This window comes from Dactylosporangium cerinum (assembly GCF_042653625.1).
In the GTDB taxonomy this organism is placed as follows: Bacteria; Actinomycetota; Actinomycetes; order Mycobacteriales; family Micromonosporaceae; genus Dactylosporangium; species Dactylosporangium cerinum.
Genome location: NZ_JBHSIU010000037.1, coordinates 27,545 through 139,793, shown reverse-complemented (window position 1 = coordinate 139,793; position 112,249 = coordinate 27,545). Strand labels below are relative to the sequence as shown.

At 71.3% G+C, this 112,249-nt stretch carries 111 protein-coding genes, 1 pseudogene and 1 riboswitch (1 of these 113 only partly in view); of the genes and pseudogenes, 62 read left to right on the top strand and 50 right to left on the bottom strand.

Going from position 1 to position 112,249, the window contains the following annotated elements:
• Positions 1-151, bottom strand: the 5' end (the start) of a protein-coding gene (locus ACFPIJ_RS27275; protein ID WP_380118676.1) for an antibiotic biosynthesis monooxygenase family protein. It extends 173 nt beyond the left edge of the window; the window shows 151 of its 324 coding nt (coding positions 1-151); it begins with the start codon at positions 149-151; its stop codon lies off the left edge, out of view.
• Between the two features lie 36 nt (positions 152-187).
• On the opposite strand from ACFPIJ_RS27275, the gene ACFPIJ_RS27270 reads away from it, so the two are divergent.
• From ACFPIJ_RS27270 to ACFPIJ_RS27250, 5 genes are all read left to right on the top strand, one after another.
• Positions 188-436, top strand: coding sequence for a DUF6703 family protein (locus ACFPIJ_RS27270; RefSeq protein ID WP_380118674.1), 249 nt, complete (start codon positions 188-190; stop codon positions 434-436).
• 81 nt (positions 437-517) lie between these two features.
• Positions 518-1,273 (top strand): metal ABC transporter ATP-binding protein, encoded by a 756-nt coding sequence (locus ACFPIJ_RS27265; protein WP_380118672.1) that lies wholly within the window; start codon positions 518-520, stop codon positions 1,271-1,273.
• 85 nt (positions 1,274-1,358) lie between these two features.
• Complete coding sequence (locus tag ACFPIJ_RS27260; RefSeq protein WP_380118669.1) at positions 1,359-2,249, top strand: metal ABC transporter permease; 891 nt, start codon at positions 1,359-1,361, stop codon at positions 2,247-2,249.
• Between the two features lie 20 nt (positions 2,250-2,269).
• Positions 2,270-2,566, top strand: coding sequence for an ArsR/SmtB family transcription factor (locus tag ACFPIJ_RS27255; RefSeq protein WP_380118667.1), 297 nt, complete (start codon positions 2,270-2,272; stop codon positions 2,564-2,566).
• 131 nt (positions 2,567-2,697) lie between these two features.
• Entirely contained in the window at positions 2,698-3,333 is a 636-nt protein-coding gene (locus tag ACFPIJ_RS27250; RefSeq protein WP_380118665.1) for a hypothetical protein, read from the top strand.
• A gap of 140 nt (positions 3,334-3,473) precedes the next feature.
• Here ACFPIJ_RS27250 and ACFPIJ_RS27245 read toward each other — a convergent pair whose 3' ends face one another.
• On the bottom strand, positions 3,474-5,510 hold the full coding sequence (locus ACFPIJ_RS27245) for an acyl-CoA dehydrogenase family protein (RefSeq protein WP_380118663.1): 2,037 nt from the start codon (positions 5,508-5,510) through the stop codon (positions 3,474-3,476).
• Positions 5,511-5,663: 153 nt separating this feature from the next.
• Positions 5,664-5,780, top strand: a riboswitch (TPP riboswitch).
• Positions 5,781-5,870: 90 nt separating this feature from the next.
• Here ACFPIJ_RS27245 and ACFPIJ_RS27240 point away from each other — a divergent pair.
• The 5 genes from ACFPIJ_RS27240 to ACFPIJ_RS27220 all read left to right on the top strand — a co-directional run bounded on the left by ACFPIJ_RS27240 (position 5,871) and on the right by ACFPIJ_RS27220 (position 10,664).
• Positions 5,871-6,437: an ECF transporter S component gene (locus tag ACFPIJ_RS27240; protein ID WP_380118661.1), complete on the top strand. Its 567-nt coding sequence runs from the start codon at positions 5,871-5,873 to the stop codon at positions 6,435-6,437.
• Positions 6,438-6,443: 6 nt separating this feature from the next.
• Positions 6,444-7,745 (top strand): ABC transporter ATP-binding protein, encoded by a 1,302-nt coding sequence (locus ACFPIJ_RS27235; protein WP_380118659.1) that lies wholly within the window; start codon positions 6,444-6,446, stop codon positions 7,743-7,745.
• Positions 7,742-8,479, top strand: coding sequence for an energy-coupling factor transporter transmembrane component T family protein (locus ACFPIJ_RS27230; protein ID WP_380118657.1), 738 nt, complete (start codon positions 7,742-7,744; stop codon positions 8,477-8,479). Before ACFPIJ_RS27235 ends, ACFPIJ_RS27230 begins: the two co-directional genes overlap by 4 nt.
• Positions 8,480-8,589: 110 nt before the next feature.
• Positions 8,590-10,284 carry a PHP domain-containing protein gene (locus ACFPIJ_RS27225; protein WP_380118654.1) on the top strand — a complete coding sequence of 565 codons (1,695 nt, stop codon included), beginning with the start codon at positions 8,590-8,592 and terminating at the stop codon, positions 10,282-10,284.
• Entirely contained in the window at positions 10,284-10,664 is a 381-nt protein-coding gene (locus tag ACFPIJ_RS27220) for a hypothetical protein (RefSeq protein ID WP_380118652.1), read from the top strand. Before ACFPIJ_RS27225 ends, ACFPIJ_RS27220 begins: the two co-directional genes overlap by 1 nt.
• 397 nt (positions 10,665-11,061) lie before the next feature.
• Here the strand turns inward: ACFPIJ_RS27220 and ACFPIJ_RS27215 are convergent, their stop codons facing one another.
• From ACFPIJ_RS27215 to ACFPIJ_RS27200, 4 genes are read right to left on the bottom strand one after another with little or no spacing between them, the layout of a single operon-like run.
• A complete protein-coding gene (locus ACFPIJ_RS27215) occupies positions 11,062-11,856 on the bottom strand; it encodes an isoprenyl transferase (RefSeq protein ID WP_380118650.1) in 795 nt (264 codons plus the stop codon).
• Entirely contained in the window at positions 11,853-12,635 is a 783-nt protein-coding gene (recO, locus tag ACFPIJ_RS27210; protein ID WP_380118648.1) for a DNA repair protein RecO, read from the bottom strand. The genes ACFPIJ_RS27215 and recO overlap by 4 nt, the downstream gene beginning before the upstream one ends.
• A 9-nt stretch (positions 12,636-12,644) precedes the next feature.
• Positions 12,645-13,532 carry a GTPase Era gene (gene era, locus ACFPIJ_RS27205; protein ID WP_203847614.1) on the bottom strand — a complete coding sequence of 296 codons (888 nt, stop codon included), beginning with the start codon at positions 13,530-13,532 and terminating at the stop codon, positions 12,645-12,647.
• Positions 13,533-13,547: 15 nt separating this feature from the next.
• Positions 13,548-16,868, bottom strand: coding sequence for an FtsK/SpoIIIE domain-containing protein (locus tag ACFPIJ_RS27200; RefSeq protein ID WP_380118646.1), 3,321 nt, complete (start codon positions 16,866-16,868; stop codon positions 13,548-13,550).
• Positions 16,869-17,077: 209 nt separating this feature from the next.
• Between ACFPIJ_RS27200 and ACFPIJ_RS27195 the strand changes: the two genes are divergently transcribed.
• Positions 17,078-17,776, top strand: a complete 699-nt coding sequence (locus ACFPIJ_RS27195; protein ID WP_380118644.1) for a sulfotransferase-like domain-containing protein — start codon at positions 17,078-17,080, stop codon at positions 17,774-17,776.
• Here ACFPIJ_RS27195 and ACFPIJ_RS27190 read toward each other — a convergent pair.
• The 6 genes from ACFPIJ_RS27190 to ACFPIJ_RS27165 form a co-directional block, all read right to left on the bottom strand.
• Positions 17,746-18,660, bottom strand: coding sequence for an aminotransferase class IV (locus ACFPIJ_RS27190; protein WP_380118642.1), 915 nt, complete (start codon positions 18,658-18,660; stop codon positions 17,746-17,748). The two genes, ACFPIJ_RS27195 and ACFPIJ_RS27190, sit on opposite strands and share 31 nt — an antisense overlap.
• Position 18,661: 1 nt before the next feature.
• On the bottom strand, positions 18,662-19,174 hold the full coding sequence (locus ACFPIJ_RS27185) for a MarR family winged helix-turn-helix transcriptional regulator (RefSeq protein ID WP_380118640.1): 513 nt from the start codon (positions 19,172-19,174) through the stop codon (positions 18,662-18,664).
• A 381-nt stretch (positions 19,175-19,555) separates the two neighbouring features.
• Entirely contained in the window at positions 19,556-19,897 is a 342-nt protein-coding gene (locus ACFPIJ_RS27180; RefSeq protein WP_380118638.1) for a cytidine deaminase, read from the bottom strand.
• The gene (locus ACFPIJ_RS27175; RefSeq protein ID WP_380118636.1) at positions 19,890-21,203 is read right to left on the bottom strand and encodes a hemolysin family protein; all 1,314 of its coding nucleotides are present in this window, start codon (positions 21,201-21,203) and stop codon (positions 19,890-19,892) included. Before ACFPIJ_RS27175 ends, ACFPIJ_RS27180 begins: the two co-directional genes overlap by 8 nt.
• A 5-nt stretch (positions 21,204-21,208) precedes the next feature.
• Entirely contained in the window at positions 21,209-21,661 is a 453-nt protein-coding gene (ybeY, locus tag ACFPIJ_RS27170) for an rRNA maturation RNase YbeY (protein WP_033364073.1), read from the bottom strand.
• A gap of 24 nt (positions 21,662-21,685) precedes the next feature.
• Positions 21,686-22,744 carry a PhoH family protein gene (locus tag ACFPIJ_RS27165; protein WP_380118634.1) on the bottom strand — a complete coding sequence of 353 codons (1,059 nt, stop codon included), beginning with the start codon at positions 22,742-22,744 and terminating at the stop codon, positions 21,686-21,688.
• Between the two features lie 262 nt (positions 22,745-23,006).
• Here ACFPIJ_RS27165 and ACFPIJ_RS27160 point away from each other — a divergent pair, with 262 nt between their 5' ends.
• The gene (locus ACFPIJ_RS27160) at positions 23,007-23,789 is read left to right on the top strand and encodes a VOC family protein (protein WP_380118631.1); all 783 of its coding nucleotides are present in this window, start codon (positions 23,007-23,009) and stop codon (positions 23,787-23,789) included.
• On the opposite strand, the gene ACFPIJ_RS27155 is transcribed toward ACFPIJ_RS27160, so the two are convergent.
• Both ACFPIJ_RS27155 and ACFPIJ_RS27150 read right to left on the bottom strand, forming a co-directional pair.
• The gene (locus tag ACFPIJ_RS27155; protein ID WP_380118629.1) at positions 23,786-25,135 is read right to left on the bottom strand and encodes a serine hydrolase domain-containing protein; all 1,350 of its coding nucleotides are present in this window, start codon (positions 25,133-25,135) and stop codon (positions 23,786-23,788) included. The genes ACFPIJ_RS27160 and ACFPIJ_RS27155 overlap by 4 nt on opposite strands.
• The gene (locus ACFPIJ_RS27150) at positions 25,132-25,482 is read right to left on the bottom strand and encodes a histidine triad nucleotide-binding protein (RefSeq protein ID WP_380118627.1); all 351 of its coding nucleotides are present in this window, start codon (positions 25,480-25,482) and stop codon (positions 25,132-25,134) included. Before ACFPIJ_RS27150 ends, ACFPIJ_RS27155 begins: the two co-directional genes overlap by 4 nt.
• Before the next feature lie 33 nt (positions 25,483-25,515).
• On the opposite strand from ACFPIJ_RS27150, the gene ACFPIJ_RS27145 reads away from it, so the two are divergent.
• The gene (locus ACFPIJ_RS27145) at positions 25,516-26,253 is read left to right on the top strand and encodes an SDR family NAD(P)-dependent oxidoreductase (RefSeq protein ID WP_380118624.1); all 738 of its coding nucleotides are present in this window, start codon (positions 25,516-25,518) and stop codon (positions 26,251-26,253) included.
• 72 nt (positions 26,254-26,325) lie between these two features.
• On the opposite strand, the gene ACFPIJ_RS27140 is transcribed toward ACFPIJ_RS27145, so the two are convergent.
• The 3 genes from ACFPIJ_RS27140 to hrcA form a co-directional block, all read right to left on the bottom strand.
• A complete protein-coding gene (locus ACFPIJ_RS27140; RefSeq protein ID WP_380118621.1) occupies positions 26,326-27,024 on the bottom strand; it encodes a 16S rRNA (uracil(1498)-N(3))-methyltransferase in 699 nt (232 codons plus the stop codon).
• Between the two features lie 104 nt (positions 27,025-27,128).
• Positions 27,129-28,253, bottom strand: coding sequence for a molecular chaperone DnaJ (gene dnaJ, locus ACFPIJ_RS27135; RefSeq protein WP_380118618.1), 1,125 nt, complete (start codon positions 28,251-28,253; stop codon positions 27,129-27,131).
• Positions 28,254-28,285: 32 nt separating this feature from the next.
• Positions 28,286-29,308 carry a heat-inducible transcriptional repressor HrcA gene (gene hrcA, locus ACFPIJ_RS27130; RefSeq protein ID WP_380118616.1) on the bottom strand — a complete coding sequence of 341 codons (1,023 nt, stop codon included), beginning with the start codon at positions 29,306-29,308 and terminating at the stop codon, positions 28,286-28,288.
• A gap of 186 nt (positions 29,309-29,494) precedes the next feature.
• Between hrcA and ACFPIJ_RS27125 the strand changes: the two genes are divergently transcribed.
• Positions 29,495-30,061, top strand: coding sequence for a DUF4870 domain-containing protein (locus ACFPIJ_RS27125; protein ID WP_380118613.1), 567 nt, complete (start codon positions 29,495-29,497; stop codon positions 30,059-30,061).
• A 44-nt stretch (positions 30,062-30,105) separates the two neighbouring features.
• On the opposite strand, the gene hemW is transcribed toward ACFPIJ_RS27125, so the two are convergent.
• Positions 30,106-31,305, bottom strand: a complete 1,200-nt coding sequence (hemW, locus tag ACFPIJ_RS27120) for a radical SAM family heme chaperone HemW (RefSeq protein WP_380118611.1) — start codon at positions 31,303-31,305, stop codon at positions 30,106-30,108.
• Positions 31,306-31,322: 17 nt separating this feature from the next.
• Between hemW and ACFPIJ_RS27115 the strand changes: the two genes are divergently transcribed.
• The 3 genes from ACFPIJ_RS27115 to ACFPIJ_RS27105 all read left to right on the top strand — a co-directional run bounded on the left by ACFPIJ_RS27115 (position 31,323) and on the right by ACFPIJ_RS27105 (position 34,154).
• Positions 31,323-32,099, top strand: a complete 777-nt coding sequence (locus ACFPIJ_RS27115; RefSeq protein WP_380118608.1) for an enoyl-CoA hydratase-related protein — start codon at positions 31,323-31,325, stop codon at positions 32,097-32,099.
• A gap of 93 nt (positions 32,100-32,192) precedes the next feature.
• Entirely contained in the window at positions 32,193-33,086 is an 894-nt protein-coding gene (locus ACFPIJ_RS27110; RefSeq protein WP_417323604.1) for a VldE C-terminal domain-containing protein, read from the top strand.
• 147 nt (positions 33,087-33,233) lie between these two features.
• Entirely contained in the window at positions 33,234-34,154 is a 921-nt protein-coding gene (locus ACFPIJ_RS27105; RefSeq protein ID WP_380118603.1) for a phytanoyl-CoA dioxygenase family protein, read from the top strand.
• 324 nt (positions 34,155-34,478) lie between these two features.
• Here ACFPIJ_RS27105 and ACFPIJ_RS27100 read toward each other — a convergent pair whose 3' ends face one another.
• From ACFPIJ_RS27100 to ACFPIJ_RS27065, 8 genes are all read right to left on the bottom strand, one after another.
• Positions 34,479-34,760: a GlsB/YeaQ/YmgE family stress response membrane protein gene (locus ACFPIJ_RS27100; RefSeq protein WP_380118601.1), complete on the bottom strand. Its 282-nt coding sequence runs from the start codon at positions 34,758-34,760 to the stop codon at positions 34,479-34,481.
• A gap of 69 nt (positions 34,761-34,829) precedes the next feature.
• Entirely contained in the window at positions 34,830-35,288 is a 459-nt protein-coding gene (locus ACFPIJ_RS27095) for an NUDIX hydrolase (protein WP_380118599.1), read from the bottom strand.
• A gap of 41 nt (positions 35,289-35,329) precedes the next feature.
• Positions 35,330-37,207 carry a translation elongation factor 4 gene (gene lepA / locus ACFPIJ_RS27090; RefSeq protein WP_380118596.1) on the bottom strand — a complete coding sequence of 626 codons (1,878 nt, stop codon included), beginning with the start codon at positions 37,205-37,207 and terminating at the stop codon, positions 35,330-35,332.
• 132 nt (positions 37,208-37,339) lie between these two features.
• Positions 37,340-37,894 carry a type III secretion system chaperone family protein gene (locus tag ACFPIJ_RS27085; protein ID WP_203847591.1) on the bottom strand — a complete coding sequence of 185 codons (555 nt, stop codon included), beginning with the start codon at positions 37,892-37,894 and terminating at the stop codon, positions 37,340-37,342.
• 170 nt (positions 37,895-38,064) lie between these two features.
• Positions 38,065-38,697, bottom strand: a complete 633-nt coding sequence (locus tag ACFPIJ_RS27080; RefSeq protein WP_380118594.1) for a DUF8185 domain-containing protein — start codon at positions 38,695-38,697, stop codon at positions 38,065-38,067.
• On the bottom strand, positions 38,685-39,086 hold the full coding sequence (locus tag ACFPIJ_RS27075; protein ID WP_380118591.1) for an acyl-CoA thioesterase: 402 nt from the start codon (positions 39,084-39,086) through the stop codon (positions 38,685-38,687). Before ACFPIJ_RS27075 ends, ACFPIJ_RS27080 begins: the two co-directional genes overlap by 13 nt.
• A gap of 1 nt (position 39,087) precedes the next feature.
• Positions 39,088-40,767: an energy-dependent translational throttle protein EttA gene (gene ettA / locus ACFPIJ_RS27070; protein WP_380118589.1), complete on the bottom strand. Its 1,680-nt coding sequence runs from the start codon at positions 40,765-40,767 to the stop codon at positions 39,088-39,090.
• 80 nt (positions 40,768-40,847) lie between these two features.
• The gene (locus tag ACFPIJ_RS27065) at positions 40,848-41,432 is read right to left on the bottom strand and encodes a hypothetical protein (protein ID WP_380118586.1); all 585 of its coding nucleotides are present in this window, start codon (positions 41,430-41,432) and stop codon (positions 40,848-40,850) included.
• 110 nt (positions 41,433-41,542) lie between these two features.
• Here ACFPIJ_RS27065 and ACFPIJ_RS27060 point away from each other — a divergent pair, with 110 nt between their 5' ends.
• Positions 41,543-42,943 carry an alpha,alpha-trehalose-phosphate synthase (UDP-forming) gene (locus ACFPIJ_RS27060; protein ID WP_203847588.1) on the top strand — a complete coding sequence of 467 codons (1,401 nt, stop codon included), beginning with the start codon at positions 41,543-41,545 and terminating at the stop codon, positions 42,941-42,943.
• Positions 42,944-43,024: 81 nt separating this feature from the next.
• Positions 43,025-45,577: a trehalose-phosphatase gene (gene otsB, locus ACFPIJ_RS27055; protein WP_380118584.1), complete on the top strand. Its 2,553-nt coding sequence runs from the start codon at positions 43,025-43,027 to the stop codon at positions 45,575-45,577.
• Positions 45,578-45,644: 67 nt separating this feature from the next.
• Here otsB and cobA read toward each other — a convergent pair whose 3' ends face one another.
• Genes cobA through cobC form a run of 3 tightly spaced genes read right to left on the bottom strand, consistent with a single transcriptional unit; the run spans position 45,645 to position 48,894 of the window.
• Complete coding sequence (gene cobA / locus ACFPIJ_RS27050; RefSeq protein ID WP_380118581.1) at positions 45,645-46,847, bottom strand: uroporphyrinogen-III C-methyltransferase; 1,203 nt, start codon at positions 46,845-46,847, stop codon at positions 45,645-45,647.
• Positions 46,844-47,887 carry a nicotinate-nucleotide--dimethylbenzimidazole phosphoribosyltransferase gene (cobT, locus tag ACFPIJ_RS27045; RefSeq protein WP_380118579.1) on the bottom strand — a complete coding sequence of 348 codons (1,044 nt, stop codon included), beginning with the start codon at positions 47,885-47,887 and terminating at the stop codon, positions 46,844-46,846. Before cobT ends, cobA begins: the two co-directional genes overlap by 4 nt.
• Before the next feature lie 2 nt (positions 47,888-47,889).
• Complete coding sequence (gene cobC / locus ACFPIJ_RS27040) at positions 47,890-48,894, bottom strand: Rv2231c family pyridoxal phosphate-dependent protein CobC (protein ID WP_380119155.1); 1,005 nt, start codon at positions 48,892-48,894, stop codon at positions 47,890-47,892.
• Positions 48,895-48,938: 44 nt separating this feature from the next.
• Here cobC and ACFPIJ_RS27035 point away from each other — a divergent pair, with 44 nt between their 5' ends.
• Positions 48,939-51,131 (top strand): transglycosylase domain-containing protein, encoded by a 2,193-nt coding sequence (locus ACFPIJ_RS27035; RefSeq protein WP_380118577.1) that lies wholly within the window; start codon positions 48,939-48,941, stop codon positions 51,129-51,131.
• Between the two features lie 173 nt (positions 51,132-51,304).
• On the opposite strand, the gene ACFPIJ_RS27030 is transcribed toward ACFPIJ_RS27035, so the two are convergent.
• Both ACFPIJ_RS27030 and ACFPIJ_RS27025 read right to left on the bottom strand, forming a co-directional pair.
• Positions 51,305-51,880 carry a GNAT family N-acetyltransferase gene (locus ACFPIJ_RS27030; RefSeq protein ID WP_380118575.1) on the bottom strand — a complete coding sequence of 192 codons (576 nt, stop codon included), beginning with the start codon at positions 51,878-51,880 and terminating at the stop codon, positions 51,305-51,307.
• Entirely contained in the window at positions 51,880-55,413 is a 3,534-nt protein-coding gene (locus tag ACFPIJ_RS27025; protein ID WP_380118573.1) for a cobyrinate a,c-diamide synthase, read from the bottom strand. The genes ACFPIJ_RS27030 and ACFPIJ_RS27025 overlap by 1 nt, the downstream gene beginning before the upstream one ends.
• 96 nt (positions 55,414-55,509) lie before the next feature.
• Between ACFPIJ_RS27025 and ACFPIJ_RS27020 the strand changes: the two genes are divergently transcribed.
• Complete coding sequence (locus tag ACFPIJ_RS27020) at positions 55,510-56,295, top strand: SURF1 family cytochrome oxidase biogenesis protein (RefSeq protein WP_380118570.1); 786 nt, start codon at positions 55,510-55,512, stop codon at positions 56,293-56,295.
• A gap of 181 nt (positions 56,296-56,476) precedes the next feature.
• Here the strand turns inward: ACFPIJ_RS27020 and ACFPIJ_RS27015 are convergent, their stop codons facing one another.
• The 4 genes from ACFPIJ_RS27015 to ACFPIJ_RS27000 all read right to left on the bottom strand — a co-directional run bounded on the left by ACFPIJ_RS27015 (position 56,477) and on the right by ACFPIJ_RS27000 (position 60,175).
• On the bottom strand, positions 56,477-58,000 hold the full coding sequence (locus tag ACFPIJ_RS27015) for an ATP-dependent DNA ligase (RefSeq protein ID WP_380118568.1): 1,524 nt from the start codon (positions 57,998-58,000) through the stop codon (positions 56,477-56,479).
• Positions 58,001-58,036: 36 nt separating this feature from the next.
• On the bottom strand, positions 58,037-58,273 hold the full coding sequence (locus ACFPIJ_RS27010; RefSeq protein WP_203847581.1) for a hypothetical protein: 237 nt from the start codon (positions 58,271-58,273) through the stop codon (positions 58,037-58,039).
• A 94-nt stretch (positions 58,274-58,367) separates the two neighbouring features.
• Positions 58,368-59,807: a putative bifunctional diguanylate cyclase/phosphodiesterase gene (locus tag ACFPIJ_RS27005; protein ID WP_380118565.1), complete on the bottom strand. Its 1,440-nt coding sequence runs from the start codon at positions 59,805-59,807 to the stop codon at positions 58,368-58,370.
• Between the two features lie 149 nt (positions 59,808-59,956).
• Positions 59,957-60,175, bottom strand: coding sequence for a DUF7455 domain-containing protein (locus ACFPIJ_RS27000; RefSeq protein ID WP_327008736.1), 219 nt, complete (start codon positions 60,173-60,175; stop codon positions 59,957-59,959).
• A 418-nt stretch (positions 60,176-60,593) separates the two neighbouring features.
• Here ACFPIJ_RS27000 and ACFPIJ_RS26995 point away from each other — a divergent pair, with 418 nt between their 5' ends.
• The 5 genes from ACFPIJ_RS26995 (at position 60,594) to ACFPIJ_RS26975 (ending at position 65,741) form a co-directional block, all read left to right on the top strand.
• Positions 60,594-62,246, top strand: a complete 1,653-nt coding sequence (locus ACFPIJ_RS26995; protein WP_380118562.1) for a CBM96 family carbohydrate-binding protein — start codon at positions 60,594-60,596, stop codon at positions 62,244-62,246.
• 378 nt (positions 62,247-62,624) lie between these two features.
• Positions 62,625-64,175, top strand: coding sequence for a S8 family peptidase (locus ACFPIJ_RS26990; RefSeq protein ID WP_380118559.1), 1,551 nt, complete (start codon positions 62,625-62,627; stop codon positions 64,173-64,175).
• Between the two features lie 133 nt (positions 64,176-64,308).
• Positions 64,309-64,914: an SRPBCC family protein gene (locus tag ACFPIJ_RS26985; RefSeq protein ID WP_380118557.1), complete on the top strand. Its 606-nt coding sequence runs from the start codon at positions 64,309-64,311 to the stop codon at positions 64,912-64,914.
• A 111-nt stretch (positions 64,915-65,025) separates the two neighbouring features.
• Complete coding sequence (locus tag ACFPIJ_RS26980) at positions 65,026-65,400, top strand: response regulator transcription factor (protein WP_203847576.1); 375 nt, start codon at positions 65,026-65,028, stop codon at positions 65,398-65,400.
• A complete protein-coding gene (locus ACFPIJ_RS26975) occupies positions 65,397-65,741 on the top strand; it encodes a hypothetical protein (RefSeq protein WP_380118555.1) in 345 nt (114 codons plus the stop codon). The genes ACFPIJ_RS26980 and ACFPIJ_RS26975 overlap by 4 nt, the downstream gene beginning before the upstream one ends.
• 340 nt (positions 65,742-66,081) lie before the next feature.
• Here the strand turns inward: ACFPIJ_RS26975 and ACFPIJ_RS26970 are convergent, their stop codons facing one another.
• The 3 genes from ACFPIJ_RS26970 to ACFPIJ_RS26960 all read right to left on the bottom strand — a co-directional run bounded on the left by ACFPIJ_RS26970 (position 66,082) and on the right by ACFPIJ_RS26960 (position 69,502).
• Positions 66,082-66,810: a hydrolase gene (locus ACFPIJ_RS26970; RefSeq protein WP_380118552.1), complete on the bottom strand. Its 729-nt coding sequence runs from the start codon at positions 66,808-66,810 to the stop codon at positions 66,082-66,084.
• A 101-nt stretch (positions 66,811-66,911) separates the two neighbouring features.
• Complete coding sequence (locus ACFPIJ_RS26965; protein ID WP_239135998.1) at positions 66,912-67,622, bottom strand: response regulator transcription factor; 711 nt, start codon at positions 67,620-67,622, stop codon at positions 66,912-66,914.
• Positions 67,619-69,502 (bottom strand): sensor histidine kinase, encoded by a 1,884-nt coding sequence (locus ACFPIJ_RS26960; RefSeq protein WP_380118549.1) that lies wholly within the window; start codon positions 69,500-69,502, stop codon positions 67,619-67,621. The genes ACFPIJ_RS26965 and ACFPIJ_RS26960 overlap by 4 nt, the downstream gene beginning before the upstream one ends.
• Positions 69,503-69,663: 161 nt before the next feature.
• Here ACFPIJ_RS26960 and ACFPIJ_RS26955 point away from each other — a divergent pair, with 161 nt between their 5' ends.
• The 5 genes from ACFPIJ_RS26955 (at position 69,664) to ACFPIJ_RS26935 (ending at position 73,440) form a co-directional block, all read left to right on the top strand.
• Entirely contained in the window at positions 69,664-70,395 is a 732-nt protein-coding gene (locus ACFPIJ_RS26955; RefSeq protein ID WP_380118546.1) for a sensor histidine kinase, read from the top strand.
• 36 nt (positions 70,396-70,431) lie between these two features.
• Positions 70,432-70,830, top strand: coding sequence for a DUF3224 domain-containing protein (locus ACFPIJ_RS26950; RefSeq protein ID WP_380118543.1), 399 nt, complete (start codon positions 70,432-70,434; stop codon positions 70,828-70,830).
• Between the two features lie 31 nt (positions 70,831-70,861).
• The gene (locus ACFPIJ_RS26945) at positions 70,862-72,094 is read left to right on the top strand and encodes a GAF domain-containing sensor histidine kinase (protein ID WP_380118542.1); all 1,233 of its coding nucleotides are present in this window, start codon (positions 70,862-70,864) and stop codon (positions 72,092-72,094) included.
• A gap of 220 nt (positions 72,095-72,314) precedes the next feature.
• Entirely contained in the window at positions 72,315-72,950 is a 636-nt protein-coding gene (locus tag ACFPIJ_RS26940) for a response regulator transcription factor (protein WP_380118539.1), read from the top strand.
• Between the two features lie 184 nt (positions 72,951-73,134).
• Complete coding sequence (locus ACFPIJ_RS26935; RefSeq protein WP_380118536.1) at positions 73,135-73,440, top strand: putative quinol monooxygenase; 306 nt, start codon at positions 73,135-73,137, stop codon at positions 73,438-73,440.
• 164 nt (positions 73,441-73,604) lie between these two features.
• Here ACFPIJ_RS26935 and gsmA read toward each other — a convergent pair whose 3' ends face one another.
• Together gsmA and ACFPIJ_RS26925 are read right to left on the bottom strand one after the other, a co-directional pair.
• A complete protein-coding gene (gsmA, locus tag ACFPIJ_RS26930; RefSeq protein WP_380118534.1) occupies positions 73,605-74,501 on the bottom strand; it encodes a sporangiospore maturation cell wall hydrolase GsmA in 897 nt (298 codons plus the stop codon).
• A gap of 103 nt (positions 74,502-74,604) precedes the next feature.
• A complete protein-coding gene (locus tag ACFPIJ_RS26925; RefSeq protein WP_380118531.1) occupies positions 74,605-75,390 on the bottom strand; it encodes a zinc metalloprotease in 786 nt (261 codons plus the stop codon).
• Positions 75,391-75,608: 218 nt separating this feature from the next.
• Here ACFPIJ_RS26925 and ACFPIJ_RS26920 point away from each other — a divergent pair, with 218 nt between their 5' ends.
• The gene (locus ACFPIJ_RS26920; RefSeq protein WP_380118529.1) at positions 75,609-75,758 is read left to right on the top strand and encodes a hypothetical protein; all 150 of its coding nucleotides are present in this window, start codon (positions 75,609-75,611) and stop codon (positions 75,756-75,758) included.
• 155 nt (positions 75,759-75,913) lie between these two features.
• Here ACFPIJ_RS26920 and ACFPIJ_RS26915 read toward each other — a convergent pair whose 3' ends face one another.
• The 7 genes from ACFPIJ_RS26915 to flgN all read right to left on the bottom strand — a co-directional run bounded on the left by ACFPIJ_RS26915 (position 75,914) and on the right by flgN (position 81,782).
• The gene (locus ACFPIJ_RS26915; RefSeq protein WP_380118527.1) at positions 75,914-76,369 is read right to left on the bottom strand and encodes an ImmA/IrrE family metallo-endopeptidase; all 456 of its coding nucleotides are present in this window, start codon (positions 76,367-76,369) and stop codon (positions 75,914-75,916) included.
• 43 nt (positions 76,370-76,412) lie between these two features.
• Positions 76,413-78,098, bottom strand: a complete 1,686-nt coding sequence (locus ACFPIJ_RS26910) for a sensor histidine kinase (protein ID WP_380118524.1) — start codon at positions 78,096-78,098, stop codon at positions 76,413-76,415.
• Between the two features lie 96 nt (positions 78,099-78,194).
• The gene (gene csrA / locus ACFPIJ_RS26905) at positions 78,195-78,437 is read right to left on the bottom strand and encodes a carbon storage regulator CsrA (RefSeq protein ID WP_203847552.1); all 243 of its coding nucleotides are present in this window, start codon (positions 78,435-78,437) and stop codon (positions 78,195-78,197) included.
• Positions 78,438-78,508: 71 nt separating this feature from the next.
• On the bottom strand, positions 78,509-78,913 hold the full coding sequence (fliW, locus tag ACFPIJ_RS26900) for a flagellar assembly protein FliW (protein WP_380118521.1): 405 nt from the start codon (positions 78,911-78,913) through the stop codon (positions 78,509-78,511).
• A 46-nt stretch (positions 78,914-78,959) separates the two neighbouring features.
• Positions 78,960-79,850, bottom strand: coding sequence for a flagellar hook-associated protein FlgL (gene flgL, locus ACFPIJ_RS26895; protein WP_380118518.1), 891 nt, complete (start codon positions 79,848-79,850; stop codon positions 78,960-78,962).
• 9 nt (positions 79,851-79,859) lie between these two features.
• Complete coding sequence (gene flgK, locus ACFPIJ_RS26890; protein ID WP_380118516.1) at positions 79,860-81,257, bottom strand: flagellar hook-associated protein FlgK; 1,398 nt, start codon at positions 81,255-81,257, stop codon at positions 79,860-79,862.
• Positions 81,258-81,782: a flagellar export chaperone FlgN gene (flgN, locus tag ACFPIJ_RS26885; RefSeq protein ID WP_380118514.1), complete on the bottom strand. Its 525-nt coding sequence runs from the start codon at positions 81,780-81,782 to the stop codon at positions 81,258-81,260. It lies immediately after the preceding gene.
• Between the two features lie 121 nt (positions 81,783-81,903).
• On the opposite strand from flgN, the gene ACFPIJ_RS26880 reads away from it, so the two are divergent.
• From ACFPIJ_RS26880 to ACFPIJ_RS26845, 8 genes are all read left to right on the top strand, one after another.
• Entirely contained in the window at positions 81,904-82,767 is an 864-nt protein-coding gene (locus tag ACFPIJ_RS26880; RefSeq protein WP_380118512.1) for a sigma-70 family RNA polymerase sigma factor, read from the top strand.
• Positions 82,768-82,871: 104 nt separating this feature from the next.
• The gene (locus ACFPIJ_RS26875) at positions 82,872-83,456 is read left to right on the top strand and encodes a flagellin (protein WP_380118509.1); all 585 of its coding nucleotides are present in this window, start codon (positions 82,872-82,874) and stop codon (positions 83,454-83,456) included.
• 200 nt (positions 83,457-83,656) lie between these two features.
• Complete coding sequence (locus tag ACFPIJ_RS26870; RefSeq protein ID WP_380118507.1) at positions 83,657-84,511, top strand: flagellin N-terminal helical domain-containing protein; 855 nt, start codon at positions 83,657-83,659, stop codon at positions 84,509-84,511.
• A 168-nt stretch (positions 84,512-84,679) separates the two neighbouring features.
• A complete protein-coding gene (locus ACFPIJ_RS26865) occupies positions 84,680-85,537 on the top strand; it encodes a flagellin N-terminal helical domain-containing protein (protein WP_380118504.1) in 858 nt (285 codons plus the stop codon).
• A gap of 69 nt (positions 85,538-85,606) precedes the next feature.
• On the top strand, positions 85,607-86,974 hold the full coding sequence (fliD, locus tag ACFPIJ_RS26860) for a flagellar filament capping protein FliD (RefSeq protein WP_380118502.1): 1,368 nt from the start codon (positions 85,607-85,609) through the stop codon (positions 86,972-86,974).
• Positions 86,975-87,006: 32 nt separating this feature from the next.
• Complete coding sequence (gene fliS, locus ACFPIJ_RS26855; protein ID WP_380118500.1) at positions 87,007-87,393, top strand: flagellar export chaperone FliS; 387 nt, start codon at positions 87,007-87,009, stop codon at positions 87,391-87,393.
• A complete protein-coding gene (locus tag ACFPIJ_RS26850) occupies positions 87,390-87,722 on the top strand; it encodes a hypothetical protein (protein ID WP_380118498.1) in 333 nt (110 codons plus the stop codon). Before fliS ends, ACFPIJ_RS26850 begins: the two co-directional genes overlap by 4 nt.
• 54 nt (positions 87,723-87,776) lie before the next feature.
• Positions 87,777-89,960 (top strand): glycosyltransferase, encoded by a 2,184-nt coding sequence (locus ACFPIJ_RS26845; RefSeq protein WP_380118496.1) that lies wholly within the window; start codon positions 87,777-87,779, stop codon positions 89,958-89,960.
• A gap of 528 nt (positions 89,961-90,488) precedes the next feature.
• Here ACFPIJ_RS26845 and ACFPIJ_RS26840 read toward each other — a convergent pair.
• Positions 90,489-92,615, bottom strand: a complete 2,127-nt coding sequence (locus ACFPIJ_RS26840; RefSeq protein WP_380118494.1) for an MMPL family transporter — start codon at positions 92,613-92,615, stop codon at positions 90,489-90,491.
• A 298-nt stretch (positions 92,616-92,913) separates the two neighbouring features.
• Between ACFPIJ_RS26840 and ACFPIJ_RS26835 the strand changes: the two genes are divergently transcribed.
• From ACFPIJ_RS26835 to ACFPIJ_RS26730, 22 genes are all read left to right on the top strand, one after another.
• Positions 92,914-93,255, top strand: coding sequence for a flagellar basal body rod protein FlgB (locus tag ACFPIJ_RS26835; RefSeq protein ID WP_203854675.1), 342 nt, complete (start codon positions 92,914-92,916; stop codon positions 93,253-93,255).
• Positions 93,256-93,257: 2 nt separating this feature from the next.
• Positions 93,258-93,662: a flagellar basal body rod protein FlgC gene (locus ACFPIJ_RS26830; RefSeq protein ID WP_380118492.1), complete on the top strand. Its 405-nt coding sequence runs from the start codon at positions 93,258-93,260 to the stop codon at positions 93,660-93,662.
• 2 nt (positions 93,663-93,664) lie between these two features.
• The gene (gene fliE, locus ACFPIJ_RS26825; protein ID WP_380118490.1) at positions 93,665-93,973 is read left to right on the top strand and encodes a flagellar hook-basal body complex protein FliE; all 309 of its coding nucleotides are present in this window, start codon (positions 93,665-93,667) and stop codon (positions 93,971-93,973) included.
• On the top strand, positions 93,973-95,589 hold the full coding sequence (gene fliF / locus ACFPIJ_RS26820) for a flagellar basal-body MS-ring/collar protein FliF (protein WP_380118488.1): 1,617 nt from the start codon (positions 93,973-93,975) through the stop codon (positions 95,587-95,589). Before fliE ends, fliF begins: the two co-directional genes overlap by 1 nt.
• A gap of 6 nt (positions 95,590-95,595) precedes the next feature.
• On the top strand, positions 95,596-96,606 hold the full coding sequence (gene fliG, locus ACFPIJ_RS26815; RefSeq protein WP_380118486.1) for a flagellar motor switch protein FliG: 1,011 nt from the start codon (positions 95,596-95,598) through the stop codon (positions 96,604-96,606).
• Positions 96,590-97,390 carry a FliH/SctL family protein gene (locus tag ACFPIJ_RS26810; RefSeq protein ID WP_380118484.1) on the top strand — a complete coding sequence of 267 codons (801 nt, stop codon included), beginning with the start codon at positions 96,590-96,592 and terminating at the stop codon, positions 97,388-97,390. The genes fliG and ACFPIJ_RS26810 overlap by 17 nt, the downstream gene beginning before the upstream one ends.
• A complete protein-coding gene (locus ACFPIJ_RS26805) occupies positions 97,387-98,694 on the top strand; it encodes a FliI/YscN family ATPase (RefSeq protein ID WP_380118482.1) in 1,308 nt (435 codons plus the stop codon). Before ACFPIJ_RS26810 ends, ACFPIJ_RS26805 begins: the two co-directional genes overlap by 4 nt.
• Positions 98,694-99,128, top strand: coding sequence for a cell envelope biogenesis protein TolA (locus tag ACFPIJ_RS26800; RefSeq protein WP_380118480.1), 435 nt, complete (start codon positions 98,694-98,696; stop codon positions 99,126-99,128). The genes ACFPIJ_RS26805 and ACFPIJ_RS26800 overlap by 1 nt, the downstream gene beginning before the upstream one ends.
• Before the next feature lie 156 nt (positions 99,129-99,284).
• Positions 99,285-100,250, top strand: coding sequence for a transglycosylase SLT domain-containing protein (locus ACFPIJ_RS26795; protein WP_380118478.1), 966 nt, complete (start codon positions 99,285-99,287; stop codon positions 100,248-100,250).
• Positions 100,247-102,637, top strand: a complete 2,391-nt coding sequence (locus ACFPIJ_RS26790; protein WP_380118475.1) for a flagellar hook-length control protein FliK — start codon at positions 100,247-100,249, stop codon at positions 102,635-102,637. The genes ACFPIJ_RS26795 and ACFPIJ_RS26790 overlap by 4 nt, the downstream gene beginning before the upstream one ends.
• Before the next feature lie 95 nt (positions 102,638-102,732).
• Complete coding sequence (locus tag ACFPIJ_RS26785) at positions 102,733-103,161, top strand: flagellar hook capping FlgD N-terminal domain-containing protein (protein WP_380118473.1); 429 nt, start codon at positions 102,733-102,735, stop codon at positions 103,159-103,161.
• A gap of 15 nt (positions 103,162-103,176) precedes the next feature.
• A complete protein-coding gene (locus ACFPIJ_RS26780; protein WP_380118471.1) occupies positions 103,177-104,400 on the top strand; it encodes a flagellar hook protein FlgE in 1,224 nt (407 codons plus the stop codon).
• Positions 104,401-104,566: 166 nt separating this feature from the next.
• On the top strand, positions 104,567-104,851 hold the full coding sequence (locus ACFPIJ_RS26775) for a flagellar FlbD family protein (RefSeq protein WP_380118469.1): 285 nt from the start codon (positions 104,567-104,569) through the stop codon (positions 104,849-104,851).
• A gap of 3 nt (positions 104,852-104,854) precedes the next feature.
• Positions 104,855-105,628, top strand: coding sequence for a flagellar motor protein (locus ACFPIJ_RS26770; RefSeq protein ID WP_380118467.1), 774 nt, complete (start codon positions 104,855-104,857; stop codon positions 105,626-105,628).
• 171 nt (positions 105,629-105,799) lie between these two features.
• Positions 105,800-106,720 carry an OmpA/MotB family protein gene (locus ACFPIJ_RS26765; protein ID WP_380118465.1) on the top strand — a complete coding sequence of 307 codons (921 nt, stop codon included), beginning with the start codon at positions 105,800-105,802 and terminating at the stop codon, positions 106,718-106,720.
• Between the two features lie 9 nt (positions 106,721-106,729).
• Positions 106,730-107,182, top strand: a complete 453-nt coding sequence (locus ACFPIJ_RS26760) for a flagellar basal body-associated FliL family protein (RefSeq protein WP_380118463.1) — start codon at positions 106,730-106,732, stop codon at positions 107,180-107,182.
• Between the two features lie 97 nt (positions 107,183-107,279).
• Entirely contained in the window at positions 107,280-108,305 is a 1,026-nt protein-coding gene (locus tag ACFPIJ_RS26755; RefSeq protein ID WP_380118461.1) for a flagellar motor switch protein FliM, read from the top strand.
• Positions 108,302-109,045: a flagellar motor switch protein FliN gene (fliN, locus tag ACFPIJ_RS26750; RefSeq protein WP_380118459.1), complete on the top strand. Its 744-nt coding sequence runs from the start codon at positions 108,302-108,304 to the stop codon at positions 109,043-109,045. Before ACFPIJ_RS26755 ends, fliN begins: the two co-directional genes overlap by 4 nt.
• Before the next feature lie 11 nt (positions 109,046-109,056).
• Positions 109,057-109,392 (top strand): FliO/MopB family protein, encoded by a 336-nt coding sequence (locus ACFPIJ_RS26745; protein WP_380118457.1) that lies wholly within the window; start codon positions 109,057-109,059, stop codon positions 109,390-109,392.
• Positions 109,389-110,156, top strand: a complete 768-nt coding sequence (gene fliP / locus ACFPIJ_RS26740) for a flagellar type III secretion system pore protein FliP (RefSeq protein ID WP_380118455.1) — start codon at positions 109,389-109,391, stop codon at positions 110,154-110,156. The genes ACFPIJ_RS26745 and fliP overlap by 4 nt, the downstream gene beginning before the upstream one ends.
• 11 nt (positions 110,157-110,167) lie before the next feature.
• Positions 110,168-110,443 carry a flagellar biosynthesis protein FliQ gene (gene fliQ, locus ACFPIJ_RS26735; RefSeq protein ID WP_203854693.1) on the top strand — a complete coding sequence of 92 codons (276 nt, stop codon included), beginning with the start codon at positions 110,168-110,170 and terminating at the stop codon, positions 110,441-110,443.
• A complete protein-coding gene (locus tag ACFPIJ_RS26730; RefSeq protein ID WP_380118453.1) occupies positions 110,436-111,209 on the top strand; it encodes a flagellar biosynthetic protein FliR in 774 nt (257 codons plus the stop codon). The genes fliQ and ACFPIJ_RS26730 overlap by 8 nt, the downstream gene beginning before the upstream one ends.
• A gap of 24 nt (positions 111,210-111,233) precedes the next feature.
• Here ACFPIJ_RS26730 and ACFPIJ_RS26725 read toward each other — a convergent pair whose 3' ends face one another.
• Together ACFPIJ_RS26725 and ACFPIJ_RS26720 are read right to left on the bottom strand one after the other, a co-directional pair.
• Positions 111,234-111,524, bottom strand: a complete 291-nt coding sequence (locus ACFPIJ_RS26725) for a hypothetical protein (RefSeq protein ID WP_380118451.1) — start codon at positions 111,522-111,524, stop codon at positions 111,234-111,236.
• A gap of 10 nt (positions 111,525-111,534) precedes the next feature.
• Positions 111,535-112,249 (bottom strand): annotated as a pseudogene (locus ACFPIJ_RS26720) (hypothetical protein); the annotation flags it as partial.

The following is a 112,249-nucleotide window of genomic DNA, read 5'->3' as shown; positions in this document are numbered from 1 at the left end:
CGATGCTCCAGTGCGTCGGGTCGTCGAACGCGCGGGCCAGGCGGCCGCGGAGATACCCTGGGCAGGCCGCGAGGGCGCCGAGCGCGGTGTGCGCGCGCTCCACGAACCCTTCGTCGGTGTCGTCCAGCACGAACCGTGTCACCACCAGCATGCCGCCGAGCATACGGACCCGAGGAGCACACCCGAGATGACCCAGCGTGTTCTGACCCGGTTGGGACGGGTCAAGCCGACGACGGCGTTCCTCGGCGTCGGTGTGCTCGTGTTCGTGGCGCTGGTCCTGCCCGGCGCGGTCGGCGCCCTGCTGCTGCTCGCCCTCGCCGCCGGCGCCGGGTGGCTGCTCGCCCAGACCTGGTCGCTGCACCAGCCGCGGGCACGGGTGATGCGGCTGGCCATCCTGGGGCTCGTCGTGCTCCTCGCCGTCGCGAAGCTCACCTGACCACCGCCGTACCCCATCGCAACCGTCGCGAAGCTCACCTGAAGTTGACAACGATTCCCATTATCAGGCACGCTCGGGAGCGTGGTACTTGAGGTGGACCGGGCCGTTGTCGCCTACGACGGGCGACCTGTGCTCGACGGCGTGTCGCTGCGGGTCGACCCCGCTGAGGTCGTGGCGATCCTCGGCGCCAACGGTTCGGGCAAGTCCACCCTGGTGAAGTCGGCGTTGGGTCTGGTACCCCTCGCGAACGGCGAGGTCCGCCTCTTCGGCACCCCGCTCAAGCGGTTCCGCTCGTGGCACCGGCTCGGCTACGTCCCGCAGCGCGTCGGCGCCGGCAGCGGCGTCCCGGCCACGGTCGGTGAGGTCGTCGCCGAGGGCCGCCTCGCGCGGCGGGGTTTCCTGCGCTTCCCGTCCGGCGCCGACAAGCGCGCGGTCGAGGAGGCCCTGACCGCCGTCGGCCTCGCCGACCGCGCCCGCGAGCCCGTGTCCGTGCTCTCCGGCGGGCAGCAGCAGCGGGTCCTCATCGCCCGCGCCCTCGCCGGCGCACCCGAGCTGCTGGTCCTGGACGAGCCGACGGCCGGCGTCGACGCCGCCAGCCAGGAGGCGTTCGCCGCCTGCCTGCACCACTTCGTCGACCAGGGCGGCACCGTGGTCTTCGTGGCCCACGAGCTCGGCCCCCTGCGCCCCCTGATCACCCGCGCGGTCGTCGTGCACCACGGCGAGATCATCCACGACGGCGCGCCCCCGGAGCCGGCCGGCCACCACGCCGAACCCGGCCACGACCACGTCCACCCCCACGCCGCCGTCGAGGCGCCAGGACTGCTGGGCAGCGCATGAGCGGTCCGGAGCGCAGCGGAGGAGCCGCTCATCATGAGCGCAGGTTCAGCTCAGGCCGGCACCGGAGCGCGGCGGAGGTGACGGCATGAGCATCTTCCAGTACGACTTCATGATCAGAGCCCTCGTCGGCGCGCTGATCACCGGCGCCTCGGCCCCCGCGATCGGCATCTACCTCGTCCAGCGGCGGCTGTCGCTCATCGGCGACGGCCTCGGCCACGTGGCGCTCACCGGTGTCGGGTTCGGCCTGCTCCTGCACCAGTCGCCGGTGCTGATGGCGGTCGTCGCGGCCGCGCTCGGCGCCGTCGTCATCGAGCTCGTCCGCGAACGCGGCAAGACCTCCGGCGACGTCGCCCTCGCCATGCTGTTCTACGGCGGCATCTCCGGCGGCGTGATCCTCGTGAACCTGTCGGATGAGCAGAGCAACCGCAGTCTCGTCACGTACCTCTTCGGCTCACCGCTGACGACGAGCCGCCAGGACCTGGCGGTGATGCTCATCCTCGGCTGCGCGGTGCTCGCCGTCGCCGTCCTGCTCCGCCCGTGGCTCTTCGCCGTCTGCCACGACGAGGAGTACGCCCGGGTGTCCGGCCTGCCCGTCCGCGCCCTCAACCTCATCCTCGCCGTCACGACCGCGGTCACCGTCACCGTCGCCATGCGGGCCGTCGGCCTGCTGCTGGTCAGCGCCCTCATGGTGGTGCCGGTCGCCACCGCGCAGCAGCTCACGCGCGGCTTCAGGATGACGATGCTCGTCGCGGTCCTGATCGGCCTGACCGTCTCCGGCGGCGGCATCTGGATCTCGACGGTCGCCGACACCGGCCCCGGCGCGACCGTGGTCCTCCTCGCGATCGCCGGATTCTTCACCGCCACCGTCGGTGTTTCCACGTGGCGCGCGGTCCGCCGCCGTACCAGACCTCGCTCGTCCGCACCGGAACGCACGACACCTGAGGTGGTGCTCGACCGTGTGGACCATGGTTACTGACAACGGTTACCGTTGCGCACATGTCGAGCATTGAGGGTTACGAAGCGGCCGGCGAGCTGTTGCGTGCCCTCGCCGCCCCGCTCCGCATCCGCATCGTGACCGAACTCGCCGGCGGCCCCCGCTGTGTCCACGAGCTCGTCGACACCCTCGGCGCCCCGCAGCCGCTCGTCTCCCAGCACCTGCGCGTCCTGCGCGGCGCGGGGGTCGTGCGGGGTTCGCGCCGGGGGCGGGAGATCGCGTACGCGCTGACAGACGACCACATCGCCCACATCGTCGCCGACGCTGTGACCCACGCCCGCGAGAACACCGGCCACTAGCCGTTTCGGCCGCTTCGGCCTTCTCGGCGGCGTGCGTTGCGGGCGCCACCTCGATCCGCGCCCCCGCCCCGGCCCGGTGGATCGCGCCTCGCCACAGTGCGGTCACAGCTCCGGTACGTCAGGCTTGAACGGTGAAGCTCTATGCCGACCGTGCCCCCACCGCCCTGCGGCAGTTCCTCACCGACGTGTTCGTGGTCGTGTGGGTCTATGTCTGGGTCAAGCTGGGAATGATGCTGTTCGACCTCGTTCAGAAGCTGGCGGTGCCAGGGCAGAAGCTCGAGGGCGCCGGGAACGGCCTCGCCGACAACCTCAAGGGCGCCGGCGACAAGATCAATGGCGTGCCGGGCGTGCCGGACTCGGTCGCCGCCCCGTTCAACAGCGCCGCCGACGCGGCCAGGTCGCTCGCCGACGCGGGCCGCCAGCAGCAGGAGGTCGTCAACGATCTGGCCTGGATCCTGTCGGTGGTGGTGATCGTGGTGCCGGTCGCGGTGATCGTGCTCATCTGGCTGCCGCTGCGGATCCGGTGGATGCGGCGGGCCGGGTCGGCGACGAGACTGCGCAACGCCACGGCGGGCCGGGACCTCCTCGCCCTGCGCGCGCTGGCGACCCAGCCGCTGGGCAAGCTGGTGAAGATCGACCCGGACATCGCGGCCCTGTGGCGCAAGGGCGACAAACAGGCGGTCGAGGCGCTCGCCAGCCTGGAGCTGCGCAGCCTCGGCCTACGATCTGCAACCGCGCAGACCAGGTCAGCGCTGAGCCCACAATGAGCGCACGATCCGGCGGTGCCACACCGCCGGATCGGCACCCCAGGTCCAGCTGGGTAAACTACAGTGGGTAATGGAGCCGAAGATCGATTAGACCTCGCAGGGTAGTGTCAAAAGCAGCCAGCGACACACCATCGATCACCTCAAAAGCGGCGGCGGACGTCCTCGGCGGTCGATTCGCCGGGCTCCCACGAAGCCAGCCAGGGCCCAGCGGCCGCGGGCGGGATGATCCCCTCCTCCAGGGACAGGTACCGCCCGGCGATGACCCGCTTCGCGGCGGCGGACTCGATCGCGTCGGCGTTGTCCCACAGGTCGCGGAAGAGCGCCTCGGCGCGCAGCGTCGCCTGCCGGCAGAACAGGTCGGCGAGCTCGACGCCCTCAGGTCGGTCGTCCTGCTCGCTGTGGGCCTTGACGCAGGCGGCCGACATCGCGAAGAGCTCCGCGCCGATGTCGACGACCCGGCCGAGGAAGCCCTGCTTGTGTTCGAGTTTGCCCTGCCAGCGGGCCATGCCGTAGAAGGTCTCGCGGGCCAGGCGCCGGGAGGCGCGCTCGACGTAGCGCAGGTGCTGGGCGAGCGGGCCGAAGGCGCTGAAGCCGGCCGGGAGCTGGCCCTTGCCGGTGACCAGGGTCGGCAGCCACTTGGCGTAGAAGCCGCCGGCCTTGCCGGCCGCCTTGGCCTTCGCGCCCAGGCCGGCCTCGGGGTCGATGATGTCGCCGGCGACGGAGAGGTGGGCGTCGACGGCCTCGCGGGCGATCGCGAGGTGCATGATCTCCGTCGAGCCCTCGAAGATGCGGTTGATGCGCAGGTCGCGGAGGATCTGCTCGGCGGGGATCGGGCGTTCGCCGCGGGCGGCGAGGGACTCGGCGGTCTCGTAGCCGCGGCCGCCGCGGATCTGGATCAGCTCGTCGGCGACCTTCCAGGCCAGCTCGCTCGCGTACAGCTTGACCAGCGCCGCCTCGATGCGGATGTCGTTGCGGTCGTCGTCGGCAAGGCGGCAGGACAGCTCCAGCATCGCCTCCATGCCGTACGTGGAGCCGGCGATGAACGCGATCTTCTTCGCGATCGCCTCGTACGTGCCGATCGGGCGGCCCATCTGGACGCGTTCGGCGGCCCATTCGCGGGCGACGTTGAGGCACCACTTGCCGGCGCCGACGCACATCGCGGGCAGCGACAGCCGGCCGGTGTTCAGGGTGCTGAGCGCGATCCGCAGGCCCTGGCCCTCGCCGCCGATGACGTTGGCGGCGGGCACCCGTACATCATGGAACCGGGTCACGCTGTTCTCCAGGCCGCGCAGGCCCATGAACGCGTTGCGCCGCTCGATCGTCACGCCTGGCGCGTCGCCTTCGACCACGAACGCGGTGATGCCGCCGCGGTGGCCCTCGCTGCGGGGCACCAGCGCCATCACGACGAACAGGGTGGCGAGGGTGCCGTTCGTGGCCCAGAGCTTGACCCCGTTGAGCAGGTAGTCGCCGTCGTCGGTGGGCACAGCGGAGGTGCGCAGGTTGGCCGGGTACGAACCGACCTCGGGCTCGGTGAGCAGGAACGCCGACACCTCACCCCCGGCGAGCCGGGGCAGGAAGCGGGACTTCTGCTCGTCGGTGCCGACGAGCTTCAGCGGCTGCGGCACGCCGATCGACTGGTGCGCCGACAGCAGCGCGCCGATCGACGGGTTGACCGAGCCGACGAGCGCCAGGGCCCGGCAGTAGTCGAGGTTGGACAGGCCGAGGCCGCCGTACTTCGGGTCGATCTTCATGCCGAACGCGCCGAGCGAACCGAGCGAACGGAGCACTTCGTCGGGAATGTGCGCGTCGCGCTCGATCTGCTGGCCGTCGACGCCGGCGAGGTACTCGCGCAGCTTCTCCCGGAACTCCTGCCCGGCCTCGGCGCGCGTGTCGGCCGGCGGCGGGTCGATCAGGTCGAGGCGGAAGCGACCGAGGAACAATTCCTTGCCGAAACTGGGCTTCCGCCATTCCGTCTCGCGGCTGTCCTCGATGACCTTCCGCGCCTGCTTTTCCGTGTGACCGCCGGCAGCGGCCGGCGCCTGCCCGCCGGCGGCGGCCGTCGTGTGACCGTCGGTAACGGCCGTCGTGTGACCGTCGGTAACGGCCGTCGTGGGCCCGCCGGTAGCGGCCGGCTGAGCGCTGGTGGCGGAATTCGATGAAGAAGCGACCTGCGTCATTGCGGCACCCCCAGGTGTCAAGTCCTGTACCAGCCAGGCTATTACCCGCGAGTAGCAAAGGCCATGCCTCCCCGGGAAGGATCAAGTGCCGTGATTTTGGCGACCTGCCCATGGGCGTGAACATCCTTCACTGTTACCGTCGGGAAACAACTGCACATCCGACAGGGGAGCGCACAGCGCTGAGAGTGCGGCGGCCGCGGCAGCGGGCGACGCAGACCCTCGAACCTGATCTGGGTAATGCCAGCGCAGGGAGCTCGGTCACCTCACGCAAGACGCCATGTCCACCGGCCGGTATCAACCGGCCAACGGGCGTGGCGTCGCGTCTCCTTCTGGCTCACCCCCGAACCAGGAGGCACTGCAATGGAAACCCGTTGGCGGACCGTCGACATCATCGTCGCCTCGGTCATCGCGGTGGCGTTCGCCGCCGTGTTCTACGCGTGGAACAACCTGTGGAACGCGATGGAGAGCGTCGCGCTGCCGTGGCGCGCCTTCATCTACGGCGTGTGGCTGATCCCGGGCGTGCTCGGCCCCCTGGTGATCCGCAAGCCGGGCGCCGGGCTCTACACCGAGTTCGTCGCGGCGCTGGTCTCGGCGCTGTTCGGCTCCACCTGGGGTCTCGGTGTGCTCCTTTCCGGGTTGGTGCAGGGTGTCGGCGGCGAGTTCGGCTTCGCCCTCACCGGGTACCGCAGCTTCAAGCTCGGCAACGCGATCATCGCCGGCGGCCTCGCGGGCGGCGGCGCGGCGCTGCTCGACCTCAACGTGTACTACGGCGCGTTCAGCAACACCGACAAGGCCCTGTACGCGGCGATCGTCGTGGCCAGCGGCGCCGTCCTCGCCGGTGCCGGCTCGTGGGCGCTGCAGCGTTCCCTGGCCACGACCGGTGTCCTGGACCGGTTCCCGTCCGGCCGCGAACGGGCGGCCGTTTAACCCAACGTGAGCACCGTCGAGTTCAAGGGTTTCGGGTGGCGGCACGCCGGGCGCAAGGCCTGGGCGGTCCGCCACTTCGACCTGCGGATCGAGCACGGTGAGCGGGTGCTGCTCGCGGGTGCCTCCGGCGCCGGCAAGAGCACCCTGCTCGCCGCGCTCGCCGGCCTGCTCGCCGAGGACTCCGGCGAGCAGGAGGGCGCGGTCCTCGTCGACGGCGTGCCGGCCCGCGCGGCCCGAGCCGACACCGGGATCGTGTTCCAGGACCCGCAGACGCAGTTGGTCATGAGCCGCTGCGGCGACGACGTCGCGTTCGGCCTGGAGAACCGAGGGGTGCCGCGGGCCGAGATCTGGCCGCGGGTCGACGCCGCGCTCGCCGCCGTCGGTTTCCCGTACGGCCGGGACCGCGACACGGCCGCCCTCTCCGGTGGTGAGCAGCAGCGGCTCGCGATCGCCGGCGTGATCGCGTTGCGGCCGAGGCTGCTCCTGCTCGACGAGCCGACCGCGAACCTGGATCCGGACGGTGCGCAGCTGGTGCGGGCAGCGCTCGGCAAAGCACTCCACGACGTGGACGCGACGATGGTGCTGGTCGAGCACCGGCTCGCCGACGCGCTGACCCTGGTCGACCGGGTGGTGACCCTGGGTCCGGAGCAGCCGCCGCTGGTCGTGCCGGACCGGCGGGCGCGCACCGGGCCGGGTGCGACGCTGCTCACCGCCGGACGGTTGGCGCTGCGGGACACCGGCAACGTGGTCGACGAGCAGATCCGCGCCGGCGAGGTCCTCGCCGTCGAAGGTCCCAACGGCGCCGGCAAGTCCACCCTCGCGCTGCTGCTCGGCGGCCTGACCAGGCCGGCGAAGCCCGGGACGGTGACGGCCGCGGGCGAGCGGCGCCCGCCGCACCGCTGGCGGGCCGCGAAGCTCGCCGCGCGGATCGGGTCGGTGTTCCAGAACCCGGAGCACCAGTTCGTCACCGCGACCGTCCGGGACGAGCTGCTGCTCGGTGGCAGCGGCCCCGGGGTCGTCGACGAGCTGTTGAGCCGGCTGCGCCTGGACCGACTGGCCCTGGCGAACCCGTACACCTTGAGCGGCGGCGAACAACGCAGGCTGAGCGTCGCCACGGCCCTGGCGGCGGCGCCGGAGCTGCTGATCCTGGACGAGCCGACGTTCGGGCAGGACCCGCAGACGTGGCGGGAGCTGGTCGATCTGCTCGCGGACCTGCGGGACGAGGGGCGGGGTCTCGTCATCGTCACGCACGACCGGCAACTGGTCGAGGCGCTGGGCGACCGCCGGTTGCGGCTGGAGCGCCGGTGACCGCCTGGATCCGGCAGCGGGACGCGACCGCGAAACTGCTCGCGGCGGCGCTGCTCACGGCGGCCGTGCTCAGCACCGTCGACCCGTTCGTCACCGCGGTCGCGATCGGCGTGGAGCTGGCGCTGCTGCCGCTGACCGGGCTGACCGCGCGGGAGCTGTGGCGGCGCGGCTGGCCGCTGCTGCTGTCGGCGGCCGTGGTGCTGGTGTTCACGGTGCTGCTCGGTGCGAAGGAGGGGCCGGTCGTCGGCACCGTCGCCGGGTTCGAGGTGCACGAGCCGGCGCTCGGGTACGCGCTGCGGCTGATCGCGATCGGGCTGCCCGGGTTCGTGGTGTTCGCGACGATCGACCCGACGGACCTCGCCGACTCGCTGATCGCCCACCTGAAGGTGCCGCCGCGGTTCGCGATCGGGGCCCTGGCCGCGTTCCGGCTGGTGCCGCTGCTCACCGACGAGTACCGGCTGATCCTGCTCGCCCGCCGGGCCCGTGGCATCGACGGCGGCTGGAATCCGCTGCGTCACCTGCGGCTGTTCGCGTCGGCGACGTTCGGCCTGCTGGTCGGTGCGATCCGGCGCGGGATCCGCCTGGCGACCGCGATGGAGGCCCGCGGGTTCGACCGCGGGCGGCCGCGCACCAGCGCCCGGGAGGCCCGTTTCGGCTGGTCCGACGGATCGGTCGTGGTCGTCGGAGCGGCCCTCGCGACAGCATTGATCTTGCTGAAGTTCGTGCATACATAGCCACGTCGCTACCTGATGTTCGTTCAGGCGGTCGAGATTCCGGGGTGAGGACCTTCGACCTGAACGGAGCCCCACACATGGGCCACGGCCACCATCACCACCACGAGGACATGCCGCAAGCCGCCGGCGACGTTCCCGCGGTGCTCGACGCCTCGATCCCCGACAGTGAGCTCTCCCCCGGCGACGTCTCCCGCCGTGGTTTCCTCCGCCGCGCCGGGCTGCTCGGTGCGGCCGCCGCCGCGGGTGGCGCGCTCGCCAACGCCGGCATCGCGCACGCGCACGGCGACGACGACGACCACGCCGGATTCGACGGGTACGACCGGCACGGACACGGCCGCCCGCTGGGCAACGGCTACAAGTGGCTCGCCGGCGACCACCACATCCACACCCAGTTCTCCAGCGACGGCATGTACCGGGTCGGCGACCACGTGAAGCACGCCTCCGCGTACGGCCTGGACTGGATGGTCATCACCGACCACGGCAGCGTCCAGCACGCCAAGATCGGCGTGGAGAAGGTCAACCCGGGTATCCGTGACGCCCGCGACGACTACAAGGACATGCTGGTCTTCCAGGGCCTGGAGTGGAACATCCCGGCGGCCGAGCACGGCACCGTCTTCGTGCACCCCGGCGCCAACGAGGTCGCGGTGCTGAAGGAGTTCGAGAACACGTTCGACGGTTCCGCCGTCGGCGCGGTCGACCCGTCGCTGGTCACCGAGGCGCTGGCGATCGCCGGCATCAAGTTCCTCGGCGAGCAGGTCACGAAGCGCCGGGTCCAGGACGCGCTGTTCCTGGCGAACCACCCGGCCCGCAACGGCATCGACTCGCCGCACGAGATCCGGGCGTGGCGGGACGCGAACCCGCGCATCGCGATCGGCTTCGAGGGCGCCCCCGGCCACCAGGCCGCCGGCATCGCCAAGCCGAACGGCGGCGGCTCGGCCCGCGGCTTCTACGGCAACGCGCCCGGCGCCGCGTCGTTCCCCGGGTACCCCCTGGAGAGCTACCGCACGTGGGGCGGCTACGACTGGATGACCTCCACCGTCGGCGGCCTCTGGGACAGCCTCCTCGCCGAGGGCAAGGCGTGGTGGATCAGCGCGAACTCGGACTCCCACGTCGTCTACGAGGAGACCGCGAAGCGCCCCGACAACACCGACTTCAACACCAACGGGTTCCACTCGGATCCGGTGTACGGCCAGCCGACGAGCCTCACCCCGGGCGACTTCTGGCCCGGCTACTACAGCCGCACCCACGTCGGGTCGCGCAACTTCGGGTACGCCGCGGTGATGGAGGGCCTGCGCGCCGGCCGCGTCTGGGTCGACCACGGCGGCCTGATCAGCGGCCTGGACGTGCAGGTGCGGGTCAAGGGCAGCTACGGCGGCGGCGTCACGCTCGGCGACTCGCTCGTCGTGCGCCGCGGCCAGCGCGCCGAGCTCGTCATCAAGATCAACCTGGCGAACACGCCGAACTGGGCGAACTTCGTGCCGACCCTCGCCCGCGTCGACGTGATCAAGGGCGACGTGACGGGCCCCGTGGCCGACAAGGACACGTTCAAGGCCCCGAACACGAAGGTCGTCAAGTCCTTCGAGGTCAACAAGTCGACCGGCACCGTGTCGTTCACCTACGACCTCGGCCCCACCGACCAGCCGTTCTACGTGCGCCTGCGCGGCACCGACGGCAACCGCACCGCGCCCGGCTACCACGGCGCGGCGGTCGACCCGGTGGGCCCTGCGATCGACGTGGTCGGCGACGCCGACCCGTGGAAGGACCTCTGGTTCTACGCGAACCCGATCTGGGTCCTGCCCCGGTAATGGGCTTCCCCGACGTCACGGCGGCCGACCACCACATCCTGGTGGGCGGCCGCCCCGCGTTCACGTACTTCACCGGCGGCGAGGTCCACGTCGGCTACGACGGCCCGCCCCCGGAGGGCGCCCGCGCGGTCCTCTTCCCCGGCTGGGAACAGCTCACCGGGGTGGTGCCGGTGTCGGCGGTGCTGGCGGACTCCGCGATCGAGCAGGTGGTCATCCTCGGCGGCCTGACCGCGGTGCCGGAGATGCTGATCGACACCGGCGGCTTCGTCCGCCCGATCTGGCGCGCCGGCGTGCTGACCCTCGTCACCCAGTTCGGCCGCGGCGGCGTCCTGACCCCGTTCGAGGCCCAGACCCAGATCCCCTGCTGCCACGACCACTGACGCGTGGACGAGCCCAGATCCCCTGCTGCTACGACCCACTAGCGCCACGACCCACTAGCGCGTGGACGCCTGGGCCGGCGACTCCAACCACGCCGCGCCCGACCCCGCCCGCGCCGCGCCCGACCCCGCCCGCGCCGCGCCCGACCCCGCCCGACTCCGACCGCGCCGGATTCATCGGAGCGCCAGGCTCGCCCGGAGCACCGGGTTCAACGGCCCGCGGTCCCGGTCGGACTCCGCATTCAGACCGTACCCCAACCCGCCTAATTGATCTCCGCCCGCGTCACCGACCGAACACCCACCGTGGCCGGCCACCAGCCGACCAGGACTTCCAGCCGACCAGGACCCCTAACCGCCGACCAGGACCCCTAACCAGAGCCACCAGCCGACCAGAGCCGCGTCAGGGCGTCAGGGTCGGCACCACGGGGTTCGGAATGGCGCCGCCGAAGCGGCGGTCGCGTTTCGCGTAGACCTCGCAGGCATACCACAGGTGCCGGCGGTCGAAGTCCGGCCAGAGCGTGTCGACGGAGACGAACTCCGCATACGCCGCCTGCCAGATCATGAAGTTGCTGGTGCGCATCTCGCCGGAGCTGCGCACCAGCAGGTCCACGTCCGGCAGGTCCGGCTCGTCGAGATACCGGGCGAACGTCTTCTCCGTGATCCGGTCCGGCTTGAGCCGGCCGGCCTGCACGTCGGCGGCGATCCGGGCGGCGGCGTCGGCGACCTCGGCCCGGCCGCCGTAGTTGACGCACATCGTGAACGTGAGCAGGTCGTTGCGCTTGGTGAGCTCCTCGGCGTACTCGAGCTCGTTGATGACGCTGCGCCACAGGCGGGGGCGGCGGCCCGCCCAGCGCACCCGGATGCCCATCTCGTGGAACTCGTCACGGCGGCGGTGGATCGTGTCGCGGTTGAAGTTCATGAGGAAGCGGACCTCGTCCGGGGACCGTTTCCAGTTCTCGGTGGAGAACGCGTAGGCGCTCACGTACTTCACGCCGAGTTCCAGCGCGCCCTCGATCACGTCGAACAGGGCCGCCTCACCGGCGGTGTGCCCGGCGGTGCGGGGCAGCCCTCGTTGCTTCGCCCAGCGTCCGTTGCCGTCCATGATGATCGCCACGTGCTGCGGCACGGTCTCTTTCGGCAGCGCCGGCGGGCGGGCCCCGGTCGGGTGCTGCGACGGCGGGCGGAATTTGCTCACGAGCTTTCCTTTCGGACCCGGGCGGTGTCGTCCCGGTCTACCAGCGGAAGCGAGCGTAACGCCCGCTCCAGGTGCCACTGCAGATGCGCCGCGACAAGCCCGCTGGCCTCGCGCCGGTGGTTGGGTTCGCTGGCGTCGGCGACCAGCCAGTCCGACGTTGCGAGCGCCGCCATGAGCTCGATCGTCGCAGGCGCCGGGTGCGACGCGCCGGGCGGGCGGCAGTCCGGGCACACGGCGCCGCCGGCGGGGACGGAGAAGCCGCGGTGCGGGCCGGGGTTGCCGCACACGGCGCATTCCCGCAGCGCCGGCGCCCAGCCGGCGACGCCCATCGCGCGCAGCAGGTACGCGTCCAGCACGAGGCTGCTGCCGTGCTCGCCGAGGGCGAGGGCCCGGATGGCGCCGAGGGTCAGCAGGAACAGCCGCAGCGACGGCTCCTCCTCGACGGGGGTGAGCCGCTCCGCGGTCTCGGCGATCGCGGAGGCGACCGTGTACCGCGGGTAGTCGTCCATGATCCGGCGGCCGTACAGCTCGACGCCCTCCACCTGGCTGATCACGTCGAGGCTGCGGCCTTCGAGCAGCTGCACGTCGACGTGGCCGAAGGGTTCGAGGCGGCCGCCGAACTTCGACATGGTCTTCCGCACGCCCTTGGCGACCGCGCGGACCCGGCCGTGCCGGCGCGTGAACAGGGTGATGATCCGGTCGGACTCGCCCAGCTTCTGCACCCTCAGGACGAGCGCGTCATCGCGGTACAGCTTCCCTTTGAACCCGGTGCCGGACATGTCAGAACCTCAGAAGCCCAGGCGTCGCAGCTGCTTCGGGTCCCGCTGCCAGTCCTTCGCGACCCGGACGTGCAGGTCGAGGTAGACCCGGCCGCCGACCAGGTCCTCGATGGCGTGCCGGGCGCGGGTGCCGACGTCCTTGAGGCGGCCCGCCTGGTGGCCGAGGATGATCGCCTTCTGGCTGGGGCGCTCCACGTAGATGTCGGCGAAGATCCTGGTCAGGCCGCTGTCCTCGACGAAGACCTCCTCGACGAGGACGGCGATCGAGTGCGGCAGCTCGTCGCGGACGCCTTCGAGGGCCGCCTCGCGGATGAGCTCGGCCATCAGCACGTGCTCGGGTTCGTCGGTGAGCATGCCGTCGGGGTACAGCTGCGGCGACTGCGGCAGGTGCTTGACCATGACGTCGACGAGCGTCTGGATCTGCTCCCCCGATACCGCGCTGACGGGCACGATGTCGGCGAACTCGCCGAGCTCCTGCACGGCCATGAGCCGCTGGGCGAGCTTGCCGCGGTCGACGAGGTCGGTCTTGGTGACCACCGCGACGACGGTCGCCTTCAACGCGGCGATCTCGCCGGTGATGAACCGGTCACCGCGGCCGATCTCCTCGTCGGCGGGCAGGCAGAGGCCGATCACGTCGACCTCGCTCCAGGTCGCCCGGACGAGGTCGTTGAGCCGCTCCCCCAGCAGGGTCCGCGGGCGGTGCAGCCCCGGTGTGTCCACCAGCACGAGCTGGGAGTCCGGCCGGTGCACGACACCACGCACGGTGTGCCGGGTCGTCTGCGGCTTCGACGACGTGATCGCGATCTTCTGCCCGACGATCGCGTTGGTGAGCGTCGACTTGCCCGCGTTGGGCCGGCCGACGAAACACGCGAAGCCTGCGTGGTAGTTGTGCTGCACGGTGGTTCAGCGTACTCAGACCTCGAGCTGCAACTGGCGGGGGCGCTGTGCAGGTGTTGTGTGCGCCGTCACGGAGAGTGCCACCTGCAGCTCGATCGTGCCCTCCACGAGGCCCCGGCCGGCGGACCGCAGCACGATCCGGCCCGGCATGAGCCGCGACAGCGACGTCGGCACGGCGCTGCGCTGCTCGGTCGCCAGGACCAGGTGCACGCCGACGGCCTTGCCGCCGGTGGCGAGGCGGATGAGGGCGTCGTTGAGCCGCACGTCGTGCCCGTCGACGAGGACCACGACCCGGGCGCCGGCGTACTCAGCGAGCGCGGCCCGCTCCACGACGATCTTCTCGATCGTGGCGAGCAGCGCCTCCGCGGACTCCACGGCGGTGCCGTCGACCCGGTACACGCGCAGCCGGGTGCCGTCGAACCGGGTGGCGAACGACGCCGCGACCGTGTCCAGCAGGGTGCTCTTCCCGGCGCCGGTGGGGCCGAAGACGAGCAGGTGGCCGAGCTCGTCGAGGTCGAGCTGCCAGACCTGGCGGGCCTGCGAGTTGGGCAGGTCGACCATGCCGATCGCCGCGGCGAACGCACCCGTGTCCGGTTGCGCAAGCTCGTCCAGGGTGTACGAGACGGCGAGCGCCGGCTGCCACGGCCGGGGCTGGTCGGGCACCCGGGCCTCGCGGTGCGCGGCGCTGATCGCCTCCACGAGGCGTTGCAGGTCCGTCGGGGCGGAGTCGTCGCCGCCGACGGGTGCGTCGAGGGCCTCCCGGTCGACGAGCCCGGACTCGAAGCGCACCTCGGTGACCGTGGTCGGCGTCGCGCGCCGGTTGGCCGGGGACCGGAACCCGCCGTAGGCGACCTGGACGGCCTGGAAGCCGCCCTCGACGGTGCGCACGAACGCCCGGCCGGCCAGCAGTGGCGACAGGTGCGCCGCGTCGGGGCGTTCGAGGACCTCGAGGCTGTCGGCCTCTTCCTCGACCCGCAGCGCGATGCGCAGGTCGGTCTCGGCGCGCAGGTCGTCGTCGACGGCGCCGTGCGGTTTCGCGGTGGCCAGGAGCAGGTGCACCCCGGCGTGCCGGCCGCGGCGGGCGAGCTCCCGCAGCCCAGGCACGAAGTCGGTGGGCGCGTCGACGAACTCGGCGACGACGATGAGCAGGTTCGCCGGCGCCGCCGCCGGGAACTTGCGTTCCATCTCCACGATGTCCTTGACGGAGTGCCGGCGCAGGACCGCCTCGCGGCGGCGCAGCTCGGCGTTGAGCGACACGAGGACCCGGCGGGTCTGGTGCGGGTCGGTGTCGGTGAACACCCCGACGGTGTGCGGCAGCTCCACACATTCCGCAAACGAGGGCCCCGAGAAGTCGACGAGGACGAACGTGAGGCGGTTCGCCGGGTACGTCGCGGCGAGGGCCGCCAGGTACGACCGCAGCAGCCACGACCGGCCGGAGCCGTCGACGCCGGCGACGAGCCCGTGCGGGCCGTCGCGGCGCAGGTCGACGGTGACGGGGCCGATCCCGCCGGCGGCCTTGCCGCCGAGGCCGATCGGCGCGGCGAGGCCCCGGTCGCGGGTCGAGGGCACCCAGCGTTTCACGATCGCGCTCGGGCTCAGGTCGGTCAGGTTCAGCACCTCGGCGAGCGGTGCCACCCGCGGCGCGGCGCCACCGGCGGCGTCCGGGGTCGCGGCGAGCGCGTGGGCGACCTGGGCGGCGACGTCGGCGGGCAGCGGCTCGCCGTCCTGCACCGACACGCCCGGTGGCAGTTCGCCCGGGGTGTCCGCGCCGACGAGCAGGCTGATCCCGCAGCGCGGGCCCTCCTCGACGAGCCGGTTCAGCGACGCCGGCGGCACCAGCGACGGGTCCGGCAGCACGACGACGACGTGCGGGACGAACGACTCGGCGATGGCGTGCCGCCCGCGGCGCCGCTGCCGCAGGAGCGCCTCGACGAGGGCGAGGACCTGCGCGCGGTCCTCCTCGCCGGCGGCGATGGTCCGCGCGCCGGGGGCGATCGCGGCGGTCAGCGTCCGGGTGTGCGGCAGCCAGCCGGTCCACGTCCACTCGGGCGCGTCGCTGAGCACGACGACGGCGAGGTCGGTCGGGTTGGCGAGGGTCGCCAGCTGGGTCAGCCAGGACCGCAGGACCCCGTCGGTGACCTCGACCGGCCCGGCCGTCCCGAGGGCGCCGAGGACCCGCAGGTCGGCCTCGACGGGCACGTCCCGGTCGACGGCGTGCCGTTCGCGCAGGGCGTCGGTGCGTTCGACGTGCGCGGGGTCGGCGTCGGGTCCGGTCGGCGGCTGCTCGAACCGCAGCCGGCCCGGCAGGTCCGCGGTCCGCAGTCGCAGCGTGAGGAAGTTCCGGTCGTCGGGCCGGCGGGTCCACAGTCCGATGCCGCCGGATTCGCTGGTGCTTCCCTGGTACGGCTCGGCGCGGGCGCCGTGGAGGTCTGTGCGGGCGCCATGGAGGTCTGCGCGGGTGCCGTGGTGATCGCCGTCCATGACGGCGGCGTACCGTTCGGCGGCCCGCGCGAGGTGCGCCAGGCTCGGGGTCGCCGACCGGCGGGTCCGCAGGACGGCGCGGTGCTTGAGCGCGGCGTCGGCCTCGGCGCGTTCGACGGCGGCGGCGAACTCGATCACCGGGTCGACCACCGCGCGCCGGAACGCCAGGCGCCGCTTCCGGGCCGGCTGCGGCACCGCCGGCAGCCAGACCGCCGGTGGCGGGCCGGCCGGCCCGGGCAGGTCCGCGGGGACCTCCTCGACGGTGACGAGGGTCGCGCCGAGGCGCAGCAGCTGCCCGGCGGTGAGGGTCACCGTGCCGTGCAGCGGCTCGCCGTCGAGGGCGGTGCCGGCCGGCGAGCGCAGGTCGGTCGCGGCGACCTCGTGGCTGCCGATGCCCAGGTGCAGGTGGCGCCGGCCGGCGGTCTGGTCGGCAAGGACCAGGTCGCACGCCGGGTCGGTGCCGATGACGAACTCGCCGGCCGGCAGCGGCAGCCACCGCCCGGCGTCCGGGCCGGCGACGACCAGCAGCTCGAAGCGGTGCTCGGGAAACTCGGGCGGCGCGTCCGGGGCCTGCTCGGGAGGCCCGAGCACGATCGTGTCGCCGCAGCGCAGCCCCTGCGTGCCGAGCGGGCGGCCTGGGTCGAGCCGGCGGCCGGTGCGCAGATTCCAGGCCCAGGTCGCCTGCTGCGGCCGGTCGGCCGGGTCGAGGCCGCCGAGGAGCGCGGCGATGAGGTCGGCGACGGTGCCGGTGTGGTCGGCCCGGAGGCGGACCGTCCGGTCCTGTGCCGACCCGGCCGTCTCGGCGGACGTCGTGGAATCCCGTCGCGCCACTCGCACGTCGATCAGCAGGTCCATGGACCGGCCCCTTCCTTCCCGCGCAGTGCATCCGTGGGCTACCTGTCGGCGTTGTTCAGTAGGCCTGGTGGCGGGGCGGGCGCACTGCAGGGCTCCGCATCCGACAGTAGGCGCCGGAAGCCCGAGTGGATCGCATCGACGCGCACCAGGATTCCATCACATACAGGAGTAAAACTGGCTGAATGCCACGTCGGTTACCCTCGTTGCCCATGACGGTACGAGTGGCGATGTGGTCCGGCCCCCGCAACATCTCCACGGCGATGATGCGCAGCTTCGGCGCCAGAGCCGACACGGTCGTCGTCGACGAGCCGCTCTATGCGCACTATCTGGCCGCGACCGGCCTCGAACACCCCGGCCGGGAGGAGATCCTCGCGTCCCAGCCGGTCGACTGGCGGGCGGCGGCGGGGGCGCTGCTCGCGCCGGTGCCGGCGGGGGTGTTCTACCAGAAGCACATGACGCACCACCTGCTGCCGGACGTCGGCCGGGAGTGGCTGGGCTCGGTGCACAACGCGTTCCTCATCCGGGATCCCGCGTCCGTGGTCGCGTCGTACGCGAAGGTCCGCGGCGAGCCGACCCTCGCCGACCTCGGCTACGAACAGCAGGTCGAGATCTTCCGCGCGCACGGCGGCCCGGTCGTCGACGCCGCCGACGTCCTGCGCGACCCCGCCGGCACCCTGGAACGGCTCTGCGGTGCGCTCGGCATCCCCTGGGATCCGGCGATGCTGGCCTGGCCCGCCGGGCGGCGCGACACCGACGGGGTGTGGGCGCCGCACTGGTACGCGGCGGTCGAGGCGTCGACGGGTTTCGCGGCGCCCGACCCGCGCCCCGCCGACGTCCCGCCGCGCCTGTCCTGGCTGGTCGAGGCCGCCACCCCGCTCTACACGGAGCTGTCGGCCCACAGTCTCTGAGCGTGCTCCCGGGCGTGCTGCCGGTACACCCGGGCGAGGCGGGCCGTGACCGGGCCGACCGTGCCGTCGCCGATGGGCCGGCCGTCGATCGTCACCACGCCGGCGATCTCGCCCATGGTGCCCGTGCAGAAGACCTCGTCGGCGGTGTACATCTCGACCTGCGACACGTCGCGGACCTGCACCGGGAGCCCTTCGGCGGGCGCGAGCCGCAGCACCGTGTCCCGGGTGATGCCCTCCGGGCAGGCGACCGCGCGGGGCGTCACGAGACCGCCGTCGACGACCGCGAACAGGTGCGTCGCGTTGGTCTCGGCGACGAACCCGCGGCCGTCGAGCATCATCGCGTCGTCGGCGCCGGCGAGGTTCGCCTCCATCTTCGCCAGGATCGAGTTGATCAGGTTGTTGTGGTGGATCTTCGGGTCGAGCACGTCCGGCCCGGGCCGCCGCACGCTGGAGGTGGCGAGGGAGAGCCCGCCCGTGTCGTACACCGGCGGCTTGTGCTCGGCGAGCACGATCAGCGTGCAGCCGGCCTGGTTGAGCCGCGGGTCCATGCCGCTGGTGACCTTGACGCCGCGGGTCAGCGTGAGCCGCACGTGCACCCCGTCGCGCATGTCGTTGGCCTCGAGCGTCGCGCGGACCGCGGCCACGATGTCCGGGTCGGCCGGGATCCGTTCGAAGCCGAGCGCCCGGGCCGAGCGCCGCAGCCTGGCGAGGTGCTCGTCGAGCCCGTACACGCCGCCGTCGTAGACCCGCAGCCCCTCCCAGACGGCGTCGCCGCCCTGCACGACCGAGTCGAACGGCGAGATGCCGGGCTCGTCGCGGTGCCGCAGCACGCCGTCGACCCAGTAGCGGATGTCGGCGTTGCGAGGGTCGTACCGCTGCAGCACCTCAGGCTCCTTCCGGGGCGGCTTCGTCGCCCAGCTCGACCAGCAGTTCCCGCAGGTGCCTGACGGTGTCGTGCTGCAACTGCTCCGGCACCGGGGCGAACAGCCGCGCCTGCGCCCTCGTCACGGCCCGCACGACCCGCTCCGCGACGGTGACCCCTTTCGGGGTCAGCCGGACCCAGGCGACCCGCGCGTCGGCGCTGTCGGCCTCCCGCTCGATCACGCCGTCCTGCTGGAGCCGCCGCAGCACGTTGCTGATCCCGCCGGACGTGAGCAGCAGGCCGCTGGCGAGGTCGGAGGGTTTCAGCGCGTACGGCACACCCACCCGCCGCAGCGCCGACAGCACGTCGAACTCGGCCGGCGTCAGGCCGACCGCGGCCGTCTCGGCGCGCACGACCTCCTGCAGCCGCCCCGCGAGGCGGTGGATGCGCTTGCCGAGCTCCATCGCGGGCCCGACGGTGTCAGGCAGCTGCACCCGCCACTCGTCGACGACCTCGTCGACCCGGTCCCTGCGCATCCCGGAAGCCTACTGTCACGGCCCCACGGTCGTGGCCGTGGTCGTTGATCGACGTCGCGTACCGGGACGGCTGGCAGACGGCTTCGATCACGACGGGCAGGGTCCACTCCGCGCGGGGCGGGCACCCTGGGCGCGAGGCGAACACGAACCCGGTGACCGTGTCACGACCGCAGGTCGTGTCGCGGCCGTCCACGGCCGCGGGCCTGTCACGACCGCAGGTCGTGTCCGCGTAACTGGAAGCGGACCTGGCAGGGAGGCCGTTCACGGCCGACCGGTCGCTGACGGGAGCGACGGCCGCGCCCACGACGGACCGGAGCAATGAAGGTGGGCTACCGGACACCCGGCCCGGTGCCCGCCGGATCCGCCGGTCCGTGGCCGCGGTCAGTCGGTGACGGTGGCGAAGACGGTGGCGTCGGGGGCGGCCAGGTGGATCGGGGCGGACGGGGAGACGTCGCGGACGGCGGCGCGGCCCAGGGTGTCCAGGGAGGAGGCCTCGGTGACGACCGCGGCCGCCTCGATCTTGCCGGCGCCGGACGCGACCGCGGTCGCCACCGCCAGCTGCAGCGCGGTGATCGACAGGGAGGGCAGGGCGACGGAGGCGGCGTTGTACGTCCGGCCGTCGCCGTCGCGGACCGCGGCGCCCTCGACGGCGCCGATGCGGGCGCGGGCGGCCCGGGCGAGGGTGACCAGTTTCAGGTCCTCGGCGGAGAGGGCCTCAGGCATCGGCGTGCTGCCTTTCGCTGTCGTGGTTGGCCTGCTCCTCGTCGTCGGGGTCGGCCCGCCGGACGAGGAGGGTGTCGATCCGGTTCCGGCGGCCGGTGGTGCCCTCGGCGACGAGGACCAGGCCGGCGACGACGGCGGTCGCGCCGGGGATCGGGACCCGGCCGAGGGCCTGGGCGAGGAGGCCGGCGACGGTCTCGACCTCGTCGGCGGGCAGCTCCACGTCGAACAGCTCGCCGAGGTCCTCGACCGGCAGGCGGCTGGTGACCCGGTAGGCGCCGTCGGGCAGTTCCTCGATCGGGGGGCGCTCGGCCACGTCGTACTCGTCGGTGATCTCGCCGACGATCTCCTCGAGGATGTCCTCGATGGTGACGAGGCCGGCGGTGCCGCCGTACTCGTCGATGATGATCGCCATGTGGGTGCGGGCCGCCTGCATCTCGCGGAGCAGGTCGTCGACGGGTTTCGACTCGGGCACGAAGGTGGCGTCGCGCATGACCTGGGCGACGGGGATGTCGCCGGCCGCGGCGTCGCCGCCGGAGGTGCGCCGCACGAGGTCCTTGAGGTAGGCGACGCCCAGGACGTCGTCGACGTTCTCGCCGACGACGGGGATGCGGGAGAAGCCGCTGCGCATCGCGAGCATGAGGGCCTGGCGGACGGTCTTGTGCGTCTCGATCCAGACCATCTCGGTGCGCGGGACCATCACCTCGCGGGCGATCGTCGTGCCGAGGGCGAAGACCGAGTGGATCATGTCGCGCTCACCGTGCTCGACGACCCCGCGCTGCTCGGCGAGGTCGACGAGCTCGCGCAGCTCGATGGTGGTGGCGAAGGGGCCTTCGCGGTAGCCCTTGCCGGGGGTCACCGCGTTGCCGATGAGGATCAGCAGGCGGGCGAGCGGGCCGAGCACCGTGCCGAGCCAGCGGACCGGGGGCGCGGCGACCCGGGCCACCGCGTAGGCGTGCTGGCGGCCGATGGTGCGTGGGCCGACCCCGACGACGACGAAGCTCACCACCGTCATCGAGCCGGCCGTGATGAGCGCGGCCAGCCAGTCCCGGTCGCCGCCGACGGCCGCGGCGGTGACCAGGGCGACCAGGGTGGTCGCGGTCAGCTCGCACAGCAGTCGCAGCAGCAGGAGCAGGTTGATGTAGCGGGCCGGGTCGGCCGCGATGACCTGCAGGGCGTTGGCGCCGGGCTTGCCCTCGCGGACGAGCTCGTGGGCGCGGGCCGGCGACACCACGTTGAGCGCGGCGTCGGACATCGCGAACAACCCTGCCAGCACGACCAGCCCGGCGGCGGTCGTCAGCAAGGTCATGTCACTCACTTGCGCCAGCTCTCCAGGAGACGTGCCTGCAGGCCGAACATCTCGGCCTCCTCCTCCGGCTCGGCGTGGTCGTAGCCGAGCAGGTGCAGGGTGCCGTGCACGGTGAGCAGTGCCAGCTCGTCGATCGTGGCGTGCCCGGCGGTCGCGGCCTGTTTCGCCGCCACCTCCGGGCACAGCACGATGTCGCCGAGCAGCGCGGGCTCGCCGCCGCCCTCACCGGGGCCGTGGTCGACGCTGCCCTCGTCCATCGGGAAGGCGAGCACGTCGGTCGGGCCGTCGCCGTCCATCCAGCGGTGGTTGAGCTCGGTCATGTACTCGACGTCGACGAGCAGGATCGACAGCTCGGCGAGCGGGTTGACCCCCATCTCGTCGAGTGCGTGCCGGGCCACCGCGAGAATGGTGTCGGAGTTGACGTCGACGCCGGACTCGTTGGCGATCTCGATGGACAACAACTGCTCCTGTTGGAAGGGGGCTTACCTGCGTCGCCCGCGGTCCGGGACGGCGCGCACCGGCGGCTGTTGCTGCGCCTCCTGCGCCTCGTCCCACTTGGCATAGGCGTCGACGATGTCACTCACCAGCCTGTGCCGCACCACGTCGGCGCTGCCGAGCTGGGCGAAGTGCACGTCTTCGACGTCACCGAGGATCTCACGGACCACCCTGAGGCCGCTGCGGGTGCCCCCGGGAAGGTCGATCTGCGTCACGTCGCCGGTGACGACGATCCGCGAGCCGAAGCCGAGCCGGGTCAGGAACATCTTCATCTGCTCGGGCGTGGTGTTCTGCGCCTCGTCCAGGATGATGAAGGCGTCGTTGAGCGTGCGGCCTCGCATGTAGGCGAGCGGCGCGACCTCGATCGTCCCGGCGGCCATGAGTTTCGGGATGGACTCCGGGTCGAGCATGTCGTGCAGCGCGTCGTAGAGCGGGCGCAGGTACGGGTCGATCTTGTCGTAGAGCGTGCCGGGCAGGAAGCCCAGCCGCTCGCCGGCCTCGACCGCCGGCCGGGTCAGGATGATCCGGTTGACCTGCTTGGCCTGCAGCGCCTGGACCGCCTTCGCCATGGCGAGATAGGTCTTGCCGGTGCCGGCCGGGCCGATGCCGAACACGATCGTGTGCTGGTCGATCGAGTCGACATACCGCTTCTGGCCGAGGGTCTTGGGCCGGATGGTGCGGCCGCGCCGGGAGAGGATGTTGAGGGTCAGCACGTCGGCGGGGCGCTCGGCGGTGTTCTGCTGGAGCATGCCGACGGTGCGCCGGACGTTGTCCGGGGTGAGGGTCTCTCCCTTGCGCACCAGCTCGATGAGCTCGCCGAAGATGCGCTCGGCCAGGGCGTTGTCCGAGGCCGTGCCGGTGATGGTGATCTCGTTGCCCCGCACGTGCACGTCGCTGTTGACGGCCCGCTCGACGAGCTTGAGGATCTCGTCTCCCGCGCCGAGCAACCTGACCATCGTGTGCGGGTCGGGGACCGTGATCTTGCTGATGGCCCGCACGGGCGGCTCCGACGTCACTGCCGGTGCGGGGGTCGGGGTCTCGGTCATACGTCGGCCACGTGGGGCCTCAAGCACCTGCTTCCGGGCTCGCTCCTGCTGGCTTCATGTCCAGGCTCTTCATGGTATCGGCTGACCGCCCCTCAAGCCGTTCCCATTTCTTGCCGATGTCCGGTTCATCACTGATACGGGCAATATCCGCAGCACCCGGTTCGGGGTCGCCCGATCATGCCGTTCGCGCCGAAAGTCCGGACACGCCCGCTCGCACGGTGGTACTGAGGCAGGTGAACACATCGACGGGAGGCCCACACGAATGGTCGAGCGCAGCGGATACGTGGACGGTGAGCCCTGCTGGGCCGACCTGGTGGCACCCGACCTCGCCGCCGCGCAGCGGTTCTACTCGACGCTGTTCGGCTGGACGTTCTCAGACCCAGCCACAGACACCGGCGCCGACTTCGGGCACTACGTCATGTGCCTCAAGGACGGCAAGGTCGTCGCCGGGATGAGCCCGCCGATGCCCGGCGCCGAGCAGACCCCGGCCGCCTGGAGCCTGTACCTGATGTCACACGACCTGGAGGACACCGCCAGGCGCGTCGACACCGGCGGCGGCAAGATCATCGTCGCGCCGATGGACATCCCCGGCAACGGCCGGATGCTCTTCGCCCTCGACCCGTCCGGCGCCGCGTTCGGCGCGTGGGAGCCCGGCCAGCACACCGGCTCGCAGCTGTTCGACGAGGACGGCGCGCTGTGCTGGGCCGAGGTCAACACCCGCGAACCGGACGCCGTCGACACGTTCTACCAGGGCCTGTTCGGCTACCGGCAGACCAGGGTCGAGGCCGACGAGCAGTTCGACTACACGGCGTGGAGCCTCGGCAACGCCGACCCCGTCGCCGGGCGGCTCACCATGACCGAGGCGTGGGAGGGCATCCCGCCGCACTGGATGGTCTACTTCGCCGCCGCGGACACCGACCGCGCCGCCGACCGGGTCCAGTCGGCGGGCGGCCAGGTCCAGCACGGGCCGTTCGACTCCCCGCACGGCCGCATCGCGGTCGTGGTGGACCCCAACGGCGCCGTCTTCACCGTCATATCCCGTTAGAACTGATACCGGTCGAACGTCTCCTGCCCCCTGGTGAACCGGTACGTCGCCCAGTGCAGCCGCTCGACCGTGCCGTCCTCGGCGCGGGTCAGCCGCAACAGCTCGCCCGCCTCCCGGCCGGACACGGTGCGGAACACGTCCGGCTGGCCGTCGACCGGCGCGAACACCGCCGGTGGGCGGCCGGCCGGCTGATCCACCGACCGGGCCTGCAGCGCGCCGCCGTGCCAGCTGAAGACGTACTCGAAGCCCTCACCCCACCAGCGGCCGAGCACCGAGCGGTAGGGCTGCGGCGGTGGCGGGGCGGGCGACCACGGCGCGATGTCGGCCGGGTCGGCCTCGACCGCCGCCGCGAGCAGCTGGTGTGCCAGGTCGATGACTTCGCCGGCGGTGCCCGACGAGCCCAGCGCCGCCGCGCCGAACGCGCCCGGGGTGCTGGCGCCGCCGACCCGCCCGTACGCGCCGGCCAGGAAGCCCGGCATCGCGCCGTCGTGGCCGACGTGCACGATCCGCTCGGCACCCGGCTGCGGTTGCAGGATCAGCCCGAGCCCGAGACCCCGGGCCCACAGCACGTCCTCCGTCACCGCCTGCGGCGCCCGCATCTCCTCGACCGTCGCGGCCGCGAGGACCGTTTCGGCGGCGTCGACCGACTTCGGGTCGGCCAGGAACGCGGCCCATTTCGCCAGGTCCGCGGCGGTGCTCCACAGCTGGGCGGCCGGCCCGACCGCGCCGAAGTCGTCGGGCGGCTCCGGGTGCGCGTAGTCGGACCAGGCGTCGACCTGATACCCGACCACGGGCCGGCTCGGCGTGACGACCGTGTCGTCCAGTCCGAGCGGGTCGAGGATCCGCTCGCGCAGCACCTCCTCCCAGGTCCCGCCGCGCAGCGTCCCGGCGAGGTGGCCGAGCAGCGCGATCGCCAGGTTGGAGTAGTGGAACCGCCGCCCCGCCGGCAGCACCCGCTCGGCCCGGTCGAGCTGGTCGAGCAGCGTGTCGACGTCCGGCGCCTGCATCGTGTCCCAGACGTCGCCGAACGGCTCCCGCTGCAGGCCCGACAGGTGCGACAGCATCCGGCCGACGGTGAGGTCGCCGTGCGCCTTCACCGGCAGGTGCCGCGAGATCGGGTCGTCGAGCTCCAGGAGACCCTCGTCGCGGCACTGCATCACCAGGACCGCGGTGAACGTCTTGGTGACCGACCCGATCCGCAGCTGGCTGCGCGCGTCGACGTCGGCGCCGACGGTGAACGTCCACAACGGCCGGTCGGCGCGGTGGATGGCCACGCTCAGCGCCGGGACGCGCGCGTCGGCCTGGACCTGGCGGGCGAGCCGCTCGTAACGCTCCAGGGCCGTCATATCGACAGCATCGGGCCGAGCGGGCGGCCACCGACGACGTGCCCGTGGACGTGGAAGACCTCCTGGCCGCCGAACCGGCCCGTGTTGAAGATGACCCGGTATCCGTCCCCGGTCAGGCCCTCCTGCCCGGCGACCGCGCCGCACGCGGCGAGCAGCTTCCCCGCGAGGGCCGGATCGGCGGCGGCGAGCGCGGCCACGTCGGTGTGATGGGCCTTCGGGATCACCAGCACGTGCACCGGTGCCTTCGGCCCGATGTCGCGGAACGCCAGGGTGTCGTCGGTCTCGTGGACCACCGTCGCCGGGATCTCCCCCGCGACGATGCGGCAGAACAGGCAGTCATCAGTCACAGTCGCATCGTATTCGGCTTGTAGGGTGCTGCCATGTCTGGACGCAAGGTGTTGGTGACAGGGGCATCCCGCGGAATCGGCGAGGCGGTCGCGCGGGCGTTCGCCGAGCGGGGTGACGTCGTGGCGGTGCACCACCGTGACTCCGCGGAGCTGGCGGAGAAGGTGCGGGCGGGCCTGCCCGGCGAGGGGCACGTGATCGTCTCCGGCGACCTGACGGACCCCGCCGCGGTGCGGGCGTTCGTCGACGGCGCCGCGCTCTCCCTCGGCGGCCTCGACGTCGTCGTCAACAACGCGGCGGTCGCGGTCGAGCACCCGATCCTCTCCGACGACTACGCGGCCTGGCAGGCGGCCTGGCAGCACACCCTGTCGGCCAACCTGACCGGCCCGGCCAACGTCTGCTGGTGCGCGGCCCGGCACCTCGGCGAGGGTGGCCGGATCGTCAACGTGTCCTCCCGCGGCGCGTACCGCGGCGAACCGCTCTACCCGGCCTACGGCGCGGCGAAGGCGGGGCTGAACTCGCTGACCCAGTCCCTCGCCCTCGCGCTCGCGCCGAGCGGGATCGCCGTCAACGCGGTCGCCCCGGGGTTCGTCGCCACCGACATGGGCAACGCGATCATGGATGCCGGGGACGGCGCCGCGATCCGGGCGCAGAGCCCGTTCAACCGGGTCGCGCGGCCCGAGGAGGTCGCGGAGGCGGTGCTGTTCCTGGCGGGTTCGGAGTGGTCGTCGGGCGCCGTGCTCGACCTGAACGGTGCGTCGTATTTCCGGTGACGCCTCCGGTCGTCGGTGGTCCCACACCGCCGCCGGTCCGGACGACCCGAAGGGGTCACCGGACGCCGCGCATCACCAGCGGCCGAGGCGGACCGACAGAGCGGCCAGCGCGGCAGCACCGGCGGTCGACGTGCGCAGGATCTCACGGCCCAGCCGGACCGGCACCGCGTCCGGGAACGCGGCCAGCTCCTCCGGGGCGATCCCACCCTCCGGCCCGACGACGAGCGTGATGTCGCCGGCGAGCGGGACGGTCGACAGCGGCACCGACGCCTCCTCGTGCAGCAGCAGCACCGTGCCGGTCAGGGCGAGCTGCTTCGTGGTCCGCGCGTCGGTGACCTCGGGCAGCCAGGCCCGGCGGGACTGCTTGACCGCCTCGCGGACCGTGGCGCGCCACTTCTCGACCGGCTTGGCGTCCTTCCACCGGGCGATGCTGCGGGCCGCCTGCCACGGCACGATCCGGTCGACGCCGAGCTCGGTCATGAGCTGCACGGCCAGCTCCGCCCGGTCCCCCTTGGCGATCCCCTGCACGACGGTGATCTGCGGGTCGTGCGCCGGCACGAAACTCGGAGCGGACAGGTCGAGATCCAGCGCGCCCTTGTGCGCGGCCGCAACAACAGCGAGCAGCAGGCCGCCGCGCCCGTCGGACAACAGCAGCGACTCCCCCACGGCGAGCCGCTGCACGTTGGCCGCGTGATGACCTTCGGGCCCGTCCAGCCGCCACCGGGAATCCGGAGACGGTAAGGAGGGAACCAGGAAGAGCGGAAGGCTCACGCGGTCACGCCGGGCCAGAACACGCGTGAGTGCTCAGGACCCTCACGCGGTCACACCAAACCCGAACACACACGCGTGAGTGCCCTCCTCTGCGCTCCGGACCCTCACGCGTGACCATTGAAGGCGTCGCGCACGCGGGAGAAGAAGCCGCCCTGCTTGGACAGCTCCGCGACCTCCTCGCCGCGGGTGCGGGCGAAGTCGCGCAGCAGCTTCTCCTGCTCCGGCTCCAGCCGGGTCGGGGTCCGCACGTCGAGGTGGACGTGCAGGTCGCCGCGGCCGGCGCCGCGCAGGTGCGGGACGCCCTTGCCGCGGATGCGCAGGGTCTGGTTGGGCTGGGTGCCGGCCTTGACGTCGACCGTCTCCTCGCCGTCGAGGGTCTTGATCGTGAGCCGGGTGCCGAGCGCCGCCGCGGTCATCGGGACGGTGACCCGGCAATGCAGGTCGTCGTCCTTGCGCGAGTAGACGTCGTGCGGGCGCTCGTGGATCTCGACATACAGGTCGCCGGGAGGGCCGCCGCCGGGGCCGACCTCGCCCTGCTGGGCGAGGCGGATGCGCATGCCGTCCTCGACCCCGGACGGGATCTTCACGGTCAGCGTGCGGCGGGTGCGGACCCGGCCGTCGCCGCCGCAGGTCGCGCACGGGTGCGGGATGACGGTGCCGAAGCCCTGGCAGGCAGAGCAGGGCCGGGCCGAGACGACCTGGCCGAGGAACGTGCGCTGCACCGACTGGACCTCGCCACGGCCGCCGCAGATCTCGCAGGTCGTCGGGTGGGTGTTGGGCGCGGTGCCGGCGCCGGTGCAGGTGGCGCACACGACCGCGGTGTCGACCGTGATCGGCGCCTCGACGCCGAACGCGGTCTCGTGCAGGTCGAGGTCGAGACGGAGGATCGCGTCGGCACCGGGCCGGATCCGCGGGCGCGGCCCACGGCTGGCGGTCGTGCCGAAGAACGCGTCCATGATGTCCTGGAAACCGACGAACGCGCCGCCCTGCGGGCCGCCCCCGCCGCCACCGGGCGCCAGAGGATCGCCGCCGAGGTCGACCATCTCCCGCTTGCGCGGGTCGGACAGCACCTCGTAGGCCGCGTTGATCTCCTTGAACTTCTCCTGTGCCACGGGATCGGGATTGACGTCCGGGTGGAACTCGCGCGCCAACCGCCGGTAGGCGCGCTTGATCTCATCGGCCGTGGAGTCCCGCTTGACACCGAGAATCCCGTAGTAGTCCTTCGCCACTGAGTCTTATGCCCCTGACTCGTCCATGAGGTTCAACTTTGTCCCAGCAGATCGCCGACGTAGCGTGCCACGGCACGCACCGTGGCGATGTTGCCGGGGTAGTCCATCCGGGTCGGCCCCAGCACACCCATGCCGCCCACGACGATCGAGCCCGGCCCATAGCCGGTCGCCACGATCGAGGCGCTGCGGAGGTCTTCGATCTCGTTCTCGTCGCCGATGCGGACCCGGGTCATGCTCGGCTCGACCTCACCGAAGAGCTTGAGCAGGATGACCTCCTCCTCGAGCGCCTCGAGGATCGGACGCAGCGAACCCTGGAAGTCCAGCAGGCCGCCGCGGGCCAGGTTGGCGGTGCCGGCGAGCGCGATCCGCTCCTCGGTGCGCTCCACCAGGGTCTCCAGCAGCACCGTCGACAGGGCGGTCATCGGCGGGCGCAGGCTCGGCGCGGCCTCCTCGACGAGCGCCTCGACCAGGGGCGGGGTGTCGACGAGGCGCTTGCCGACCAGCTTCTCGTTGATCCTGCGGCGCAGCTCGGTGACGTCGTCGGCGAGGATCGGGCCGGGCAGGTCGACGAGCCGCTGCTCGACCCGGCCGGTCTCGGCGATCATGACCACCATCAGCCGGGTGGTGGAGATCGGCACCAGCTCGAAATGCCGGACGCTGGCGCGGGACAGGCTCGGATACTGCACGACGGCGACCTGCCGGGTGAGCTGCGCGAGCAGCCGGACGGTGCGGTGCACGACGTCGTCGAGGTCGACCGCGCCGATCAGGAACCGCTCGATGGCCCGGCGCTCCGCGGGGCTCAGCGGCTTGACCCGGGACAGTTTGTCGACGAAGAGGCGGTAGCCGGCGTCGGTGGGCACCCGGCCGGCACTGGTGTGCGGCTGCCGGATGTAGCCCTCCTCCTCGAGGACGGCCATGTCGTTGCGGACGGTCGCCGGTGAGACCCGCAGGTTGTGCCGCTCGACGAGGGCCTTGCTGCCGACGGGCTCCTGGGTGGCGACATAGTCCTCGACGATGGCGCGCAGGACCTCGAGCTTGCGCTCGTCGAGAGCCATACGCACCCCCTCAAAAGAACTGGCACTCCCACTTCGCGAGTGCCAGTCTACGTCGCCCCCGCCGCCCACGGAATGATCGTCATGTGTGCGAACCGCCGCTATTGCGCTGGTCTGCGTAAAGTTTGTCCAAAAGAAGTCATGCCGCGTCGCTGGCCATAGTTGATCGGTACCCCTACCGTGGCCCCCATGAGTGAACCACCTCGCCCCGGGGAGTACGGCGTTCCGCACGACCCCAACAACCCCTATTCGACGCCGGGCGGGGCACAGTATCCGCCGACCAGTGGCGGCGGCTACCCACCGCCCACCAGCGGTGGCGGCTACCAGGACCCGAACGCCTACCAGCAGGGTTACCAGCAGCCCGGCGGCTACCAGCAGCCGGGACAGTACGGCTACCAGCAGCCGGGTGGCTACCCGGGCGCCGGTCCGGTCGGCTACGCCAACAGCGACGAGAAGACCTGGGCCCTGATCGCCCACTTCGGTGGCATCTTCATCGGCTTCATCGCCCCGCTCATCGCGCTGCTCGTCAAGGGCAACGAGTCGCCCACGGTCAAGGCCCACGCCAATGAGGCGCTGAACTTCCACATCACGTGGGGCATCATCCTGTTCGTGGGTGCCCTGCTCTCGGTGTGCACGTTCGGCCTCACGCTCATCGTGCCGTGGATCATCATCATCGTGTTCGCGATCATCGCGGGCATGAAGGCCAACGGCGGCGAGCTGTACCGCTACCCGATGACCTACCGCTTCATCAAGTAACAACCCCCCGCTGAAGGGACGGACCATCACGGTCCGTCCCTTTCTCATGGGGTCAGGTCCCGGGCGACCGCGTCGGCGAGGAGCCGCCCGCGCAGGGTCAGCACGGCCCGGCCGGCGTCGAACGCGGCGGCGTCGAGCAGGCCGTCCGCCAGGCAGCGGCGCGCGCCGTCCAGCCCCGCCGGGTCGAGCACGGACATCGGCAGCCCGTCGGACAGCCGGATCCGCAGCAGCACGTCCTCGAACAGCCGCTCGGCCGCCGTGAGCACCTCACGGGCGTGGCCCGGCGAGGCACCCTCGGCCAGGCGGGCCGCGTAGGTGTGCGGGTGCTTCACGTTCCACCAGCGCACGCCCCGCACGTGGCTGTGCGCGCCGGGGCCGAGGCCCCACCAGTCGCCGCCGCGCCAGTACAGCTCGTTGTGCCGGCAGGGCGAGTCACGGGACCAGTTCGACACCTCGTACCAGGTCATGCCGGCGTCGGTGAGGGCCTGCTCGGCGGCCAGATAGCGGTCGGCGGCGACGTCGTCGTCGGGGAACGGCAGCTCACCACGGCGCATGCGGGCCGCGAGCCGGGTGCCGTCCTCGACGATCAACGCGTAGGCGCTGACGTGATCGACCCCGGAGTCGATCACCGTGCGCAACGACTCGGCGAAGTCGGCGGGCCGTTCGCCGGGCGTACCGTAGATCAAATCGAGATTCACGCGCTCGAAGCCGGCGGCGTGCGCCTCGGCGACCGCGGCCGCGGGGCGGCCCGGTGTGTGGCGGCGGTCGAGCACCGCCAGAACCCCGGGCGCGACGGACTGCATGCCGAGCGAGATCCGGTTGAACCCGGCCGCGCGCAGCTCGCGCAGGCCGGCCGCGTCGACCGACTCCGGGTTGGCCTCGGTGGTCACCTCGGCGTCGCCGGCCAGGCCCCAGGTGCGGTCGATGCCGTCCAGGATGCGGCCCAGCTCCGACGGCGGCAGCAGCGTCGGCGTGCCACCCCCGAAGAAGACCGTGTCGACCCGGGGCGGCGCGACCACCTTCGCCGCGAGGGCCAGCTCGTCGAGGACCTGCTCCGCGTAGCCGGCGCTGAGCACGCCTTCGTCGGCGGTGTACGTGTTGAAGTCGCAGTATCCGCACCGGGTGGCGCAGAACGGGACGTGGACGTAGACCCCGAACCCGGCCTCCCCCGCCGCGTCGGCGACCCCGTCGGGCAGCGCGCCGTCGCGCGGGATCGGCTCGCCTTCTGGCAGTGTTCCGGGCATTTCACTAGTGTGCCCGCATGCCACTCGTTCGGTCACAGACGGCGCACGGCGTGGCGACGGTCACGCTCGACAGCCCCTCGAACCGCAATGCGCTGTCGACGGCCCTGATCGAGGAGCTCCTTGCGGCCCTGGCCGCCGCCGCCGAGGACGACGCGGTGCGGGTCGTCGTGCTCACCCACACCGGCCCCGTCTTCTGCTCCGGGGCCGACCTGAAGGAGACCGCGGCCGCGTTCGGGTCGGGCCGGCCGCCGATCAACCGGCTCGGCGAGGTCCTCACCGCGATCTGGGAGGGGCCGAAACCCGTCGTCGCGCGGCTGACCGGGCCGGCGCGGGCGGGCGGTCTGGGTCTCATCGCCGCCGCGGACCTCGCGGTGTGCTCGCTCGACGCGACCTTCGCATTCTCCGAGGTGCGCATCGGCGTGATCCCGGCAGTGATCTCCACCACGGTGCTGCCGCGGCTCTCCCCGCGCGCCGCCGGCGAGCTGTTCCTGACCGGCGCCACCTTCGACGGCGCCCGGGCCCGCGACATCGGCCTGGTCACGGCGGCTGTCCCGGCCGACGAGGTCGACGAGGCGGTCGCTTCGTTCGTCGCGGCGTTGGTGCGGGGTGCGCCGGGCGCGCTGCGCGGCACGAAGGCGCTGTTGCGGCGGCAGAAAGCCGACACGTTCCGTGACGAGGTTGCGGCCATGACGACGCTCTCGGTGGAGTATTTCGGTTCAGCGGAGGGAATCGAGGGAATCACGGCATTCCGGGACAAAAGAGACCCAAACTGGATCCCTGACGGCCTCAACTGAACGGTCCAACTCGCCTGGACCCCGCGTGCAACCCGGGAATCCTGTGGCGGGCGGGACGTACGCTGGTCGAGTTCTCAGGACGAGGAGGTGACGATGCGTACACGACATGTGCTGGCGGGGTTGGCGGTGTTCGCCGTCGTCGCGTCCGTTGCCGTCTACGTGCTCGTGCAGCGGATCAGCGAACATCTGCCGCAGCTGCTGCCGCCGGGCCACGCCTGCATCATCAACGCCGGCAACGCCTCGGTCACCGCGGGCACCTCCTCGGGCACGGACACCTCGGTCCCCCTCGACGCGGAGCAGGTCGCCAACGCCGCGACCATCACCGCCGTCGGCCTGCGCCGCGGGGTGCCGCAGCGGGGGCTGGTCGTCGCCCTCGCCACCGCCTGGCAGGAGTCGAAGCTGGAGAACCTCAGCGGCGGCGACCGCGACTCGATCGGCCTGTTCCAGCAGCGGCCCAGTCAGGGCTGGGGCAAGCCCGAGCAGATCGCCGACCCGCGCTACGCCGCGAACGCCTTCTACACCGCCCTGCTGAAGGTCAAGGGCTGGGAGAAGATGCGGGTCACCGACGCCGCGCAGGAGGTCCAGCGCAGCGCCCACCCCGAGGCCTACGAGAAGTGGGTCGACGAGTCGGAGATCATGGCCCGCGCGCTGAGCGGCGACGCCACCAGCGCGGTCGCCTGCACCGTCACCGAGTCCACCAGCCACGGCGTCGAGGCCGCGAAGACCCTCACCGCGGGCGTCAAACTCGACTGGGGCAACAACGTCAGCACCGCCGACGTCGCCGACCTCGTCGGCGTCGCGCTCAAGGTCCGCGAGCAGAAGACCGGCTGGCAGTACGCGCACTGGCTGGTCGCACACGCCCAGGACCACGGCGTCAAGCGGGTCGCCTTCAACGACATGGAGTGGACCGCCAAGAGCGGTGGATGGACCCAGGTCACGCAGCGTGGCGGCACCGCAGCCGGACAGGTCGTCGCCGAGGTCTACTGACAGACCTTGACGTCGCGCACGACCCGCAGGTTGTCGGCCGTTCGGGCGGCTTTTGCGCACTGTCCGGAGGCCAACTCCGGAGTCGGACCCATGTACACCTCGCGTTACCATCGGTCGTTCCCTGGTTGACGAAAGTAAGGGGAGGACATGACGTCCGCTGCACCCGACTACGGCGGTCTGACCGGCTATGAGCCGATCAGCGAGGCTGACCGCAAGGAATTCCTGGATCAGGGCTTCCTGCTGGTCCGCAACGTTCTGAAGGAAGACCACCGCGCGCAGCTCGAAGCGGCCATGGACCGGGTCTACGCCGAGGAGCAGGCGGCCGGCTCCAGCAGCCTGAAGAAGGACGGGACGCTGCACCTGCTGGGCTTCCTGAACCGCGACGAGCTCTTCGGGCACCTGCTGACCCAGCCGACGCTCTTCCCGTACATGTGGGGCCTGGCCGGCTGGAACATCTACACGCACCACAACCACCTCGACATCACCCCGCCCGCGGCGATGACCGAGGCCCCCTCGTGGGGTTGGCACCAGGACGGTTACCGGCAGAACTCCGACCCGGAGACCATGGACCCCAACCTGCCGCGGCCGATGTTCTCGCTGAAGATCGGCTATGTCATCTCCGACCTCTCGGAGACCGGCCGGGGCGCCACCAAGGTCATCCCGGGCAGCCACCTGTGGAACTCGCTGCCCCGCCCCGCGGACACCACGATCGAGAACCCCGACCCCGAGGGCACCGTGGAGATCACGGCCAACCCGGGCGACTGCTTCATCTTCGACCGCCGCCTCTGGCACTCCCGGTCGCCGAACTACTCCGACGTCACCCGCAAGATGCTCTTCGTCGGGTACACGTACCGGTGGATCCGCAACCTCGACGACATGCCGATCGACTACGACGGCGAGTGGTGGGCCAACCGCACCCCCGTCCAGCGCCAGCTGCTGGGCGAGGCCACGCACACGGCCAACTACTGGGGCATCAACTGGAACGGCTACATCGACGAGGAGATCCCGCTGCGCAAGGAGCTCAAGACGCGCGGCCTGCTCGACCGTTCCGTCCCCTGGCTCCGCTAGCCCCGCACCGTTTTCCGCCGAAGAGGTCGTGTGCCCACGTGGGGTGCACGACCTCTTCGGCATGTGTCTGCTGCTCATGCGGATGGCTCCGGTCCGTCGTGGGCACGACCGTCGCTCCCGTCAGCGACCGGTCGGCCGTGAACGGCCTCCCTGCCAGGTCCGCTTCCAGTCGCGCGGACACGACCTGCGGTCGTGACAGGCCCGCGGCCGCGGACGGCCGCGACACGACCTGCGGTCGTGAACAAGCCCGCGACGGACCCGCACCGGCACAGCGAACGGCCCCCAGTCCGGGGAGGCTGGGGGCCGTTTCCGCGGTGCGGGAAGTTACAGGCTGCTGCGGCGACCGCGACCCGCCACACCGACCACCAGGGCCACACCGACGGCGGCGACCAGCACCTGGATCAGCAGCTCACCCCAGTCGACGCCGGGGGTGTCGGTGGAGACGCCGATGGCGTTCGCGATGACGGTGCCGAGCAGGGCGGCGACCACGCCGATCACCATGGTCAGCCAGATCGGGATGTTCTGACGGCCGGGGACGACCAGCCGGCCGAGCGCGCCGACGATCAGGCCGACGATCAATGCCGTGATGATTCCGGTGACAGTCACGGTGTCCTCCTTCAGAGCCTCAACCAGGGGGTTCTTGCAGTTGCGGTTGCGCTCTTATTGCCCGTGCCATCAGGGGATCAAACGCCCGGACGATTGACGAACCTCACGTATCGCCGATTCCATGGTGGAGAACGCGAGCGGCGGCGGATCGGACAACGGCACCCAGGCGTGTTCGGTGCCCTCGGCCGGGTCGAGGGTGATGGCGGTGCTGCCGGGGGCCAGCCGGGCCAGCCAGAAGCAATCCAGGACTGGCAGCGGCTCGTCCTGGAACTCGTAGGTGCCGATCCACGAGCCGACGAAGGCGCCGAGGCGGATCTCGACGCCGAGCTCCTCGCGGGCCTCGCGGACGGCGGCGTCGGACGGGTGCTCCCAGCCGTCGCAGAAGCCGCCCGGCAGGTCCCACCAGCCCTGCTGGGGCGGCCGGGCGCGGCGGATCACCAGGAAGCGCCCGGTGTCGTCGAAGATGATGGCGGTGCCGGTCGGGCGGGGGTTGACGAAGACGGCGTAGCCGCAGGCGGCACACGCCACCGGCGGAGCGTCCGTGGACGCCCCGCAGCGGGGGCAGTGCCTCACTTCTTCGACTTGTCCCCGGCGGGGGCGTCCGACGTCGACAGCGCGGCGATGAACGCCTCCTGGGGCACCTCGACGCGGCCGACCATCTTCATCCGCTTCTTGCCTTCCTTCTGCTTCTCCAGCAGCTTGCGCTTCCGGCTGATGTCACCGCCGTAGCACTTGGCGAGGACGTCCTTGCGGATGGCGCGGATCGTCTCGCGGGCGATGATCCGGCTGCCGATGGCGGCCTGGATCGGCACCTCGAACTGCTGGCGCGGGATGAGCTTCTGCAGCTTGCCGGCGATCGTGACGCCGTAGTTGTACGCCTTGTCCTTGTGCACGATCGAGCTGAAGGCGTCCACCGGCTCACCGTGCAGGAGGATGTCGACCTTCACCAGGTCGGAGGCCTGCTCACCGCTGGGCTCGTAGTCGAGGCTGGCGTAGCCCTTGGTGCGGCTCTTCAGCTGGTCGAAGAAGTCGTAGATGATCTCGCCGAGCGGCAGCGTGTAGCGCAGCTCGACCCGGTCGGCGGACAGGTAGTCCATGCCGAGCAGGACGCCGCGGCGGCCCTGGCACAGCTCCATGACCGCACCGACGAAGTCGTTGGGGGTCAGCACCGTCGCCCGCACGGTCGGCTCGAAGATCTCCCCGGTCTTGCCGTCCGGGAACTCGCTCGGGTTGGTGACCGCGACCTCGGTGCCGTCGGTGGTGATCACCCGGTAGACCACGTTGGGCGCGGTGGAGATCAGGTCGAGGTTGAACTCGCGCTCGAGCCGCTCCTGGATGATCTCCAGGTGGAGCAGGCCGAGGAAGCCGCAGCGGAAGCCGAAGCCCAGCGCCAGGCTCGTCTCCGGCTCGTACACCAGGGCGGCGTCGTTGAGCTTGAGCTTGTCCAGGGCGTCGCGGAGCAGCGGGTAGTCCGAGCCGTCGATCGGGTAGAGGCCCGAATAGACCATCGGCTTCGGGTCCTTGTAGCCGCCGAGCGGCTCGGTGGCCGGCTTGGCGTTGATGGTGACCGTGTCACCGACCCTGGACTGGCGCACGTCCTTCACGCCGGTGATGAGGTAGCCCACCTCGCCGGCGCCCAGGCCGTCGCTCTTGATCGGCTCGGGCGAGATGACGCCGATCTCGAGCAGCTCGTGGACGGCGCCGGTCGACATCATCTTGATCCGGTCGCGGGCGCCGAGCCGGCCGTCGACGACGCGGACGTAGGTGACCACGCCGCGGTACACGTCGTAGACCGAGTCGAAGATCATCGCGCGGGCGGCGCCGTCGTTGCCCGGCTGGGGCGTGGGCAGCTGCCGCACGATCTCGTCGAGCAGGTGCGCCACGCCGACGCCGGTCTTGCCGGACACCCGCAGGCAGTCGTCGGGGTCGCAGCCGATGAGGTGGGCGAGCTCCTCGGCATACTTCTCGGGCTGCGCGGCCGGCAGGTCGATCTTGTTGAGCACCGGGATGATCGTCATGTCGTTCTCGAGCGCGAGATACAGGTTCGCGAGCGTCTGCGCCTCGATGCCCTGGGCCGCGTCGACCAGCAGCACCGCGCCCTCACAGGCGGCCAGGCTGCGGGAGACCTCATAGGTGAAGTCCACGTGGCCCGGGGTGTCGATCATGTTGAGCACGAACTGCTCACCGGTCAGGTCGCCCTCGCGGACCACCCACGGCATGCGCACGGCCTGGCTCTTGATGGTGATGCCGCGCTCGCGCTCGATGTCCATGCGGTCGAGATACTGGGCCCGCATCTGCCGAGCGTCGACCACCTCGGTCAGCTGCAGCATCCTGTCGGCCAGCGTCGACTTGCCGTGGTCGATGTGCGCGATGATGCAGAAGTTGCGGATCCGGTCCGGCACGGTCGCACCGGGACGGTTCACGCCGGGGTCGTTCGTCGGTGGCACAGGCGTCCGTTCTCCATGATGGTGGGGATCAGACCCCTATCGTCCCATGCCCGGAGATCTGTTCGAAGCGCCGCCGGTTCGGTGCCCCGCCGTTACCCGACTTGTCCGGATTAGGCGGGGCAATCAGCACCATCAGAGCAGGGCACCCTCGTCGTGCAACCAGTCGACGAAACCCATCGCGACGACGGCCGCGCAGTCGACGAGCTCAGCGATGAGCTCGGGGTGGGCACCGGAGAGCAGCGGCACCTGCATCTCGGCGTAGATCGGGAGCTGGCCGCGGTCGGTGGGGTCGCCGACATAGGCCTTGTAGAAACGGCGTGTGTGGTTCCACTCGTTGACCACCCGGTAGGACCGGTCGGCCCAGTCCGGTGGGACCGTGGCGTGCGGCCGGGCGCGGACGACGAGGATCTCGTCCGACGGCCCCTCGAGGGCGAACAGCACCGCGTGGCGCTCCCAGAGCGCGAGAAGGCTGCCATCCCCATCGGTCAGGTATCGAATCTCAAGCTGCTCGAGGGCCTCCGCGACCCGCAGCAACGTCACCGGTGCGATCACGCCCGCACCCACGTCCGGGGGCCCGTCGCACACCGCGTCGGTCACCGGAGTCGGCTCCTCCCGTGCCAGTTGCGCGACGGTCGTGTCGGTCTGCGACCCGTCCGTCTGCTCGGCACGCCATGGCCACTTTGGCATCGTCCCGCGCTCCCTAGCTCCCCCGTGGCCTCCACCCGCAATTGCAGTCCGTCGCCGACTGATTTCGCTCGGCGGTGGACCCGAAAGAGGACGGTACCCGTTCGGACGAGTTTCAGCAGCCCCCAATTTCACCCTCGCCCCACCCGTTCGGGTGAGGGTCTTACCACCGTCTATCCGATGAGGAGAGTCTTGGCAGCACGATGCCAGGCAGAGCCATATGCGCAGGCCAGGGCCGTCCATGGACCCGATTTCCGAACATCGACAAAGTCTCGTGCAGCTGCACGGTCGCTCACCGTGAACCCCATTCGCACGACCGCCTGCACGAGCCGCTGCGGTATCTCGACCCGTTCTCCGGTGGCGGTCGTCACGACGATCGGCACGTGATCCAGAAGCGCGTCCCGGAGCACCCTCGAACCGACCGCCCGGCCCCCCACCCCCTCCGCCGCGGCGGTCCGCAACGTGTCCGCGGCGGCCTCCCCGACGCGCCGGATGTCGGCTCCCGGGATCCGCTCCACGACGACGCCCGGGTCCCCCGGGATGGACCAGCGCCACTCGCTGTCCCGAAAAGTGGGAAGATCTCCATCGAGGGCGGTCAGGAGCTCACGGGCCAGGACGGTGTGATCGCCGTCGACGCGTCCGGGCACGGCCCGGCTCACCAGGACGCCCCACGGCAGGTGCGACCAGAGGGTGACGCGATCGTCACCCGCCGATCGCAGCCGGACCACCGCGCCGGCGTCCAGCCGGACCGCCCGGGCCAGGAACGCCCGGGCGTCCGCGGCCCCGAGGCCGTTCAGCCAAGCCACGGGGACAGGAACTCGCGCTCGATGTCCTTGACCCGGCGGGGCCGGCCGGCGGCCAGATCGAAGGGCACGCAGACGGTCCGCGCGCGGGAGGCGACCGCGTCACCGTCGAAGAGCTCGTAGGCGACGGTCAATCGACTCGCCTTGATCTCCTCCAGCCACAGCTCGATGCGCACCGGATCGCCGTAGTCGATGGGACGCAGGTAGTCGATCTCATGACGTGAGATGACGATGCCGTCCTCGAACGTCTGCAGCCCGGCGGCCTTCGCCGCGGTGAACATCAATGCGACCCGCGCCTCTTCGTACAGGGTGAGGAAGCGCGCATTGTTGACGTGCCCGTACGCGTCCAGGTCGGACCAGCGCAGGGCGCAGTGATAGACGAAGCGGGCCACCTCAGTCGCGGGTGAGCTTGCGGTAGGTGACGCTGTGCGGGCGCGCCGCCTCCTGGCCCAGCCGGTCGATCTTGTTCTTCTCGTAGGCCTCGAAGTTGCCCTCGAACCAGAACCACTTGGCCGAGTCCTTCTCGTCGCCCTCCCAGGCGAGGATGTGGGTCGCGACCCGGTCCAGGAACATCCGGTCGTGGGAGATGACCACGGCGCAGCCGGGGAACTCCAGCAGCGCGTGCTCCAGCGACGACAGGGTCTCGACGTCCAGGTCGTTGGTCGGCTCGTCGAGCAGCAGCACGTTGCCGCCGATCTTCAGCGTCAGCGCCAGGTTGAGCCGGTTGCGCTCGCCGCCGGACAGGACCTTCGTCGGCTTCTGCTGGTCGGGGCCCTTGAAGCCGAACGCCGCGACATACGCCCGGGACGGCATCTCGACCTTGCCCACCATGAGGTGGTCCAGGCCGTCGGAGACGACCTCCCAGACCGTCTTGTCGCCGTCCAGGCCGGAGCGGCTCTGGTCGACGTAGGACAGCTTGACCGTCTCGCCGACGCGGACCTGGCCGGCGTCGGGCTGTTCCAGCCCGACGATGGTCTTGAACAGCGTGGTCTTGCCCACGCCGTTGGGGCCGATGATGCCGACGATGCCGTTGCGCGGCAGGGAGAACGACAGGTTCTCGATCAGCACGCCGCGCTCGTCGAAGCCCTTCAGCAGGTCCTTCGCCTCGATCACCAGGTTGCCCAGGCGCGGGCCCGGCGGGATCTGGATCTCCTCGAAGTCGAGCTTGCGGGTCTTCTCGGCCTCGTTGGCCATCTCCTCGTAGCGCTCGAGGCGGGCCTTGGACTTGGTCTGCCGGGCCTTGGCGTTGGAGCGGACCCACTCCAGCTCCTCGGTGAGGCGCTTCTGCAGCTTCTGGTCCTTGCGGCCGGCGACCGCGAGCCGCTGCGCCTTCTTCTCCAGGTAGGTGGAGTAGTTGCCCTGATAGCCGTGGACCTGGCCGCGGTCGACCTCGGCGATCCACTCGGCGACGTGGTCCAGGAAGTAGCGGTCGTGGGTGACGGCGAGCACGGCGCCGGCGTATTTCTGCAGGTGCTGCTCGAGCCAGTTGACGCTCTCCGCGTCCAGGTGGTTGGTGGGCTCGTCCAGCAGCAGCAGGTCGGGCGCCTCGAGCAGCAGCTTGCACAGCGCGACGCGGCGGCGCTCACCACCGGAGAGGGTGGTGACGTCGGCGTCCGGCGGCGGGCAGCGCAGCGCGTCCATGGCGAGGGCGAGGGCGGAGTCGATGTCCCACGCGTCGGCGTGGTCGAGCTCCTCCTGGAGCTTGCCCATCTCCTCCATCAGCGCGTCGGAGTAGTCGGTCGCCATGAGCTCGGCGATCTCGTTGAACCGGGCGAGCTTCGCCTTGACCCCCGCGACGGCCTCCTCGATGTTGCCGAGGACGGTCTTGGTCTCGTTGAGCGGCGGCTCCTGCAGCAGCATGCCGACGGTGTAGCCGGGCATGAGCCGGGCCTCGCCGTTGCTCGGCTTGTCCAGCCCGGCCATGATCTTGAGCAGGCTCGACTTGCCGGCGCCGTTCGGGCCGACCACACCGATCTTCGCGCCGGGCAGGAACGACAGCGTGACGTTGTCGAGCACGACCTTGTCGCCGTGCGCCTTGCGCGCCTTCTCGAGCACGTAGATGTACTGAGCCACGGTGCGCCCCTACCTCCGGTAAGTCTGTGTTCGCGTCGGGTCAATCTTTCCAGGCCCGGTGCCGGTCCCCAAATCGGGCGTCACTTCTTGGGCAGGGACTCCCGCACGTCCTCGTTGATGCTCTGGTTGCCGGTGACCACGAGCTTGTCCCGGGTCAGCGTGTACTGGGTGCCGCCGTTGCTGGCGACGTACTTGTCGTTCGTGGCGGACCCGGCGAACGTGACGGTGTTCAGCAGCAGCCCGTTGTCGCCCTGCTTCGGGATCTCCCCGTTGCCGTTGTTGTAGAAGTCCTTCTGCTTGTCGTGGCCCTGGTACCAGAGGTTCCCGTCGGCCTCCCGGCAGACCCACGCCTCCCGCTTGTCGGTGCGGACGTAGAAGGCCAGGGTGAGCGGCAGCGCGGCCTTGGGGTCACGATCCTTGACGGCGTCCCCGATGAACTGCGGGCACGGCAGCGCAACGGCCGTCGGGACACCCTGCGTTGTGACGGCCGTCGATGGTCCTGGAGACTGTCTGTTACCGGCGCCCGACGTTGTGTCGCCGTTGCCTCGGCGACCCAGCACAAACCCGAACAAAGCCCCGATAACGGTCAGGATCAGCAACGCGAGCAGGACGACCGTGAAGGTCCTGCCCCGTTCGGGTTCGTCGTAGGCATCGTGCGAGGACATGCCCAGCAGGATCGCACCTGTGAGCCAGCACGCTGCATGCTGCCGGGCACCTTCGGGGATCAGTAGGCTGAAAGTACGAGGGTGGATCACCCAGGGGGAGGACACGACACGTGGCTGGAAACAGTGCATTCGTGGTGGTCGCCAATCGGCTACCGGTCGACAAGGTCGTCGGGCCGGACGGTGAGGTCAGCTTCCGCAGGAGCCCGGGAGGCCTGGTCACCGCGCTCGAGCCGGTGCTCCAGCAGCGCAACGGGACGTGGGTGGGCTGGTCGGGCGGCACCGGGGACTCGCAGCTTCCGGAGGAGACGTTCGAGGCCGGCGGGGTGAAGCTGCACCCGGTGGCGCTCAGTGCGGGTGAGGTCGAGCGGTATTACGAGGGCTTCTCCAACTCCAGCCTGTGGCCGCTCTATCACGACGCGGTCGAGACACCGATCTTCAAACGACGATGGTGGGAGTCATACCGGCTGGTCAACGAGCGGTTCACCAAGGCCGTCGCCGACGACGCGGCACCCGGCGCCACCGTGTGGATCCAGGACTACCAGCTGCAGCTCGTGCCGGCCCTGTTGCGCGAGACCCGACCCGATCTCAAGATCGGGTTTTTTCTGCACATCCCATTCCCCCCGGTCGAACTGTTCATGCAGCTACCCCGCCGGGCGGAACTTCTCAAGGGCCTGCTCGGTGCCGATCTGGTTGGTTTCCAACGGCCACTCGGCGCACAGAACTTCGTCCAACTGTCCCGACATCTGCTGGGCACCCGCGTGCGGCGCGGCGTCGTGGAGTGGGAGGGCCGCACGGTGCGGGCCGAGGCGTTCCCGATCTCCATCGACGTCGAGGAGATGGAGCGGCTCGCCGGCTCGCCGGAAGTGCAGGCCAGGGCCAAGGCGATCCGGACCGAGCTGGGTGAGCCGAAGACCATCATCCTCGGGGTGGACCGGCTGGACTACACCAAGGGGATCGAGCGGCGGCTGAAGGCTTTTCGTGAATTGTTGTCGGATGGACGACTCACGGCACCGGAGACGGTGATGGTACAAGTGGCTACGCCGAGTCGGGAGCGGGTGGAGCACTACCAGACACTGCGGGTGAACGTTGAACGTGAGGTCGGGCGGATCAATGGGGAGTACGGACGAGTTGGCCAACCGGCCGTGCACTATCTCCATCAGTCGTACAGTCGGGCTGAGTTGGCCGCGCTGTACGTCGCGGCCGACGTCATGATGGTGACTCCGCTGAGGGACGGCATGAATCTGGTGGCCAAGGAATACGTCGGTGCTCGCGCCGACGGCGGCGGCGCCCTCGTGCTGTCGGAATTCGCCGGCGCGGCGGCCGAGCTGCGTCAGGCGTTCCTGTGCAACCCGCACGACCTCGACGGGGTGAAAGACGCCCTCATGCGTGCCATCCACGTAGACCCGGTCGAAGGGCGCAAACGGATGCATGCTATGCATTCCCACCTGCGCTCACACGATGTCCGCGCCTGGGCGGACGCGTTCCTGGACGCTCTCGGCGCAGCATCTTGACCTCCACACGCCCGCCCTTGCACCGCCGTGTGCACGTCAATCGCTTCATCGACCTCCATCGCTCCCACGAACAGGCCGGACATGAACCAACACTCGGCGACAGGCACCGCCCTCTCGCTCGACCCGGACCTCCGCGCGGCGGTGCTGCGCGTCGCCCGCGTGCCGAACCTCCTGGTGGCATGTGACTACGACGGCACCCTCGCGCCGATCGTCGCCGACCCGACGAAGGCGACACCCAGCCCAGAATCCGTAGCGGCCGTCCGCGCGTTGTCTTCGTTGCCGCAGACGACCGTCGGCGTGATCTCAGGTCGCGCGCTGCGCGACCTGGCCGCCCTGTCCCGCCTCCCCGCCGAGGTGCGACTGGTCGGCAGCCACGGCTCCGAGTTCGACGTCGGCTATGTCGACGAACTGCCACCGGAGCGCCAGCAGCGCCGTGCGGAGCTGCACGCGGCGCTCAACGCGATCTGCCGCGACCAGCCGGGGGTCCGCCTCGAGGCGAAGCCGGCCAGCGTCGCGGTGCACACCCGCGCCGCCCCCCGCGACGTCGCCGGGCGGGTCTTCGACGCGGTCCGCAGCGGTGCGGCCCTGTGGCCCGACATCGAGGTGACCACCGGCAAGGAGGTCATCGAGCTGTCGGTGGTGCCGACCGACAAGGGCCTCGCCGTCGACGCGCTGCGGATGCAGGTCTCGGCGAGCGCCATCGTCTACCTCGGCGACGACGCGACCGACGAGAAGGCCTTCGCCCACCTGCACGGGCCCGACCTCGGCATCAAGGTCGGTGCCGGCGAGACCCAGGCCCGCTTCAGCATCACCGACGCCGAGGTTGCCGTCGGCGTCCTGGAGCTGCTGCTGCACACCCGGCGGCGCTGGCTGTTCGGCGAGCAGGCGGTGCCGATCGAGCGGCACTCGATGCTGTCCAACACGCACACCGTCGCCCTGCTGACGCCGGCCGCCAGGGTCACCTGGCTGTGCCACCCGAAGCCGGACTCCGGCGCGGTCTTCGCCGACCTGCTCGGCGACACCGCGGCGGGCCACTTCACGGTCCAGCCGGAGCGCGGTGGCATCCCGCTCGGCCAGCGGTACCGGCCGGGCACGATGACCGTGGAGACCCGCTGGTCGGGGCTGACGGTCACCGACTGGCTGGACCACCACCCGACGGGCAACTCGCTCATCCGGGTGCTGTCGGGCAGCTCCCGGGCCCGGATCGACTTCGTGCCGCGCCCGGACTTCGGCCAGGTGCACATCCGGCTGCAGCCGATCGGCGACGAGGGCCTGCTGGTGCTCGGCTCCAACGAGCCGATGGTGCTCTACTCCCCCGGCATCAGCTGGGACATCAGCTCCGACGGGCACAGCGACCTGGCCCGGGCGACGGTCGACCTCGGTGCCACCGGCGGCAGCGCCATGCTGGAGCTGCGCCTGGGCACCGACTCGATCGACCCGCCGCAGGAGCGCTTCGACGAGCGGCAGGTCACCGCGGAGGCCGCGTGGCGGGACTGGTCCGACGCGCTGAAGCTGCCGTCGGTCGCCCGTGACCTGGTCAAGCGCAGCGCACTCACGCTGCGCGGGCTGTGGCACAAGCCGACCGGGGCGATCCTGGCCGCGGCGACGTCCTCGCTGCCGGAGGAGGTCGGCGGGTCCCGCAACTGGGACTACCGGTACTGCTGGCTGCGCGACGCGTCGCTGACCGCCAAGGCCCTCGTCGACCTCGGCTCCACCGAGGAGGCCGAGTCGCTGCTGCGGTGGACGCTGAAGGTCGCCGACAACACCGACGGGCACCCGGAGCGGCTCCACCCGCTGTACAACCTCGACGGCACCGAACTCGGCCCGGAGGCGGTCATCGAGGCGCTGCCGGGCTACGCGGGCTCCCGCCCGGTGCGGGTCGGCAACGCCGCCAACGGCCAGGTGCAGCTCGACGTGTTCGGCCCGGTCGCCGACCTGGTGACCACCCTCGCCGAGCTCCGCCCGCCGGAGGCCGGCGACTTCGCGCTCATGGAGGCGATGGTCGAGGCGGTCGAGCGGCGCTGGCACGAGCCCGACCACGGCATCTGGGAGGCGCGCCGGCGGCCCCGGCACTACGTCTACTCGAAGGTCATGTGCTGGATGACCGTCGACCGGGGCATCCAGCTCTTCGAGCGGGCCGGCCGGGCGGTGCCGGAGGCGTGGCGGGCGCTGCGCACCACCATTGCCGAGAACGTGCTCGACAAGGGCTGGGACGAGAAGCTCGGCGCCTACACCGTCGCCTACGGCTACGACGAGATGGACGCGTCGGTGCTGTGGATCGGGCTGTCCGGTCTGCTCGCCGACGACGACCCGCGCTTCCTGGCCACGGTGCTGGCGGTCGAGGCCGACCTGCGCGAAGGTCCCACGGTGTACCGGTACCGCTGGGACGACGGCCTGCCCGGCGTCGAGGGCGGCTTCCACCTCTGCACCACGTGGATGATCGAGGCGTACCTGCGCACCGGCCGCCGGGCCGACGCGGAGGAGCTCTTCGCCCAGTTCATCGAGTGCGCCGGCCCGACGGGCCTGCTGCCGGAGGAGTATGACCCGCTGACCGAGCGCGCCCTGGGCAACCACCCGCAGGCGTACTCGCACCTGGGTCTGATCCGCTGCGCGCTGGAGCTGGACCGCTCGTAACTTCCCGTGATCCGGAAGACCTTGTGTACCCCTGGGTGCACAAGGTCTTCGGATCATGAGCAAACGGCTACGTCAGGGCGTCGACGACCGGGCCGACGACGATGACGGCCGGCGGTCGCAGCGCCGCCTCCTTCACCGCGTCCGCGACCGTGGACAGCTGCGCGCGCACCACCCGCTGGCCGCGGGTCGTGCCCTCCTGGATCACCGCGACCGGGGTGTCCGGCGCCCGGCCGTGCTCCTGCAGGACCGCGGCGATCGCCGGGAGGTTCTTCAGGCCCATCAGGATGCTCAGGGTGCCCCGCAGCCGGGCGAGGGCGGCCCAGTCGACCAGCGACTCGGGGTGCGTCGGCGCGAGGTGCCCGGAGACGACGGTGAACTCGTGCGCCAGGCCCCGGTGGGTGATCGGGATGCCGGCCGCGGCAGGCACCGCGATCGAGCTGCTGATGCCGGGCACGACGCTCACCGGTACCCCGGCCGCCACACAGGCCAGCAGCTCCTCGCCGCCACGTCCGAAGACATACGGGTCGCCGCCCTTGAGCCGGACCACGAACTTCCCCTGCCGGGCCCGGTCGACGAGCACCCGGTTGATCTCCTCCTGCGCGGCCGACGGGCCGTAGGGGATCTTCGAGGCGTCGAACAGCTCGACCTCGGGCCGCAGCTCGTCCAGCAGCAGCCCGGCGGCGAGCCGGTCGATGACGACCACGTCGGCGGCGGCCAGGAGCCGGCGCCCCCGGACCGTCAGCAGCTCCGGGTCGCCGGGGCCGGAGCCGACCAGCGCGACCCGGCCGGGGGCGGCCTCGGGCGGGGTGGCGGCCACGATCGCGCCGGCGGCGAGCTGCTCGCCGATCGCGTCGCGCACGGCCACCGAGCGGGCCGGGTCGCCGCCACCGAGCACCGCCACGGTCACCGGCCCGTGCCGGGTCACCGCCGGGGTCCAGGCGGTGGCGGCGTGACGGTCGTCGGCCCGGACGCAGAAGACCCGGCGGGCCGCGGCCAGCTCGCTGATCGTGGCCGCCGCGGCGGGGTCGCTGACCGCCACGTGGACCAGCCACGCGTCGTCGATGTCGGACGGCTCGAAGCGCCGGGCGCGCCAGGTGACCCGGCCGGCGTCGACGTGCGCCTGCAGTGCGGGGGTGATGTGGGGTGACACCAGCACGACGTCCGCGGCGGCGTCGAGCAGCGCGGGAACGCGCCTGGTGGCCACGGCACCGCCGCCGACCACCAGGACACGCAAACCGTTGAGCACCAGACCGAGGGGGTATGGGTTCACTTGTGGGCAACTCCAGCTGAGTCGAAAGTGGCTACCTCGTGCAACACGCGGACAGCACTGGCCACGATCGGCAGCGCCAGGACGGCGCCGGTGCCCTCGCCCAGGCGCAGGCCCAGGTCGACGAGCGGTTCCAGCTCAAGATAGCTGAGCGCCACGCTGGCGCCGGGTTCGGCCGACCGGTGCCCGGCGATCATGGCCGCGGTGCTGGCGGGGGCGAGCGCGGCGGCAGCGAGGGCCGCCGAGGCGGCGATGACCCCGTCGATGATCACGGGGACGCGCAGCGCCGCGCCCCGCAGGATGAAGCCGACGAGGGCGGCGTGCTCCAGGCCACCGACCGCGGCGAGGACGTCGACCGGGTCCTCGGCGTGCAGCGCGACGACCGCGGATGTGACGACCGCCACCTTCCGGGCGTGGGTCTCGCTGTCGATGCCGGTGCCGAGGCCGGTCACCGCGGCCGGGTCGGCGTGCGTGAACGCGGCGATCAGCGCCGCCGACGGGGTGGTGTTGGCGATGCCCATGTCGCCGGTCAGCAGCACCTTCGCGCCCTCGTCGACGAGCTTCTGGGCGATCTCGATGCCGACCTCGACGGCCTGCAGCGCCTCCTCGCGGGTCATCGCCGGCTCGACGCTGAGGTCACGGGTGCCGGCCCGGACCTTGCGCAGCTCCAGCCCCGCGGCCGGGTCGAGGGTGGTCTTCACGCCGACGTCGACGACGGTGACGGTCGCGCCGCACTGCCGGGCGAACGCGTTGACGACCGCGCCGCCGGCCAGGAAGTTGGCGACCATCTGCCCCGTGACCTCCTGCGGCCACGGCGTCACCCCTTGCGCGTGCACCCCGTGGTCGCCGGCGAAGATCGCCAGCGCGGCGGGCTCCGGGATGGGCGGCGGGCACACGCCGGCCAGCCCCGCAAGGCGCACCGCGAGCATCTCCAGCGCACCGAGCGAGCCCGGTGGCTTCGTCAGCCTGGCCTGCAGCGCCCTGGCCGCCGCGATCGCCTCGTCGTCGAGCGGCCGGATCGCCGCGAGTGTCTCCGTAAGCATGCTCACCCTCCCATTACCTTCGACAACACCGCGACGAACGCGTCACTCGTGGCAGTGTCCCGCACCGCAATACGTAACCAGTCCTGACCCAGTCCCGGGAACGTTTCGCCACGTCGCACCGCGAAGCCGTGGGCCCGCAGCGCCTCCCGGACCCGCGTGCCATCGGCGACCCTGATCAGCACGAACGAGCTGCGGGGCGTGCCGGCGACCGCCACGCCTTCCCGGCGCAGCGCGGCGACGAGGTGGTCCCGGTCGGCGGTGAGCCGCTCCGCGATGGCCCGCTCGGTCTCCACGGCGCGCGGCGACGCGCACGCGACGGCGGCGGCGAGGGCGGGCGTCGAGACGCTCCACAGGGGTGCGTGGCGGGCCAGTTCGGCGATCAGGTCGCGCGGGCCCAGGACGTAGCCGATGCGCAGCCCGGCGAGGCCCCAGGTCTTGGTCAGGCTCCGGATGACGACGACGTCGCGGTTGCCGGTGAGCGTTTCGGGCTCCCCGGGGACGGTGTCAGCGAACGCTTCGTCGACGACGACCGTCCGCCCCGGCGTGACCCAGCTCGCGATCTGCGCCGATGTATGCAGACATGACGTTGGATTGGTGGGATTTCCGACGACGACGAGATCCGCCGATTCCGGCGGATTTTTCAGTGTAAATCCGTCCTCGGCGTCGAGGATCAGCCGGTCCACCGCGTGGCCAGCGGTCAGCAGCGCGCTCTCCGGCTCGGTGAACTGCGGATGCACCACCACCGCGTGCGCGGGCCGCAGCGCCTGCGCCAGCAGCGTGAACGCCTGCGCGGCCCCCGCGGTCAGCAGCACCTCGTCCGCCGGCCGCCCGTGCCGCGCCGCGATCGCCGCCGTCGCCTCCACCGGATCCGGGTACCGCGCGAGGTGCGCCAGCGACGCCGCGATCGGGCCCGTGAGCCACGACGGCGGCGTCTCCTGTCGCACGTTGACCGCCAGGTCGACCAGACCCGGCGCGACCTCGGCATCACCATGGAACCGCAGCATCAGGCGATCGTCGCGTACGGCGAGGCGATTTGTCCTAGCTTGGAGATGTGATCGCGCGCACGCTCCGGGTGGCCGGCGGATTCGTGGCCCTCGTCCGGACCGGGCTCATCGTCGGGCTCGCGATCGCCGCGCTGATCTATCCGATGGTCGCCCTCACCGGCGCGGGCGTGAAGCGCGGCACCGACGCCCTCGCCACCCCCGTCGGCGCGCTGCGCTCGTCGCCGCCCGCGCAGACCAGCCACGTCTACGCCGCCGACGGCACGACGTTGCTCGCGCAGTTCTACGAGGAGTACCGCACGTACACCACCCTCGAGACGATCTCGCCCAACATCCAGAAGGCCATCGTCGCCGCCGAGGACGCCCGCTTCTGGGAGCACCACGGCGTCGACTTCAAGGGCGTCGCCCGCGCGTTCGTCGCCAACCAGAAGGCCGGCGCCGTCTCGCAGGGCGCCTCGACGCTCACCATGCAGTACGTGCGCAACGTCCTGCGCGACAGCGCCGACACCCCGGCCGAGGTCTCCGAGGCGACGGAGCAGACCGGCGCCCGCAAACTGCGCGAGATGAAGCTCGCCATCGAGCTCGAGAAGCACATGAGCAAGACCGAGATCCTGGAGCGGTATCTCAACGTCGCCTACTTCGGGCACCGCGCCTACGGCGTCCTCGCCGCCGCCGAGGTGTACTTCTCCAAGCGCCCCGCCGACCTCACCGTCCCCGAGGCGGCGCTGCTGGCCGGCCTGGTCCAGGCGCCGTCCTCGTATGACCCGGCCGGCACCTCCGGCACCGCGGGCACCTCCGCCAAGCAGCGGCGCGACTACGTCATCGACCGGATGGCCGAACTCGGCTACCTCGACGCTGCGGCGGCCTCGGCCGCGCGGGCCACCCCGATCGCGCTGAAGCTCAGCGAACCGCCGAACGACTGCCTCGCCACCCAACCCGGCTGGGGCTTCTTCTGCGCGATGTTCCGGTCCTGGTGGAGCGACCAGCCCGGGCTCGGCGCCACCCCCGACGAGCGCCTGGACAAGCTGCGCCGCGGCGGCTACAGCGTGGTCACCTCGCTCGACCCGCGCATCCAGGCCATCGCACAGGCGCAGGTGCTGAAGCGGGAGAAGACCCGCAGCCCGTATGCCCTGGGCCAGGTCGCCGTCGAACCCGGCACCGGCCTCATCCGCGCCATGGCCGTGAACCGCACCTACTCCCTCGACCGCGCCAGCAACGGCCCGCACTCCGACCCCCGCCAGCGCAAACGCCTCCGCGGCAACTACCCCAACACGGTCAACCCGCTGCTCGGCGGCGGCGACATGGCCGGCTACCAGGCCGGCTCCACCTTCAAGATGTTCACGCTGCTCGCCGCCCTCGAACAGGGCATGCCCCTGTCGACCGCGATCAACTCCCCGAAGACCTTCGTGTCGAAGTACAAGACCGGCCGCGACAGCCCGGCCCGCTGCGGCGTCGACAGCTGGTGCCCCTCCAACGCCTCCAGCTCCATGACCGGCCGCCAGACCATGTGGTCCGGCTTCGGCAAGTCCGTCAACACCTTCTTCGTCCAACTCGAACAGCGCGTCGGCGCCGAGTCCGCGGTCCGCATGGCGGAGCGCCTGGGCCTGCACTGGCGCACCGGCATCGACCGGCTGCAGGCCTCCCCGGCGAAGGCGAAGACGTGGGGCGCCTTCACCCTGGGCGTCGCCGACACCACCCCGCTGGAGATGGCGGGCGCCTTCGCGACCGTCGCCGCCGACGGCACCCACTGCGAACCCATCCCCGTCATCTCGATCAGACAGGTCGACGGCACCGAGGCAACAGATGCGGCAGGGGTACCGGTGGCCGCCACGCGCTGTGCCCGCGTCCTCTCCCCCGACGTGGCCCGCGGCGCGGTCGACGCGGCCCGATGCGTCACCGGCTTCAAGGCCGCCACCGGCGACTGCGGTGGCTGGGGCACCGCGTCGAAGGTGTACCCCACCATCCGCCGCCCCGTCGCCGGCAAGTCCGGGACGACCGACGACAACCGGGCCGCCTGGTTCGTCGGCATGACGCCCGGGCTGACGATCGCCGGCTTCATCGCCGACCCCGACAACCCGCTGCACCGGGTCGGCACTGCCAACGCCGGCAAACCCCGCGAGGCGGTCGCCGAGACGCTCCGCGACGCCCTCGCCGGCACCGCCGTGCGCCAGTTCACCCCGCCGAGCACGATGGTCGCCTACGGCGTGAACGCCAAACCTCGCGCCTTCAAACCCCGCCGCTGACTTCCCCTCACCCCGCCGCCGGGTGCCGTCCGGACGGCCGGTCCGCGACTTCGATCAACGCCGCGACGGCACGGATGGTGGAACAATACCGACAAACAGGATGGAACGACCCTCACGTCGACGGCCATGCCCCGATGCGGCCCGTGACCTCGACCCGCGGGGCACCGGCGCGGTCAGCGGATGTCGGCGGGGACCAGCGACCAGCTCTCCAGGTCGACCCGGCCGCTGTGCAGGGAACCGGCGTTGCGCATCAGGCCCTCGTAGGTGAACCCTGCCTTCTCCGCCACCCGCCGCGACGCCACGTTGCCGGGTGCGACCCGCAGCTCGATCCGCTGGAACCGGTGCTCCAGCAGCAGCGACAGCGCCAGGACGTCGACCGCCTCGGGGGCGACACCGTAGCCGCGGGCGTCGGCGGCCACCGCGTAGGCGATCTCCGTCGACCGGTTCAGCCAGTCGGTGTTCTTCGTCCAGAGGCAGCCGACGAGCCGCTCGTCCTCGCGCCGCACGACACCGTAGTGGTCGCCGGCACCGCTGTCGCGCCGCTCCACGGCCAGCTCCGTGCACCACGAATAGCCGTCGAACTCGCTGTTGTCGTCCTGCGCGATCGGCAGCCACCGACGCACGAGACGGTCCGCGAAGATCTCACCGACCCGCTTGTCGTCGTCGGCGCACAACGGCCGCACCGACAACCTGGGCGTCTGGACCGACAGCGAGGGGAAGCGGCGCAACGCCACCGACCAGGTCGACACTAGGCGGCCTCCGTCGCCCCGCCGGCGGGCGGCCCCGACGTGGGCGGCCCGTCCGCGGCATCCCCGCCACGCCCTGCCTCGCCGGTCGTGCCCTCCCCGGGCCTCGAATGCCCGGACCTCGGCTCCCCGGAGGCGGCGCCCCGCACCGGCTCGCCGGTCATGGCGCCACGCGCCGCGGTGCCGGAGTCCGGCGGCGCCGAGACGGGGCTGTGGTCGGCGGCGCCGAGCGGGTCGTGGCCCTGGGCCGGAAGCTGCAGGTACGCGGTCGGCGCCTCGTCGGACGCGACCAGGTCGGACCCGGCGGCGGGGATCACCGTCATCCCGGCCGGCGCCGCCGAGACGGGCGCCGCGACGGTCGGCATCGGGGCCGACGAGACCGGGACCGCGGACGACGTCGCCGGCGCACTCGACCACTGGTGCCCGCTCTGCCCGCTCAACGGCGGCGTCGACACCGGCACAGCGGACGACGTCGCCGCCGGCGCCCCGGACCCTTCCGCGGGCCGATACCCGGAGGCACCGGTCCCTGATCCGGGATCGGACCCACCGGTGGTCTCGGCACCGGTCACGGCGGCTCCGGACACGGGAGCGACAGCGCCGCCGGAGCTCGCCGCACCCCCCGGTGGCCTGGTGGTGGGCGGCGAGGTCGGGGACTGGGTGGACACAGGCGGAGCGGAGACGGTCGTCGGCACAACCCCAGACGATGGCAGTCCGGAGGCCGGCGTGGGCGGGTTCGGGGTGGAAGGCACCCTAACGCTCGCCTCAACAGTCGCGGTGGACGGCCCAACCCCGGGCGCCACCGCAGTGCCCGACCCCGTCGGCTGGGTGCCGGAACTCGCTGCGTGGCTGGCGGACGCCAGTGCGACACCGGCCCGGCTGGTGGGACCGAACGGGCTCGACGCGATCCCGTCGAGGTCGTCGTCGCCGCTGGTGCCGGCCGTCGGGCCCGCCGAAGCGCTGGACGAGATGCCCGACGAGGCGCCGGGCGAGATGCCCGACGACGTTGCGGGTGAGATGCCGGACGAGGTTGCGGGTGATGGTGCGCCTGAGGTCGCCGCCGTCTGGATGACGGCGGTCGGCGCCTCCTCGCTCCCCGACCCGGTTGCCGCCGGGCGGTCCGCCCGGGCGCCCGTGGCGGCGTCTGCCGACGCGCCGGCGAGCGACCGTGTCGGAGCCAGCGGGCGACCGCTGGGCGCCGTTGCGGCAGGCGGGCGGGGGCCGGCGGGTGCGTGCGCCGGGGCGCCCGCGGCCGGGCCCGGCGCGGCGTACGCCGACGGAGCCGGCACCGGGCCGGCCGGACCGGTCGAGCTGGCGGAGACACCGGACGACGAGTAGCCGGACGACGAGTAGGTGGACGACACCGGCGCCGACGGCGGGTAGGGAGACGGCGCCGACGACTGGTACGTGGACGGCGCGGGCGACTGGTACGTGGACGGCGCGGGCGACGGGTAGCCGGACGGTGCCGACACCGGCGCGGGGGACGAATAGGTGGACGGGGCCGACACCGGCGTCACGGCGCCCGGGCCCACGACCGGGGCGGGCGGCGAATAGGTCGTCGGCGCCGAGGCGACGAACCCGCCCGGAGCCGAGACCGGGCCGGGGACCGACACCGGGCTGGCAGCCGGGACGCCGCCGGGCGCGGCGAAAGCGGCCGGGGCAGCCGGCGCGGACGCCAGACCCGCGAAAGCGGCCGGGGCCGAGCCCGGAGCAGCCGGAGCCGATGCCAGACCCGCACCGGAAGCAGCCGACGCCGACACCGAGGCCGAACCGGGAGCAGCCGGAGCCGATGCCAGACCCGCAGCGGAAGCAGCCGGGACCGACACCGGGGCCGAACCGGGAGCAGCCGGAGCGGACGCCAGACCCGCAGCGGAAGCAGCCGGAGCCGACACCGGGGCCGAACCGGGAGCGGCCGGAGCCGACACCGGGGCCGCGCCGGAAGCGGCCGGGTCGATCGGCCCGCGCGCCGGGTCGGGCACGGTCGGGCCGGGCGCGCCGGCCTTCGACAGGTTGGCGGCGGCGGGAGCGCCAGCCGCGGTGGCCGCGGCCGGGAACTGCAGCGTCGAGCCGCTGCCCGACGGGGCCTGGGTGGCCGGGACCACGGACGGGCGACCGTAGGGGTGGGCGCTGGGCGTCGTCCACTGGCCCTGGGCCGGAGCTGCAGCGGCGCCGGTGGCGGCCACGAACCGGGAGGCGATGGACGGCGTGCCGGCCCAGTGCAGGCCGAGGTAGGAGGCGTGGACGCCGCGGTGCACGAAGCCCTCCGCCGGGCCGCCGGCCCAGGTCCAGGCGGCCTGCAGGCCGGCCCGGGGGCTGATCGTGGTGCGGTGCATCTTGTGCCCGACGACCTGGGCGCCGACGGGCAGCAGGACGGAGGAGCTGCGGGCGGTGGCCTCGCGGTAGCCGAGGACGACGAGGTCGGTCTCGCGGGCGGAGGCGTCCACGACGCCACACATGGGGCGGCCGTTGAAGTCGCGGCAGAGCCAGACCAGGCCGGTGCCCTCGGCGGCGATGGGCTTGCCGGCGGCGGCGTGCGCGGCGACGGCGGCGCGGAGGCGGCTGTTGAAGCCCAGCTCCTCCGCGTAGGACTCGGGCAGGGCGCCGCCGACGACCAGGGCGTCGGCGCCGTCGGGGAGGAACTCGTCGCGCAGCGGGTCGAACGGGACGACCTCGGCGCCGGCGGCGGTGAGCAGCTCGGCGGTCTCCGGATAGGAGAAGGCGACGCCGATGATGGGGCGGCGGCCGATGCGGGCGACGGCCGGCTCGGCGGTGCGCGCGGCGGCGACCTCCTCGGCGGCGCTCCACGGGTCGGAGGTGAGCCTGGGCGCGGAGCGGGCCAGGGCCATGGTCCGGTCGATGTCGACGGCGCCGGCGATGACCTCGCCGAGGCGCCGGACGGCGCGGACCGCGTCGAGGTTGTGGTGCACGACGGGGGCGACACCGTGGTGCCGGGACGGCAGTGGCGCGCCGGCGTCGCCGATGTCGGTGAGGGCGTGGCGGCGCAGGGCGCCGAGCACGGGCACGCCGATGTCGTCGAGGGCCTCGCGGAGCAGCTGCTCGTGCCGGGAGGAGGCGACCCGGTTGAGGATGACGCCGCCGAGCCAGAGCAGCTCGTCATAGGCGCGGAAGCCGTGCACGAGCGCGGCGACGGACTGCCCCATGGCGCCGACGTCCACGACGAGGACCACCGGCGCGCGCAGCAGCCCGGAGATCTGGGCGGTCGACTCGCTGTCGGTGCGGCCCGCGAGCCCGTCGAACAGGCCCATCGTGCCCTCGACCACGGCGATGTCCAGCGAGCCGGCGCCGTGGGCGAACAGCGGGCCGATCCGCTTGGCGCCGATCATGCGCGGGTCGAGGTTGCGCCCCGGGCGGCCGGCGGCCAGGCCCAGGTAGGCGGCGTCGACGTGGTCGGGGCCGATCTTGAACCCGGCGGCCCGGTAACCCCGGGCCGACAGCGCGGACAACAGACCTACGGAGACGGCAGTCTTGCCGTGACCGGAGGATGGCGCGCTGATCACCAGCCTCGGGATCGTGCTCATGATGCTCCTCTGGCGCTGGGGCAAACGTGTGTCCCGGACGATACCGGGTGGGCGCCACAGCAACTGTCCGGAACGCACCGGATACCGTGCTTGGTTGTGTACCGGTTTCTCGCGTCGCCCCGGTGGCTCGGTTACGCCGCGCTGACCGTCGCCGCGGCGACCGTGATGGTGCTTCTGGGCTTCTGGCAGCTGGATCGCTATCACCAACGGGCGTCGATCAACGCCCGGATCACGGCGGGGACGTCGGCCACGCCGGTGCCGCTGACCGGCGTGGTGCCGCACCCCGGCGGCGCGCCCGGCACGGTCGGCGCGGCGCCCGGCGGTCACACGGAGTGGCTGCGGGTGCAGGTCGTCGGCCGCTTCGACGCCTCCCGCGAGATTCTCGTGCGGGGGCGGACGGTGGAGGGCCGGGTCGGCTTCGAGGTGCTGACCCCGCTGGTCCTCGCCGACGGCACCGCGGTGCTGGTCGACCGGGGCTGGGTGGCGCCGGCCGAGGGCGGTGCGCTCGCGATGCCCACCGTGCCGGTCGCGCCCGACGGTGAACAGACCGTGCTCGGGCGGCTGCGGCCGGCGGAGAGCCGCGGCGGCCCGCCGAAGGAGGTCAACGGCCGCCTGGAGATCCGCCGGATCACGCCGTCGGCGATCGCGCCGGCCATGCCCTATGCCATCTACGACGCCTACGTCAGCATCGACCAGCCGGCGCCGGGCCTGACGGCGGTCGCGCCGGAGAAGCAGAACGCGCTGCAGAACGCGGGCTACGTGCTGCAGTGGTGGCTGCTGGCCGCGCTGACCCTCTACGGCTTCGGCTACCTGGCCCGCCGCGAGGCCCGCGGCCCGGAACCGGAAGACCTCCTGGACGAATTCCACGACACCCCCGCCTGAGCCGACGACCCTCCCCCCGGCGACCCAGCAGAACGCGCCACGGAACGCCGGTGGCTGCTCGCCACGCCGACCCGCTACGGCTTCGCCTACCCGGCCCGCCGCGAGGCCCGCGGCCCCGAGCCGGAAGACCCCCTGGACGAATTCCACGACACCCCCGCCTGAGCCGATCGAGCCGGACCCGTCACGCACCGGCCGCGGGCGGCGTGTGGATGGCCCGCACGGCGTCGATCGTGTCGGCCTCGTCGGCGCGCTTGTCCTCCCGGTAGCGCAGGACGCGGGCGAAGCGCAGCGCGACGCCGCCGGGATAGCGCGGTGAGGTCTGCACCCCGTCGAACGCGATCTCGACGACCAGCTCGGGCCGGACCTTGACGACCCACTCGGACTCCTCGACGGCGAGACCCCGCAGCCGCTCGGTCTGCCAGCGCAGCATCTCGTCGGTCATGCCCTTGAACGTCTTGCCGAGCATCACGAAGTCGCCGGTCCGCGGGTCGCGGGCGCCGAGGTGCAGGTTGGACAGCAGGCCCTTGCGCCGGCCGTGCCCCCACTCGACGGCGAGGACGATGAGGTCGAGCGTGTGCCGGGGCTTGACCTTGACCCAGGCGGCGCCGCGGCGGCCGACGTCATAGGGCGCTGCGGCGGACTTGACCACGAGGCCCTCGTGCCCGGCGGCGACCGCGGCCGCGAACACCCGCTCGGCGTCCTCCGCCGTGTCGAGCATGACGCGCTCGACCCGCAGCGCGGCCGGCACGGCCCGTTCGAGGGCCGCCCACCGCACCGACGCCGGCTCGTCGAGCAGGTCGACGCCGTCGAGGTGCAGGATGTCGAAGAAGAACGGCTGGAGCACGGCGGTGCCGTCGCGGCGCGCCGCCCGGCTCGACGTCTCCTGGAACGGCACGGCCCGGCCGGTGTCGTCGACGCCGACAGCCTCGCCGTCGAGCACCACGGAGGACACGGCGAGGCCGCGGACCGCCTCCACGACCACGGGCACGCGGGCGGTGAGGTCGTCGAGGCTGCGGCTGAACACGGCGATCTGCTCGCCGGCCCGGTGCACCTGGATCCGCACCCCGTCGATCTTGGTGTCGGCGGCCGCCGGGGCGCCGGTGTCGGCCAGGGCGTCGGTCGCGGTCGCGGCGCTCTGCGCGAGCATCGGGGCGAGCGGGCGGCCGACGGTGAGCCGGTAGGCGTCCAGGGCTTCGGCGCCGGCGGTCAGCGCGTCGACGGCGACGATCTTCAGGTCGCCGGCGAGCAGCAGCGCCCGGCGGATGGCCGCGATGGGGACGCCGGAGGCGCGGGCGACGGCGTCGACCAGCAGGCCGGCCTGGGCGCCCTGCCGCAGCTCGCCGCTGAGCAGGCCGACGAGGAAGTGGCGCTCGGCCTCGGTGGCGGCGCCGAAGAGGGCGGCGACCCGCTCCCGGCGGGCGGCCTGCGAGCCCTTGCCGGCCAGCTGGGCCATCGCCGCGAAGGCCTCGTCGACGTCGGTCACCGACAGCGAGGCGGTCCCGGCGGGCGGTGGCAGCTCCCGCAGCGACGCATAGCCGACACCGGTCTGGCGCTGGCGCAGCTCACCGGACAGGTAGGAGGCCCCGGGCGAAACCTCAGCGGGCTCCAGCTTCCGCAGTGCCTCGGCGAGTAGGTCGATCTTGGCGTTGCGCCCCGAGGTCCGCGCGACAGCGGCGGAGACGGAGGCCAGCTCGACGAATCTCATACCCCGGATTCTCACCCAGGGGTACGACAGAAACCCTCAGGCGGCGTACGCCAGCCGCACGACCCCCAGCACCCAACCCATCCGGTTGACCGCGGTGTCGGGGTGCTCACCGAACTCGTGGGCCACCAGCGCGGCGCATCCCCGCGGCCCGTGCCGGCGGACGCTGCGCATCACGGCCGTGCGGATGTGCTCGGGGCTCATGGGATCGGAGGACTGCACGTCGGAGACGAACAGCGCTTCGGCCCGGACGTGTTCCAGGAGTTGCGGCGTCATCTTGTACCCCCTTCGGCGTCCTCCAATCACACGCTCCCGCGGGTGTACCGCTGTGTCCGCCAGGTTGCGGACAGGGTGACAGCACACAGACAAATCAACTGAACAGCGCGCCCGCGGGGACCGGCCGGGAGTACAGGTAGCCCTGCGCGTACTGGCACCCGAGCGTTCGAAGGGCGGTCGCCTGCGCGGCCGTCTCGACCCCCTCGGCCACCGTGTGCAGCGCCAGCCCTTCCGCCAGCTGCAGGATGACGCGCATCAGGGTGGAGTCGACGCCGGACGCGGTGAACGTCCGGTCGATCTTGAGGATGTCGACCGGGAGGTGTACGAGGTACGCCAGCGACGAGTAGCCGGTGCCGAAGTCGTCCACGGCGATGCGCACCCCCCGGTCCCGCAGCCGGCCGAGGCGTGCGGTGCGTTCGGCGTCGTCGACCAGGACGGACTCGGTGAGCTCGAGGACCAGCGCGGCGGGCGGCAGGCCGGTCTCCTCGAGGACGGCGAGGACCCGCTCGACGAAGTCCTGCTCGCGCAGCTGGTGCCCGGAGACGTTGACGGTGACGGCGACGCCGTCGCGCTCGTGCCAGGCGCGCGCGTCGGTGCAGGCCTGCCGCAGCACCCACCAGCCGAGCGGCACGATCAGCCCGGTGGCCTCGGCGACCGGGATGAACGCCAGCGGCGGCACCCCGGCGGCCGGCCAGCGCAGCAGCGCCTCGACCGCGGTGATCCGGCCGTCGGCGAGGCGCACGACCGGCTGGTAGTGCAGCTCGAACTCGTCCTCGTCGAGGGCCCGGCGCAGGCCGGCGGCCAGCTCGCGGTGGCGGGCCGCGGCGGCGCGCAGGTCCGGGTCGAACCGGACGATCCTGTCCTTGCCGGCGTGTTTCGCCGCATCGAGGGCGAGGTCCGCGTCGCGCAGCACATCGGTGGAGCTGCGCTGGTCGCCGACCGCGACGAGACCGGCGCTGCCGGTGAGGTGCACCTGCCGACCGGCCACGGGGTACGAGGGCCGCAACTGCGCGAGGGCGTCCTCAACCGCATGGTCGGCGCCGCGCCAGACGACCGCGAACTCGTCGTCGCCGAGCCGGGCCAGGACGTCGGCGTCCGGCAGCGCCGCCCGCAGCCGCCGCGACACCTGCACCAGCAGTTCGTCGCCGGCCGCGTGGCCGAGCGTGTCGTTGACGTCCTTGAAGCCGTCGAGGTCGAGCAGCGCGACCGTCACGCCGGGGGTGACGCCGGTGAGCACCTGGTCGAGCCGCTCGGTGAGCTGTCGCCGGTTCGCCAGCCCGGTCACCGGGTCCCGGCCGGCGCGCTGCCGCAGCTCCCGCTCGAGCCCCTTGGTGCGCGCCGAGGCGCTGGCGAGGGAGCGCTTGAGCCGGTCGGAGCGGTGCCGCACCAGGAGCACGGCCGCACCGGCCGCACCGAGGGCGACGAGCATCGCGAAGCCGGACAGCGCCCGATCCAGCATCGCCGGCACCGCCGCCGAGAATGCCACCAGAAAGACGCCGGCGACGGCAAGGGCCACGAAAGGCCGGCCCGCCATCGGGACAGGGCGGGGATGGGGACTCGGCTTGCGCTGCACGCTCAGATGCTAGCTATCACATATGCGATTTTTCTGCAGCTAACGGACAACACGCACGCACGCAAAAGGCGGGCCCCCACCGGAGGAGGCCCGCCCAGGTCTGCGAGTGGTCAGCCGCGCCAGTCGAAGCCCGCCTCGACCACGATCTTGTCCGCGGTGGCGGCGATCCGGTCGGCGTACTTGTTGGTGTGGTGGCCACAGAACGACAGGTCACCGGCGGCGCCGAACGTCACTCGAGCCTTGGCGGCGGCACCGCAGCTGTCGCAGCGCTCCCCCGTCAGCTCGGGGACGACGTGAACGGCCGGGCGCGAGATCAGCATCGGGGTCATCTCAGTCTCCTCGAGTCGAAGCGGTCAGCTGCGAAATGAAATGTGGCATTTACTCGGTGTTGCTCCTTACCCACCTAACAATACGTTCGCCTGATTTGAGCGACTAGTTCGGACGCGTTGGCATTTGGTCACTGCCGGGTTGCCGACTCTGGCCGTTCGTCTGATGCATGACTCGTGCGCGTCACATACCCCCACGGCAACTTCTCGACACCATCCGCCCGGCCACCTGCTCATGAGCGCGGTACACGCTCTGTCAGTCCACTGTGGACAGCACGGCCGGAGGGCGGGCACCCGAACGGCAACGCACGGCGAACCAGGGGTGTAACCCGGGTTGCCGAATCTTGTGGAGGTCCGGATGACAACGCCGGACGGCACCACCGCTGCACGGGATTCGCCATCCACGGAAGGGCCCACATAGATGATTCGCCGCCACACCCGCACATTGATGCCGCTCGCCGCCCTCGCCATTGGTGCCGCCGCCGGCACCGTGACCTTCTCCGGCACCGCCGGCGCCGAGACCACCGACATCGTCCGCACCGGTGCGAGTGAGGACGGCTACAGCTCCAGCAGCCGCCCGACGTACACCTTCGGCACGTCGAACACCCTGGTGGCGGGCCGCTCCGGCAGCGACACGATGGTCACCTACCTGAAGTTCACGGTCCCCTCCCCCGGCACCGGGGTGACCGTCAAGAGCGCCCAGGTCGTCCTGACCCGCGAGAGCAGGACCCTGCCGAACGCGCTGACGATCAGCAAGGTCGCCGACATGGCGTGGACCGAGAAGGCCCTCTCCGCGAAGAACGACCCGGCCGTCGGCGCGGCCGTCAGCACCGCCAGGCCGAAGAGCGGCGCGGCCGCGGTCTCCTTCGACGTCAGCCCGGTCGTCAAGGGCGCCGGGACCTACACGTTCGCGGTGACCTCCCGGGTCGCGAACAGCCCGGCCCGCTTCAGGTCGGCCGAGGCCACCACCGGCCAGCCCGCCCTGACCCTCACCGTGACCCGCCCGGCCGCCACCAAGCCGCCGGCGACGAAGCCCCCGACGACGACACCCCCGGCGACGAAGCCCCCGACGACCACGCCCCCCGCGACGAAGCCGGTCGAGGCCACGCCCACCCCGACCAGGCCGGCCGAGTGCAAGGTCGACGCGAAGCTCGTGCCGTCCTGCGGCGTGCTGTGGGGCGCCGCCGCCGGTGGCTTCTCCGACGTGCCCCGCGACGAGGCGCTGAAGACCTTCGAGCAGAAGACCGGCCGGACGTCGACGATCTACCACACGTACCACAAGGGTGACGAGCTCTTCCCGACCAAGGACGAGATCGCCATGAGCAGCGACCCGGCCAGCCCGCGCACCCTGATGCTGAACTGGAAGGTCGGCTACGGCACGAAGTGGGCCAACGTCGCCAAGGGCGACCAGGACGCGCGCATCGACCGCCTCTCCACGTACATCAAGACCAACTACGGCACCAGGAAGTTCTTCATGGTCCTGCACCACGAGCCGGAGAACGACGTCAACGCCACCGCCGGCTCCGGCATGACCGCCAAGGACTACGCCGCGATGTTCCGCCACACCGCGCTGCGCATGAAGGCCAACGGTGTCACCAACGCCGTCTTCGTCGTCGCGTACATGAACTACGAGAAGTGGAACAACACGTCCTGGTGGGGCGACCTGTACCCCGGCGACGACGTGGTGGACTGGGTCGGCGTGGACACGTACAACAACGCACAGCCGGGCGGCTTCCACTACGGCGACTTCAACTACCTGATGAACCGCACCAACGACAAGGCGAAGTTCCCCGGCTGGTACACCTGGGCCACCACCAACCACCCCAGCAAGCCGATCATGGTCGCTGAGTGGGGCGTCTACGACTCGTCGGCGACGGTCGTGGGCAAGAACAAGGCCGACGTGTACGCCACCGTCCTGCCGCAGCTGGCGAAGATGCCGCAGATCAAGGGCCTGGTCTACTTCGAGACCGCGAAGGACCAGAACGGCCACGACATCCGCATGGACGACACCCCGGAGGCCCTCGCCGGCTTCAAGAAGATCGCCGCCGACCCGTGCTTCAACGTGAAGCTCTGACCCCATCGCACGGCAAAGCCCGCCCGGACGACGTCCGGGCGGGCTTTGCGCTGTCCGGGCGCGCAACCGGGCACAGCCCGGTCGGAGCCGAGGTCCGACCGGTCAGCGTCGGCCGGTCGGCGCAGCCCCGTCGGAGGCAAGGTCCGACCGGTCGGTGTCGGCCGGTCGGCGGGGAAGGAAGGGCCGCCGGAGGCGCGGACCGGCCGGCGGGGCGTCGCGGCCGGAAGCTCCGGAACGCGCGCAACTTCCCTGCACCTGCACGGGTCCCGGGGGCGCCACCGGCGGCCCGCAATCTTATTTCTGCAAGGCAATGACGGAGAAAATGAAAGCAAGGGATGTAGACATATGCTGAACCGCCGCGTTCTCACCGTTCTGGCCATGACCGCCGCCGCTGCCGGCTCCTTCACCTTCGCCTCCGCCGCTTCGGCCGCCCCCGCCATGGGCACCGTCCTCGGCGCCGGCGAGGACGGGGCGCTCAAGGACCGCTACATCGTGGTCCTGAAGGACGGCTCGACGACGACCTCCGACGCCCTCGCGGGCAAGGTCGGCGGCTCGGTGAGCACCCGGTTCGACAGCACGGTCAAGGGCTTCTCCGGTTCGATGAGCTCCACCGCCGCGCGCCGCCTCGCCGCCGACCCGGCCGTCAAGTACGTCGAGCAGGACCGCATCGTCCAGGTCGAGGCCACCACGCAGACGAGCGCGACCTGGGGCCTGGACCGCATCGACCAGCAGGCGCTGCCGCTGAACGGGACCTACACATACGGGCCGGCCAGCAACGTCACGGCGTACATCATCGACACCGGCCTGCGGGCGACCCACTCGGAGTTCGGCGGGCGGGCGCGGTCCGGCTACGACTTCGTCGACAAGGACGCGGACTCGACCGATTGCCAGGGCCACGGCACGCACGTCGCCGGCACCGTCGGTGGCGCCACCTACGGCGTGGCCAAGGACGTCAAGCTGGTCGGCGTCCGGGTGCTGGACTGCCAGGGCAGCGGCTCCTACTCGCAGATCATCGCCGGCGTCGACTGGGTGACGAAGAACGCCGTCAAGCCCGCCGTGGCGAACATGAGCCTGGGCGGCTCGGCCGGCTCCACCCTCGACGAGGCGGTCAAGAAGTCGATCGCGTCCGGCGTCACCTACGCGGTCGCCGGCGGCAACGACTCCGCCAACGCCTGCACCAAGTCCCCGGCCCGCCTGCCCGAGGCGATCACGGTCGGCGCGACGGACAGCAAGGACGCCCGCGCCAGCTTCTCCAACTTCGGCTCCTGCCTGGACCTCTTCGCCCCCGGCGTGAACATCCTGTCCAGCGCGAACAGCAGCAACACCGGCACGCAGAAGATGAGCGGCACCTCGATGGCCACCCCGCACGTCGCCGGCGCGGCCGCGCTCTACCTGGCCGGTCACCCGACCGCCACCCCGGCGCAGGTCCGTGACGCGCTGGTCAACAGCGCCATCAGCAACGTCGTGACGGGTGCCGGCAGCGGCTCGCCGAACAAGCTGCTCTACACCGCCGGCCTGATCTCCGCCCCAGCGCCGACCAACCCGACCACCCCGACCACGCCCGCCCCGACCACGCCGGCCGCCTGCGCCGCGGGCACCAACGGTGCCGACATGTTCATCGCCGACCGCGCCACCGTCTCCAGCAAGGTCACCATCGCCAACTGCGCCGGCACGGGTGCCAAGGCCGCGACCGTCAAGGTTGCCGTGAAGCACGCCGACCGCGGCGACCTGCGCATCGACCTGATCGCCCCGGACGGCACCGCGTACAAGCTGAAGAGCTCGATCTCCGGTGACGATGTCGCCAACCTCAACGCCACCTACGTCGTCGACCTGTCCAGCGAGACCCGCAACGGCGTGTGGACCCTGAAGGTCACGGACGTCTTCGCCGGCGACACGGGCACGCTCGACACCTGGACCCTGACCGTCTGAACCCACCTCCCCGGTGACTGATGGCCCCCGCGATCTCGCGGGGGCCATCAGCGTTGCAGAAACCGCGAATCGGTCTCAACTAGGGCGTACCCGTCGGTACCGTGTTGGGCATCCGAGAGCAAGGGGGACCACCATGAGCACCGCACGAGAGTCCATCGAGGTGGCCGTCCCGGCCGGGGTCGCGTACGAGCAGCTCACCCACTTCGAGAACTACCCCCAGTTCATGTCCGGCGTGATGAGCATGGCGCCGATCGACGCCTCGACCGCGCACATGGTGCTGGACATCGGCGGCAACCGGGCCGAGTTCGACGCCAGGATCACCGAGACCCGCCCCGGCGAGTTCCTGTGCTGGGAGGCCCTCGACGGCCCGCAGGTCAGCGAGGCGCTGCGGCTGGAGCCGATGGCGGACGGGATGACCAGGGTCATCGCGGAACTGCAGATCGACGCCCGGGAGCTGATGCCGACCGAGCAGCACGCCGTCGAGGTGCTCAACCGGCGGCTCAAGGCCGACCTGAAGGGCTTCAAGCGGTTCTGCGAGGAGGCCGCGACGAAGACGGCCGTCAACCGGCCGGTGACCGCGACGCCGGCGACGATCGCGCGGGGCATCGCCTCGGCCTCCGGCCTCACCCACGCCACCAACGAGCGGCCGCCGCAGGGCCCGCCGGCAACCGGCAACCTCGGGCCGATGCAGCACGCGCTGAACCGCGACGCGGCCCGCACCAAGCAGACGCGGTTCTGAGTCTCACGCCTTCGGGGCGCCGGCCATCGGCCGGCGCCCTTCTGGATCACCGACATTCCGGCTAAATGCCACATATCATGAAATTCTCAACGCCGAGGGGAGCGAGGGCCCATGACCGCGATCCTGGTCGCCGACGACGACATGGACATCAGGGACCTCGTCGCGTTCAAGCTCGAACAGGCCGGCTACGACGTCGTCGCCGTCGACAACGGGCTCGCCGCGCTCACCGAGGCGACCCAGAACCCGCCGGACCTCGTGGTGCTGGACGTCATGATGCCCGGCATGTCCGGCATCGACGTGTGCCGCCAGCTCCGGCAGGACGCCGGGACCAAGGCGCTGCCGATCATCCTGCTCACCGCGCGCGCCCAGGAGGGCGACGTCGAGGTCGGCTTCGGCGCCGGCGCCGACGACTACATCGTCAAGCCCTTCAGCCCCCGGGAGCTGGTGAGCCGCGTCGAGGCCGTGCTGGCGCGGATGCGAACGTGACGCTCGCCGGCGCCGCCATCGTGGCGCTGGCGGTCCTGCTCGTCGCGGCCCTCGTCTTCGGCGGCCTCATCGTCGGCGGCCGGACCGTGCGCCGCGCCCGCGAGGCCCGTCGCGCCAGGCTCGCCAAGCCCGCCCGCCAGCTGCTGCTCGCGATCGCCGCCGGCGACGACGACCCGGAGCAGGTCGAGGCCCTCGTCCGGCTCTCCGACGAGGTCTGGCAGGCGGTGGAGCCCAACGCGATCGCCCTGCTCGGCAAGGTCCGCGGCGAGGCGCACACCACGCTCGTCGACGTGTTCGAGCGCCGCGGCGCCGCCTGGCGCGCCCGCAGCCGGCTGCCGTAGGTGAAGCGGAACCCCTCACTCGCCGCCCGCAGGCCGGCGAAGGACCCGGGGACGTCCTCGAACCAGATGTCGGTGGACACGAAGACCCTGCGGTCGTGCTCGTCCGGCAGGCACAGATGGCCGGCGTTCCAGCCGGTGGCGGCGCAGACCGCCTGGATCACGGGCAGTCCGGCGTCGGCGATGTGGTCGGCCTCGTTCGCGATCCGGGTCGCCTCCTGTAACAGGGAGACGAGGACGAGTTCGCGATCCTTCGACACATCTTCGATCCTAAAGTCGGACCCGCCGTGATCAGCCCGTTTCGGGCGGATCACGGCGGGTTCATGACTTCGGCGGGACGGTTTCAGGCAGTGGCGGGTGAGCGGTGCAGCGCCGCGGCGATCTCACGGACGTAGCGGTAGTAGCCGACCTCGCTCGCGCGGACACCGTCGCTCACCGCGACCAGCCGCACGCCGCCCTCGACGCACGCCTGGACGAACCGCAGCCCGGGCAGCCGGTGCCGCTCGCTGACCTCGACGACGGTGCCGTTGGCCCGGCACGCCTCGACCAGCTCCGCAATCGCCGAGTCCGGCACCGCGGCCTCGTCGATCCCGGCCCGCGCCAGGAAGTCCAGGGGGCGGGCCAGGCGGGTCGGCGCGTAGCGGGAGACCCGCTCCACGGCGAGCCCGGTCACGGTGACGACCTGGTCGATCACGTCCAGGGCGCGCATCGTGCCGTTGTCGATGAGGCCCCGCACGGCGTCGGGGCTGAGCAGCCCGGCGGGCAGCGGCAGACGGTTGAGGCCGACGGAGATGACCTCCAGGCCGTTGAGGTCGGACGGGAACGCCAGCCAGCCGTCGATGCCGATCGCCTCGACCTCGACGCCGCGGCGCAGGACCAGGTCGGTGCGCTGCTGGGCGCGCTGGATGGAGGACAGGTACGGCGACAGCCAGCTCGTGTCGGGTCCCACGCGGTCGGCGAACGTCACCTCGGTCAGTCCGGCCTGCTCGGCGCTGGCCACGAGGACGCTGACGCTGTCCCGGCCGGAGGAGAAGGCGGTGTGGACGTGGCCGTCGACGAGCTGGTCGATCATGTGGGCTCTCTTCCTGGCGGGGCTGGCTGCTCTTTCCATGTATCAGGTTGCCGGGCCCGGGTCCCCCGCCCCGGTCCCGGCCAGTTGCGCTTGGGTTGACGTCACTCGCCGGCCCGGTCCAGCACGGGGCGGCGGTACCGGTACCCGAAGCCGCGCACCGACTCGATCGGCGAGGCGTCCGGGTCGGTCCAGCCGAGCTTGCGCCGCAGCCGCAGCACCGCGAACTTGACCCGCTCCGGGCCGATGCCGGTCGGGTCGTCCCAGGCCTGGGCGAGCAGCTGGTTCGGCGACAGCACCGCACCGGCGTGCCGGACGAGCACGTTGAGCAGCCGGAACTCCGTCGGCGTGAGCCGCACCTCCTCGCCGGCCACGAACGTGCGACGGGCGGCCGGGTCGATGCGCAGGACGCCGTCGTCGTACACCTCGTCGGCCCACGACGCGGGTCCGGCGCTGCGCCGCAGCAGCGCCTCCACCCTGGCCACGAGCTCGGCGTTGGTGAACGGCTTGGTGAGGTAGTCGTCGGCGCCGCCGCGCAACCCGCGCACCTTGTCCGACTCCTGCCCGTGCGCGGTCAGCAGCAGCACCGGGACATCACTGACGTCCCGCAGCCGCTCCAGGACCTGCCAGCCGTCCATGCCGGGCAGGCCGATGTCGAGGATGACGAGCTCCGGACGCTCCGTGTAGGCGTCCCGGAGTCCGGTCCTGCCGTCCTTGGCGTGTGCGACCTGGTGTCCGGCCCGCGTCAGCAAAAGGCGCAGAGCCATGGCGATATCCGGATCGTCCTCGACGACGAGAAGTCGGCTCACGATCATCCCCCATTTCGTGCTGGTCGCGAAGGCAACGACAGCGTGACCGTCGTGCCGACCCCTTCGGTGCTGGCGACGCTGATGCCGCCGCCGTGCAGTTCGACGATGGCCCGGCTCACCACGAGCCCGAGCCCGGTGCCGGGCATGACCTGCCGCCCGACGGCCGCGGCGACGTTGGAGCCGCGGAAAAATGCGCTGAAGAGCCTGGGCAGGTCGGCGGCGGGTATGCCGACCCCGGAATCCGCCACGGCGATCGTCCATCCGTCGTCGGCGGGCCCGGCCCGCACGGTGACCTGGCCGCCGCTGGGCGTGAACTTGACCGCGTTGCTCACCAGGTTGTCCACCACCTGGTGCACCCGGGTGTCGTCGCAGATCAGCTCGGGGCCGTCGGCGCATTCGAGCACCAGGTGGAGGCCCGCGGCGAGGGCCACCGGGGTCCGCTCGGCGACGGCGACCGCGAGCAGCTCGGGCAGGCGGGTCGGCACCGGTTTGAGGTGCAGGGTGCGGGCCTCGAGCCGGGACAGCAGCAGCAGGTCCTCGATCAGGCGCAGCAGCCGGTTGGCGTTGCGGTCGATCACGTCGAGGTAGGTGCGCTGGTCCTCGGACAGGTCTCCGGTGGCGGCGTCGCCGAGCAGGTGCGCGAACGCGACGACCGAGGACAGCGGGCCGCGCAGCTCGTGCGAGACGGTGGCGACGAACTCGTTGTTCAGCGCGGTCGCCTCGATCAGCGCCTGGTTGCGCTCCTCCAGGCCCCGGCTACGCTCCTCGAGACCGCGGCTGCGTTCCTCCAGGCCGTGACGGATCGCCACCCTGGCCGTGACGTCGCGGATGTGCACGAGCGTGCCGGAGTCCGACTCACCGGGGCCGGCCACCGGGACCAGGTCGAGCTCCAGGACCCGGCCGTCGTCGAACGGGATCTCCTCGCCGACGATCGCGCTGCGCAGCCGGAACGCCTCGCGCAACCGCTCGACGCGGGTGGAGTCGGCGCCGAGGCGTTCGATCGCGCGGCCGATGACCGCGGCCCAGTCCAGCGGGTCGTCCTCGGTCACGTGGCTGCGCGAGGTGTCGGATCCGGCCAGGCCCGTGTCCAGGAGCCGGTGCGCCGCCAGGTTGGCCAGGCCGACCCGGCCCCGCTCGTCGAGGAGCAGCAGCCCGTCGCCCATCGTCTCGACGAGCCGGGCGAGGCGTTGCTGCTCGACGAGCACGGTCCGCTCGGTCTCGCGCTGACGGGTCACGTCGATGCCGAAGAAGACGACCGCGCCGACCTGGGCGTCGTCGACGAAGCTGCGGGCGGCGACCTCCACGGTGCGCCACCGCCCGGCCGCGGTGCACAGCCGCAGGTCGACGGTGCCGGTCGGGTGCCGGCCGGTGCAGCAGGTGAGAAACATGGCGACGGCCGCGGGCCGGTCGTCGGGGTGGATCAGGTCGATCAGGCGGTAGTCGGGGGGTCTGTGCCGGTCGTACCCGAGCACGGTGTCGAACGAGTCGGACAACGCGCTCCAGCCGCGGGCCGGATCGACGGTCAGGATCATCGCCCGCGCGCCGGTGGTGATCGCCCACGCGAGCGGCGAGCCGAGCATCGGCGGTGGCGCCACCGCCCGGCAGGGCTGGACCAGGGCCCGGTCGGCCGCGGCAGCGATCTCCGCGGCGGCGGCGCGCAGCTCGGTGCGGGCCGGTGCGGCGCTGAACTCGACGCGCAGTTCCTGCCCCCACTGCGCGGGGCCCACCGGGAGCCGTTCGAGGAGGTCGAGCTCGCCGACGACGGGCGTCAGCGCGGAGACGATCTCGGCGGAGCGGACCCCAGAGAAGCCCCGGAACTGCGCGACGAGGCGCTGCGCGTCCACCACGGTGGTCGCGTTCGCGGCACGAACCACCAGGTCGACCACGGCACCCTCGATCAGGCCCGTGTCAACCAGACGGTCGGTCTCTCCACGCAAAGCTCTCCTCGGCCGGCAGCCATTCGCGACATTTGCCGCTTACTGTTGGTACACACATATCCTACGCAATGTAATGACATGTCCTGTAACGTTTCCGGAGGACCGAGGGGGTGCTCATCACTGACGACACCGCCACCGAAACCACCGCATCAGCCGACGCGGCAGTGACCGCCGCTGGCGGGCGGGGCATGACCGAGCTGCGGACCGAGTTCATCCGGGTGGCCGCGCACGAACTGCGGACCCCGTTGACGTCGATCATCACGTTCGCGAACATGCTCGACGCCCCGGACGACGTCCTCACGCTCGACCCGGGCGACCGGCACGCCGCGCTGACCGCCATCAGACGCAACGCCGAGCGCATGCAGCTCACCGTCGCCGACCTCATGCTGCTGGCCGAGCTGGAGGCCGCCGAGGCCCCGCTCGACGCGGTGCGGGTCGACCTGCGCCCGCTGCTCAACGAGGTCACCGGCGGGCTGGCCGTGGCGCTGCACGTGCCGGACGCCGCGTACCTCTTCGGCGACGAGCCGCTGCTGCGGCAGCTGCTGCGCACCGCCGTCGACGTCGCGGGCATGGTGAACGACGCGGACCGCCCGATCACCGTGACGGCCTCCCGGGATGCCGGGGTCTGGACGGTGCGGGTGGTCGCCACGGTCGCCGGCCCGCTGAGCCCGGAACGCCTGCTGTCACTGCGGATCCCGCACCCGGACCACCCGGGCGAGCACCGCACCGGCGCGCTCGCCCTGATGCTGGGCCGGGAGATCGCCGCCCGGCACGGCGGCGGCATGCTCACGTCGGTGGAGCAGCGCGGCGTCACCGTGAGCATCACGCTGCCGCATTCCTGACGCGAACTGTCAGGATCATGCGGCAGGCTGTGGCGCATGGGAATCAAGGCCGTCGCGCCGTTCAGTATCGAAGGCTGGGAAGAGGACGTGTACGACGAGCGCCCCGGCGCCCGCCTGTCCCGCACCAGGATCACCAAGACCTTCACCGGTGACTTCATCGGCACCAGCGAGGCCGAGACCCTGATGTGCGGCGCCGCGGTCGAGGGGTCCGCGGCGTACGTGGGCTTCGAGCGGTTCCTCGGCAGCCTGCACGGCCGCGCCGGCACCTTCGTGCTGCACCACACCGCGTCCGGCTCCGGCGGGCAGCGCGGCGGCTCCTGGACGATCGTGCCCGACACCGGCACCGACGATCTCACCGGCATCAGCGGCGCCGGCGAGATCGTGATCGCCGAGGACGGCGCACACACCCTGGTGCTGGCGTACGAACTGGGCTGACCAGCAACTTTCGGCGCCTATCGTCGGCACCATGACCAGCACGACGACGCGCGCCTACCCGGTCCCGATCGACGAGCAGGAACGGCTGCGATCCCTCGCGGACTTCGGCATCATCGGGGCTCCCCCACTGCCGGACCTGCCGTCGGTCGTCGAGCTCGCCGCCTACATCTGCGGTGTACCGAACGCGGTCGTCAACATCATCTCCGCGGACCAGCAGCACCAGATGGCCGCGTACGGCTTCGAGGCCGGGGTCTGCGCCCGCGAGGACTCGATGTGCGCGATCAGCATCGTCGAGCCGGAGACCGTCGTCGTGCCCGACGCGACCCTCGACGCCCGCTTCGCCCGCAACCCGTTCGTCACCGGCGAGATCGACGACGTGCGCTTCTACGCCTCCGCGCACCTGCGCGACCGGGACGGCCACGTGCTGGGCTCCCTGTGCGTCTTCGACCAGAAACCGCACGACCTCACCCCGCAGCAGCGCGAAGGCCTCGACAAGCTGGCCCGCATGGTCATGGACGTGATGGACCTGCACCGGCACGGCCAGCTGCTGGAGCGGGCCCTCGACCAGGTCCAGCGCACCACCCGCGAGCTGCAGCGCTCCAACGCCTCGCTGCAGCACTTCGCCGGCCAGGTCAGCCACGACCTGAAGAACCCGCTCACCGGCGTCCTGGGCTTCGTGGCCCTGCTCGCCGACACCGACGCGGTCATGGCCGACCCGACCGCGAAGCGCTGCATCGACCGGGCCCTGTCCTCCGCGACCCGCATGTGGCGCATGATCGAGGACGTTCTGTCGCACGCGTCGCTCGGTGGACGCCCGTCCTTCGCCCCGGTCGACCTCGGCGCCGTCGTCCACCAGGTCGTCGACGACGTCACCGCGGCAATCTCGGCCGCCCAGGCGACAGTGGACATCGGTCCCCTGCCTATGGCGTACGGCGACCCCACCCAACTGCGCGTCCTCGTCCAGAACATGGTCAGCAACTCGCTGAAGTTCCGTGACCGCGGCCGCGACTGCCACATCGCGATCACGGGCACGGAGACCCCCGACGGCTGGACCATCGCCATCGCCGACAACGGCGTCGGCATCCCCGCCGAGGACCGCCCCCGCGTCCTGGAGATGTTCACCCGGCTGCGCACCGACGTCGAGGGCTCCGGCATCGGCCTGGCCACCTGCCAGCGCATCGTGGAGGCCCACGAGGCCACCCTCGTCATCGACGAGACCCCTGGCGGCGGCACCACCATGCGCGTCACCCTGCCCCGCCCCTGACTTTCTCCCTGCGTGTTCCCGCGGCGCTCCTTTGGAAGATCCACCCGAAGAGTGGACGGTGTCCACCAGTGTCCGATTGTCCTGCGGTGCAGCACGGTTGCGGACGAGCGCAGGTCAATTGCAGCCTCTGGCGACCCCGCGGGGCCGGCTGCGACGCTTACCTGGCAATGATCCACACCGTAAACGTGCAGGCCACGGCACATCTTCCTGAGGAGCCCAGATGACGATCCGACTGGTCGCCGTCGATGAACACGTCCTTCTCCGACTCGGCCTCAACCGTGTCGTGGCGACCGTCCCGGACATCACTCTGGTCGGCGAGGCCGGCAGCGCCGCCGAGGCGGAACGCGTCGTCGCCGAGACCCGCGCCAACGTCGTGACCATCGACGCCTCCCTCGCCGACAGCGACGGCATCGGCCTCGCCCGCCGCCTGCGCGCCTCCAGCCCCGACCTCGGCGTCGTCCTGCTCAGCGCGGTCAGCGACGACAACCTCCTCTACCGCGCCCTCGACGCCGGCCTGTCCGCCTACGTCACCAAGGCCGCCCCGATCCCCTCCGTCCTCGCCGCCATCCGCCACGCGGCGGTCGCCCCGCACTCCTTCACCGCGCCGGGCCTGTCCTCCGCCCTGTCCCGCCGCCGCGGCCAGACCGGCCTGCTCAGCCAGCGCGAGCAGGAGGTCCTGTCCCTCATGCGCGACGGCCTGAGCCTGCCGACGATCGCCCAGCGCCTCGCCGTCTCCGAGGCCACGGTCAAGACGTACGTGTCCCGGCTCTACAGCAAACTCCGGGTCAACAACCGCTCCCAGGCCCTCATGGCCGCCGTCAACCAGGGCCTCCTGGTCTCGCTGGACGCCGCCTGACCCTCTTCCCCCTGTTTGACAGAACGCGGACCGGCACCCCCTTGCCGGTCCGCGTTTTCGTCGTCGTTTGCTTCACCACGGTTCTGCCGGGAAGCTTCGGAAGCATCCTGATGCCTCGGGCATACGTGCACCCGTGCCGGCCCGAAGCCATCGGGCTGAACTTGGATCCAGAGAGGTGTGGGACATGTTCGCACTCGTCGTCCGGTTCGACCTGAAGGACGCACGTAGCGCAGAAGAGTTCGACGAACTCGTGGCGGCCACTGGTGAAGGGATCAAGTCAAGCGAGCCCGGAACGCTCGTCTACGCAACGCATGTCGTCCACGACGAGCCGCTGGTGCGGGTGTTCTACGAGCTGTACCGCGATCGCGAGGCGTTCGAGGAGCATGAGCGGCAGCCGCACGTCCAGCACTTCCTGGCTCAGCGCGATCGCTACGTCGCCGCTGCGCGCGTTGAGTTTCTGACGCCTGGCCCCAGCAAGGGAATTGGGTGACGGTAGCTGTTGAGTTCCGCCGAGCGGGCGCCCCTTCTGCCGGCCTGAAGCCGTGGACCGTACCCGCTCGCTGGTCGACCATGCACTCGGAACGCAGCCGGCGGCGGCCACGTCCGGGGTGAACCGGGCATGACCGCCGCCGTTGAGACGCAGCGTGCAGGTGACTACAGGGCCAGGTCGTACTGGTACAGGTTGTACTTGGTCATCAGGTTGACCAGCTTCGTGGTGTACAGCGGGTCGGTGGCGTAGCCGCCCTTGTGGACCTCGGCGATGAACTGGTTCGGGTCGGTCGTGTAGTTGAAGGCGGCCGCGTAGCGGCTCAGGTTCTTCAGCGCCATGCCGTGGTCGGTGAAGGAGGCCGCCGAAGTGGCGTACGTGCGGAAGGTGGCGACCGTGGTGCTGCAGACGCCGGCGGCGTTGCACTCCTGGGTGCTGTACGAGTGGCAGCCGGCCGCGTAGGAGCCCGGCGCGTTGTTGAAGCACTTCATGCCGAAGAAGTTGCGGTCGTTCGCGGACAGGGAGCTGCGGCCCCAGCCGGACTCGAGGATGGCCTGGGCGAGGGTGACCGAGGTCGGCACCCGGGTGTCGCGCTGGCTCTGCTGGGCGGCGGGGATCGACGCGGCCAGGAACTGCTCGTTCGTCATCGTGCCGGTCGGGCCCGCGGGGACCGTGGCGACGGGCGCCGCGACCACGGCCGGAGCCTGCGTGGGCGCCGGGGCCGGCGGGGTGACGACGCAGGTCGGCAGTTTGGGGTTGCCGGACACGTACGCGTGAGAGATGAAGTCACCGATCGCGGTGCGGTCCCACTGGGCGGTGCGGCGGGCGTTGCCGCGCAGGTACTGGCCGGTGACCTTGCAGGTGACCGTGACCTTCTGCTTGTTCTTGATTTTGCGGGTCTGGGTGAACCAGTTGGCGGCACCGTTGCGGGCGGCGAGGGTGCCGTTGACACGGACGGAGATGACGGCGGCGTCGGCCGGGGCGGTGGCCACGACGAGCGTCGTGGCGGTGGCGGCGAGTGCCATGGCAGGGGCGAGGACGAACTGCTTGAGATTTCGCAACATGAACTGATCTCCCATGAGGGGTGGGTGGTCCCCTCAAAGATCGCCAGCTCAGGTAGCGCGACCGGGTACGCGGCGGGTTGCCGGAGCGTTGCCACGGTCCTGGTCAGTTGGTGCCGTACTGCTGCTTCAACGTCAGGTAGTCGCCGAGGCCGAGTCCGCGGTACGCGGTGGAGCAGTCCGGGAGCCCGTCGGTCATCGTCAGCGTGCCGTGCTCGGCGAACGCCACGTGCCCCAGCCCGAACGCGTGCCCGAACTCGTGCGTGACGGTGCCCTCCAGGTCCCACCGCGACGAGCAGTTCGCCGGCGTGGTGGTGAAGAACAGCCCCTCGGTGTCGTCGATGAGGACGTCCGTCTCGACGCTGCGGCCGTTCTCCTTGCCGCCGAACCACCAGATGCAGGTGACGGCGAGCAGGCCCTGCTCCAGCCGGCCGAAGGAGACCGCGTTGTGCCCGTCCCGTTCACCGCATCCACCGGCAGCGGTCACGCCCGCCGTATGGTCGGTGTGGCCGGCGTACGACTCCTGAATGCCGAGGTTCGCCGGCAGCCCGCAGTCGTTGCGCCCGGTGTCCACAGTGGTGGCGGCGCTGCGCAGGGAGGCGACGACGGTTGCGCGGTCGCCGAGGTACGCGGGGATCGTCTGCTCGTTGATCCGCCATCGCAGTTCGTTGCGCCAGCGCATGCCGAGCCATGTCCCCGCGGGGTCCGCGCACCGCCCGCCGGTGTCGGCGGCGCCCGCGGGCTCGCCGACCGGTGGACCCGGTATGACCGGCAACCCGCCACGCGCGACCGCGGAGCGTGACACGCTCACCGACGCCGAAGGGGCCGTCAATGAGCTGGCCACGAGGATCAGCGCGAGCAGCTTTGCCAGACCAGTGTCGATCTTTGGCACAGAATCATTCTGGTCCGCACGCCACCCCGAAGGGGTGACTTTCCGCAAACAAGGTGCCGACATGGCTCGCTGGATGCCCTTCTGCCGCCCGCCGACACCTGCTTGACAACCCCTTGTCAGGTGTTCATCCCACCCTCACCGCACCCTCATCGGACAGCGCCTGATGGTTACTTTCAGTCATGATTTGTGTACCGGAAGCCACCCAGAAGGAGTTGAGGATGACGAACCTGATCACCAAGCTGCACGCCCGTCTCGTGCGCGACGACCGCGGCGCCGCCACCCTGGACGTCGGCCTCGCGGCCGTCCTGATCGGCGTGACCTCCGTCGCCGCCGTCACCCTGCTCGGCGGCGACATCTCCACCTGGTAGCCACTGCGATCATGGAGTGATGGAGGTCCGGCGCCACGGCGGCAAACTGTACGAGTTCGCCTCGATGTACAGCCTTCCTAAGGACGCCTGGCAGCACGAGCTGACCGGCGCTACGAGGTGAACCAGTTCCACTTCGGCGACAACGGCGCATCGTGTTACGAGAGCGCCGCCTGGGCGATCGGCTTCCAGCGGGCGGCGAACGTCTCGGCGAACCGTTCATGATCCGATGTGCGTTGCACGGCGCCGACCTTCCGGGCGCGGTGCTGGAGCACGTGGTGTCCGAGTTCGTGCAGCAGCACGTCGAACCGCATGAAGTCCCGCGACGTCGTAGCCGTCCGTTGCTCGTAGAGGAAGATCTCGCCCGGCGTTCTGGTCCGGCCGTAGACGAGCAGTCCGGGGTGGAAGTCCTCGGTCTGGCGCAGTTCGACGGACCGTAGCCCGTACCATGCCCAAGGCCCGACGACGTAAAGCACCTCGCGAACGTCCCGCCCGCTCGCGGGGTGCGCGAATCCGGGCCGCGGCGCGTGCACGTGGATCCGCACCCGGTCGAGCCCGGGAGCGCGGCGCAGCGCCTGGCGGGGCCGGGGATCGGTACGCAGGCTTCGGCTCACGCCGCCAAGAGTCGGCCGCCGCACCTCGCACGACAATCCATTTTCAGGTGCGGACCGGGACCGGGGCTTCCTGGTGGAGCGGGAGCAGGCAGGTGACGATGGTGCCGGGGCCGAGGGCGGGGCGGGCCCAGATGCGGCCGCCGTGGCGTTCCACGATGGACTTGGTGATGGCGAGGCCCAGGCCGGTGCCCTGGCTCTGGCGCTCGGCGGAGCGGCTCGAGCGGAAGAACCGGTCGAAGATCTGGTCGATCTCGTCCAGGGGGATGCCCATGCCGGTGTCGGCGACGGTGAGGCGGATCTGGGTGCCGTCGAGGTCGGCGGTGAGGCGGGCGCTGCCGCCGGGGGCGGTGAACTTGAGGGCGTTGTCGAGCAGGTTGATGACGACGCGTTCGAGCTGGTCGTGGTCGCCGTGCACGACGAGCGGGGTGTCGGGCAGGTCGATGTCGAGGTGGAGGTCGCGCTGGCCGCGGACGGCCTGGAGGGCTTCGAGGGCGCCGGAGACGACGGCGCGGATGTGGACGGGGCGGGCGTTGATCTTCACCTGGCCGGCCTCGATGCGGGAGAGCATGAGAAGGTCCTCGATGAGGGCGAGGAGCCGGCGGGCGTTGCGTTCGACCGCGGCGAGGAGCCGGGCCTGCGACGTGTGCAGGGTGCCGGCGTCGCCGTCGACGATGACCTCGACGTTGCCGAGGATGCTGGTGAGCGGGGTCCGCAGCTCGTGGGAGACGGTGGCGACGAGGTCGGCGCGGACCTTGTCGAGTTCGCGGAGGCGGTCGGCGGCGGCGCGTTCGCGGTCCAGGGCGTAGCGCATCGCCTCGACGGTGCGGCGTTCCCTGGTGACGTCGCGGGCGACGGAGAGATATCCGGTGACCTCGCCGGACTCGCCGCGGATGACGCTGACGGTGAGGGCGACGGGCAGCGGGGTGCCGTCGTGCCGCACGTAGGTCCATTCGCGGGGTTCGGAGTCTCCGGCCTGGGCCGGGCCGAAGAGGGTGGCCAGGCCGGGCAGTTCGGTGGGCAGGTGGAAGCGGTCGAGGGTGGCGGTGCCGACGACGTCCTGGGCGCGGTGGCCGAGGAGGCGTTCGGCGCCGGCGTTGAAGACGGTGACGGTGCCGCGCCGGTGAGCAGCAGGCCGATGACACCGGCGGTGGAGAGCATCACCACGGCCCGGTCGCGCTCGTCGCCCACCGACCTCGAGGCGGCCCTGGCGACCCGTTCGAGCGCGTCGCTGACGCCGGGCAGCTTCTCCTCCACCTCGGAGAAGGCGGTCTGGAAGGCGACATAGGAGGCGGGGGCGCGGTCGCCGCCGATCGCGGCCGTGACGGTCTGCCCGGCGAGGTCGATGTAGTTCTCGATGGCCGGGGCGACGGCGCGTGTGGCCGCCTGGACGGAGGCGTCCATCGCCGGCGCGGTGAAGGTGGTGACGACACCGCCGAGAATCGCGCTGTGGTCGGCGAGGTCGGCCTTGACCTCGGTGGCCTCGGTGCTGACGTCGCCGCCGCGGGAGACGGCCAGGAGCATGCGGAGCACGTCGCCGCGGATGGCGTCGTGTGCCATGTCGGCCTCGAGGGTCTGGCGGGTCAGCTGGCCGACCTGCTCCAGCTGCCGGGCCCGGTCCTCGCCGTCGTTCAGCGCTCGGGTCCCGACGAAGAGCAGTGCCATGGCGGTGATCAGGGAAACGACGAAGATCGCACCCAGTTTGACGACGATCGGCCGGTTTCGTACCCACCCGCGCAGCGTTGCCATGAACGTGCCCTTCTCGAGGTGTTCCCCATCCGGCCTATCGGCATCGGCGGGGAAGTCCTGAGAAGTCGGGTTAAACCCGCTACTGCTGTTCGACGTCGGCGCGGAGCATGCGGCTCAGGGCCCGCACGGCGACGTCGCTGGGCGACGCGGCCTCACGGTTGACCTTCTGCAGCTCGCGGTAGACCTCTTCGCGATGGACCTGGATGCTGCGCGGCGCCTTGATGCCCAACCGCACCACGTCGCCGCGCACGTCGAGCACGGTGACGACGACGTCGTCACCGACCATCACGCTTTCTCCGGGACGTCGGGTCAGGACGAGCACAAGCTGCTCCTTCGCTGGGCGATACGCGAACAGTACCCGATATGCCGGTTCCGCCGATGGCGAAGACCCGATCAGGCGACGACGAGCTTCTGGCGCACCGACAGGCCGCTGCGGCTCAGAACCAGTTGCACGGCGCGGCGGCTGCGCTGGTCGAGCACGATCGGCGCCATCAGGTTGACGGTGGCGTCCTCGACCCCGTCGCCGGCCGTGACGACCAGCAGGACCAGCAGATCCTCCCCGTCGCTGACGCCGAGGGCGGCGAGCGCGTCGTCGTCGATCTCCGGCGCGTAGTCGGGGAAGAACTGCGCCGGTGGCACCACGAGGAACCGCAGACCGGCTGAGTCGACCGAGGTCAGCGCGTACAGCATGCCGGTGTCCTCGAGGCGGACCAGCACGAACCGGCGGTCGTCCGGGAAGCCCGGCATCGGCGCTACGAAGTCGATCACCGGCAGCGTGGTGGTCTCTGGGTGTCCCACAGTCGCGACGCTCATGGATTCCTCACGTGTGTGCTTGCGGCGCGGCCTACCGCAGGAAGTCGACCAGCGACGGCTGGATCACCTTCGCGGTGGCGGCGAGCGCGGCCTGGTAGGCGGTCTGCTGCAGGGCGAGTTCGGTGATCGTCTTGGGCAGGTCGATGTCTTCGACGTCGGAGAGTTGCGCCCGCAGATCGAGCACTCTGTTCTGGGCAGTTTGCTGCATTTCGGACACTTGATTGTATCTGGAACCTACCCCGGAAAGGCCCGCCTGGACGCGTTTCTGCGCCGTGTCGACCCCGGCCAGGTCCGCCTGCAGCCCGGCCGGGTTCGTGCGCAGGTCGGTGGCGATCTGACCGAGCAGGCTGAACACGTTGCCGGTCTCGGGGCCGAAGACCGACTCGGCGCTGGTGTCGACGCGCACGGTGGCATTGCCGCTGATCGAACGGTTGATCTTCCCGTCGTCGCCCTGGTACACGCCGTTCTTGTCGTACGCGACGGCGCCCGGGGTGCTGCCACCGAAGATCGGCCGGTCCAGGTAGGTGGTGTTCGACAGGTTGATCATGGATTCCCGCAGGTTGTCGACCTCCAGCGCGATCGCCTCACGCGCTTCGGTGCTGCCGGCCGAGCCGCTCGACAGCCCGGAGAGCACCAGCTCACGCGCGCGGTTGAGCTGCGTCGAGGCGCTGTTCAGGGCCGTGTCGGCCATGTTCAGCCAGCCCATGCCGTCGTCGGCGTTGCGGGAGTACTGGTCGAGCGTGGCCATGTCGGCACGGTGCTGCATCGCGATCACCGCGCCGCCGGGCGAGTCCGACGCCTTGGTGATGAGCTTGCCGCTGGAGAGCTGTTCCTGCAGCTGCTGGTTGCGCGAGAGGTTGATCTGCAGGTTCGCCAGCGTGTTGCTGGCCATGGACCGTTCCGTGACGCGGAAGCCGGGCATCCGTTCCCCCTACCGTTTCATGTTGATCAGCGAGTCGAGCGTGGTGTCGACCACCGAGATGACCTTCGCCGCGGCCTCGTACGCCCGCTGGAACTGCAGCATGTTGGTCATCTCCTCATCCAGGCTGACGCCGGACTCGGCCTGCTCCGCCGCGCTCACGTCGTCGGAGATGACCTGCTGTGCGTCGGCGCGCCGGTTGATCGTCTGCGCCGCGATGCCGACGTCCACCACGAAGTTGCGGTACTTGACGTCGGCGCCGACCGGATCCTTCGCGAGGTCCGACATCGCGATCGCGTTGTCGCCCTGGAACGGGTTGACAGCGGTGCTGGACGCGGCGATCTTCGTCGGATCGGTGATCGCCACGCCGATGTTGCGGGCGTCCGTGCCAGAGAAGAAGTCGCCGCCCTGCACCGGCGTGGGCACGGTGGCCGGCGGCGTCGTGGTGATGTCCCAGCCCTTGGCGTGCTGGGTGTTGACGCTGGAGATGAGCAGGCCGGCGACGTCGTCGAGGCCCTGCACCGCGTCCGGGACGGTCTTGTTCAGCGCCTCGAGCCGGGAGGCGATCCGGCCCGTGGTGATGGCGGCGACCGGACCGCCGACGAACTGCACCTGTGGTGGTGCGGCCGCCCGCCCGTCGACGGTGGTCGAGCCGACCGCCTCGAGCTGGCGCACCGTGTCGCCCTGCACGATCACGGCACCGGCGAGCAACACGTCGGTGGTGCCGTCCTCCTTGGCCCGGGCGGTGGCGCCGGTCAGCTCGGACAGCCGCAGCACCAGCTGGTCGCGCTTGTCGGACAGCTCGTTGGTCGGCATGTCCGCGACCTTCGCCAGGGCGATCCGGGCGTTGAGGTCGGCGATGCCGGTGGTCGTCTGGTTGACCACGTTGACGTCGGCGGTGATCTGCTCCCGGGTGGCGGAGTACAGCTCCCCGAGGTTGGCCCGGGTGGTGCGCATCGAGCCGGCGACGGTGTTGGCACGGGAGAGCAGCGCGGTGCGCGACGACGTGTCGCCGGGCCGGTTCGCCACGTCGGACCAGGCGGTCCAGTACTCCGACAGCTGCGCCTGCAGACCGGTGTCGCTGGGTTCGCCGAGCGCCTGCTCGACGTTGGCGTAGACGGTCTTCTGCGCCTGCAGGTACTCGTTGAGCCCGTGCTCGGCCCGGGTGCGGTTGGTCATGAACTCGTTGTGCAGCCGGGTGACGCCGGTGATCCTGACGCCGTCGCCGACGCCGCTGGACAGCGAGTACCGGGCCGGTTCGGTCACGTTCTCGACCGGGGAGAGCTCCACCCGCTGCCGCGAATAGCCCTCGGTGTTGACGTTGGCGACGTTCTGGCCGGTGATGTCCAGCGCCCGGCGCTGCGCGTAGAGGGCGGACAGCGCGCTGTTCAGGCCGGAGAAGGTGCTCATCTACATCGCCTCGTCAATCAGCCGGTTTCGGGGGGTCGAACCGACGGTCTGCCCCCGCCGACCGTAGGTCTCGACGGATCCGGCGACGGCCAGCATCGTCTCGCGGGCGGCCCGCGCGCCGGTGGTGAGGATGTCGCGGTTGGCCTCGGCGAGCGCGCTGACCTCGGCGGTCAGCGTCAGGAACGCCATGCGGTGCTGGTTGAGCAGGTCCGACCACGGCGCCGGGGAGGCCTCGGCGAGCTGGGTGAGGCTCGGGTTGGGGCCGAGCCCGAGGGAGGCGCCGATCGCCTCGACCTCTGCCGCGCGGACGACCTCGGTGCGCCGGATCTCCTCCAGGACGACCTCGACCTCACGGGTGGCGTGCGCGAGCCAGCGGGTGCGCCCGCCCGCGAGGACGAGCTGCTCCTCCTCGAGCTTGAACAGCAGCAGCTCCAGCATCTCCCGCTCGCGCCACAGGATGCTCGCGAGGTCCGCCAGCCCCATGCGTGTGCCGCCCTTCACCACGTCATCGATCGCTTCACCCACATAGGTCGGCAGGTCGATACGAGGGTTGAGTACAACCTTCCCGCAACTTTGCGTCACCGTGACCTGCACCCGTGGCTACCGAGGCTGGTTCTCGACCAACTCCTGCCACGAAGAGGTTGCCGTGACCGTCAGCACCGAAGCCCAGACCTCGTTCAGCGCCGCCGAGCTCGATGCCGCCGTGCGCAGCCACCTGCCCCTGGTGGGGCACCTGGTGCGCGAGATGCTCGGCCGGCTGCCGTCGCACGTGTCCCGCGAGGACCTCGTCTCGGCCGGCATGGCGGCACTCGCACACGCCGCGAAGGGCTTCGACCCCAGCCGCGGCATCCCCTTCGGCAGCTTCGCCACCACCCGCATCCGCGGCGCCCTCCTCGACGAACTGCGCGGCCTCGACTGGGCCAGCCGATCCGTGCGCACCCGCGCCCGCAAGGTCGAAACCACCCAGCAGGAACTCACCGCCACCCTCGGCCGCACCCCGACCCCGGCCGAGCTGGCCGAGGCGCTCGGCGTGGCACCCGAGGAGCTCAAGGCGATCGGCGAGGACGTGCAGCGCGCGGTCGTGCTGTCGCTGCAGGGCTTCACCGCCGGCACCGCCGAGGACCTGGTCCCCGAGCGCACCCCAGGGCCCGAGGACCTGATCCTGCACCGCGAGAAGATCGGCTACCTGCACCACGCGATCGGCGCACTGCCGGAGCGGCTGCGCCAGGTCATCACGGCGTACTTCTTCGACGAACGCCCGATGAACGACATCGCCCGCGAGCTGGGCGTGACGGAGAGCCGGATCAGCCAGCTGCGCTCCGAGGCCCTGGTCCTGCTGCGCGACGGGCTCAACAACCACCTCGACCCGCACCTGGTGGCCGCGCAGGAACGAGCCGGCGGCTGCATCGCCCGCCGGCGCGAGGCGTACTACAACCAGATCGCGGATCAGGGCAACCTGAACACCAGGCTGGCGCACACCACGCCGCTGGGTATCCCGTTCCACGCATGACCAGAGACCCGATTCCCACGGAACCGGGTCTCTTCACGTAGTAGTTGCGTTGCGGAAAATTTCTCCAGCAGATTCCTCATCCCTCGGGCCGGGACGCCGATGTCTTGAGTGACCTGTCGGTGCAGGCGTCCTCGAGCGGTTCGCAGGACACCGACGCGCGGACCGCGGCGCAGACCGAGTTCACCCAGCTGAACGCGGAACTGGACCGCATCGCCACCACGACCAGCTTCGGCGGGCAGAAGCTGCTCGACCCCGCGGGCTCCTACACCGGCACCTTCCAGGTCGGGGCCAACACCGCAACGGCCGACCAGATCGCGGTCAACCTCGGCACCGCCGCCTTCGGCAGCGTCACCGGCGTGACCGGGTTCGACTCGACCGGCCTCGGCGTCAACGCGCTGAGCCTGGTGACCGGTGCGTCCGCGGCCATCACCGCGATCGACACCGCGATCAAGGGGGTCTCGACCGCTCGGGCCACGCTCGGTGCGTACCAGAACCGCTTCGAGCACACCATCAACAACATCAACACCGCGGTGGAGAACCTGTCCGCGTCCGAGTCCCGCATCCGGGATACCGACATGGCCCAGGAGATGGTCTCCTTCACCAGATCGCAGATCCTGACCCAGGCCGGCACGAGCATGCTGGCCCAGGCCAACCAGGCGCCGCAGAACGTCCTGTCCCTGCTGCGTTAGCCCACACCGCACCACCAGGCACCACCCTCCTCAGATGACACCGTGATGACACAGCGGCGGCGCCTCCACCCACGGAGGCGCCGCTGTTGTTTCCCGGAAAAGTTTGAACAGAACCCTTATGCCGCAAGGCGAAGCGCCGATGAGGAATACGTCCAGGCCACGGATGGCCTGGGTTCGGACCCGATTCAAGGAGGAACCTCATGGGTCTTCGCATCAACAACAACATCGCTGCTCAGAACGCCTACCGTAACCTGTCGGTCACGGACGGCCAGATGAGCAAGTCGCTGGAGAAGCTGTCGTCGGGTTTCCGGATCAACCGTGCCGCCGACGACGCGGCAGGCCTCTCGATCAGCGAGGGTCTTCGGTCCCAGATCGGCGGCCTGAAGGTCGCGGTGCGCAACGCGCAGGACGGCATCTCGGTCGTGCAGACCGCTGAAGGTGCTCTCACCGAGACGCACTCCATCCTGCAGCGTATGCGTGACCTCTCCGTTCAGGCCTCCTCGACGGGTTCGCAGGACACCGATGCGCGCACGGCGGCGCAGACCGAGTTCACTCAGCTGAACGCTGAGCTGGACCGGATCGCCACCACCACGGCGTTCGGCGGGCAGAAGTTGCTCGACCCGGCCGCCTCCTACACCGGCACGTTCCAGGTCGGCGCGAACACCGCGTCCGCTGACCAGATCGCGGTCGACCTCGGCACCGCCGCCTTCGGTGGCGTCGCGGTCACCGGCTTCGACTCGACCGGCCTCGGCGTCAACACGCTTGACCTCGTGGGCGGCGCGTCCGCGGCCATCGACGCGATCGACACAGCGATCAAGGGTGTCTCGACTGCTCGGGCCACGCTCGGTGCATACCAGAACCGGTTCGAGCACACCATCAACAACCTGAACACCGCCGTGGAGAACCTGTCCGCCTCGGAGTCGCGCATCCGGGACACGGACATGGCCTCCGAGATGGTGTCGTTCACCCGCTCACAGATCCTGACCCAGGCCGGCACCAGCATGCTGTCCCAGGCCAACCAGGCGCCGCAGAACGTCCTCTCGCTGCTGCGCTAAGGAGCTGGAGTTGATGACCTGACGAGGGCTTGACAGGGCACGGCACCCACCCAGGGCGCCGTGCCCTGCCAGTTGCCGACCGGTTCTTTCTCAACTCCCCGCGGGCTCGGCCGATCTGCTCCGTGAACAGGCCACGGACGGCCGGACCGAGCTCAAGGAGGAACTGACATGGGTCTACGGATCAACAACAACATTGCCGCTCAGAACTCCTACCGGAACCTGTCCGTGACCGACAGCCAGATGAGCAAGTCGCTGGAGAAGCTGTCGTCGGGTTTCCGGATCAACCGGGCCGCCGACGACGCGGCCGGCCTGTCGATCAGTGAGGGCCTGCGCTCGCAGATCGGCGGCCTGAAGGTCGCGGTGCGCAACGCGCAGGACGGCATCTCGGTCGTGCAGACCGCTGAAGGCGCGCTCACCGAGACGCACTCCATCCTGCAGCGCATGCGCGACCTGTCGGTGCAGGCGGCCTCGACGGGTTCGCAGGACTCGGACGCACGGACCGCCGCACAGACCGAGTTCGCACAGCTGAACCAGGAGCTGGACCGCATCGCCACCACGACGGCGTTCGGCGGGCAGCTCCTGCTCGACCCTTCCACGTCCTACACCGGCACGTTCCAGGTCGGCGCGAACACCGCGTCCGCCGACCAGATCACGGTCAGCCTCGGCACCGCGGCCTTCGGCGGCGTGACCGGCGTGACCGGCTTCGACTCGACCGGCCTCGGCGTCGCCGGGCTCGACCTGGTGACCGGCGCGTCCGCCGCGATCACCTCGATCGACACAGCGATCAAGGGTGTCTCGACCGCCCGGGCGACGCTCGGTGCGTATCAGAACCGGTTCGAGCACACCATCAACAACCTCAATGTCGCCGTGGAGAACCTGTCCGCGTCCGAGTCCCGGATCAGGGACACGGACATGGCCCAGGAGATGGTCTCCTTCACCAGATCGCAGATCCTGACCCAGGCCGGCACCAGCATGCTGGCCCAGGCCAACCAGGCGCCGCAGAACGTGTTGTCACTGCTGCGCTGACAACGCTCGTAGGGCGGGGAGGGGACCCAGGTTTCCTCCCCGCGCGCTTTGTCTCACGGAGGTTCCAGCATGGGTAGCGTCGACGGCCTCATCTCAGGGATGAGCACCTCCTCGGTCATCAGCGGGTTGATGCAGGTCGAGGCCGCGCCACAGAACGCCCTCAAGGCCAAGATCACGACGCAGCAGAAGGTCGTCACCGCCTATCAGGGCATCAACACCAAGATGAAGGGGCTGCTGGACGCGGCCAAGGCCCTCACGGACCCGACCGCCTGGAAGGGCGGCGTCGCCACCTCCAGCTCGGACGCCGCCACCGCCACGACCACCGCGTCGAGCTCCACGCAGAGCGGTTCGCTGTCCTTCCGGGTGAACAAGCTGGCGTCGTCGCACGCGGTCGTCTTCGGCACCCCCGTCGACGCGACCACCGACACCATCATGAGCGACCCGTCGTTCGTGATCGACGTCAACGGCGTCTCCAAGACGGTCAACGTCACCGACAAGACGCTCAGCGGCGTCGTCGACGCGATCAACAAGACCCCCGACCTCGGCGTGAAGGCCACCGCCTTCCAGGTCTCCCCCGGCAAGTACACGATGCAGCTCACGTCGACCACGACCGGCACGCAGTCGAAATTCGAGTTCCCGAACGGCAACTCCTCGCCGTTCACCGCCCTCGGCAGCATCTCCCCCGTCTCCGAGGGCGCCGACGCCGAACTCGCCGTCGGTGACTCGGCGACCCCGCTGATCGTGACGTCCTCGACGAACACGTTCAAGGACCTGATGGGCGGCCTGACCGTGACCGCCACGAAGAAGCAGGCGGAGACGGACCCGCCGGTGACGGTCACCGTCGCCCGCGACACCGAGGGCATCGCCGCCAAGGTCCAGGCGATGGTCGACGCGGCGAACACGGCGCTGTCCGAGATCGGCACCCAGACCAAGAACAAGAGCGGCGCGGTCGCCGGCGGCCCGCTCTCCGGCAACAGCATCATGTCGGGCGTCACCAGCAGCGTGCTGAACACCGTCTCCGGCGGCACCGCCGCCGGCACCAGCTTCAAGGACATCGGCATCGAACTGACCCGCAACGGCACGCTGACGTTCGACAAGACGAAGTTCATCGCGGCCCTCGAAGCCGACCCGGAGAAGACCCAGGCGCTCTTCGCCGACACCGCGCAGACCGACGTCACGCTGAAGACCGGCCTCGCCGACAGGATGACGGCCGTGGCGGACAAGGCGACCCAGACCAACACCGGCACGCTGTCCCGCCTGATCACCAGCGGCAACGACGCCATCACCGACCTCAACCACCGCGTCGACGACTGGGACGTCCGGCTGCAGGCCCGCCAGGCGACGCTGCAGAAACAGTTCGGCGCGATGGAGACCGCGCTGGGCAAGCTGAAGAACCAGGGCAGCTGGTTGTCAGGACAACTCGCCTCGCTCGGCTAGGCCGAATCCCCCCTTAGGGCCCTGGAGACCGTATGACCACACAAGCGCTGCGCAACCGCTACGTCAGCGACAGCGTCGCCACCGCGCCCCCCTCCAAACTGCTCGTGATGCTGTACGACCGGCTCGTGCTGGACCTGATGATCGCGGGCCAGTCGCTCGAGCAGGGCGACCGGCAGACGGCATCCGGGCGGATGCAGCACGCCCAGGAGATCATCATGGAGCTCCGGGCGACGCTGGACACCACCGCGTGGAGCGGCGGGCCCGGGCTGGCCTCGCTGTACAGCTTCCTGATCACCGAACTCGTGCAGGCCAACGTGACCGGCGACCGGAGCCGGGTCGAGTCGGTGCAGAGCTTCGCCGAACAGCTGCGCGACGCGTGGCGGGAGGCGGCGGCGCAGGTGATCGGGGCCGGGCCGTGACGTCCCCGCCCGACGGGTGGGACACCGCGTGGGTCGCCGCCCTGGAGGCGATGGAACTGGAGGCGGACGAGGTCGAGCAGCTGCTGCGGCACCGCGACGTGCTGGAGACCGCGCCCGTGACACCGGTGACGTTCACGCCGCCGGACGGTCTCGGGCCGCTGCCGATCGCGCTCGCGGACCGGGCCCGCCGGCTCGTCCAGCGGCAACTGGACCTGTCGCGGGAGCTGACCATCGCGATGGCGGGCAACCGCCAGCAGGCGCGGCTGGTCGGCCGGCTGCACCGCGAGGCGGTCGACTCGGTGCCCGTGTTCTTGGACAACCGCACCTGACAACCGCACCTGAAAAGCACTCCGATTGCGCCCGAAAATGCCGATGGTGTCGGCATGACCCACATCCCGGTGTCCGTGATCGTCGCCGCCGGGGGCACCCCCGATGACTTCCACGCCTGCCTGCAGTCGCTGCGGTCCACCCTCGGCCTGCGCGACGAGGTGGTGTGCGTCCTGCCCCCGGGCCGCCCCGAACTGCACGCCGAGCTGCGCGGCGAGGCGTGGCTGAAGGTGATCGAGCCGACCCCCGGGTCGGGCGTCGCCGACCGCTGGGCGGCCGGCCTCGACGCCACCCGCCACCCGATCGTCGTGCTGATCGACGGCGACGTGATCGTGTCGGCGCACTGGCTCGACCCGGTCCTGGAGCCCTTCCACGATCCGTCCGTGGTCGCGACCGGCCCCAGCTGCCAGCACACCTACGGCCCGCAGCAGGCCCACCTGCCGGACCACGCGATGACCAGCGCGGCGGCGTTCAAGACCTACGCACGGCAGTGGCGCCAGGACCACCGTGGCGAGTTCAGCGACGTGGACCGGCTCGGGCCGGTGTGCGTGGCGATCCGCCGGGACGCCCTCGCCATCGCCGGCGGCCCCACCGCGGACCTGCCCTGGGACGGGCTCGCCGCGCAGGGCAGGATCACCGTCGCGCACGCCGCGCTGGTGGCGCACGTGGCGTCACCGTCGTGCGGCCTGCGCGCCGACTTCCTCGACCCGCCGGACGCGCCGCTGCTCAGCGCGTCGCTGATCGTCAAGGACGAGGCGGATGTCCTCGGCCGCTCCCTCGACGCGCTGCGCGACCTGGTCGACGAGATCGTGGTGTACGACACCGGATCGACCGACGACACCGTCGCGATCGCCCGGGCCCACGGCGCGCGGGTGATCGAGGGGTTCTGGACCGAGCACTTCGGCGACGCCCGCAACCGTTCGCTGGAGCACTGCCGCGGCCGCTGGGCCCTCTGGATCGACGCGGACGAGATCTTCGCCGGCGACCCGCGGGCCGTGCGGGCGAGCATCGCGGCCAGCGACGCCAGGGCCTTCTTCGCCACCATCGACAACCAGGAGGGGCACGAGGGCGGCGCCGGCGCCAGCACGATCTACTACCCGAGGCTGTTCCGCCGGGCCCCGGTGCGCCTGTACGGCCGGCTGCACGAGCAGGTCGTCGACCGCATCACCGGCCAGGCCATGATCGGCCCGCAGCTGCCGGAGCTGGTGATCGACCACAGCGGCTACACCTCGCTGCGCCGCACGGTGAAGGGCAAGACCGAACGCAACCTGCGCCTGGCGATCCTCGCCGCCGAGGACGTCAGCGGCATCACCGCCATCGGCAACCTCGCCCGCGCCCAGATCGGCTCCGGCCACCTCGAGGAGGCGATCGAAACCTCCCGGCGCGGCCTCACCCAGGCGAAGGAGAACAGCCACCAGGTGCTGTTCATCAAGATCCTCGCCGACGCGTTCCTCGCCCTGAACCGGCTCGCCGAGGCCAACGAGACCATCGAGGAGTTGCGCCGGGTCGCCAGCACCGCGTTCACGGTCGACGAGCACGAGGTCAAGCTCCGCTTCGCCGAAGGCGACTACGAGCGCGCCCTGGAGATCGTCGCCGGCCTGCCGGAGTCGGGCATGAACGACCTGCTGTACGGGGTCGGCCGGGGCCGCTTCGCCGGGCTGCACATCGACGCGCTGAGCCGGCTGGACCGGCATCAGGAGGCCGCGATGCAGCTGCGCACGTCGCTGCGCGAGGGCCGGGTCCCGGTGCCGGTGTCCCGGATGGCGCAGGTCCTCGGCGCCGCCGACGGCAGTCTGGCCGAGGTCGCCGAGCTCCTGCCCCGCGAAGGGCTGCGCGGGTTGCTGTTCGGCATCGCCGAGGCGCCACCGGAGGCCGCCGACGAGCTCCTCGAAGCGTTGTGGCGGCGGTACCCCGGGGAGCCGACCGTGCTGACCGTCGCCGCCCGGGTCGGCCGGCTCGTCCCGCTCATCCGGGCCATGGAATGGTCCGCTCGGCTGCGCCAGCACGGGTTCGCCGAGCGCTGCACGCTGCTGGCGCTGTCCGACGACTCGCGGCGCACCCCGCGGGAGCGCACCCTCGCGGCGGCGATCGCCCTGGAGATGTTCCACGACGAGGCCGCGCTGCCGCTGCTGGGCGAGGCGCTGTCGGCGGTCCCCGACGAGCAGAGCGCGCCCGTGCTGGCGGAGATGCGCATCCTCGCGCCGCGGGTGTCGGACTCGATCGAACTCGCCGACGCCTGAACGCTCAGGCGGGGTGGGAACCGGCCCGTACGCGAGCACGAGGGTCAGCACCGAGCGGGCGTTCTCGGCCTGGTCGTCGCTGAGGGCGACCCGGACCGCCGCCGGCAGGGTGCTGCCCTCAGGTTCGCCGTAGACCACGACGTCCGGCAACGCCCGGCCGTCCGCGAGCACCCGCACGACACCGGCGATCGCATCCCCGATCGCCGGCGTGATCTCGGGGGCGCCCTTGACGACCAGGGCCAGTTCGACGCCGGCGACCGCTGTCGCCACTTCGAGGGCCCCGGACACCACCACCGCCGCCGACTCGATCAGGTCGGGGTCGACGAGCACCAGGATGCGGCTGAGCGGGACGGTGTCACGGTCCACAACGACGAGATCGGCAACCGGCCGGCACCGTTGAGAACAACGGTGCCGGCCGGTCTTACCCCTGTTTCCAGCTGCCCCACCGCAAGCGGCGGGTCCCGCGCGGGGGGTTCCCACCCCGCGAACCCCCATGCGCCGCTGCGCGACGCACTCAAGCCGACCTGCTCAGCGCCCGGCGCCGACCAGCTCCCGCTCGTGCGCGGGCGGCGCGGGCGGCACCTCGCGGCGGCGCATGAAGCGCGGCGCCCACCAGTTGGCGTTGCCCAGCATCGTCATCAGCGAGGGCAGGACGACCGCGCGGATGATGGTCGCGTCGAGCAGGATCGCGGCGGCCAGGCCGACCCCGAGCTGCTTCATGTCCACCGTGCTCAGCGTCGCGAAGATGGAGAACACCGCCACCATCACGATCGCCGCGCTGGTGACCACGCCGGCCGAGCCGGTGATGCCGTGCGCCACCGCGTCGCGGGTCGACATGCCCTGCTTGACCGCCTCGCGGATGCGGCTGACGACGAAGACGTGGTAGTCCATCGACAGGCCGAACAGCACCACGAAGAGGAACAGCGGCAGCCACGACACGACCGCGTCCATGGACTTGAAGCCCAGGATGCCCTCGGCCCAGGTGCCCTGGAAGATCAGGACGACGAGGCCGTAGGAGGCGCCGGCGGAGAGCAGGTTGAGGCCGATCGAGGTGACCGCGACGACCACCGAGCGGAACGTGAACGCCATCACCAGGAACGTCAGCACCAGCACGAACCCGACAACCAGCGGCAGCTTGTGCTTGACGTGGTCGGCGTAGTCGACGTCGGCGCCGACGAAACCGCCCACCGCGGCGTCGGTGCCCGCGACCTTGCCGACGGTCTGCGGCACCATGACCTCACGCAGCCGGGTCAGCGACTCCTTCGCCTGCTCGGAGCGGCCGGCGAACGGGGTGGCGACGTCGAGCACCGCGACCGTGCCGTCGGCGGAGACCTCGATGTCCGGGGCCTCGTCCAGCGGCGCGAACAGCGGGTCGGCGGCGGCCCGGTTCGCCAGCTCGGCCAGCGCGGCCTTCGTGGCGTCGAGCTGCCCGGCCGGGACGCGGACGGCGACGGTGTGCACGGTGCCGTTGCTCGGGTACGCCTTGACGAGCCGGTCGTAGGCCTGCATCGCCGGTGTGGTGCGCGGCAGGTCCTCCATGCCGGGGAAGCTCAGCCGCATGGTCAGGGCCGGCGCCGCGAGAGCCAGCAGGGCCAGGACCGACACGGTGAGGGTGATCGCCGGCTTGCGCAGGGCGGGCCGGAGGATGAAACTCCAGACCCTGGACTGGCCCTCGGCCGCGGCGCGGGGCCGGGTGAGGCGCCACAGCACCGGCACGCGGGGCCGGTCGATCCAGCGGCCCAGCTTCGACAGCAGCGCCGGCAGGACGGTCAGCGAACCGATCACGGACACCAGCACGACCAGGATCGAGCCGACGGCCAGGGACGAGAAGACCACGTCACCGGCGAGGAACAGCCCGGCCATCGCGATCGTCACGGCGATGCCGGAGACGACCACGGCGTGCCCGGAGGTCTCGGCCGCGATCTCGACGGCGTCGAGGTGGTTGCGGCCCTTCGCCCGCTCCTCCCGCTCGCGGCGCAGGTAGAACAGCGAGTAGTCGACACCGACGGCCATGCCGATGAGCAGGATGACGCTGGCGGTCGTGTCGGTCGACGGGACCAGGTGCGAGGCGAGCGTCGACAGGCCGAGCGCGGCCGCGACCGACATCAGCGCGAGGAGCACCGGCACGCCGGCGGCGATAAGCGCACCGAACGCGACGATGAGGATCGCGAACGTCACCGGCAGGCTGAGGAACTCGGCCCGCTGGAAGTCCTTGCCGAGGGTGTCGTCCATGGCCTGGCCGATGGACTCGCCGCCGGTCTCCTCGACCCGCAGCTCCGGGTGGGCCTTCTGCACGCCCGCGGTGGCGTCGAGCAGCTTGCCGACCCGCTCCTGGGCGGTCTCGGGGTCGCCGCTCATGGTGACCCGGACCAGCAGCGCGCCGCCGTCGTGCGAGGGCAGCGGGTCGCTCACGGAGGCGACCTCGGGCAGCGCCTTCATGGCGGCAGCCACGTCGGCGGCGGCCTTGTCGGCGGCGCCGCGGTCCAGCTGGCCCGACAGCGGCGTGATGAGCACGCTCTCGGTCGCCGGGTTGTCGAACTTGCCGTCGTTGACGATGACGTCGGCCCGGCCGGACTCGCCGATGGCCTGGTCGGAGTTGCTCGCCTCGACGGTCCCCGCCATGTTGCCGCCGACGAAGCAGACAGCGACGAACACGACCCACAGTGCGATTGCGCGCCAAGGGTGCTCCGCGCTCCAGCGCGCCACCCGTACGGTAACTGGTCTCTTCTCCACGTAGAGAGACGCTATGGACCGGCCGCGCCGGAAACATCCGGGCTGCACCCGACTCACACCCGGATTCGCGCCGTGGGGGTTTTCCCCGAGGCCGAATTCCTCAACCCCCGCTGGGCGGCGCCGATGGCTCTAACGAGCAAGGATCGCTCATCGCAGCAGCCAGGGACCGGCGACACACCGCAAGCGCCACCGATTTCCGGTGGACGGGAGGTTCCCTGCCGTGTTCGAGGACGTCACGTCGGTCACCCTGCACAGCGCCCTGACGGGGCTGGCCAAGCGGCAGCGGGTCATCGCCGACAACATCGCCAACATCGAGACGCCCGGCTTCCTCGCCGGGAAGGTGTCGTTCGAGGACTCGCTCCTCAACGCGGTCGAGGCGGGCACGCCGAAGGACGCGACGATCGCCGTGGCCCGCTCGATGGAGCCGACCCGGGAGGACGGCAACAACGTCAACCTCGATCACGAGGTGCTCTCCAACATCGACACCGGTCTGCGGTACCAGACGATGCTGCGCGGGGTCGACGACAAGTTCGTGCTGCTGCGGACCGCGATCAGGGGCTGACGATGACCATCTTCAGCGCGATCGGCATCGCCGGCACGGGCGTCACCGTCTACCGCAAGTGGCTGGACGCGATCTCCGACAACGTCGCCAACATGAACGACGCCGCACCGACCTCGGGCCAGGTGTTCCGCGCCCGCTACGTGCAGGCCCGCGCCGTCGACTACGGCACCGGGGAGGGCGGCGCGGTCGTCGCCGGCACCGCGCTCGGCGACCCCAAGGGCCGCCTGGTCTACGAGCCGGAGAACCCCCTGGCCGACCACGAGGGCTACGTGAAGTACCCCGACGTCGACCTCGGCTCGCAGATGACCCAGATGATCATGGCGCAGCGCGGCTACCAGGCGAACCTGACCGTGGTAGACCGGGCGAAGGACGCGTACCAGGCCGCGATCCAGATCGGGAAGGGCTGATCATGACCGTCACCGCCGTCGGGGCGGTCAACGCCCTCCCCGCCCTCGCGCCGATCTCCACGTCCGACACGACCGGGCCCTCGACGTCCGGCGCCGACTTCGGTGCCATGGTCGCGCAGGGCCTCCAGCAGCTCCAGCAGGTGCAGCAGACCGCCGACGACCTCGCCGTGCAGGCCGCCACCGGCCGGCTCACCGACGTGCACGACTACATGATCGCGGCGACCGAGGCGAACCTCGCGACCAGCCTCACCGTCGCCGTGCGGAACAAGGCCCTCGAATCCTTCAACGAGATCATGAGGATGCAGGCCTGATGCGCGAACGGCTCACCGCCCTCCTGCAACGGGGGAAGGACGGCTGGAACGCGTTCACCCCCGGGCAGCGGGTGGTCACCATCGTCGCGGTGCTGGCCCTCGCGATCGGCGGCTACTTCTTCGCGACCTGGGCCGGCAAGCCGACCATGGCACCGCTGTTCTCCAATCTCGCGGCCAGCGACGCGAGCGCGATCGTCGACAAGCTCAACGCCGACGGCGTCACCTACACCCTGTCCGACGGCGGCAGCACCATCAACGTGCCCAGTGACCAGGTGTACAACCTGCGGATCTCGATGAGCGGCGCCGGCCTGCCCGCCTCCGGCGACGCCGGGTATGCCCTGCTCGACAAGCAGGGCATCATGACCAGCGAGTTCATGCAGCAGGTCACCTACCGCAGGGCCCTGGAAGGCGAGCTCGGCAAGACGATCGAGGCGATCAACGGCGTCAACAAGGCCACCGTGCACCTGGCGATCCCGCAGAAGGACGTCTTCACCGACGACCAGCTGGCGCCGACCGCGTCGGTGCTCGTCGACACCGGCACCAAGGCGCTGCCCAACGGCGCGGTCACCTCGATCGTGCACCTGGTCTCCTCCAGCGTCGAGGGCCTCGAGCCGACCGCGGTCACCGTCGTCGGCGCCAACGGCAAGGTCCTGTCCAGCTCCGGCGACGGCCCGGGCTCGTCCCCGGACGGCCAGTCCGGGCAGACCTCGGCCTACGAGCAGCGGCTCAACACCGCGCTGCAGAACATGCTCGACACCGTCGTCGGGCCGGGCCACTCCGTCGTGCAGGTGACCGCGGACCTCGACTTCGACGCCACCGAGACCAAGACGCAGAAGTACGTCGCGGACCCGGCCGTGCCACCGCTGTCGGAGTCGAAGACCTCCGAGCAGTACACGGGCGGCAACGGCACCCCCGTCGGCGGCGTCCTGGGTCCCGACAACATCCAGGTGCCCAACGGCACCGGCGCCGGCGGCGACGGCACGTACCAGCAGTCCACGGAGACCCGGAACAACGCGGTCGGCATGGTCACCGAGACGAAGAAGTCGGCCCCCGGCGCGGTGAAGAAGCTCGCCGTCGCCGTCATCGTCGACAGCTCCGCGGCGAAGATCGACGAGGCGCAGCTGCAGCAGCTGGTCTCCTCCGCCGTCGGCCTCGACGCGACCCGCGGCGACCAGATCGCGGTCAGCTCGATGGCGTTCGACACCACCAAGGCCGAGGCGGAGCAGAGCGCCGCCGCCGAGGCGGCGAAGGCCGAGCAGGGCCAGCTGCAGCAGAAGTACATCCAGATGGGCCTGATCATCCTCGCGCTGCTGATCCTGCTGATCGTCGCGGCCATCTCCGGCCGCCGGCGGCGCAAGGCCGAGAAGGCGAAGCTCACCGAGCAGCAGAACGCGGCCCTGGAGGAGATGCAGGCGGCGATCGAGGCGGCCCGCGCGAAGCTGGCCCTGGAGGGTCAGGGCGGCATCGGCGGCGCCCACGCCCTGGAGGGCGCCGGCGGCCCGGGCGAGGAGTTCGACCGCGACGGCCGCTTCCGCGACATCACCCAGATGGTCGAGAAGCAGCCCGACGAGGTGGCCCAGCTGCTGCGCGGCTGGCTCGCCGACCGCCGCGGCTGAGGCACCATGACCACCGGGGAGCTGTCCGGGCTGCGCAAGGCGGCCATCCTGCTCGTACAGATGGGCAAGGAAGACGCGGCGAAGATCATGTCGCATCTCCGGGAGGCCGAGGTCGAGGAGCTGACCGCCGAGATCATGCGGCTGGGGCAGGTCGAGGGCGACGTGGCCGACGTGGTGCTCGAGGAGTTCCACGACATGGCGACCGGGCACCGGTACGTCGGTCAGGGCGGGCTGGACTTCGCACGGGATCTGCTGGAGGCGTCGCTCGGCCGGGAGCGGGCCGGCGAGATCGTCGGACGGCTCAACACGGTCTTCATGGACGTGCCGTTCGGGTTCCTCGGCCAGGCGGACCCCCGCCAGCTGCTGTCGTTCCTGGAGGACGAGCACCCGCAGACGATCGCGCTGGTCCTCGCGCACATGACCGCGACGCAGGCGTCGCAGATCCTCGGCGGGCTCGCCCCGCAGCTGCAGGCGGACGTCGCGCACCGCATCGCCGTCATGGACCGCACCTCGCCCGACATCATCCGCAAGGTCGAGTCGACCCTGGAACGCAAGATGTCCTCGGTGCTGCAGCCCAGCGACCTGTCCGCGGTCGGCGGTCTCGAGCCGCTCGTCGAGATCATCAACCGGACCGACCGGGCCACGGAGCGGCTGATCCTCGAAGGGCTCGCCGGGCGCAACCCCGAGCTGGCGGAGGAGATCCGCTCCAAGATGTTCATGTTCGAGGACATCGTGTCCCTGGACGACCGGTCCATCCAGCTCGTGCTGCGCCAGGTCGAGACCAACGACCTCGCCACGGCGCTGAAGGGCGTCCGCGACGAGGTCCGCCAGAAGGTCATGAAGAACCTGTCCGAACGCGCCGCGGAGAACCTCGGCGACGAGATCGAGATGCTCGGCCCGGTCCGCCTGCGCACGGTCGAGGAGTCCCAGGCGAAGATCGTCCAGGCGATCCGCACCCTGGAGGAGTCGGGCCAGATCACCATCCGCCGGGGAGACGACGATGAGTTCGTCGGCTGAGTACCCCCTCGCGTTCCCGCCGCCGCCGAAGAAGAAGGCCGGCCCGCCCCGGCCGGCGTTCCCGCCGCCGCCCCCGCCACCACCGACCCCGGCGACCCGGGCCTTCCCGCAGCCGGAGATCCCGGCCGTCGTCCGGTACGGCGAGAACGTGCTCACCGACGACCGGGCCGGCGCCGCGCCCTCCGCCCGCTTCGACGTCGACCTGCGGGAACGCGAGACGTTCCCGCCGGAGCTCGTCGCGCAGGTCCGCGCCGAGGCGGAGGCCGCCGGCTACGCCGCCGGGTGGGCGCAGGGCAGGCGGGAGGCGCGCGCCGGTGCCGAGGCGGAGGCCGCCCGGGTCGCCGCCGAGGCCGCCGAGATCGCCGAGCTGCACCGCCAGCGCGTCGAGCATGCCCTGCAGGCGATCGGCGCGGCCGCCGGCGCTCTGGAGCGCCGGGCCGTGCCCGCCGCGCAGGACGTCGAGGACCAGATCGTGGCGACGGCGTTCGCGCTGGCCGAGGCGGTCCTCGGCCGGGAGCTGCGCACCGCGACCGAACCCGGCCGGGAGGCCCTCGCCCGGGCGCTCGCGCTGGTGCCGTCGGCAAGTCCGGTGACGGTCCGGCTCAACCCGGCGGACCGGCTGACGATAGGACAGACGGAACTGGTCATGGACGGCCGCACGGTGTCCCTCGTGGACGACCCGGGCCTCGGACCGGGTGACGCCCTCGCGCTGTGCGACGCCACAACGGTCGACGCCCGGCTGGGCCCGGCCCTCGACCGGGTGCGGGAGGTGCTCGAACAGTGACGTCGTCGCTCCAGCAGCGCATCGCCGCCGCCCGCCGGGCCGCCAACCCGCGCGTCACGGGCCGGGTCAGTTCGATCGTCGGCCTGTCGGTCACCGTCGCCGGGGTGACCGGCCGCGTCGGTGACCTCGTCGAGATCGGCCCGGCCGGATCGGCGGTGCCGGCGGAGGTCGTGTCCATCGACGGCGACCGGCTCGCCTGCCTGCCCCTGGGCGCGCTCACCGGCATCGGCACCGGCAGCCCCGTGCGCGGGACCGGCTCGCCGCTGGAGATCGCCGTCGGCCCGCAACTGCGCGGCCGCATCCTCGACGGGCTCGGCCGCCCGATGGACGGCGGGCCGCCGCTCACCGGCCTGGAACGGGTGACCGTCGAGAACGACGCGCCCGACGCCCTCGCCCGCGGCCGCGTGCAGGAACCGCTGTCGCTCGGGGTGCGCGCGCTGGACACCCTCGTGCCGTGCGGCCGGGGGCAGCGCATCGGCATCTTCGCCGGGTCGGGGGTCGGCAAGAGCAGCCTCATGTCGATGATCACCAGAGGCACCGACGCCGAGATCTCCGTGATCGGCCTGGTCGGCGAGCGTGGCCGCGAGGTCCGCGAGTTCATCGAGAACGACCTCGGACCCGAGGGGCTGGCCCGGTCGGTCGTCGTGATCGCGACGTCGGACCAGCCGCCGCTGGTGCGGTTGCGCGCCGGGTTCGTCGCGACCCGGATCGCCGAGTACTTCCGCGACGGCGGCCAGGACGTGCTGCTGCTGATGGACAGCCTGACGAGGACCGCGATGGCCCAGCGCGAGGTCGGCCTGTCCGCCGGCGAGCCGCCCGCGACCCGCGGGTACCCGCCGAGCGTGTTCGCGCTGCTGCCCCGCCTGCTGGAGCGGGCCGGCCCGGCGCCCGTCGGCTCGATCACCGGCCTGTGCACCGTCCTCGTCGAGGGCGACGACCACAACGAGCCGATCGCCGACACCGCCCGCTCGATCCTCGACGGCCACATCACCCTCGACCGGCGGCTCGCCACGTCCGGGCACTTCCCCAGCATCGACGTGCTGGAGTCGATCTCCCGGGTCGCGAACGCGGTCACCACCCGGGAGCAGCGCGCCGACGCGACCGCCCTGCGGCGGATGCTCGCCGCCCACCGCGACGTGCGCGAGCTCGTCGAGATCGGCGCGTACGTGAGCGGCACCAACCCGGACGCCGACCGCGCCCGGGCGCTGTGGCCGCAGATCAACGACTTCCTGCGACAGGACATGGACGACACCACCCCGGCTCCGCTGGCGTGGTCGATGCTGGATGCGCTGGTGAAATCCTGATGGCGAAGAACGGTTTCCGGCTGGGCGCGGTCCTGCGGGCCCGCAAGGCACAGGAGGACGCGGCGAAGGCGGCCGTCGTGCGGGCCCGCGGCGAGGCCGCGTCGGCGCACGGCACGGTCCACACCCGCGAACGCGACCTGGACGGGCGGCGGGTCACGGACGGGGCGACGTCGGCCGCGTTCGCCGCGACCCTCATGGCCCGGCAGGCGATCGCGGGCGCGCTGTCCGCGGCGATCGGCGCGGCGTCGCTGGCCGACGAGACCGTCCAGGAACGGCTCGACGACCTCACCGACGCGGCCGTGCAGCACCGCACCATCGAGAAGCTCCAGGAGCGGCACGACCTGACCCGCAAGCAGACGGCGGCCGCGATCGAGGCCAAGGCCGTCGACGACCTGACCACCGCCGCCGCCTTCAACCGCCGGGGGGAATCATGACCGGCCAGCGAAGCGCCTCGGGCCGGTCATCAGCAGCCCAGTATCGGGTCAGGCGCCCGGAACGAAGTGAGGACGCATGACCGGCCAGCGAAGCGTCTCGGGCCGGTCATCAGGGGGACAGTGTCAGGTCAGGCGCCCGGAACGAAGTGAGGACGCATGACCGTCTACGAGGCGCAGGCCCGGGTCGCCGAGATCCGCAGCCGGATCGGGCTCGGCGCACCCGCCGCGGCCGGCGGCGGCGACGCGTTCGCGGCGGCGCTGCAATCCACGACGTCCACGATGGACGGTTCCCGGGCGGTTACCGGCGCCACGGTCGTGGACACGGCGAAGCAGTACCTCGGCACGCCGTACGTGTTCGGCGGCACGAACCCGGAGAGCGGCCTGGACTGCTCGGGGCTCGTCCAGCGCGTCTACGCCGACCTCGGCGTCAAACTGCCCCGGGTCGCGAAGGACCAGGCCCGCGAGGGCACGGCGGTGGCGGACCTGGCCCACGCCCGCCCGGGCGACCTGCTCGCCTTCGGCAGCCCCGTCGACCACGTCGGCCTCTACCTCGGCGACAACCGCATGATCGCCGCCCCGCACGCCGGCGACGTGGTGAAGATCCAGGAGGTGTACGAGACCCCGACCGCCATCCGCCGGATCGTGCCCACCACGTCCCTCGACGCGACCGGTGCCGCCTCGGCCGGTGGGATGGTCACGGCGGCGGCGATGCGACCCGCGTCGCTGACCGGGGTGCCCTACGCCGACCTGTTCCAGCAGGCGGGCGCGAAGTACGGCCTCGCGCCCTCGCTCCTCGCCGCGGTCGCGAAGGTCGAATCCGGATACAACCCGGCCGCGGTCAGCGGCGCCGGCGCGCAGGGACTCATGCAGCTGATGCCGGCGACCGCCCGCGGGCTCGGCGTCGACGCCCTCGACCCGGCGCAGGCCGTCGACGGCGCGGCCCGGATGCTGTCGTCGAACCTGGACCGTTTCGGCTCGATCGACCTGGCCCTCGCCGCCTACAACGCCGGCGGCGGCGCGGTCAGCCGGTACGGCGGCATCCCGCCGTTCGCACAGACCCAGGCCTACGTGCCGAAGGTCAAGGCCGCGATGGAACAGCTCGCGGGAAGAGGGTTCGCATGACCGTGCCACTGGACGCGACCAGCGCCGCGGGCACCACCCGCGGCCCGGATCCGATCGCCCCCAGCGGTCCGTCCGACGCCTTCGCCGCCGCCCTGGCCGCGGCGACCCACGGCCGCGCGTCGCTGGGGGCGCCGACACAGGGTGCCCGCGACCGCGCCGTCGCCGACCGGCGGCACGATCAGGCCCGGGACCAGGACCGCGAGCCGGAGCGCCGGTCGCCGGTGCGGGACCGCCGGGTCCGGGACGAACGGCCGCGCAGACCCGATCCCGACGCGGTCCTCGCCGGCGCGGCCGTGCACCAGCAGCGCGACGCGATCGTGCGGCGGGCCGACACCGACCGCCGCCCGGAGGCCCGCGACCGCGCCGACCCGCCCATCCGCGACCGCACCGCCGCGACCGTGCGGGAGCCGGCGCGCCCGGCCACCACCGCCGAACGCGGGCCCGGTGCCATGCCCCAGGATCGTGGCGACGCGACGCCCGGCGGGACGTCACGGCCGGCCGAGAACGCGGAACCGGCGGGGCTCGAACACCCGGAGGTGGCGCGGACCGCCGGCGGCGACGTGGGGCGGCGCACCGGGAACCCGGCCGCCGGGGCGCGGCCCACCGGGCCGGGCACCCTGGAGGCGATGCTCGTCGCCGCGTCGGCGCGGCCCGGTGTCACCGCGGTGGCCGTGCCCGTCGACGCGACCGGCGCGCCGGTGCAGGTGCCGCCCGCGATCACCGGACCGGCCGGGACGGCCGTCAGGCCGGTCGGGACGCAGGGGGTGTTCCTGGGCCCGCCGCGGACCGGTGTGCCGGCCGGCACGTCATCGGCGGCAGCCCGGGCCGGGTCGCCCGCATCGGCCGGCCCACCGGCGGACCTCGGCGCCTGGACCGGCAACCCGCTGCCCGGCGCCGGTCTCCCCACCGCCGGGTCGCCGGCGGCCGGCCACGCACCGGCCACCGGCGACCGGACCGCGGAACCGGCCATCACGGGACCCGCCACCCCAGGGCAGGCCGCCGCAGGACTGGTCGCCGGGCCCGGTGCCGTCCCCGTCCAGGCCGCAACCGTTGCGCCCGTGGCCGTCACACCGGTCGGACAGCAGGCCGCCGCGGTGGGACGGCAGCCCGCGCCGGCCGGCGTCAACCTCCTCTCGCAGGCCGCGCAGCTCGTCGAGGCGGCCCGGCCGGCCCAGATCCCCCTCGCCACCCAGGTGGCGCAGGTGCCGTCCGTGGCACAGGCGCCGCAGGGGCCGTCCGTGACGCAGGCGCCGCAGGCACCTCGGGCGACCCAAACGGCACACCGCCTCATCGCCGCGGCCCCGGATGCCGCCGCACCGGAACCCGTCCATCAGGCCGCCGCTCCGGCGGTCGCCCCGCATGTCCAGGCCACCGCCCGGGCCGTTCCCGACCTCGTCGCGCAGCCCGGAGCGCAGGCCGGTGCCCAGACCGGCGCACAGACAGGCGCACAGACAGGCGCACAGACAGGCGCACAGGTCGAGACCTCGGCCGCCGAGACGGTCGGCGGCGCCGGGGTCTCGCAACTGCTCCCCCAGCCGGGCCCCATCCTGCCGGGCACCGCACCGCCCACCGCCGCGCCACAGGCCGCTGTCCCGGCCGCGACCCAGGCAGCAGCCCAGGTAGCGGCGCAGGTAGCGGTCCAGGTCGCCGCCGTCCAGACCGGCACCGGCGCGCCGGTGGACGCGGAGGCCGCCACCGGCACCGGGGCGCGAGCCGCCGGCGCCGATCAGCCGGCCGTGGTCACCAACCCGGGCCTGCCGCAGTTCGCCGCGCAGCTGGCCGCGCAGGGTGCCCTCGCGGGCGACGCCCAGGGCCGCGGCACCCACGACCGGGGCAGACAGCCGGGCAGCGAGACACGGGGAGGGCAGGATCAGGTGCAGGCGGTGGGCGTACCCCCGCAGCAGCCGCAGCTGACGACGGCCGGGCCGGCGTCCGTGCCACCCAACCAGGCTCCGGCGACCGCTCAGCCGCCGGTGGCCGCCCAGGTGGCGATGGTGCTGACGCCGCTGCGGAAGGGACCTGACGGGGTGCACCGGATGACGATCCAGCTCAGCCCCGGTGACCTGGGGCCGGTCAGCATCGTCGCCGAGGTGCGCGACGGGGCGATCACCGTGCAGCTGGCGACGGGCAGCGAGGCGGCCCGGGCGGCGCTGCAGGCGGCGCTGCCGGACCTGCGGCAGGACCTGCGCGACGGCGGGTTCGCCCAGTGCACGCTGGACCTGCACCAGGGTTCGCAACCAGATACCGGCCGGCCGGGCAACCAATCGCAACAGTTCTCAGGTTGGCAGTCGCGGGGTCGATCACAACAGCAGGCACCCGAACCACGGGCGGATGCGGAGGTCCGCGAACCGGACGGCGCAGACGCGTTGGTCGACGTGCGCATCTAGGAGGGGGTTCCGCCATCACCACCCCGACGACACCCGTCAGTGGCAGCGTCGGCGCCTACGTCCCGAAGCCGGTCCCTGGCAACGTCAGCGACTACGTGCCGAAGACGGACGCGCCGGACGACGTCAGCCGGACCGACGGCGCGAAAAAGCAGGAAGCGCCCGCGAAGCCCGGCGGTGACCTGGGCAAGGACGCGTTCCTGAAGCTGCTCGTGGCGCAGCTGAAGTATCAGGATCCGATGAAGCCGATGGACAACTCGGAGTTCCTGGCGCAGACGGCGCAGTTCACGACGGTCGAGAAGCTGAGCGACCTGGCGACGATGGAGCAGAGCCTGCTCACCGCCCAGCTGCAGCTCGGCGCGAGCAACCTCATCGGCAAGACCGTCGCGTACACCGACCAGGACGGCAAGGAGCAGTCCGGCGTGGTGACCGCGGCGGCGTTCTCAGGCACCAGCCCCACCCTGCGGGTCGGCGACAAGGATGTCGCGCTCAGTGCGGTCAAGGAAGTCCGCGGCCCGGCATCCTGAAAGGACCCCTCCCCAATGCTCCGCTCACTCTTCTCCGGCATCAGCGGTCTGCGGGCCCACCAGCAGATGATGGATGTCACCAGCAACAACATCGCCAACGTCAACACCTTGGGGTTCAAGTCGTCGCAGGTGGTGTTCGAGGACACGCTGAGCCAGATGATGCGCGCCGCCGGCGCCCCGCAGCAGGGGCAGGGTGGCACGAACCCGGCGCAGGTCGGTCTGGGCGTGCGGCTCGGCGCGATCAACACCAGCTTCGTGCAGGGGTCGGCGCAGACCACGGGGCGGGCCACCGACGTGATGATCTCCGGTGACGGGTTCTTCGTCGTCAACTCCACCGACGAGCTGCTGTACACCCGGGCCGGCGCGTTCAACTTCGACGCCGAGGGCAAGCTGGTCACCCCGACCGGCGCCGCGGTGCAGGGCTGGCCGGCGGTCAACGGCGAGGTCAACACGAACGCGCCGATCGGCGACATCCGGCTGCCGATGGGCACGCTGATCGCGCCGAACGCCACCCGCAACATGGTCCTGGCCGGCAACCTGCCGGCCGACGCGCCGGTCAACACCACGATCCCGCGCGCGATCAAGACGTACGACGTGCAGGGCAACGTGGTGACGCTGACGACGACGTTCACGCTGACCGCCGGCGGCTGGGAGGCGGTCGTCAGCGACGGCAGCACGCCCTCGGCGTCCACGCCCCTGACGTTCCTGCCGAACGGGCAGATCAGCGCGCCGACGTACACGGACTCGAACGGCGACACGAAGATCGGCCTGTTGTACGACCCGGACAACGACGGCATCGGCGTCGAGGTCGACCTGGCCGGGCTGACGGAGTACACCGGCAACACCACGGTGAGCCCGCTGAGCCAGAACGGCTCGCCGGCGGCGACGCTGCAGTCGTTCAGCATCAACCCCGACGGTCAGCTGGTCGGCGTGTTCTCCAACGGCAACAAGCAGACGGTGGCGCAGCTCGCCCTGGCCAACTTCAACAACCCGCCCGGCCTGGAGAAGGTCGGCGACTCGCTCTACCGGTTCACGGTGAACTCGGGTCTGGCGCAGGTGGGCGTGGCCGGGACGGTGGGTCTCGGCACGTTGCAGAGCGGTGCGGTGGAGATGTCCAACGTCGACCTCGCCCAGGAGTTCACCAACCTGATCGTGGCCCAGCGCGGCTTCCAGGCCAACTCGAAGGTGATCAGCACGTCCGACGAGGTGCTGCAGGAACTGGTGAACCTGAAGCGGTAACCGGACTCTCCTGCAGAAAAGGCCCGCCAGTGATGGCGGGCCTTTGTCGTAGCTACCCCCCGGCAACCGTCAACTCCTCACCTGTCGGCCGATCGGTCCGATGTGAAGTCCGAAGGCACCACGGAGGGGGCCTCGCCCACAAACCACCAAGGACGGGAGCGCGTCGATGATCCTGCTGACCAGACTCAACGGCCCGGTGTTCGCACTCAACCCCGACCTGGTCGAGCGGGCCGACTGCACCCCCGACACCGTCGTGACGCTGGTCGACGGCACGAAGTACCTGATCGCCGAGTCGTTGCCGGAGCTGGTGGCGCTGATCCGCCAGTACCGGGCGCAGGTGGTCGTCGACGCGCAGCAGCTCGTCGGGCAGACCTCGGCCGAACGCGCCGAGGACGCCCGGGAGCGCGTCAAGGAGACCAACGTCGTCCAGCTGCATCGTCGGGAGCGTTGACACATGGATCCGGCAACCATCATCGGCATCGTGCTGGCCTTCATTGCGATCTTCGCCTCGATGATCCTTGAAGGCGGCAGCCCGGGCTCCATCTTCCTGGTGCCGCCGTTGATCCTGGTCTTCTTCGGCACGCTCGGCGCGGCCATGGCCGGCGGCATGCTGAAGGACACCATCGCGCTCGTCGACTCGTTCAAGCGGGTGCTGCTGGGCAACGTGCAACCGGCCGACGCGCTCGTCGACGACATCGTGAAGCTCGCCGAGAAGGCCCGGCGCGAGGGGCTGCTGGCCCTGGAGGACGCGATGAAGGAGGTGCGGGATCCGTTTCTCAAGAAGGGCCTGCAGCTCGCCATCGACGGCACCGACTCCGAGGAGCTCGCGGCGATCCTCGAGGCCGAGGTCGACGCCAAGCGCAAGGCCGACAAGCATGCCGCGACGATCTTCACGGGCATGGGCGGGTACGCGCCGACGATCGGCATCATCGGCACGGTCATCGGCCTGATCCACGTCCTGGAGAACCTGAGCGAGCCGGACAAGCTCGGTCACCTCATCGCCGGCGCCTTCGTGGCGACGCTCTGGGGGGTTCTCTCAGCAAACGTCATGTGGCTGCCGATGGGAGCCAAGTTGAAACGGCTGTCCGAGCTCGAATGCGCACAGATGGAGCTCGTGATCGCCGGCATCATCAACATCCAGGCAGGGGCCAATCCCCGCCTGGTCGCACAGAAGCTCCGAAGCCTGCTGCCGCCGGGCAGCATCACCGAGAAGAAGGAGGCCGCCTGATGAGCGGACAGCGAAGCGGCTCGGTCCGCTCATCATGTGACAGGTTGAGCTCAGGCCGACGCCGGAGCGCAGCGGAGGTGGCGGAATGAGCGGACAGCGAAGCGGCTCGGTCCGCTCATCATGTGACAGGTTGAGCTCAGGCCGACGCCGGAGCGCAGCGGAGGTGGCGGCATGAGCGGAGGTGGGCATGCTGCAAAGGGCGGCACGAAGGGTGCGCACGCCAAGGGTCACGGCAAGAAGCACGGGGCGCACGACGAGGAGCACGAGAACCACGAGCGCTGGCTGGTCAGCTACGCCGACATGATGACGCTGCTGATGGTGCTCTTCATCGTGCTGTTCGCGATCAGCCAGGTCGACCAGAAGAAGTTCGCGGAGCTCAAGAACGGCCTGGCGGTCGGCTTCGGGTCCCCGTCGGTGGCGTTCGAGGGCGGCGAGGCCTCGCTCATGGAGTCCTCCGACAGCAGCTCCCCGATGGACATGTCCTCGGGTATCGGCGGCACCACTGCCGACGCGACCGCGGTCCAGGAGGCCGTGGCGGCCAAGGAGCGGGCGTCGGCGTCGGCGAAGCAGAAGGCGGCGCAGCAGGAGGTCGAGAACTTCGAGAAGATCAAGGCCCAGATCGAGGAGAGCCTGAAGGCGGAGGGGCTCGCCGACTCGGTGAAGTTCTCCATCGACGAGCGCGGCCTGGTCGTCACCGTCGTCACCAGCGCGGTCGTGTTCGACGGCGGCGAGGCGCAGTTGCTGTCCGCCGGCCAGGAGATCATGAGGGGCATCGGCCCGGCGATCTCCGGCCTGCCGAACAAGATCGAGGTCGACGGGCACACGAACCAGCTGGCCGCGACGACCGGCACCTACCCGAGCGGCTGGGAGCTGTCCACCGCCCGCGCCTCGACCGTGGTCCGCTACCTGCACAGCAACGCCGGCATCGCCGAGAACCGCCTGCTGGCGGCTGGCTACGCCGACACCAAGCCGCTGTACCCGGCGGACGACCCGCGCGCGGCGTCGCTCAACCGGCGGGTGGAGATCATCGTCCTGTCGTCCCTTCCGGCCGACACCCGGGCGCTGCTGCCCTCGGCTTCTTCGGGCGGCTGAGGAGCGACCATGGCGGACGACGAGAAGGCGGCGACCGAAGAGGCCCCGAAGAAGGGCAAGAAGAAGCTCATCATGATCATCGCGATCGCGGTGGTGCTGCTGGGCGGCGGCGCGGGTGGCTACATCATGCTCAAGCCGTCCTCCGCCACGGCGGAGAAGGAGCCGGAGCCGGGGGTGGTGGTGCCCCTGGACGCGATCACGATCAACCTGGCGGACGGGCACTACCTGAAGCTGAAGCTGTCGCTGCAGGCCACCGCCGCGGCCGCGGAGGCACCGGACGGCAGCAAGGCGCTCGACATCGCGATCGACCTGTACAGCAACCGCGAGATGGCCGAGCTGATGTCCAACGCGGAGCGGGAGCGCCTGAAGGCGGAGCTCAAGGAGAAGATCGAGAAGGCCTACACGGTGGAGAAGGAGAAAGAGATCATGGACGTGTACTTCACGTCGTTCGTGATCCAATAGCCACGAACCGGCGGATCTGGGGGTTTTCAAGGAAACCTCCAGGTCCGTTTCGGCCGTTTTCCGTCAAGGTGCACCCAAAAAGACCGATGGTAAGAGAGTGACGCAGTCAACGTCGGCGACCGGTAGCGGCCGCACGCCCGGCAAGATGAGCCGGCGCGGCGGCAAAAGCTCCGGTCCTGAGCCGTATGACTTCCGGCGTCCGACCAAACTGTCCCGAGAACACATCCGAACGCTCCAGATCTCCTACGAGACCTTCGCCCGCCAGTACGCCACACTGTTGACCACCAGTCTCCGGGCGGTGTCGCAGGTCAGCCTGATCTCCATCGAGCAGCTGACCTACGACGAATACATCAGCGGCCTGTCGAGCCCGACCGTCGTCGCCATGTTCAGCATCGATCCTCTACCCGGCACAGCCATTCTGGAGTTCTCCCTGAGCACCGCCATGGCCTGCATCGACCACATGCTCGGCGGTCCGGGCGGTCCGCAGCCTCAACGCCCACTGAGCGACATCGAGATGCCGTTGCTGCACGGCCTCATCGAACGGACGCTCGGCGAGCTGCGCTACGCCTTCGAGGGCATCGTGGCGTTACGGCCGGAGATGACCACGATCGAGTACAACCCGCAGTTCGCCCAGGCCGGCGCGACCTCCGACGCCGTCATCGTCTCCTCGTTCGAGATGCGGGTCGGCACCGAGGAGTGTGTGGCCAGCATCTGCCTGCCGTTCGGCTCGATCTTCCCGAAGCTGCAGGGCGAGCAGGGCAGCGCGGTGCTCACCGAGGCGCAGCGGCTGGCCCGCGAGGTCGCGTACCGCAACGTGGTGGCCGGGCTCGAGGGCGCGCCGATCGAGGTCGCGGTGCGCTTCCAGCCGGTGCGCATGCACCCCGCCGACCTGATCGGCCTGCGCCCCGGCGACGTGGTGCCCCTCGCCCACACCACCTCGACACCCCTGGCCGTGACGACGGCGGACATCACGTTCGCCTACGCCGTCCCCGGCGCCCAGGGCAACCGACTGGCCTGTCTCGTGGTGCCGAACCCACAGCCGGGTCAACGACCGACACACCGGCCCGCCGCACAACCAGCCGGACAGCTCGGCCAGAACCGCGCTGAGGAGACCCGCCGATGACCACCGCCACCAACGAGGCCCTGCTGGCCCGCGCCGAGGCGGCCGCACAGGCCGCCGTGGCGCTGCTGCCCGCCAGCTCCCCGCTCTCCGTCGGTGCGCCCACCCAGAACGTCGACGAGCTCGCCATCGACGGCCAGGCGGTCCGCGCCCGGTTCGCCGGCACCGCACAGGGCGAGGTCGCGATCGTCGTCACGTCCGACCTGGTCGAGGCCCTGGCCAACTCCCCCATGGGCGCCCTGGACCTGAGCCAGGCGGTCCGGCCCGCCCTCGAGGCCGCGGCGGCCACCGTCGGGCCGGTCGTCGTCGACCCCGGCGAGGTGCTCGAACCCGGCGACGCGATGGGTCAGCTGATCGACGCGGGCGGCATCCTCGTGCCGCTGCGCACCGACGAGGGCGTCGTCCAGGCCGTCGTCGCGCTCGCCGTCGCGGTGGAGGTCACCGGCGGCCCGGGTGGCGACGACGAGCCCCGCGCGGAGCGTGGCGACCGCGGCCGGCCGGCGTTCGACCTCCTCCACGACGTCGAGATGGAGGTCACCGCCGAGCTCGGCCGCACCCGGATGAGCGTGCGGGAGCTGCTGTCGCTCGCCCCGGGCGCGGTGATCGAGCTGGACCGGGCCGCCGGCGGCCCGGCCGACCTGCTGGTCAACGGGCGGCTCATCGCCCGCGGCGAGGTGGTCGTGATCGACGAGAACTTCGGCATCCGGATCACCGAGATCGTCGGCCCGACGGACCGGGCCTAGGACCCCCTGCCATGATCGAACTGGCACTGCGCGTCCTGTGCTCACTCACGGTAGTTTTTGCAATACTCTGGGCGCTCGCCCGGCTGGCCCGGCGCGGCACCGGCGGCCACGGCGCCGGGCTGCTCACCGTCATCGCCCGCCAGCAGCTCAGCCGCGGGTCGTCGGTCGCGGTGGTCAAGGTCGCCGACCGGGCCCTGGTCCTCGGCGTCAGCGACGCGGGCGTATCGCTGCTCGCCGACGCCGACGCGCACCTGTTCGAGCCGCCCGTCGAGGCCTCCCCGCCGTCCCCCCTGGCGGGCTCCCTGTTCGCCAAGGACGTCTGGCAGTTCCTGCGGGGCCGGCGATGAGGTCCGCGGTCCTGGGTGTCGCCGTCCTCGGCACGGTGCTGCTCCTGCCGGGCACCGCCCTGGCCGCGCCGACCCCGAAACCGCCGGTGCCGCCCAGCCCGCCCGACGGCACCGTCAACATCGACGTCGGCGGCGTGCAGCCCAGCCAGTCGATCACCATCATCATCCTGCTGACCCTGCTGTCGATCGCGCCGTCGCTGCTGCTGATGACGACGAGCTTCACGAAGGTCTTCGTGGTCCTGTCGATCACCCGCAACGCGCTCGGCCTCAGCAACGTGCCGCCCAACCAGGTGATCGCCGGGATGGCGCTGTTCATCAGCCTCTTCATCATGTCGCCGGTCATCGGCGAGGTGAACGACGTCGGCCTGCAGCCCTACCTGAAAGGAGACAAGAGCCAGGCGGTGGCGTTCAAGGACGGGGTCCAGCCACTCGAGGCGTTCATGCTCAAGCAGACCCGCAAGGACGAGATCGCGCTCTTCACGAAAATCGCCGACCGTCCCCTGCCGAAGAACAAGGACGACGTGCCGCTGACCACGCTGGTGCCCGCCTTCGTCCTGTCGGAACTGCGGGCCGCGTTCATCATCGGCTTCGTCATCTACATCCCGTTCCTGGTCATCGACATGGTCGTCTCGGCGGCGCTCATGTCGCTGGGCATGATGATGCTGCCGCCGGTCACCATCGCACTGCCGTTCAAGCTCCTGCTGTTCGTCCTGGTCAACGGGTGGGGGCTGATCCTCACCGCCCTCGTGGCCAGCTATCACTGACGAGGTGCTCCATGACCGACACCAAAATCATCGAACTGAGCCTGCAGGCCATGACGATCGCCGCGAAGCTCGGCGCACCGATCCTGCTCACCGCGCTCATCGTCGGCTTCGCCATCTCCCTGTTCCAGTCCGTCACCCAGATCCAGGAGTCGACGCTGTCCTTCGTGCCGAAGGCCGCCGCGATCGGGCTCGCCCTGCTCTTCGCCGGCAACTGGATGCTGCACGAGATGATCAGCTACACCGAGCAGCTGTACGCCCAGATCCCCGACCTGATCAAAGGTGCCTGACACCTACACCGTGCCGCTGAGCACGGTGCTGGCGGTCCTCCTCGGATCGATCCGAGCCGGGGTGTGGCTCGCGCTGTGCCCGCCGTTCAACAACCGCGGCGCCCCGGGCCCGGTGAAGGCCCTGCTGTCCGTGGCGATCGCGCTGCCCCTCGCGCCGCGCCTCGCCCCGCAGATCCCGGCCGACATGTCCGCCGGCGTCCTCGTCGCCAACGCCGCCGAGCAGGCCGTGGTCGGCGCCGCGCTCGCCTTCATCACCGCGCTGCTCTTCGCCGCCGTCCAGGTCGCCGGGAACCTCATCGACCTCGTCGGCGGCTTCAGCCTCGCCTTCTCGATGGACCCGTTCTCCCAGCAGGGCAACGCCGTGTTCGGCCGCCTCTACAACCTCATCGGCATGGCGCTCATGTTCGCCACCGACTCCCATCAGCTGATCCTGCGGGGGTTCGCGCGCTCGTACACCGCGATCCCGCTCAACGACGCGCTCTCGCTGCAGACCTTCGCCGGCATCATCAACGACGGCATGGTCGACATGTTCCTGGCGGGCCTGCAGATCGCGGCGCCACTGATCGCAATCATGCTCGCGGTGGACGTCGCGCTGGGCCTGCTGACCCGCGCGGCGCCGGCGCTGAACCCGTTCTCGTTCGGCTTCCCCGCCAAGGTGCTGCTGACGCTGCTGATCGTCGGCACGGCGATGATGCTGCTGCCGAACGCGGTGGCCAACCTGACCGACCGCTCGGTCACGCTGGTCCTGCGCCTCCTGGCCACCTGACCGCGTCTGCGGCATACCGGGCGTCTACTGGGCGTCCTCGGCACGGCGCTGCGGGAAGGGCTCGCCGGCCACCGCCTCGGCCCGCAGCGGCTCCTCGTCGCCGTCGGATTCGGACGGCTCCTTCTTCCGCTCGTCGTCCTTGCCGTAGTCGCGGGTGACCAACCGGAACAGGGCCAGCATGACGGCCGCCACCGGCACCGCGATCAGCAGGCGCAACAGGCCGGTCTGCAGGTCGAGCTGGTGGGTCACGAAGGTGGCGTACAGGGCGGGCGACGCGATCAGCAACGCCAGGAACAGCGTGGGGAACCGCGCCATACCGAGCACGTCAGCCGCCCACCAGGCTCAGCCGCTCGCAGAGCATCGCGGCCCACTGGAACGGGGTGGACGGGCGGCCGTCGAGGAGCGCGACCGGCAGGCGCAGCGACAGCGGGCTGGCCGGGTCGCCGCTGGACATCGTGCCGCGCAGGCAGATCGCGTCGACGCGGCGCAGGCCCTGCAGGTGGTGCGCGACGTCGGAGGTCTTGCGGCTGGCGTCGACGACGACCCAGACCGCGACGGGCCGGACCGCCTCGACGATCGCGGCGGCCCAGGCGGACTCGTCCAGGGCCGCCTCGACGGCCACGACGCTGGGCGCGTCGGACTTGCGCAGCTTCTTGGCCCAGAGCCGGGCGTCGTGGGCGCCGGTGATCCGGCGCTTCGCGTCGATGCCCGCGGCGGCCGCGTTGCGACCGGCGAACAGGATGTGGCTGCTGTCGAGGCGCTGCGTCTCGGCGACCCACCGGGCGACCTCGACGGCGTGGGTCGACTCGCCGACGACGATGAGCGTCTCGCCCGGGCCGTCGGGTGCCGGTTCGGCGGTCGGCAGCGCCGAGAAGGCGTCCACGACCGCGGAGTACGTGTCGGCGACGTTGGCCCGGAACGCGATGTCGGTCGGCACGCCCAGCGACTGGAGCCGGCGGCCCAGCGCGGTCTGCCGTTCGGGCTTCTCCGCCGCGGGGCGATCGACGACCCGCTCGGCGGCCCGGGCGCGCTCGGCGGCC

What these genes read in the sequence shown, in the direction of transcription:
- ACFPIJ_RS27270 (WP_380118674.1), top strand. Translation starts at nt 188, where the DNA reads ATGACCCAGCGTGTTCTGACCCGGTTGGGACGGGTCAAGCCGACGACG.
- ACFPIJ_RS27260 (WP_380118669.1), top strand. Translation starts at nt 1,359, where the DNA reads ATGAGCATCTTCCAGTACGACTTCATGATCAGAGCCCTCGTCGGCGCG.
- ACFPIJ_RS27255 (WP_380118667.1), top strand. Translation starts at nt 2,270, where the DNA reads ATGTCGAGCATTGAGGGTTACGAAGCGGCCGGCGAGCTGTTGCGTGCC.
- ACFPIJ_RS27245 (WP_380118663.1), bottom strand. Translation starts at nt 5,510, where the DNA reads ATGACGCAGGTCGCTTCTTCATCGAATTCCGCCACCAGCGCTCAGCCG.
- ACFPIJ_RS27240 (WP_380118661.1), top strand. Translation starts at nt 5,871, where the DNA reads ATGGAAACCCGTTGGCGGACCGTCGACATCATCGTCGCCTCGGTCATC.
- ACFPIJ_RS27225 (WP_380118654.1), top strand. Translation starts at nt 8,590, where the DNA reads ATGCCGCAAGCCGCCGGCGACGTTCCCGCGGTGCTCGACGCCTCGATC.
- ACFPIJ_RS27220 (WP_380118652.1), top strand. Translation starts at nt 10,284, where the DNA reads ATGGGCTTCCCCGACGTCACGGCGGCCGACCACCACATCCTGGTGGGC.
- recO (WP_380118648.1), bottom strand. Translation starts at nt 12,635, where the DNA reads ATGTCCGGCACCGGGTTCAAAGGGAAGCTGTACCGCGATGACGCGCTC.
- ACFPIJ_RS27200 (WP_380118646.1), bottom strand. Translation starts at nt 16,868, where the DNA reads ATGGACCTGCTGATCGACGTGCGAGTGGCGCGACGGGATTCCACGACG.
- ACFPIJ_RS27195 (WP_380118644.1), top strand. Translation starts at nt 17,078, where the DNA reads ATGACGGTACGAGTGGCGATGTGGTCCGGCCCCCGCAACATCTCCACG.
- ACFPIJ_RS27185 (WP_380118640.1), bottom strand. Translation starts at nt 19,174, where the DNA reads ATGCGCAGGGACCGGGTCGACGAGGTCGTCGACGAGTGGCGGGTGCAG.
- ACFPIJ_RS27180 (WP_380118638.1), bottom strand. Translation starts at nt 19,897, where the DNA reads ATGCCTGAGGCCCTCTCCGCCGAGGACCTGAAACTGGTCACCCTCGCC.
- ACFPIJ_RS27175 (WP_380118636.1), bottom strand. Translation starts at nt 21,203, where the DNA reads ATGACCTTGCTGACGACCGCCGCCGGGCTGGTCGTGCTGGCAGGGTTG.
- ACFPIJ_RS27165 (WP_380118634.1), bottom strand. Translation starts at nt 22,744, where the DNA reads ATGACCGAGACCCCGACCCCCGCACCGGCAGTGACGTCGGAGCCGCCC.
- ACFPIJ_RS27160 (WP_380118631.1), top strand. Translation starts at nt 23,007, where the DNA reads ATGGTCGAGCGCAGCGGATACGTGGACGGTGAGCCCTGCTGGGCCGAC.
- ACFPIJ_RS27155 (WP_380118629.1), bottom strand. Translation starts at nt 25,135, where the DNA reads ATGACGGCCCTGGAGCGTTACGAGCGGCTCGCCCGCCAGGTCCAGGCC.
- ACFPIJ_RS27145 (WP_380118624.1), top strand. Translation starts at nt 25,516, where the DNA reads ATGTCTGGACGCAAGGTGTTGGTGACAGGGGCATCCCGCGGAATCGGC.
- hrcA (WP_380118616.1), bottom strand. Translation starts at nt 29,308, where the DNA reads ATGGCTCTCGACGAGCGCAAGCTCGAGGTCCTGCGCGCCATCGTCGAG.
- ACFPIJ_RS27125 (WP_380118613.1), top strand. Translation starts at nt 29,495, where the DNA reads ATGAGTGAACCACCTCGCCCCGGGGAGTACGGCGTTCCGCACGACCCC.
- hemW (WP_380118611.1), bottom strand. Translation starts at nt 31,305, where the DNA reads ATGCCCGGAACACTGCCAGAAGGCGAGCCGATCCCGCGCGACGGCGCG.
- ACFPIJ_RS27115 (WP_380118608.1), top strand. Translation starts at nt 31,323, where the DNA reads ATGCCACTCGTTCGGTCACAGACGGCGCACGGCGTGGCGACGGTCACG.
- ACFPIJ_RS27110 (WP_417323604.1), top strand. Translation starts at nt 32,193, where the DNA reads ATGCGTACACGACATGTGCTGGCGGGGTTGGCGGTGTTCGCCGTCGTC.
- ACFPIJ_RS27105 (WP_380118603.1), top strand. Translation starts at nt 33,234, where the DNA reads ATGACGTCCGCTGCACCCGACTACGGCGGTCTGACCGGCTATGAGCCG.
- ACFPIJ_RS27085 (WP_203847591.1), bottom strand. Translation starts at nt 37,894, where the DNA reads ATGCCAAAGTGGCCATGGCGTGCCGAGCAGACGGACGGGTCGCAGACC.
- ACFPIJ_RS27065 (WP_380118586.1), bottom strand. Translation starts at nt 41,432, where the DNA reads ATGTCCTCGCACGATGCCTACGACGAACCCGAACGGGGCAGGACCTTC.
- otsB (WP_380118584.1), top strand. Translation starts at nt 43,025, where the DNA reads ATGAACCAACACTCGGCGACAGGCACCGCCCTCTCGCTCGACCCGGAC.
- cobT (WP_380118579.1), bottom strand. Translation starts at nt 47,887, where the DNA reads ATGCTTACGGAGACACTCGCGGCGATCCGGCCGCTCGACGACGAGGCG.
- ACFPIJ_RS27025 (WP_380118573.1), bottom strand. Translation starts at nt 55,413, where the DNA reads ATGAGCACGATCCCGAGGCTGGTGATCAGCGCGCCATCCTCCGGTCAC.
- ACFPIJ_RS27015 (WP_380118568.1), bottom strand. Translation starts at nt 58,000, where the DNA reads ATGAGATTCGTCGAGCTGGCCTCCGTCTCCGCCGCTGTCGCGCGGACC.
- ACFPIJ_RS27010 (WP_203847581.1), bottom strand. Translation starts at nt 58,273, where the DNA reads ATGACGCCGCAACTCCTGGAACACGTCCGGGCCGAAGCGCTGTTCGTC.
- ACFPIJ_RS27005 (WP_380118565.1), bottom strand. Translation starts at nt 59,807, where the DNA reads ATGGCGGGCCGGCCTTTCGTGGCCCTTGCCGTCGCCGGCGTCTTTCTG.
- ACFPIJ_RS27000 (WP_327008736.1), bottom strand. Translation starts at nt 60,175, where the DNA reads ATGACCCCGATGCTGATCTCGCGCCCGGCCGTTCACGTCGTCCCCGAG.
- ACFPIJ_RS26995 (WP_380118562.1), top strand. Translation starts at nt 60,594, where the DNA reads ATGATTCGCCGCCACACCCGCACATTGATGCCGCTCGCCGCCCTCGCC.
- ACFPIJ_RS26990 (WP_380118559.1), top strand. Translation starts at nt 62,625, where the DNA reads ATGACCGCCGCCGCTGCCGGCTCCTTCACCTTCGCCTCCGCCGCTTCG.
- ACFPIJ_RS26985 (WP_380118557.1), top strand. Translation starts at nt 64,309, where the DNA reads ATGAGCACCGCACGAGAGTCCATCGAGGTGGCCGTCCCGGCCGGGGTC.
- ACFPIJ_RS26980 (WP_203847576.1), top strand. Translation starts at nt 65,026, where the DNA reads ATGACCGCGATCCTGGTCGCCGACGACGACATGGACATCAGGGACCTC.
- ACFPIJ_RS26970 (WP_380118552.1), bottom strand. Translation starts at nt 66,810, where the DNA reads ATGATCGACCAGCTCGTCGACGGCCACGTCCACACCGCCTTCTCCTCC.
- ACFPIJ_RS26965 (WP_239135998.1), bottom strand. Translation starts at nt 67,622, where the DNA reads ATGATCGTGAGCCGACTTCTCGTCGTCGAGGACGATCCGGATATCGCC.
- ACFPIJ_RS26950 (WP_380118543.1), top strand. Translation starts at nt 70,432, where the DNA reads ATGGGAATCAAGGCCGTCGCGCCGTTCAGTATCGAAGGCTGGGAAGAG.
- ACFPIJ_RS26945 (WP_380118542.1), top strand. Translation starts at nt 70,862, where the DNA reads ATGACCAGCACGACGACGCGCGCCTACCCGGTCCCGATCGACGAGCAG.
- ACFPIJ_RS26940 (WP_380118539.1), top strand. Translation starts at nt 72,315, where the DNA reads ATGACGATCCGACTGGTCGCCGTCGATGAACACGTCCTTCTCCGACTC.
- ACFPIJ_RS26935 (WP_380118536.1), top strand. Translation starts at nt 73,135, where the DNA reads ATGTTCGCACTCGTCGTCCGGTTCGACCTGAAGGACGCACGTAGCGCA.
- gsmA (WP_380118534.1), bottom strand. Translation starts at nt 74,501, where the DNA reads ATGTTGCGAAATCTCAAGCAGTTCGTCCTCGCCCCTGCCATGGCACTC.
- ACFPIJ_RS26920 (WP_380118529.1), top strand. Translation starts at nt 75,609, where the DNA reads ATGACGAACCTGATCACCAAGCTGCACGCCCGTCTCGTGCGCGACGAC.
- flgL (WP_380118518.1), bottom strand. Translation starts at nt 79,850, where the DNA reads ATGCCCGGCTTCCGCGTCACGGAACGGTCCATGGCCAGCAACACGCTG.
- flgK (WP_380118516.1), bottom strand. Translation starts at nt 81,257, where the DNA reads ATGAGCACCTTCTCCGGCCTGAACAGCGCGCTGTCCGCCCTCTACGCG.
- ACFPIJ_RS26870 (WP_380118507.1), top strand. Translation starts at nt 83,657, where the DNA reads ATGGGTCTTCGCATCAACAACAACATCGCTGCTCAGAACGCCTACCGT.
- ACFPIJ_RS26865 (WP_380118504.1), top strand. Translation starts at nt 84,680, where the DNA reads ATGGGTCTACGGATCAACAACAACATTGCCGCTCAGAACTCCTACCGG.
- fliD (WP_380118502.1), top strand. Translation starts at nt 85,607, where the DNA reads ATGGGTAGCGTCGACGGCCTCATCTCAGGGATGAGCACCTCCTCGGTC.
- fliS (WP_380118500.1), top strand. Translation starts at nt 87,007, where the DNA reads ATGACCACACAAGCGCTGCGCAACCGCTACGTCAGCGACAGCGTCGCC.
- ACFPIJ_RS26845 (WP_380118496.1), top strand. Translation starts at nt 87,777, where the DNA reads ATGACCCACATCCCGGTGTCCGTGATCGTCGCCGCCGGGGGCACCCCC.
- ACFPIJ_RS26830 (WP_380118492.1), top strand. Translation starts at nt 93,258, where the DNA reads ATGACCATCTTCAGCGCGATCGGCATCGCCGGCACGGGCGTCACCGTC.
- fliE (WP_380118490.1), top strand. Translation starts at nt 93,665, where the DNA reads ATGACCGTCACCGCCGTCGGGGCGGTCAACGCCCTCCCCGCCCTCGCG.
- fliF (WP_380118488.1), top strand. Translation starts at nt 93,973, where the DNA reads ATGCGCGAACGGCTCACCGCCCTCCTGCAACGGGGGAAGGACGGCTGG.
- fliG (WP_380118486.1), top strand. Translation starts at nt 95,596, where the DNA reads ATGACCACCGGGGAGCTGTCCGGGCTGCGCAAGGCGGCCATCCTGCTC.
- ACFPIJ_RS26810 (WP_380118484.1), top strand. Translation starts at nt 96,590, where the DNA reads ATGAGTTCGTCGGCTGAGTACCCCCTCGCGTTCCCGCCGCCGCCGAAG.
- ACFPIJ_RS26800 (WP_380118480.1), top strand. Translation starts at nt 98,694, where the DNA reads ATGGCGAAGAACGGTTTCCGGCTGGGCGCGGTCCTGCGGGCCCGCAAG.
- ACFPIJ_RS26795 (WP_380118478.1), top strand. Translation starts at nt 99,285, where the DNA reads ATGACCGTCTACGAGGCGCAGGCCCGGGTCGCCGAGATCCGCAGCCGG.
- ACFPIJ_RS26790 (WP_380118475.1), top strand. Translation starts at nt 100,247, where the DNA reads ATGACCGTGCCACTGGACGCGACCAGCGCCGCGGGCACCACCCGCGGC.
- ACFPIJ_RS26780 (WP_380118471.1), top strand. Translation starts at nt 103,177, where the DNA reads ATGCTCCGCTCACTCTTCTCCGGCATCAGCGGTCTGCGGGCCCACCAG.
- ACFPIJ_RS26775 (WP_380118469.1), top strand. Translation starts at nt 104,567, where the DNA reads ATGATCCTGCTGACCAGACTCAACGGCCCGGTGTTCGCACTCAACCCC.
- ACFPIJ_RS26770 (WP_380118467.1), top strand. Translation starts at nt 104,855, where the DNA reads ATGGATCCGGCAACCATCATCGGCATCGTGCTGGCCTTCATTGCGATC.
- ACFPIJ_RS26765 (WP_380118465.1), top strand. Translation starts at nt 105,800, where the DNA reads ATGAGCGGAGGTGGGCATGCTGCAAAGGGCGGCACGAAGGGTGCGCAC.
- ACFPIJ_RS26760 (WP_380118463.1), top strand. Translation starts at nt 106,730, where the DNA reads ATGGCGGACGACGAGAAGGCGGCGACCGAAGAGGCCCCGAAGAAGGGC.
- fliN (WP_380118459.1), top strand. Translation starts at nt 108,302, where the DNA reads ATGACCACCGCCACCAACGAGGCCCTGCTGGCCCGCGCCGAGGCGGCC.
- ACFPIJ_RS26745 (WP_380118457.1), top strand. Translation starts at nt 109,057, where the DNA reads ATGATCGAACTGGCACTGCGCGTCCTGTGCTCACTCACGGTAGTTTTT.
- fliP (WP_380118455.1), top strand. Translation starts at nt 109,389, where the DNA reads ATGAGGTCCGCGGTCCTGGGTGTCGCCGTCCTCGGCACGGTGCTGCTC.
- fliQ (WP_203854693.1), top strand. Translation starts at nt 110,168, where the DNA reads ATGACCGACACCAAAATCATCGAACTGAGCCTGCAGGCCATGACGATC.
- ACFPIJ_RS26725 (WP_380118451.1), bottom strand. Translation starts at nt 111,524, where the DNA reads ATGGCGCGGTTCCCCACGCTGTTCCTGGCGTTGCTGATCGCGTCGCCC.